This is a genomic window from Bacteroides sp. HF-4919, assembly GCF_018860125.1.
This window is the reverse complement of record NZ_JAHKNF010000017.1, coordinates 1-103,927: the sequence shown is the minus strand read 5'-3', so window position 1 is coordinate 103,927 and position 103,927 is coordinate 1. Positions and strand designations below refer to the sequence as shown.

Genomic DNA, 103,927 nt, shown 5'->3' with positions numbered 1-103,927 from the left:
CGGTCGCCAGCAAAGAAAGCAAGCTTTCTTCCTGATGCCCCTCGACTTGCATGTGTTAAGCCTGTAGCTAGCGTTCATCCTGAGCCAGGATCAAACTCTTCATTGTAAAAGTATTGTTATATATCCCGTAAGGGATAATATTAGCTCTGTTCAGGATGTCGAAAATTTATTGACGGTCATTTTTCATATACCTATATAATAAGTATTGACGGTTCTAAATTTACTTGTACTACTTGTATTGTTTATCAATTTTTCAAAGAACTCTTCTTTTCGATTGCGCTTCGTTTCAAAAGCGGGTGCAAAGGTAAAAGGTTTATTTTAAAACACCAAATGTTTTTGGAAGTTTTTTTTAAAATGTTTTCCCGGTCTGTTCTCTGGCTCTCTTAGCGAAAGGGAAAGGCACCGGAATAAACGCCTTTTATCGCGAATCGGACTGCAAAGATAACGAATTTTAATATTAAACTCCAAAGAAAAAGGAGATTATTTTTGTTGTTCGTTAAGGCAATCAATACGCGGCTGCAACATGTCAATTTCAATCGGCTCTCCCTCTCTTGGAAAGCGGGTGCAAAAGTACGCGATTTACCAATACAAGGCAAATATATAAGGAAGTTTTTTTCATAAAAATATAAATTCAGATGTAAAGGGCTGAGGGAGAGGCAGGTTTTAGAGCATACTTTTAAAAGAAGGAAAAAGGGAGGGCCAAGGGGAAACATTATTATAATATATAGAGGGGGAATACTTGGAAAACAAGGAGGGGGGATTCATTGGGGAGGGAGGGGAATCTCTGTGTTGGGAACGAACCGCCAGGCGGTTTCAAATTTCTCAGGGGGGGATATGGGAAAGAGATTCTCAGGGGGCACCCGGACAAATGCGTAGCTGGGTCAGCAGTTAAATATCATTGATAATCAGAAGAGTATATTTACCTGAATTTTATTCTTGATGTAAAGCCATTTACCCGGGCATGTAAAAGCATTTACCTCAGCATGTAAAGCCATTTACCTCGGCATGTAAAAGCGTTTACCCCGGTTGGTAAATGGAACCCGCATTCAAGGTTACGGGGGGACGCGCGTAAAGGCAGCGTCAAGGCAACGTATGCTTCGGACAGACCATGCTTGAGGGTAAGCGCCGTCTATTCAGGAAGGCGGGAGAAAGGGAATAACGGACAGGAAATGGGGCGGACGGGGGGGGCAAAGAATATCCCAAGCGGCAAACAACAAAGGACTTCCGGGAAAAAGGCAAAGCATTTTCAAACAAACAAGCGGGGATATGAAAATGCTTTTTAAGGGGAAAACTGACAAGAAATAGAAAGTATACTTCTGAATACGAGGGAATTAAGAAAGATTTTCAAGCGATGGCAGAGGGTGGAAGATGGAAGATGAGGGTGGAAGATAAACGGGCTGAAAACGCGATCTTCCACCAGGGTAAATAAATGATAATCAGATAAAAAGATTGAAAAAGGTGGAAGATGGAAGATAGAAATACATTTCACGGATGAGAGGACAGAAAAGGCACTGTCCACGATTTTACCCCTATTCAACCGTATTCCAATAAAAAAGAGCATTTTCCGAAAAAACATATTAAAGAAAGATGCTTCACAATAAGCAAAATAAAAATTAAAACTACTCTCCTACATTGCAAACTATTTAGTTATATTTGCAATCTAAACATATCTTATACTATAGATAAAAGAAATAAGTCCGCTAAAAAGAATGCAGCCTAATCATCTTACTGGAAACACAGAAAAGCTTTTCAGACATATATTCTATATATTATGTAAGAATGCTCCGCTTCTCACAAACCTATGTCATTGCAGAAGAGGATGCAGAAAACATAGTGCAGGATACCTTTCTTTATCTGTGGGAACATCTGGACCTACTGAAAGACATAGAACATCTGGATGCCTTTCTTTTCACACTGATCAAAAACAGATGTTTAAACTTTCTGAAACACCAGTCGTATATTCAGGCTAAAACCTGTTCACTGAAAGCAGACGAAGAGTTGGAATATCAACTGAACCTATATGCTTTGGAACAGTTCGACGAAGCTGTCTCCTCCATTCCGGAAGTAGAAAATCTATTAAGCCAGACAATGCAAAAGTTACCTGAACGTTGCAGAGAAATTTTTCTCCTCAGCCGGATAGAAGGATTAAAATATAAAGAGATAGCCGAGCGCCTGAACATATCCGTCAATACTGTTGAAAATCAAATATCTATCGCATTACGTAAACTCAGATCAGAACTTAAAGACTATCTTCCCTTACTTGTTTTTATTATTTAGAAGATTTTTTTATATTTCCTTTGGTGGTAAATGCATCCCCGATTGTCTTTACTGTAAAACCACTCAAGGAACCATGAATGATGAACTAAAAAAATACTTCACAGGTGCCATGTCAGCCACCGAAAAAGCGGAATTTTTGAATAGACTCCGGAATAATCCGGAAGCTAAAAAAGAATTTGCACGCATGAAAGCTGTATGGGCCATCTCCGGACTCACATCACAGGAAGGAGACCGGGAAAAGACCGCAACAGGTATAGCTGAATTCGGCAAACGACTGAAACGACGTTCTATACGCCGCTTCCGTATCGGGCTTCTAAAGTATGCAGCCGCAATCTGTCTGCTGGTCACCACTACCTGGTTTATTAGCAACAGATATGCACAGATCGGACAAAAAGACTTATGTACAGAAATCAATGTCCCTAAAGGGCAGCGAGTCAACATGACTCTTCCGGACGGTACTTCCGTATGGCTAAGCCCTCAGAGTAAAATCAAAATCCCCAATGCATTCAACCGGAAGAGCCGTACGGTAGAGCTAAATGGCGAAGGGTATTTTGAGGTGACCAAAAATGCCAAAAAACCTTTTATCGTAAAAACGCAACGGTTCAACATACAAGTATTGGGTACCCGATTCAACGTATTCGCTTATGCCGGAAAAGAGAATAAGTTTGAGACCTGCCTCGTAGAAGGCCGTGTGTTGGTCTATAACAAAACCAACAGGAACGAGAAGGTATACCTCAATCCTCACGAGAAAGTATCGTTGGTAAACAACCGCATGATAGTGTCGACCTCTAACTTCGATAATGAAGAATACCTAAAAAGCGGCATCTTTAGTTTCCGTTCAAAACCCTTCGGAGAGATTCTGAATTACCTGACCCTGTGGTACAACGTACAGTTCAAATTCACCGGAGATGTGAAGCTGGATGAACGAATCTCCGGTAAAATCCGACAAAGCGAGGATGTGGACAATATCCTGATAGCCCTGCAAGGAGTATACCACTTCAAATTCAAAAAAACAGATGACGAGCATTATGAGATTTATTAAATACCAATGTCTAACCTTTAAAAACAAATCAGCACTATGACTTAGATATTTTTCACCCCAACAATGGATAGTGTGACAAAAAAGGGTGAGCGCTACCAACACTCACCCCCGAAAGAGTCAATACTATCTTTTATCCATCTCGAAATAGACCTATAGTATTAATCTTTAAACGTACGACAAAGTTATGAAAAAAAACTTGTTGCAGAAATGGTATGTCCATCAACAACTTGAATTAACACATATTATACGAATTATGAAACTGTCCGTGTTCTTTATATTCGTTTTTCTCTTTCAGCTCCAGGCTGGTAACGTAAAATCGCAGGAGGCTCGTGTAACTCTCTCCAAGAGTAGTCTGACTTTCGGTGAGTTAATGCGTGAAATCGAGAAACAGACTAATTATCTGTTCATGTATCGTGATGCCGAAATTGACCTTTCACAGGAAGTCGAGGTAAAAAACACCCATGCCACTGTAACGGAAATCCTGAAAACGGCACTCAGAAACAAAAAACTGACGTATAAGTTCTCCAATAACTACATTTCTCTGTATGTAGACAAAGAAAAAGCGTCCGAAACGACAATCACCCAGCAAGAGCGCAGAATCAAAATCAAAGGTGTGGTGATCGATCAGATCGGTGACCCGATTATCGGAGCCAACATTTCGCTGAAAGGGCAACCGGGAACAGGAGATATTACAAACATTGAAGGAAACTTCACGCTGGAAGTGCCAGAGAAATCAGTATTAGTGATTTCATACATCGGCTACCTGACTCAGGAAATACCGGTGAATGGCAAATCGTCTTTCAATATCCAAATGAAAGAAGACACTAAAACCCTGGACGAAGTAGTGGTAGTAGGCTATGGCTCACAGAAAAAACAGACTGTGACTGCTTCAGCCTCTACGCTAAAGGTATCTTCGCTCAAGAATGTACCTACTGCCAATCTGGCCTCCTCACTCGGAGGACGTGTCAGCGGGGTGTTGATCCAGCAAACCGGCGGTGAAGCCGGATACGATGACCCGACCATCATTATCCGTGGTTCCAGCTCACCTACCTCCTCTTCTCCCTTGATTGTAGTGGATGGTATCATCGGACGCAGTATGGCTCAACTCGACCCCAATGAAATCGAGAGCATGACGGTATTAAAGGACGCCTCTGCCGTAGCCCCTTACGGTGCACGCGGAGCAAACGGTGTAATCCTTATCACTACAAAGCGTGGTAAAAGTGGCAAAGCACAAGTAGACTATAACTTCAAAGTAGGTTTTGGTACCCCCACCCGTATGCCTGAGATTGCCAGTTCTTATGATCATGCACGCTTCATGAATGAGGCTTGGCGCAACAAAGAAATGGATTTGGGCGAAGACCCGGGTATGTATGGCATTTATAATGAAGAGGAGTTACAGAAGTTCAGAGATGGTTCCGACCCCTACGGTTATCCTAACACGGACTGGAACAAAGAGGTATTGCTCCCTCGCGCCTGGCAGCAGATGCACAGCCTGACGGCAAGCGGCGGTTCTGATAAGGTGAAATATTTTGCAGGATTCGGCTATGTGAAACAGGATGCCCTCTATGGTGACACACGTACCAATGAATCGACCTCCGGTTTCAACCGATATAACGCACGTGTGAATATAGACGCCAACATTGTGGACAAATACCTGAATCTATCGGCAGATATGGCCTATCGCCAGGAAGACAGAAACAGTATTGCCGGCAGTACTTCCGATGTATTCAATAATATGCACCGTAACCCGCAGACAGATCCGGGACGCTTTCCGGACGGCAACTTAGGTAAAGTGTCACTGGGTGTCAATCCTATCGGCCTGGCTACCGAAGGAGGTTGGGTCAAAGATCGTAAAAGTGTATTAAACACACGCTTCATGTTGGATTTCAATGTCCCGGGACTCGAAGGTCTGAATCTGAAGGGTATTTTCTCCTACGACAAAATATTCAACAGCATCAAGAGATGGACCACTCCGGTAGACTTCTATGTGTGGAACAAAATTACAGGAGAATATGACGGACACTCACCGAACCGCGAAGGTGCGGAACTGAAACAAACGTACTCTACAAGTCAGGCCATGACGTTTGAGTTCCAGGCAGCCTATAATAAAACCATTGGGCAGGATCATCAATTGGGAGCATTATTTGTATTCTCACGTTCGGAAGGAGCCGACGAAAACTTCTGGGCCTCACGTACCAAATATCGTATTTATTCCATCCAGCAACTGTTTGCCGGACCAGACAAAGACAAGGATAATAGCGGCAGTGCTTCCGAAACCGGTAAGATCGGTTCGGTATTCCGTCTGACCTACAACTATAAAGAGAAATATATGCTGGAAGCGAACGGACGCCTCGATGGTTCGGAAAAATTCCCGAAAAACAAACGTTATGGCTTCTTCCCTTCTGTATCGGCTGCCTGGCGTATATCGGCAGAACCTTTTATGGAACCCTTCTCGGGAGTGCTTAGCAATCTGAAACTAAGAACTTCATGGGGACGTGCCGGCACAGACAACATCGGACAGTTCCAATATATGTCTGCTTATGGTACAGGCGGCGATGCCGTATTCGGCGGTCAGAATCCGGAAATCGCTCCGGGATATACTGAGACCCGTTTCCCGAATCCTAACATTACATGGGAAACTTCTGAAATGTTCAATATAGGTATAGATGCCTCGTTCTTCAACGGAAAACTCAATCTGGAAGCGGATTGGTTCTATAAAAAGACAAACGACATCCTGCGTGAACGTACAGATATGCCGGCTATCCTGGGATATAAATTACCGGCTGCCAATGTGGGTAAAGTAGACAACAGAGGTATCGACCTGAACATTACGCATCGCAATCATCTGCGCGATTTCAATTATTCCGTTGCAGGTAACCTGACATGGGCCAGAAACAAAGTGATTGACCTGCTGGAACCTGCCGGAGAGAAAAACAACCCGAGACAGCGCAGCACCGGACACTCCATGAGTCAGTACTTCGGTTACGAAGCCCTGGGACTGTTCCAATCTGACGAGGAAGCCAATAACTGGCCTCAACCACAATTCGGCAAAGCCAAGGCAGGCGATATTAAATACAAAGACCAAAACGGAGATGGCATCATCGACGCAGAAGATAAAATAGCTATCGGACGCAGCAATTATCCGGAATTGGTATACGGACTAAACCTGAATGCCGAATGGAAAGGTTTTGATGTAACCTTCTTCTTCCAGGGGGCAGCGTTGGCAGACTTTTACTACAATGGTTACCTGGCCTTCCCATACATAGAGGGACGCGGAGGAGCTTTGCTTGAACATCACATCGGTAACACCTGGACACCAGAGAATCCGAAAGCGGAATTTCCACGCCTGTATTACGGAGGCAACGCCAATAACCAGTTGTTTTCTTCCTTCTGGATGCGCAATGGTTCATACCTCCGCCTCAAGAATGTAGAAATAGGTTACGACTTCAAGAAACTGCTACTGTCCAAGGTATCCGAAATTCAAGGATTGCGTCTTTACTTCAGCGGTTCTAACCTGCTGACCTGGTCGCAAATAAAATATTTCGATCCTGAGTTGCGCTCTACTGACGGAAGTGCTTATCCTCAAATGAAAACCTTTGTGTTTGGTGCTAACATTACATTCTAAACTTAAAAATTGAAACGTGATTATGAAAAAGATAAATACAGCCCTGTTCTGCATATTTGTATTGCTCTTCTGTTCGTGCGATGTATTGAACAAAGCTCCACTGGACGAAATCGCCGACGATTCTTTCTGGTCGGACGAAACACTGGTGAAATATTACGTAAACGATCTATATAGTGAAATTTCCGTAGACGGACTGCAATTACAGGAAAACCGAAGTGACAATTCTGTCTCAGCACAACGGGATAAATATCGTGCAAGCTGGTTCAAATTCAACTATGATATGGTCAGCGCTTCCGACCCTCAGGATGACGATGTATGGGAAGATTATTACGTAAAGGTACGTAAATGCAACCGTTTTTTCGAACGAATCGGTACGTCTACCATCGAAGAAAGCGAAAAGTCAAGACTTACGGGAGAAGTTCACTTCTTGCGTGCCATGTTCTATTTCGAAATGGTAAAGCGATATGGCGGTGTCATTCTACTGGATAAAGTACTCACCATGGAGGATAACTGGGAAATTCCCCGTTCGTCCGAGAAAGAATGTTATGACTTCATTCTGGACGACCTCAAAAAGGCAACCGAAATGTTGCCGGCATCTTATGGTTCAAGAGAAAAGGGACGTGCCACCAAAGGTGCTGCTTATGCACTGAAATCAAGAGTGGAACTGTATGACAAACGCTACGAAGACGTGATCAAGAGTTGTGCCGAAGTATACAAACTGGGATATGAACTGGTAGATGGCACTACTCCGGAAAAATACCGTTCTATCTGGTGGACTACCAACAAAGATAACAAAGAAATCATCTTCGACATCCAATACAAAAGCCCGGATGTCTACAACAACATGATGGTGTGCAACATGGTGACATATATCAACGATAAATATGGTGATCGCGGATGGGGCGGCCTCGGCCCGACCCAAGAACTGGTTGACGCATTTGAAATGGCAGACGGCTCACCTGCCACGCAATATTCACAGGCTCCCGCCGATCAGATATTCGACATCAACACTTGTGGCATCTATGAAGGACGTGAACCAAGATTCTATGCCAACATCATTTTCCATGGTTCTCAAATTTTCTTCAATGCAGATAAGGGTGCTGTAACTGTAGACCGCTATCTGATGGATACTCCTGATAAAGGCGATGGTTCACTTACCGGATACAATGTTTGGAAATGGATCGATTATGATAACTATAACTATCCGTACGCAGGCGCCAGCAGCCCGGACTTCAGTACCAACTGGATCATTCTCCGTTACGCAGAGATTTATCTGAATGATGCAGAAGCACGCCTTGAGACCGGTGATGTAGAAGGTGCCCGGAAAGCCGTCAATGTGATTCGTCAACGAGTAGGCTTACCTGCGCTTACCGAATCCGATCCGGCAAAATTGCGTGAACTGATTCGGAAAGAGCGCCGCATCGAGTTTGCTTTCGAGGAACAACGTTTCTACGATGTACGCCGCTGGAAAGTCGGTCCCGAAACCCAAACGACCCTGCATGGAGTGCGCTTTGTCTCACCGACGGAATTTAAGATAACCAAAACAGACATCCGTACCTGGAATGACCGTTTGTACCTGACACCGATTCCTCACGGTGAAATTGTCCGCTCCAGCGTACTGACACAAAACCCGGGATATTAACGATTGATTTCATCACATTTTAAATATAGCATGATTATGAATAAAATAATTTCTATACTGATTTGCTGCTTTGTTGCCGGCTGCCTCTTTGTCTCGTGTGAACAACCCGACATACCGGACGTACCAAATTATGACAAAACGGAAATATTGACTTTTAAAGTGTATAACCAGGATAAAGAAGAGATCGGTACCCCTATTATTCTTTCGGATGAAGGTATCGTCTCCATTACCGTAGAAAACGGCACTGACCTGTCCAACGTCTTTGCTACCTGCACACTCTCTTCCGGAGCCACCCTGTCTCCTTCACTCGGAGGCTATCAGGACTGGAGTGGACTGAGCAAAGAGTTTACTGTAATTTCGGCCAGTGGCAAACGTTCAAAACCATGGACCGTGACTTTCAAAACCAAATAAGTTCATAATGAAATATGTAATAATATTCATCCTCTGCATCTGCTGCTCCCTGCAGATGCAGGGTAAACTTCCTGCCTCAAAAGGCGGGAAGTCTAATCTCGCCCTCTGCCTCGACGGGAAAGACAATAACGTACGAACAGGTATGGGAATTCTGGAACCTTCGTGGACCTTGGAGTCCTGGATTAAAGGTAACGACTGTAAATGGGACAGTCTTGAAGTTATCATCGGAGGAGGTGAATACAGTGAATTGAACTGGGTGGACTATCTGCCTTTGGTCGTAAAAGAAGGCAAACTTCACTCTACCCGTGCCAATCTTTCGACACCGGAAGCATTGGATGACCAATGGCACCATGTGGCACTGGCTTGTGACGGAAAGCAGACCATACTTTATCTTGATGGAAAACAAGTGGCCAAAGCCGATACGGCAATTTCCATCCTTCCCGGTGCTATCGGAGTTCACGATGTATATTATACTTTCGGCGGATTGATTGATGAAGTACGCATTTGGCGCAAAGCTTTGCCGGAACAAACGATCCGTCAATGGATGAATCGCCCCGTAGAAGCCAGCCATCCCGCTTTTAAATCCTTGTGGGGATATTATAACTTCGACGACCTGAAAGAAGAAACATCCATCAATTGGGTAGGTAAAGGACATCAGGCTTACCATATCCGCAATGGGCGCAACAAATACAATGGAAAAGCTCCGTTGGCTTATGCAGTCCCTAACGATAATACCGCATTTAAAGAGTATGACGGAAAACAACAGTTATTCAATGCCGTAGTCATTCAAAGTGAATGGGATGTTGATCAAGGAAGCAAAGACGACCAGGCACTAAAACTGAGAATAGCCGTACAAGGTTCTCGGAAACCGCTGAAACTGACAGAGCTGAAACTCGATTTCACCGGCACGACCACTCTTGCAGATATTGAGCAAATCCATATTTATTCTACCGGGAGTGAGGCACGATCCGTGCAACGCAAAGAACTGTTTGGCAACGGGCATACCCCCGCACAGTCAATGACTCTCTGCCCGGAGCAGGGAGAAGAGATCCTGTTACAACCGGGGATCAACTATTTCCTTCTTACATTCGACGTCAGAAAAGAGGCAACTCCCGGACATACATTATATGCCTCCGTACCTTCTTTCCGCTTAAACGGAAAACAGTATATTCCCGAAACAGCTACCGAAGAGGTCCGTAAACAAGTGACTTGCAACAACCAAACACATTCCAATATAGTAAAAGTGCTTCAATGGAACATCTGGCACGGAGGTATTCATCTGGGTAACGAGGGGCAGCAGCGAGTATTCGACCTGATCCGAAGCACCCATGCAGACGTGGTCATGATGCAAGAAGCATATGGCATCCAACAAATGCTGGCAGATTCATTAGGGTATCATCTCAAAACCCATTCTCTTAAAGACAACCTGGCCATGTACAGCCGCTTTCCGTTGGAACCCATAGCATGGCGGGAACCCTTCAAATCGAACCCAGCCAAAATAACCTTACCAAACGGTAAGCGGATAATGCTTGTAGACTGTTGGCTTCGTTATGCCTACCGTCCGGAATATACAAGTGGTTACGCTGAGAAAGGACTGGATCCTTCTGTCTGGGTCGCTGAAGATTCCATATTGGCACTGTCCGATGTCCGCAATATCTATACAAAGGATATTGTACCGAACCAGGAAACAGACATGCCGGTCATCATCACCGGTGATTTCAACTCGTGTAGCCATCTTGACTGGACAGAACGAGCCAAACCATTGCATCACGGATACGGTCCGGTGGCTTTCCCCGCTTCCCGCTATATGTTGGAAAATGGTTTCAAAGATAGTTTCCGTGAGAAGAATCCGGACGAAGTTGCATATCAGGGAGGCACTGTTGCCGCCATCTACGGGCAAATGCAAATGTCCCGTATCGATTTCATCTATTATAAAGGAGGGCTGAAAGTATTATCATCCAAAATAGTACGTACGGCTCCCGAGATAGATTATGTGTGGGCATCAGACCATGCAGCGGTACTTACCGTCTTTGAGGTTGAATAAAATGATAGGCACGGATCGTGCAGATTCCACAGAATCAAGAGTATCTGTTTATCTGTCACATCCGTGCCTAAAATAGATCAATGCTGTAGAGCAGGCTACAATATAATGCGTTTATAGGGTTCCTTCTGATAATCTCTAATCTTTACTTTCCGCCAATCCCAGCTGCTTCCATTGCTTGGTGAAATAACTCCGGCATCCGGATATTTATTATAAAGATCGATTGTTTTTACTTTCTTTGGCAACTTCGGGAAAACGAGTGTCAACAACACAGAACGTCCTTCACAGCCTTCTACCCACAGTAATTTATTCATTTCAATGCCATGCGCCTCTTCCAGAATCGGATATTCATCACCTGTTCTTGAATCAACAAGACACAATCCCTTACCTATGACCAACCAATGACGGTCAAAATGAATAGGTATATTCAAGACAACCAACGTCTTCTCCGGTAAAGTTTCAATTTTCTGAATTCGAGACCTTCCGTCACCCCGGCGTGAAGAAACGGCTAATTGACTTGCATTAAGAGTTACTTCTTCCAATTTATCGGAACGCAGTGGACGCCCCTCTCTATCATACTCAGCTATTCGGGCGGCAGTCGGAAGGAAATCGTCAACTTTCAGATTCTCCAACCTCCATGAACTGCCATTAGGAGGTGTCAATCCCCTTTCTTCCGGGAAACAATCGCGGATACTAATCTTTTTTACCTTTCGGTCAAGAGGAGGAAAGACCAGTGTAAACTCCAGCATTTGTTTTTCTTGTCCCACAACCCAATAAGTCTGATTTAGTTCAATTCCGCGGGTAAGTGAACGAATCTTATAAACATCTTTCGTATCTTCGTCTACTATGGACAATCCCTTTTCGAACTGTAACCAGTGCCGGTCATAATATATCGGTATGGCCAAAGTAACGCGTGTATCTTCTTTCGTCCGTTCAATAAAGCGTACATATATACTTCGTTTATACGGTGCACGCGACAATACAACCTGATCTGCAGGTAAATCGACGCCAACCGTATAATCAGCCTCTTTTCCGTGCAGAGAAGTCTGATTCGGTTTCTCCTCCGAGAGCGTATCCAGCACTTTCGATACAGGAGTTGTAACCTTAGCGAGTAATTGACTGGATCCGGATTTAACTAAATGCGCCTCTCCCGACTGTATGTAATGAACTATCTTTGGGGAGTCCAAAAGCAGAAAACACTTTTCATCACCTACGCTATCCATCTTTTTTTCGTTAGATACGACTTCGGGAGTTTCTGCTTTCATCGAAACAGATACCATCGGCAATACAGGTTCAATCAGAACCGGCTTTTCCGTAAAAGAAAATAAAGCCAATACACCCGCACACAAAGGAAGCAACGCTATTTTGCGCACTCCGGCGAAACGTTCTTTATATTGATGTTTCATCATGATAAATCGTTTTTTAATTAATGAATTATGAAAACCATTTGCAACCTTCGGGCTGTATCCCATCAACTCTTCGAATAAGATGCTTTGATATTCAAATAATTCAATCTCACCGGAAAGCAAACAACGGTCCACTTGAAATTCATGGAGAGCCCGCAGTTCACGCTTTACCAGCCAGACAAACGGATTAAACCAACATAAGATGGATAAACCTTCAATAAATAAAGTGTCCCGATAATGATGATTACGAATATGTGCCTTTTCATGGAGCAGAACTATACGCAACACTTCTCCTTCTAACTTCCGATTGATAAAGATCATCCGGTAAAACGAGAATGGTGAAACGACTTCATTGTTACGCACGATACAAATCCCATCAGCCTCCATCGTACAACTTCCCCAACGCTTCAAACGCCAGATACGTGCCATTTCGACCAATAAATGTATCAAAAGGACAAATACTCCCAATCCATATACGATCCAGACTATTTGCCAGTAATCCCACGAAGCATAAAAAGGTTCTTCCGCTATTTCTTCTTCCACTCGGGGTACAATTGCTTCACTAACCTCCGCCTGCACTGCTGCGAGCGTATCCGGTTGTATCCCATCATTTTCTACTTGTACCAATGAAGTCTTATCCATTTGTGTTTCTTGCTTTACAACCACCCGTTCCATCTTTATCGGCCGCACCACCTCCACCGGATAAACCGGGATGCGTACCACCGATACAGCTCCGGCCAGCAGTACCGAAAAAAGCAAATAATTCCGGCACTGGTTAAACGGGGCTTTTCGATCGAACAACAAGTAATAGCACAGCCATAACACAAATGAAGCTCCTATGAAACGAAGAATAGCCCATTCGCTACAATCAATATCGATCATACCTTATTCCTTTTTGTTTTCCTTCAACATTTCAATCAGTTCGTCGATCTCCTGTACCGACATCTTTTCTTTTTTGGTAAAGAACGAAACCATCGCCTTCACCGAACCACTGAAAAAGTTATCTACGACCCGGTTCATAAAACGATTCGTATAGCTCTCTTTTGAAACCAACGGATAATACTGATAATTCTTTCCGAAACTACGATAAGCTACAAAGCCTTTGTTTTGCAATACACGCAGTACGGTAGACACTGTATTATACGCCGGACGCGGCTCTTCCAAATCCTGTAAGATTTCATTCACAAAAGCATTTTCTTTCCGCCAAAGCACCTGCATGATCTGGAGTTCTGCTTTTGTCAATTCTTTCTGTTCACTCATACCAAGTAATTTTAGATTATACTTCTATTCATCAAGTATTTGGGATACAACCTGAATGGAATGGCACAAATATATAACTATAAATATAGACACAAAACTATATTTATAGTATTTCACATTAAAAAGCAAGCATTTAACAATAAATAGATTATTTTATCCACATAATAAGAAAAGGCCACCTTATAAACAAAGGTGACCTCTCAATTTTAATCGAGTATAAAACGCAATTACCCCATCATTTCTTCGGCAGCTCCTTCAACAAGCAATCTACCGCAGCTTTCAATTGTGCATCTTCTCCCTTTAACGAAGCAGAAGGTTCATTATAAATCAGCACATCCGGTTCGAGTGTCTGATTTTCCAGATAGTTACCCTGCATATCCATGCAGCCTACCTGCGGAATACCAAATACAAGACTCGGATCAATCTGGCGTTCCCACCATACAGCTGTCATAGTTCCGGCTACAGGAGTACCTACCAGTTTACCGATACCCAATGTCTTATATACATAAGGAGTACCATGCGCATTACTGTAATTGTCTTCACAAACAAGCATACATGAGGGCTTCAGCCACTTATTGAACGGATCGCTACCTATATATTGTCCGCGAGGAACAAAACGCTGATATTCTTTGCCACTAAGGAGAGTCACCACATCGTCGTGCAACCAACCACCACCATTGTGGCGAACGTCTACAACTACGGCTTCTTTGTTACGGTAACGCCCCAACAGTTCGGAGTACATCTTACGGAAACTCTGACTATCCATGCCCTTGATATGTACATATCCCAAACGACCGCCTGATAACTCTTCTACTTTCTTGCGGTTGCGCTCTACCCATCGTTTATATAGCAATTCGCGCTGCGCACCGTAACTGATCGCCTTCACTGTCTCTTCAAAATGCTTCTTTGTAGCAGGATCGTAAACAGAAAGCAGCACTTTACGCCCTACTTTCCCTTCAAATAACGGGAAATAATCTTCTCCTTTTTTGATTGGATTACCATCTACTTTTTCAATGATACAACCCGGCTTTACATCTGTTTTCTTCAAAGTGAAAGGACTCTGCTCTATGATCTCCTTTATTTTCAACCCGTCACCGGTATAAGTATCGTCATAAAATACCCCCAATGAAGCTGTAGGTAGCGCCCCTCCTACACCAGAGTACCGAGCTCCGGTATGTGAAGCATTCAACTCTCCGAGCATCTCGCTCAGCAGTTCGGCAAAGTCATAATTATTGTTGATATGTGGCAGGAACTTTTCATAAGTCTTCTTATACAAAGGCCAGTCTACTCCCTGCAAATCCTTCACATAAAACTTATCGTCTACCTGCTGCCAAACATGATCAAAAATGTAAGCACGTTCACCCCCCGGCTGATAGTCGAAGAAAGATTCAAATGCAATAGGCGTTGTCTTACTACCGGCTATTTCAATTTTCTTCATACCTCCACCAGTACACATAAAGATATTCTCACCTTTCTTATCGGGCAACAGCGAACCGCCTCCGACACCTTTCAACAGAATCTTTGTTGAATTCTCTTTCAAATCGTGTTCCCACAAATCATAACCGCTTTCAAACGCTGCCAGATAATAGAGCTTATCACCTTTCGGAGTCAAAACAGCATCACCCATGAAAGAAGAGTTGACAGTCAGACGCACAATACGATCGAATCGATTATCAAGATCGAATTTCAGTGGCTTCACTTCCTCCTTCTTTTCTTCCTCTCCATCTTTCTTATCTTTGGCGTCTTTTTTCTTATCACCTTTTTTATCTTCTTTCTTTTTCTTCTCGGCTTTTTCTTTCTCAGCTTTTTCCGCTTTCTCGGCTTCTTCAAGCAAAGCAAGGTCTTCCTTATTCATGCGGAAACGATCGTAAGCATCTACATCAAAAAACATGATGTAAGCGTCATACTGAGCACCCCAGCTGCCATGACTACGGTATCCGGCACGGTCACTGAACCAGACCATTGCTTTGCCACCCAGAACCCATTTCGCATTTCCGTCTGAGTAACCGCTTTCGGTCAGATTATGCATTTCTCCCTTACCGTCGGCGTTCAGCAGCACAATATCTTTATTGTTCCAGCCACCGATACCAATAAATTCGGAAAGAATCCATTTACTATCCGGACTCCACTCAAACCACTGATCACCATCACTGTACGAATACTGATACTGGGCATCCATTACCGTACGTACCTTCTTAGTTTTGAGATTGATGACGCGAATTGCCGTACGGTTTTCAAGGAAAGCAACTTCTTTTCCGTCCGGGCTATACTTCGGATTGAACGAAGCTATATCCGAATTGGTCAGACGTTCTTCTTTTAACTCTGTAGCATACGTGAACTGTTTCTCATCTTTCCGCACGATACTTGAAGTATAGAGCTGCCAGAGTCCGCCACGTTCCGAAGCATACACCAAGCTACGCCCGTCGGGTGCAAAATCGATTCCACGTTCCTGACAAGGAGTATTCGTTATCTGTTTTGTCGTTTTATATTCTACCGAAGTCACATACACATCTCCTCTCAAAATGAAAGCAACCTCTTTACCATCAGGAGATACAGCCATTTCAGTAGCCCCACTGGTCTTTATCTGGCGAATCAAATCTTTATCATTTCTGTCTGACAGAATTTTCACAGATACTTTCTGCGACTTACCACCGGGAGTCAACGTATAAATCTCACCATCAAAACCATAACAAAGATTACCATTGGAGGCCATACTGAGGAAACGTACCGGATGCTGCGTATGATGCGTCACCTGCTTAGACGCATTCGATCCCGGAATACGCTGGTAGATATTGAACGAGCCATTCTCTTCACTCAAATAGTAGAACGACTTTCCGTCCGGTGCCCATACCGGTTCACGGTCCTCACCGATGAAAGTGGTCTGTTTTTCATAACGTGGAGTCTGTCCAGGCTGAAGCATCCATATATCACGGGCAATCGGTGACTTCTGGTGCTTACGCCAATAATCCTCATATCCTTTTTTATCTTGATAAAGAATAGCACCTTCCTTATTAATGGAGATGCATTCCATCGGCATAGATGAAAACATCACAGGACGTCCTCCCGTAACCGGAATCTGATATATCTGCTGGAATTGTCCATTCGAAGGAAAACCGGCATCTTCGGCAGAAGGCATGATGTCGGCAGTAAATAAGAGCTGTCCCGCATCACTGAAAGCTACCGGAGTTTCACTGCCCGAGAAAGTGGTCAGGCGGCGAGGCTCGCCTCCTTCTTTCGACACAATGAATACATCCAGACTTCCCATACGGTCGGACGCAAATGCAATCTGTTTACTATCGGGACTCCAAATCGGGGTTGTATCAAAAGCCGGATTGGTAGTGATCTGTGTAGCTTTGCCACCGGACACCGGTACTGTGAAAATATCACCTTTATAGGTGAAAGCAATGGTAGTTCCATCGGGAGAGATAGCACAATGACGCATCCACAACGGACCCTCTTGTGCCCAAAGTGCTCCGGCAAACAAAAGGGCCGCAGCACTCATGAAGAGTTTTCTCATAATGTATTATTTAAGTATATTAAAAAGCAAACCTCACAGCCCTTTTGAAAAGAGTTGTGAGGTCCGCATATTCTATTTTCAGATTAAGAATCCGGCATTCAAATTAGAGAGCACCAACTTCTTTCAGAGCTGCGTTAGTTCCGTGAACAGCCTTTGCGCTTGCCGCAAATTTTGCTTTTTCGTCAGCAGTCAATTCCAGTTCAACGATTTTCTCGATACCGTTCTTACCCAGGATTACAGGAACACCGATACAAAGATCAGATTCACCGTATTCACCTTCAAGCATTACTGAGCAAGGAATCATCTTCTTCTGGTTGTGGATGATAGATTCTACGACATAAGCTCCTGCCGCACCCGGTGCATACCATGCAGAAGTGCCCAGCAACTTAGTCAGAGTAGCACCACCTACCATAGTAGAAGCAACTACTTCGTTCAGCTTTTCTTCGCTCAGCAATGTGCTAACCGGCTGTCCTTTGTAAGTAGCCAGACGAGCCAACGGAATCATAGTAGTGTCACCATGACCACCGATCACCATACCTTCTACTTCGTTTGCATTGCAACCCAAAGCCTGAGACAAGAAATATTTAAAACGTGAGCTATCCAAAGCACCGCCCATACCGATAACACGGTTTTTCGGCAATCCGAGTGATTTCAATGCCAGATAAGTCATTGTATCCATCGGGTTAGAGATAACTACGATAATAGCATTCGGAGAGTATTTCAAAAGATTTTCTGCTACTGATTTCACGATACCGGCATTTACCCCGATCAGTTCTTCACGAGTCATGCCCGGTTTACGAGGAATACCAGAAGTGATCACAACCACGTCAGAGTTAGCAGTCTGAGCATAATCATTTGTGCAACCAACGATTGTTGTGTCGAAACCCAACAACTGAGCAGTCTGCATCATATCCATTGCTTTACCTTCTGAAACGCCTTCTTTTACGTCCAGCATTACTACTTCGTCTGCCACTTCATTGAAGGCCAGTACATTTGCACATGTAGCACCTACGTTACCTGCGCCTACTACGGTTACTTTTGACATAATACTTATATTTTAATAAAGTTGATAATTAGTTCGTATCGTTTTCGTGACGGCAAAAGTACAACGATAATCGAAATTAAAGAAATTTTTCCATAATAATTTTAGTTAAAGAAAAGTGAATAGACTGTGTTACTCTGTATTGAAATGATTACTTTTGCAGCGTTTTATCATTCAACCTTATAGAATATGAATAAAAAGAATCTGCTGATCATTGCCGTATCTGTTTTGGTGCTCGCGCTCATCGGTCTTACTTATCTGTTATTCTCCGAAAAACAGACTAACCGTGAGCTGGTTCAGGAATTCCAATTGGATAAAGAAGATCTTGAAAATGAGTACACTCGCTTTGCACAGCAATATGACGAACTGAAACTGACTGTATCGAACGACTCTTTGGCAGACTTGCTGGCTCAGGAGCAGGTCAAGACGCAACGCCTGCTTGAAGAACTCCGTACGGTAAAGAGTAGTAACGCCACAGAGATAAGACGCCTGAAAAAAGAATTGGCAACACTAAGAAAAGTAATGATCGGTTACATCAATCAGATTGACTCGCTGAATAAACTGACCGCCCAGCAAAAACAAGTGATAGCAGAAGTAACGCAGAAATACAATGCGGCTTCACGCCAGATCAATAATTTGTCTGAAGAAAAGAAGAACCTTAATCAAAAAGTTACATTAGCTGCTCAGTTGGATGCAACCAATATCTGGATTGAACCTCGCAACAAACGTGGCAAAAAAGCTAAAAAAGTAAAGGATATCGTAAAACTGGCCATCGGTTTCACGATTGTTAAAAATATCACTGCCGAAACCGGAGAACGGACACTCTACATCCGGATAACGAAACCGGATAACGATGTATTGACCAAAAGCCCGTCAAACACTTTCCCTTATGAAAACCGTACGTTAGGCTACTCTATCAAAAAGTACATCGAATACAATGGGGAAGAACAAACTATTAACGTATTCTGGGATGTGGAAGAGTTTCTGTATGCCGGCGACTATCGGGTAGACATCTTTGCTGACGGAACAATGATTGGGTCGCAGAAGTTCACATTGGACTAAAACTTTAAAAACATATACTTTAAAGAGGATGTGCCAGAAGCCGGTTACTAAGTAACCGGCTTCTGGCACATCCTCTTTTTTATTACTTCAATTCTATCTTATTAATGGAGTTACTCCCCAAGTCTTCTAAATTGGATACACCTATTTATGCACTTTCCGGCACTGGGTTAATGAAAAAGAATTTATCCAAGGTACATTTGTCATTTGATAGAGAACGAAGTCATTTGTTTAAATGATATTGCTTTGGCTCAATAGGGAGTTTACGTAAAAAAACTGTCTTTATAATAAATCAATATTAAACCTGCTTCATATATATTGAAAGAATGATAAAATATTAACTTCTTTTTCATGTTTCGAGTTGAGTACGGTTTTAGTATGAATTGTATTATATGTAACATGAACTATTAGTTTTTAATAGATTCTAATTAAAAACAGACTAGTAATTGTGATAAAAAAAATATTATAAATAAAAAAAACAGACATGAAAAAAGTGAAAATCAATTTATTTTTATTTCTTTTTTTCTCTATCATCTTAGAAGCATGCTCCGACGATTATGCTACTTACAACAATGAACCCACTAAAAATGTAATAACAAGAAACGTCAAAAGCAAAGAACAATATATGGAGCGATTTGCTGAAATATTATCAAAAGCCGTTTTCGAAGAACAAAGTGTCAGGCACTTTTTAAAAGAGGAAGCTTTAAAGAAAATAGATAACGGATACAATATTTTTTATCCCATTGCCAAAGATGGGCAAATAAACAATTGTTCTTTCCGAGATATATTAATAAAGTACGCCAAAGATAAAGAGGAAATTGAGAACATCGAGGCAAATGTACCTTTACTAAATATCCACATACCAGAATACGGGAATCTTTTAATAAAAGACATGGATGATGGAGACTTTGAAGTACCGGTTCTATTAGATAGGACATTATACTATAATGGAGTCATAGTAGATACAATTGCTGCTAATGAAATACCTGGATTTAATTTGTTTGTAGTTTGTGAAAGTGGCAGTATAAGAAAAAAACATGCGCAAACTCGAAATTTCTCAGCTTACCCTTTAAATGAAAATTATGAATTTGTTGATCAGTCTTTTGATCCTACATACTCCGAGAGGACCGCAGGAGTAACACGTGCTTCGGCATACGAGGAGCTTAGTGAAAAATATAAAGATGAAGGCTATGTCCCAATAAAAGATATAGATCCATTATTGGTAGCAGCCTATAATAAATCCTCCCTAAAGCCCAGGGCAACGAGATCACTTATGTATTATGGTTTAAATAGCATAAGCGAAACTCCCAAAGAAATTCGTCCGGATATAAAAGATTGTATTTTCAGATTTAAGATTGCAGCTGATGCGTTTTCTCGCTTGGAGGATATAGCAACAGGGCAAAACAAGCCATTATTCTATGATAAAGTGCAGCAGAAAAAAGGCTCTTTAAGCAGAGAAGAAGTTTTAGGACGCATCTTAACGGGAAGAGCTTTCTGTTTTCTTTTCAGAATCGAAGGAAGCGTAAACGGAAATAACGTAATATCTGAAGGAATGAAGATTTATGTTACCCCTGAAAAATTATTCAATCTTAAAATCAATGAACATAGAAGACATAAAACGATGTTTAGACGTACAAAGTATACCTATACAATTGATAGAAATGGTATTAAGTCCAAATGGTTCTATCCTTTAGATTACGGACACGATACAAGATTGAATGAATGGAACATAGCTAAAGATCCCATTAACAAAAAGGTTGTAGTATATCTTATTAACCCGGATGAAGGAACAACCGCAAAAATCACAGAAACATATTCTTTAACTTATATATCCAATAAGGGAATAGATGGAAGCATTTCTGCTCCAATCATTAAAGGAATCACCCTAGGAATAAATGGAAAATTAGATAATACAACGACAACTCAAAAGACAGTAACAACAGAATATTCTATCACCCAAAGTAATGAACGTATTGACGAGTTCTACTTTGATTTTTTTAATGACTATCCCATTGAATCTGTTTTATCCAATAACGAGTACGTAATTCCTATTAGAAAAGGTAAAGGAATAATAGAAACAAGTATTTTACCAATATCAAATAGTTTCTTTACATTTAAACGATTTAAAAGATGAAAAAACAAGTAACTTTCTTTATCTGCACAATTATTTTGTTGGCTTTGTCGTCTTGTCATAAAGAAGCAGATTATTCTTTAAATAATTCAATCTGGATACATCAATTTCAAGCTGAAGAACGGGTAGAAGGTGGTGTAAAAGCAGTAGGACTTTTCTTCGGAGCAAAAACAATTGAAAAGTATAGCCTTGATAAAGACTACAAAGCATTAAAACTTTTGAATACATTTAACTATGTAAAGGAAGGTAATGAAATTATAATCAATGGTGCATTCAGACAAACAGTGGGAGATAATTATCTTACTTTTGGTGATGGAATGTACTATTGTTCAGAAAAAAGCAAGGGCTCTTTTTTCCAAAAGTAATAAAAAAGGAGGGAGCAATTAAGAATAGGTATTGAAGGAGCAGAGAATAAATAATTCCTCTGCTCCTTTTAATTAAATATTCGTGCTACTGCCACTTTTGATCCGAACCATATCAGTAAATCGGGTAAATACCCCCTATTGGGTTGCTCCCGGCCCAGTTATGCGAAGATGCTCAAAACGCAATCTGGAAATCTCCAGATATAAGAATAAAAAGGTTATTGTCTACTATTGCCACGAAACTTTCCTTTCTGCTTCTCTGTTCGTGTTATTGAAAAACAGAAACCTTAAATAAGGCTTTTGAACCAGTAAGCTAAATACCAATTCGCAATAGTTGTTTATTATACTACAGCTAAAGTATGCAATCGGGTACGCATTATTACGAAAAAAATGATTCGGGAAGACAGGATCAATCCATAGTTGATAAATAAGCAAGTATACAGGCTTTCAGCCTGCTAAGTCTTATTGGATAAAAAAAGGCACGATGATACTTAAACAGATGAAAGGCAAGACATTCAAAGCACTAAACTCTTGCTGGGAAAAGACTTGCTTTAACACAGTGTTAAAGTCTGCTCTTTAGATTCAAATAACAAGTCATTTAAATGCAAAAGGCTTGTTATTTGCATTTGGAAAAGAAGAAGCCCCAAAATGCGATTAACAATGTTAATTGAAAAAGCGAGAATACATCGCCCGGTATTCAAACATCAGGCCTAAATAACAAAAAAAATTAAATCGTTTTGCTTTTTAAGATTAACCCTTTATATTTGCATCGTTGTTTATGCAATTATTGTTTCTTGTCCTAACAAGGATAACAAGAACAAAACCGGATAAACAAACAGCCCGCAAGCATTGTTCTTTAAAATGAAGTATTACCTTTATAATGTATAAGATGCGATGAAAAAAATCCTGTTTCTGTTTTTTCTCCTGACAACTACTTTCTCTCTGAAATCACAGGGAATCCTATCCTTAGATAGTTGCCGTGCATTGGCCATTGCCAACAACAAAGAGTTGTTGATAAGCGGAGAGAAAATAAATGCTGCACACTATCAAAACAAAGCAGCTTTTACGAACTACTTACCCAACTTCTCTGCTACAGGGGCCTATATGCGTAACCAAAAAGAATTCTCGCTGCTCAACAGTGATCAGAAAGCTGCCCTATCGGGCTTAGGAAACAGTATAAGCGGACCACTGCAGCAGGCTGCACAAGTCATCGGACAGCTCCATCCTGAACTGGCCCCGGCTTTGTCGCAACTGGGAGGGGCTATCGTACCGGCCTTGAACGAAGCCGGAAGTTCTATTGTAGACGCATTCCGTACCGATACCCGCAATGTATATGCAGGAGCCATCACCCTGACACAGCCATTATACATGGGCGGCAAAATCCGGGCATACAACAAAATCACTAAATACGCTGAAGAGTTGGCTCGCCAACAGCACAATTCGGGTATGCAAGAGGTGATTCTCAGCACGGATCAGGCCTATTGGCAGGTTATCTCGTTGGTCAACAAGAAAAAACTCGCGGAAAGCTACCTGAAGCTATTGCAGAAACTGGACAGTGATGTAGAAAAGATGATTGCCGAAGGGGTAGCCACTAAAGCGGACGGACTCTCGGTTCGGGTGAAGGTAAACGAAGCCGAAATGACACTGACAAAGGTTGAAGACGGGCTAAGCCTTTCGCGGATGCTACTGTGCCAACTGTGCGGCATCGACCTGAGTACCCCCGTCGTATTGGCCGACGAAGACATCGACGACATTCCTTTAATGCCTGTTACTACCGACTTTGAGGTTGAAACAGCCTATGCCAACCGGCCTGAAATACGGAGCCTGGAACTGGCAACCAAAATTTATCAACAAAAAATAAACGTAACCCGCTCCGAGCATCTTCCGTCTTTAGCACTGATGGGAAACTATATGGTTACTAACCCTTCCGTATTCAACAGCTTTGAAAATAAATTCAAAGGAATGTGGAATGTAGGCATCATGCTTCAATTACCCATCTGGCACTGGGGAGAGGGCCTCTATAAAGTAAAGGCAGCCAAAGCAGAAGCACGCATCGCCCAGTATCAACTGGAAGATGCCAAAGAAAAAATAGAGTTGCAGGTCAACCAATCGGCCTTCAAAGTGAACGAGGCAGCAAAGAAACTGACCATGGCGAAAAAGAACCTTGAGAAAGCTGACGAAAACCTGCGCTACGCCACCCTTGGATTCGAAGAAGGAGTAATTGCTCCAAGCAACGTACTTGAAGCCCATACTGCCTGGTTGTCGGCCCAATCGGAAAAGATCGATGCACAGATTGATGTGAAGTTAACAGAGATCTACCTGCAGAAGTCATTGGGAACACTGAAATAAAATGAATAAGTAAATTTAGAGAAAGCCAATCTCAATCGTAAATCGTAAAATCATAAATAAGATGACATCACAAAAATCACAGAACAGCAATATGCTGCTTGCATTCCTCACTCTGCTGGGAGTTATTGTACTGGTTGCAGTTGTCGGTTTCTTCATGCTCCGCAAAGGCCCGGAAATTATTCAGGGACAGGCCGAGGTGACCGAATACCGCGTTTCGAGCAAAGTTCCCGGACGCATTCTGGAATTCCGTGTGAAAGAGGGACAAACAGTACAAGCGGGAGACACTCTCGCCATACTGGAAGCTCCGGACGTAATGGCAAAAATGGAACAGGCACGTGCAGCTGAAGCCGCTGCTCAGGCACAAAACGAAAAAGCAATCAAAGGGGCACGTCAGGAACAGATCCAAGCAGCTTATGAAATGTGGCAAAAGGCGATAGCCGGTGTCGATATAGCAGAGAAATCATACAAGCGTGTTAAAAATCTGTTCGACCAGGGAGTCATGCCTGCGCAAAAGCTGGACGAAGTCACTGCGCAACGTAATGCAGCCATCGCCACAGAAAAAGCAGCAAAAGCCCAATATACCATGGCTAAGAACGGTGCCGAACGTGAGGACAAAATGGCTGCCGCCGCTTTGGTAGACCGTGCCAAAGGAGCTGTTGCCGAAGTGGAATCGTACATCAAAGAGACTTATTTGATTGCTCAGACAGCCGGAGAGGTTTCTGAGATATTTCCCAAAGTGGGCGAGCTGGTAGGCACAGGTGCACCGATTATGAACATTGCAGTGATGGATGACATGTGGGTGACATTCAATGTGCGCGAGGATTTATTGAAGAACCTGACAATGGGATCTGAATTTGACGCTATCGTGCCCGCACTGGACAACAAAACGATTCGCCTGAAAGTATACTACATGAAGGATCTGGGTACTTACGCTGCCTGGAAAGCAACTAAAACTACAGGACAGTTCGATCTGAAAACTTTCGAAGTAAAAGCTACTCCGGTTGAAAAAGTAGACAATCTGCGTCCGGGAATGTCAGTCATCCTTAAAAAATGAAAGAAAGAGAAAAGAAATATATAGCCCTCTGGCTGGTCATGAAGCGCGAATGTCGCCGTCTTGTGTCCCGTCCGCTCTATCTCTTCTGCATGGTGATAGCCCCGTTATTCTGCTATATTTTCTTCACCACGCTGATGGACTCGGGGCTGCCCACCGACATGCCTGTCGGTGCTGTCGATCTGGACAACTCAACCAGTTCGAGAAATATCCTCCGCAATTTGGATGCCTTCGGGCAAACGGCTATCGTGGCCCGTTATGGAAGTGTGAATGAAGCCCGCACTGCAATGCAGGAAGGCAAAATTTATGGGTTCTTCTATATTCCCAAAGGGTTGTCGGCCGATGCTCAAAGCCAACGACAACCCAAGGTATCTTTCTATACCAACAACTCGTACCTGATTGCCGGCTCACTGCTTTTCAAAGACATGAAGATGATGTCCGAACTTGCATCAGGGGCAGTCAGCCGTTCGGTACTGTACGCTAAAGGTGCAACAGAGGGCCAAGCCATGGGATACCTCCAACCGATAGTCATCGATACACACCCGATACAGAATCCATGGTTGAACTACTCGGTCTACTTGTGCAACACCCTTGTACCGGGAGTACTTATGCTGATGATATTCATGGTAACGGTATTCTCCATCGGCGTGGAAATCAAAGACCGTACCGCACGTGAGTGGTTGCGTCTGAGCAATAACTCCATTTATATCGCATTGGCAGGTAAACTTCTTCCACAAACGGTAGTGTTCTTCATCATGGGTATATTTTATAATGTATACCTGTACGGATTCCTGCATTTCCCATGCAACAGTGGCATCCTCCCTATGCTGCTGGCCACTTTGTGCCTTGTACTGGCTTCACAATGTTGTGGCATCGTGATGATAGGCACTTTGCCTACACTCCGCCTCGGATTGAGTTTTGCATCATTATGGGGAGTCATCTCTTTCTCCATATCGGGGTTCTCTTTCCCGGTAATGGCTATGAATCCGGTATTGCAGGCATTGAGCAACCTGTTCCCACTACGGCATTACTTTCTCATTTACGTAGACCAGGCACTCAACGGATACAGTATGGCTTATTCCTGGTCCAATTATATGGCGTTATTGATTTTTATGTTACTTCCTTTCTTCGTGGTTCACCGGTTGAAGGAAGCTTTGATATACTATAAATACATGCCCTAATGAAAGATATAAAATTAAAAGATAAAATAGCACAAGGAGTCAACGACCTGTTTTATATCTGGAAACGGGAGTTTGGAACCACCTTCCGTGACCAGGGAGTATTGATTTTCTTCGTACTCGTGCCGTTGGTATATCCGTTGATTTATAGCTTCATCTATACCAACGAAGTGGTGCGCGAAGTGCCCGCAGTGGTAGTAGACGATTCACGCTCCTCACTCAGCCGCGAATATCTCCGCAAAGTGGATGCCACTCCCGATATAGAAATCGTAGCGTATTGTGCCGATATGGAAGAAGCCAAACAAATGCTGAAAGACCGTCTGGCTTATGGCATCATTTATATTCCGAAAGAATTTAGTGATAACATAGCACAAGGTAAACAGACTCAGGTAAGTATTTATTGTGATATGAGCGGACTGCTATATTACAAAAGTATGCTTCTGGCTAACACAGCCGTATCTTTAGACATGAACGAAGATATCAAAATAACCCGTTCGGGCAATACCACCGACCGCCAGGATGAGATCACAGCCTACCCCATCGAATATGAAGACGTGGCAATGTTCAATCCGACTAACGGTTTTGCCGCTTTCCTGATACCGGCAGTACTGATCCTGATTATTCAGCAGACTTTACTGTTGGGTATCGGACTTTCTGCCGGCACCGCCCGCGAAAACAACCGCTTTAAGGATCTGGTGCCCATCAACCGGCATTACAACGGCACGCTGCGTATTGTAATGGGTAAAGGACTAAGCTATTTCATGGTCTATTCGCTCGTATCTGTTTACGTACTTTGTGCGGTTCCCCGCATGTTCAGCCTCAACCAAATCGGACAACCGGGTACATTAGCGTTATTTATCCTTCCCTATCTGATGGCTTGCATCTTCTTTGCCATGACTGCGTCCATTGCCATCCGTAACCGGGAAACGTGCATGCTGATATTCGTCTTCACGTCTGTTCCGTTACTGTTTATTTCGGGAATCTCCTGGCCGGGAGCAGCCATACCGCCGTTCTGGAAATATTTCTCTTATATATTCCCGTCTACTTTCGGCATTAACGGATTTGTGCGGATCAATAACATGGGGGCGACACTGAGTGAGATCCCATTTGAATATAAAGCATTATGGATACAAACGGGATTCTACTTCCTGACTACCTGCTGGGTATATCGCTGGCAGATCATCAAGAGCCGTAAGCATGTCATTGATAAATACAAAGAAATGAAAGACAAAGGAAAACCTATTCTTTCATAATCACATGCTAAGACACGTGTCATGAAAAGAAGATTTCTTTTCGGGACAATTATCAGAGCTATTTCACAACAGAGAATGAAAATGCAGGTACGTTTTATCTGCACCCGCAGATTTATACAGACAACACAGGTTACTGACCAGTTATTTGCTTTTCTTCCCTCCTCACGACTTTCCCCTATACGCAACCTGTTCATTTACATCATTTAACACACTTCGCTTTGTTTAGTTACGACCGTTTCGTAAATTTGTAAGATAAACGTAATTAAACATACTCCATGGAAAAGTTGACAATGCAAGAAGAAGAAGTGATGATTTACATCTGGGAACTGGAAAGTTGCTACGTGAAAGACATCGTTGCTAAATTTGAGCAACCTACTCCTCCCTACACCACGGTGGCCTCCATCGTGAAGAATCTCGAACGGAAAAAATATGTAAAGGCACAACGCGTAGGAAATACGTACCTGTACACTCCGGCTATTAAAGAAAGCGAATATAAACGAAGTTTCATGAGTGGAGTCGTAAGGAACTACTTTGAGAACTCTTACAAAGAAATGGTTTCTTTCTTCGCCAAAGATCAGAAGATATCGACCAACGACTTGAAAGAAATCATCGACATGATCGAGAAAGGAAAAGAAAACTAATCGCTAATACCCTGAAAAACATGACTCCCGAACTGGCATACTTCCTGAAGATAAACATAGCAATTGCTTTATTCTACGCCTTCTATCGGTTGTTTTTCTACAGAGACACCTTTTTTCAGTGGCGAAGGATTGTTTTGCTTTGCTTCTTTATCATTTCTCCACTCTACCCGGTGCTGAATATTCAGGAGTGGATCAGATCGCACGAACCTATGGTAGCAATGGCCGATTTATACGCAACCATTGTATTGCCCGAAATTGAAATAACTCCTGAAGTTGCGACTACGGATTGGCAAAACATCATTTTATCTACAGTGAATATCATCTATTGGGCAGGAGTCGTATTACTTTTAATACGCTTCGTTGCCCAGTTTGCCAGTATTTTGCGGTTGCGTTTTCATTGTCAGAAAGATCAGATAGAAGGAATTCCTGTCTATTTGCTTGACAAAGAAAGTGGTCCGTTCTCTTTTTTTCATTGGATCTTCATTCATCCGCAAGCACATCCGCACAATGAGTTAAGCGAGATCCTTACTCACGAAGGAACGCATGCCCGGCAAAAGCACTCCATAGATGTTATCATCAGCGAACTGATGTGTATCGCCTGTTGGTTCAACCCGTTTGCATGGTTGATGAAACGGGAAGTACGGAACAACCTGGAGTATATGGCCGACAACCGTGTGCTGGAAGCCGGACATGATTCAAAATCTTATCAGTATCACTTATTGGGATTGGCTCATCAGAAAAGTACTATCACTCTCTCCAACAGTTTCAATGTGCTGCCATTGAAGAATCGCATCACCATGATGAACAAAAAAAGAACCAAAGAGATAGGACGGACCAAATATCTGTTATTTCTCCCGCTGGCTCTCGCCCTAATGATAGTCAGCAACATCGAAGCCGTGGCACGTACTACTAAAAGTATCGCGCAGGAAGTGATACAAACAGTAGAAGAACAGATTGAACCGAAATCTCCGATTGAAGAAAACGCCCCATCCCATACGGCAGATGCTCCGCAATCTCAAGCGGACAACGCAGCCCGACAAACAACCCAAAGAAATCCGGAAGAACAAACTGTTTTTGAAGTAGTTGAGAAGATGCCGGAGTTTCCAGGAGGATTGACAGAAATGAATAGGTTCATCAACAGTCACCTCCGCTACCCTCCTATCGCTCAGGAAAACGGAATACACGGACAAGTCGTTGTTCAGTTTATAATCCGGGCAAACGGAACGATTACCGACTGCACAGTAGTGAAAAGTGCACATCCAACGCTGGACGCCGAAGCATTACGTGTAATAAAAGAGATGCCTAAGTGGCATCCCGGAAGACAAAGAGGAATAGCCGTAGCAACCAGAATGACCGTCCCGGTACGGTTTCGACTGATAGGTGAAGCGTCCGAAACGACAAGTAGTTCCGATAAGAATCTTGAAAATAAAGTTTTTGATGTAGTTGAACAAGCTGCCGAATTCCCCGGTGGAATGAAAGCTTGTTTAGCATATATGTACAAAAATATAAAATATCCTACAGTCGCAATGGAAGCGGGAATACAAGGACAGGTTGTCATACAAATGGTTATTGATAAGAACGGAAAAATAAGCAATCCCAAAATAGTTCGGGGGGTATCACCGGAACTGAATGCCGAGGCACTCCGTATAGTAAACAGTATGCCCCAATGGATACCCGGGAAACAAAAAGGCAAGAACGTAGCGACCCGATTCACACTCCCCATCCGGTTCCGTCTGGCCTAACCGTACTCCCAACCTGAAAATCACTTTAATAAAAATAGTATGAGAAAAATCACATTTATTGCCATTCTCTTGTTGTGCATCTGCAACCTTGCCAAAACCAAAGAAAAAGTCATAGAACAGCCGCCATTCATAGCTTGGAGCAGTACCTCGATTCAAATAGATAAAGTCGTCCTCAGCGACACGGCTACAGTACTTTATATCAAAGCATTCTATCAACCCAAACAATGGATCCGGATTTCCGGACAAAGTTTCCTGAAAGACAATAACGGGGAAACCTACGTTTTACGTTCGGGGATCGGTATTAAACCCGACACGGAATTCTGGATGCCCGAATCCGGTGAAGCGGAATTCCGTTTAGTTTTTCCGCCAATACCGCCTTCAGCCACTTCTATCGATTTCTCCGAAGGGGACAATGTTCAAGGGGCATTCAAGATATGGGGGATTCAACTTAAAGGTAAAGCTCTCCCCGAACTTTTGTTACCCCAAGAAGCCATTGTGCAGAAAGTAGACATAAACAATACATTGCCCGAACCGAAATTCGAATACAAAGAAGCCACTTTCAAAGGAAAGATTCTGGATTATCGCCCGGGGCTCATCTCCAAAATAGCACCGATTGTATTTGACCCAGTAAAAGGTGCCTACGAAGGAGCGGAAGTAAAAATAAACAATGACGGCACATTTGCCACTCAAATAAAAGTACCTGCCACTACTTCGGTCACCCTCCGTATTTTCGGTAAAATGATTTCTTCCTACGTGGTACCGGGCGAAGAGAGCAGTATCATTATCAATACCCGCGAACTATGCCGGCAACAATCCAAGTTCCATAAGGACGACAAACCTTATGGCGAAGCTGTTTACTTTGGCGGCGCATTAGCCGGGCTGTCACAGGAATCTTTTAAATGTAACCTAAATCCTTCCGTTATGGATAATTACCGTCAACTATTCCGTGACATAGCAGGAATGGACGCCCAAGCCTATAAAGACTTTATTTATGGCAAACGGGCTACTATTCTTGAATCCATACAGAAAGCCTCAATCAGTCAAGCGCTCAAAACGGTATTAATCAATCAGGTAGACGCCGGTACTGCCCAGGCTATCTCTTTAACGGAAATGGCCATCAAGCAGGCTTATGCCATGGAGCATAAAATGAAAAACGAAGAAGTTAGGGAATACTTTAAAACGACTCAAATAAAACTGCCTGAAAACTATTACGCGGATGCTTTCAGACCACTTGGCTCCCTCAACACCATGGCATTACTTTACAATCCCCGGTTGACCGAACTGGTTCCGTATTACCTGCGTCATTGGAGAGATGAACTGGTTAAAGCATGGGGAACCGACAAAGGGGTTTATTTCGATATTAATAAAGCAAACGAACTCTATTCATCTATCAAAGACTTTACCCCCCTGACCGCCGAACAGGAAGTCCTGCTTGCCACTCTTCCATCCGCTTGCCAAAATGAACTGCGGGAGGGCAATGAACAACTTCTGAAAACCATTGAAGCCAATAAAAAGAAAACCGGATATACTATTCATGAAGTAGGGAAAGTCAGTGATGAAAACCTGTTTACATCCATTATCTCTAAATTCCGGGGTAAAGTAATCCTGGCCGATTTCTGGGCAACCTGGTGTGGCCCGTGTCGCATGGCCAATAAAGCAATGCTGCCGCTAAAGGAAGAGTTGAAAGGAAAGGATATCGTTTACCTTTACATTACCGGCGAAACTTCACCCCTGAAAACATGGGAGAACATGATTCCGGATATCCATGGTGAGCATTTCCGTTTAACGGATGCCCAATGGAGTTTCTTAGGTGATAAATTCGACATAAGAGGCGTACCCACCTATCTCATCATCGATCGGGAAGGAAATGTCAAACACCAAAAGACAGGATTCCCGGGTGTAGCCCAAATAAAAGAGGAATTGATGAAAGTATATGATTAACCCTCCGGACAACAAACAATAAACAAAGAACGATCGGCTCCTGCCTATGGGACAAGGAACCGATCGTTCATCATTTAAAAGCGCTTATCGTTACTTATGTAACTCTACAATCTTTGTGGGAGCCATTTCCACATTCCGTTTGTCCACCTGTCGTACTACACTGGCAGCCAACGAAAGAAATGCACGGCCGGTAACCGTATTCTCATCCAAAGCAACAGGGGTACCGTTATCGCCGCCCTCGCAGATACTCTGTACAATCGGAATCTGTCCCAACAACGGAACATTCATCTCTTCAGCCAGCTTCTTGGCACCTTCTTTCCCGAAAAGATAATACTTGTTCTCCGGAAGTTCTGCCGGAGTAAACCAAGCCATATTTTCCACCAGACCAAGAATAGGAACATTCACCTTATCATTAGTGAACATGTTGATCCCTTTACGTGCATCGGCCAAAGCCACAGCCTGCGGAGTACTAACAACAACGGCACCGGTCAAGGCCAATGTCTGAACTACGGTCAGGTGAATGTCACTTGTTCCCGGTGGCAGATCGATCAGGAAATAGTCCAGATCTCCCCAGGCAGCATCTCCGATCAACTGCTTCAGCGCATTGCTCGCCATCCCCCCACGCCATAAAGTAGCTTGGTCAGGATCGACAAAGAAACCGATAGAAAGTAATTTTACACCATACTTCTCAACAGGAATAATCATATCGCGTCCGTCTATTTTTTCAGCGTACGGACGGGCATCTTCTACCTGAAACATTTTCGGCATGGAAGGACCGAAAACGTCGGCATCCAGTAAACCGACTTTATAACCCAACTTAGCCAACGCTACAGCCAGATTGGCCGACACGGTAGATTTGCCCACCCCTCCTTTACCGGAAGAGATACCTATGATATTCTTTACCCGGGGTAACAATTTACCGACTTCGGGACGTGCAGCCTGTACTGTTTTCACACTGATATTTCCTGCTATCTCCACGTCTTTGCTCACATGGGTAAGAATAGCTGTTTCAGCAGCCTTTATCACCGACTTCATAAACGGATCGGTCGGTTTTTCAAAAATCAGGGAGAATGAAACCTTCATTCCCTCTATACGAATGTTATCCTCCACCATACCGGCCTCCACAAGATTCTTTCCGGTTCCGGGATAACGCACTGTAGCCAGTGCATCGAGTATCAATTTAGGATAGATTGTCATAGTTTGTATTATTTAGATGTCTGCAATCCGCTCCGCTTGCTACGGTTATAGCTCCGGTACGAATCGAGTTCAATTTCAATATCCGGTTCTCTCAATTCTCCTTCCTGCGGTAACAGGAATTTGATGTATTTAATGCTTAAACCACGATCGAGCCATTGTTGTTCATAATAGGTCTTGATGCCCAGAATGTCATCAACGAGATCGGAGTGATAAAGATCTTCGGTGATAAACTCCACCGGCAGTTTGTTCTCCTCAATCATATATTTGGTATAGGTGAACATAAAGTTACTGTCTGTCTTCAGATGGATAATACCGTTGGACACCAAAAACTTACGATAACGTTCCATAAAATAGGTAGAAGTCAGGCGTTTGGTCGCTTTCTTCATTTGCGGATCAGAGAAAGTCAGCCAGATCTCACTCACTTCGCCTTCCGCAAAAAAACGGTCGATGATCTCAATGTTGGTACGCAGAAAAGCAACATTCTTCATGCCTGCCTGAAGAGATTCGGTGGCTCCCGTCCACATGCGGGCTCCCTTAATGTCTACCGCAATAAAATTCTTATCAGGGAACATCCGTCCCAGTCCGACGGTATATTCGCCGCGCCCGCAACCCAACTCAAGTACAATCGGGTTATCGTTCTTAAAAAACTCTTTGTGCCATTTTCCCTTCATGTCAAAAGGCACATTGTCCACTGCCGAGTAAGGATACTCAAAAACATGCGGATAACTTGCCATATCGGCAAACTTCTCTAATTTATTTTTTCCCATTCAAAAAAGTTAAATCGTTTCTACCCAGCCGGTATAGTTATAAAACACCCGGTCGTTAAATTGCTGGCGGAACAACGCATATTTGTCAATGCCCGTACAATGGCAGACTCCCAGACGTTTGGGAAGCTTCATGCCCAGAAAAGCGGAAATCACATTGAACTTTTCTATGCCTGCATTATGGATATGAAAGCCTCCCATCACCAGTTTCAGTCCCAATCCCGGAAATGCAGTCTGCACGGCACGAATAATATTGGTAATCCCCCGGTGCGAACAGGCACTCAGCACTGAAAGGGATTTTTCACTCTTCAATATCAATGCCAGTTCATCTTCAAAGGTATCGGGACGCATCTCGCCTCCTATCTCCACGAAGAAATGCTCAAAGTGCGTGTCGTTCCTGTCTACTATCCTGACATCCGCAAACGCAAATACACCCGGTACAATCTCCGTAGTTTCGTCGATCAGCCAAAAGCGGGACTTATCCAATGCTTCGGGATGCAACATTCCGTTTTCACGTTCATTCTTGAACTTCCTGCGGAACACTTCTTGTTTACATACCACCTTTGCCCTGCTGTTCATTTTCAGGAAAGTATGCAATCCACCTGTATGGTCACGATGTCCGTGGGACAGTATTACAAATTCCACATCGGTCAGATCGACTCCCATCAAACGGGCATTCCGGATAAACAAATCCGAAGCACCGGTATCAAACAGCACCTTGTGTTCCCCCGCTTCAACAAGCAGGGAAAGCCCATGCTCTCCCTGTAATCCCTTACCGTAAACACTGTTTTCTGCAAGGGTTGTTATTTTGTAGTTCATTTATCGAACGTTTATTCTACAATAGTCACCCATCCGTGAGTGTCGGGCTCGTCACCGTACTGGATACCACGCAGCTTGTTGTAGAGTTTCTCACAAACAGGACCCGGCTTTCCGTCTTTCGAAATTACGTATGATTTACCATTCTCAAGGTCATCGATACGTTCGATCGGACTGATGACAGCAGCAGTACCGCAAGCTCCTGCTTCTTCGAAAGTGCTCAGTTCTTCTTCGGGTACCGGACGGCGCTCTACTTTCATGCCCATATCTTCTGCCAACTGCATCAGGCTCTTATTGGTGATGGAAGGAAGGATAGAAGTAGACTTCGGTGTGATGTATGTATTGTCTTTAATACCAAAGAAGTTGGCTGCTCCGCATTCATCAATGTATTTCTTTTCTTTGGCATCCAGGTAGAACTCACAGGAATAGCCCAGATCGTGCGCTTTTTTGTTGGCACGCAGGCTGGCTGCATAGTTACCACCAACTTTGTAGATACCGGTTCCGTGAGGAGCGGCACGGTCGTACTCGCGGATAATGACATAAGGATTGGTAGAAAAACCACCTTTGAAATAAGGGCCTACCGGTGTGACAAACACGACAAACATGTATTCATCTGCCGGATGAACCCCTACCTGGGCACTGGTTCCGATAAGCAACGGGCGAATGTACAAGGACGCCCCACTCTCATAAGGCGGGATGAAGCGTTCGTTTAATTTCACTACTTTCAGAATAGCTTCCTTAAAACGTTCGGTCGGCAATTCTGCCATCATGATGCCCTGACAGGTGGATTGCAGACGTGCGGCATTCTCTTCCAGACGGAAAATACGTACCTTACCGTCTTTACCACGGAAAGCTTTCAAGCCCTCGAAAGCCTCCTGGCCATAGTGAAGACAAGTGGCAGCCATATGCAGATTCAGCACTTCGCTGCTGCTTATCTCAAGTTCGCCCCATTTGCCGTTACGGAAATTGATTCTCACATTGTAATCTGTCTTCATATAGCCGAATGACAGATTGGCCCAGTCTATTTCTTTCATATCGTTAGTTATTAGTTATTTTCGATTGAGCAACAAAAATAACCTTTATTCTTCAGATAGCCTCCTTTCTTGCAGTAATTTTTCAATTTCCCGATCCGCCTTTGTCAGCTTTCCGGCGCAGAAAGCTATTATTTCATTGGCTTCTTTTATTTTTTCACTCAGTTCGTCAATCTCCAGTTCGTTACTGTCAATCTGGCGAACGATCTTTTCCAGACGTTCCATGGCCTGTGAATAGGTTTCTTTTTTCTTTGCTGGCATATTTATCATTATAAAGGAATACTTTCTACTTTCGATTTCACTTCACCTTCGTAAAGACGGGTAATCAACTCGTCTCCCGGTCGCAGACAGGCAGCATTCTTCACCGCCTTCCCCTCTTTCAGCGTTATGCTGTATCCCCGTTTCAGTAGTTTTTGTGGTGAAGCATCCGCAATGCGGTTTTGTAAAAGTTCCAACCGATGATGCTGACGGGCCAATAAGGTCTCAGCAGCATGAGAGAGGTTGCTCTTTGCCATTTGCAACTTTATCCGCGATTCCGAAAGCTTGCGCATCACTTGTGAAGGAATGCGCGACTGTAACAGTGAAAGTCTCTTTCGCTCTTGCTCCAGACGGTGATAGATGCGGGCATGCAATTCTCCGGCCAACTCTTCAAGCCGATCCGCGGCCTCTTCCATCCGGTTGATTAACAATTCGGCCGCAGCTGTCGGAGTTTTCACCCGGGTATGTGCTACGGAATCGAGCACGGTATCGTCTCGTTCGTGCCCGATTCCCGTTATAACAGGCAGCGGAAACTGGGCACAGGCAGCGGCCAGCAGGTAGGTGTCGAATCCGGAAAGGTCGGAAGTTGCCCCTCCTCCACGAATAATGACAACTACGTCGAACTCTTCCATCCGGGCATTTACTGCATCGAGAGCGGCCAATACGGACTCTTCCACCTGATTGCCCTGCATCAGAGCGGGGAAAAGTTCCGTATTGAAGTAAAATCCACGGGAGTTGTGCTGCAATTGATGGCAGAAGTCACCATACCCCGCAGCCGTAGCCGAAGAGATGACCGCAATGCGTTGCGGCAGCAAAGGCATTTCCAGTTCTTTGTTCAGCGTCAACACTCCTTCTTCTGCAAGTTGCCTGAGTATTTCCCGGCGCCGGCGTGCCATATCCCCCAATGTATAGGTAGGATCGATGTCCTGCACAGTCAGGCTGTAACCATACAATTCATGGAAAGCAACGGTCACTTTAACCAGCACCTTAATGCCGGAAGTAAACGACTGCCCGGTGGCTTCTTCGAAATAGGGCTTCAGCAGCCGGTAGATATTGGCCCAGATCGTTCCCCTCGCTTTGGCTATCAGATTATTGCTGCGGGGATCTTTCTGGACAAACTCCAGATAGCAATGTCCCGTACTGTTTGTACGGACATCGCTCAACTCCGCCTGTACCCAGTATTCATCGGGCAGGCACTGTTCCAGGCTCCGCCGGACCAAAGCATTCAGTTCGTGAAGAGAAAGGGTGTCTTGCATACTTTATTTTTTCTTAGAAGCAGATTGATAGGCCTTCCACAGATCGGGCACTCCGTATCCATAGATGTTATCGGGGAAATCCACCCGGTCGCCGGATTGACGCACCAGTTCGATGATTTCCTTAGCAGTCAGTTGCGGACAAGCTTGCCACAGGCAAGCCACCATGCCGCACAGGATCGGTGAAGCAAACGAAGTTCCGCTCGCTTTGCGCAAATTACCGTTTGTCCCCATCACATCCGAGTTCAGTCCCACGGCAACCACATCGGGTTTCACGCGATTATCGGCTGTGTTGCCGATAGAAGAAAACGAAGCCAACACACCTCTACGGTCAATAGCACCTACCGTCAGCACATTCTCCGCATCACCCGGTGCCGTGATCTTCTTCCAGGAGGAGGCGCCCGAGTTACCGGCACTGCATACCAATACGATTCCTTTATCTGCCATTTTCGACGCCTGGCGGGACATCAGTGCATGGTGTCCGTCCAGGTCACGATATTTATAGTTCTTGGTAGAATCATCGAAAGTGAAATATCCCAGCGAAGTATTCACCACATCCACTCCCACACTATCGGCAAACTCTACGGCCGCCGCCCAATAGTCTTGCTCTACCAGGTGTTCGGACGCTTCATCTTCACTGCGAAGCAGCCAGTAGGAAGCTTCGGGAGCCGTACCCACCATCACGTAAGGTTCGTTCATTGCCATGCAAGACAAAACGGCCATCCCATGCGAGCCTTTGGCATAGATATCGCTTCCCGGTTCGACAAAGTCCTTTGTACCCAGGATACGGATATTCTTCATCGCATCAATCTTGTCTACGTTATGGTATCCGGCATCGATCACGGCGATGGTCATGCCTTGCCCCTTGAATCCGGCTTCATGCAGTTTGTCGCCATTGCTGGTCTCTATTTGCCGGAAAGCGGGGCCATAATAAGCTTCGCTCCTGGCCGGACTGTTCACCAGAGAGTCCCGTTTATCTTCCGCAGCAGGTTTCGACGGGGCAACCCACACCTTCTCCGTAGCGCGCACAAAAGGCAGCGCAGCTATTTCGCTTATCACAGTACTGTCGTTGCAAGATACGGTGACAAAATTATCCCATTTTCCGGTGACTACGATTTTCACTCCCTTGTCGCGGATGGCATCCACATACTGGCGGCATACCGGCAAATCAGTCGAATCGATGGGCAACTGTTGACGTTGGCGGCGGGCAATCGCCTTTTCTGACAGAAACTTCTCGGGATGTTTCAGTGAGTAGGTTGTGGCAGCCTTATCTTTCAGGCTGATGCGATACTTCAACGTATCCTGTTGTGCCGATGCCTCCAAGGCTACGAAGGCTAAGGCAATAAGTGCTAATTTTTTCATTTCGTATTTTTATTTTTCCGTATTTATTCCCAGTTTTTGTTTTGTTCTATCACCAATCCGATGCCGCGTTGCGAAGCGATAAATGCTCCACCTATCACTCGCCGTCCGTCATAGAACACGGCCGACTGTCCCGGAGCAATCGCCGAGGCTTCTGCAAGAAAACGAACCAAAAGGCGTCCGTCTTCAAGCCTTTTCACCCGGCAAGGGATCGGACGGCTGCGGTAACGGATACGTACTGCGAGTTCCGGGCACGAAAACAGTTCGTCCTCATCCACAATATTATCTTGTTCCGCCACCATATATCCGGCTTTCAACTGTTCGGCATCCCCCAGCATGACAGTGTTCTTCTGCGGATTAATTTTCAAGACATAAGCCGGTTTGCCCAGTGCGATCTCGAGTCCTTTACGCTGGCCGATGGTATAATAAGGAAAACCCCTATGTTGCCCCAGCTTCACGCCTTCGGAACTGACAAACCATCCCGGACCGATCTCCGCATCAAGTTCCGGGCACTGTTCACGAAGAAAGTCCCGATAATCACCTTTAATGAAGCAGACTTCCATGCTTTCCCCCTCTTTCGACTTGGCTTCGTAACCTTTCTCACGCAGATAGTCGCGCACAGTCTGCTTGGTGTAGTTGCCCAAAGGAAAGATACAGCGTCGCAGGACGTCCTGCCCCAATCGCCAGAGGAAATAGGACTGGTCTTTCTTTTCATCATCACCGGCAACAATATAGATGTACCCGTTCCGTTCTTCCAACCGGGAATAATGTCCGGTGGCTATCCAATCGCAGCCCAGTTTGTCAGCCCATTCTATCAACATGCGGAACTTAAATAACGGATTGCACATCACGCAAGGGTTCGGCGTACGTCCCTGCCGGTACTCGTCTACAAAGTTTTTGACAATAGTATCTTTAAAAGGAACACGTTCGTCGGCCACATAATGTTCTATCCCCATACGTACCGCCAACTCTCTGGCGTCCTGCGGCTCATCGCCCCAGACACGCATGGTGACACCTACTATCTCGTATCCCTGCTCTTGCAGCATCAGGCAAGTGGCGGTACTGTCTATTCCCCCGCTCATGCCGACAAGAACACGTTTATTGGATTCTTTCATATTCATTCTCTTTTTACGAAGAATGCAAATGTACGAGATTCCCGGCAGAATACAATCAATTGGACAAGTTAGTATACAAACTTTAAAACTAAAGGATGTATAATCGATGCGATTACCATGAGGATGTGTCGAAACTTCTTTCACCACGGAGTAACACAGAGTATCACAGAGTCTTTTTATTGATAATCAACAACCTAAAATCATCTCTGTGTACTCTGTGGTGAGTTTTGACACAGTCCCCTTTTGTCTGTTTGTCAAATTGATAACAGAACCTCTCCACGTTTCAGTTTTTCGAAGCTCCGGCAAGGTTCATGGAGAAAAACGGCTTATTTCCGGTTAGGAGATTATCCTTTTGGCAGGGAATCAGGAAAGAGATAAGCCCTGAGACAGAAAAAGAAATAAAACCGGAACATAAGGACAGTGTAACAAGAGATACAGGTTCTTTTTATTACTTCAGTAAGCTCTCTTTTCCACTGACAACCAGAGAAGATTCAAACACTTCGGAGGCCAGATTCCGGCACAATAGGAGTTATTAGGAAAAACATATAGAGATATTTGGAAAACATATAAGCATTTTCAGAAAATGTAACCGTCTTTTGGAAGAAATGCTTCCTTCTTTTTCGGAAAACCAACCGTCTTTTACCCCCAAACCCCGGCTCTAATCTTTCAAAACCCCGGCTTTCCGTCATCAAAAGCACCGTTCTTCTGCCGCGTCCCCTCCAGTTTGCAGTTCCGGAAGGAAAGGGCTGTTAGCAAAAACAGTATTATCATTACTTTTTGCACACAAAACAGGCTGAGATATATCAAAATCACAATTTCATTTAATCAGCGCAGACAATGGTTCTCTTCTCCGTCATTTCCATCTGTCATTGCCGGGAAGCTCCAAAATGTTATTACATTATCTTTACTCTTTCCGCAATAATAAAAGAGATACAAGAAATACGAAGAATAAAAAAAACAGCTAAAACCATTTGCTTTCTTCAAAAAGAATCTGTATATTTGAGTAATAAGAAACTCAGATATGGCAAACCCAAAACTACCGGGAATACCCGAAGCTGAACAAGCTCTGTTGTATGCCAAACTGAATGAATACAACGGGGGCCGCATGTCCTACAAAGAGGCAGGAGCCTACTTTGTGGTTCTGCCGAGACCGGGACATCCCACCTATTCGGTTTGGGTTTACTCTCCCTCACTTGAAAAGAACAGACTTCTGTTTATCCACGAGCTTTCTGCCGACATCAACGAATCATTACGAATGGCAAGTACGCTGTTTTTCTTCTCCAGACGCTGTCTGCTGATTGTGGAATACAATGAAAAGAGAATGCAAAACAATGGAGACGACATTATATCGTTCGGCAAATATCACGGACATTATTTACACGAAATCCTGAAAATCGATCCGGCTTACCTGAGTTGGATAGCCTACAAATACACTCCTAAAATCCCGAAACAGGAGCGTTTTGTTGCAATCGCACAAGTATACCACTCGGTGCATCTGGACATCATGCAACGAAAAGCACGCCAAAAGCGGGAAACCAGTCGCTTTCTGGGTAACGAAGGGGAAAAGTTAGAGAGTCTGAATCTCAAAGTAGTGAAGGTACGGCTTGAAGACGATCCATATAAAACAAGGGTCGTGGGAAGCGCCGTTCAGTTCTTTGTACGGCAGATAGTGACACTGACCGACCCATCGGGAAATCTGGTGATCATGAAGATTTCCTCAAAGACACCCAGTCCTGTATCTTGTCAGCTCCCGGCCCTGGAACATGAATTCCGTCCAGGTGAAATAGTCCACATCGCCTCGGCAAGGGTAGCGCGCACTTACGAAAGTTACGGCTCAAAGTATACACGTTTGAGCCATGTGAAGTTTCGTCAGGTAAGTTAACGCTTTGTCCAGTCGTCTTTTACATAACTGGACGGATAGGAAGTAGAGTCTACTATCCCGCCTTTCTGACGAATCCAGGTATCAAACGTACGGCTACCTTCGTTCAGCACAATAATACGCGCACCATTAGGCAAATGATTGTACTCTGTATTACCACCGGTAAAACGACCGTAGGCCAAAAGGATGTTCTTCCACATCACAGCATAATCGTTATCGTGATCGTGTCCTACGAAAACACCCATCACATCACCCGCCTCTTTCATGGCAGCAAACATACCGGTATTCAATTTCGGTGCGCAGGCTTTCTCCATACGGGTACCACGAAGAATGGCATTTTCATTGGCAGCAGCTTCATTATACTCCGGAAGGGGAATATGGAAAAAGGCCAGTGCCGGATAAGGTTTACCACCGTTCTGCGCTGTATAAGCGGCGCTTTGATCACGATACCACGAGATCTGACCGAAAGTCAGCCATGCATATCCGTCTACATCCTTGAGTGAAGAGTAAGAATGTGAGTCCATACAATAGAGCAATGCGACATCCTTTACGGCATCGGCAGAGGATTTCACTGTCAGTACATAGTCGGGCGAAGGAGAAGCGCCACGATCGGGCAACAAATTGCCGGGTACACCACGAATCAGGTCATAGAGTTCGGCACGGGTCTTTCCCTGTTCATTATCATGGTTGCCAAAAGTAACAACGAACGGAAGCTTACGGCGTTCCACTTGTTCAAGTACCTGGAGCATACCTTTATCGGCAGGAGAAGAATAAACAACATCACCGGTGAAAATTACGAGATCGGGATGTTCGGCATCCAACACTTCCCCTATACGCTCAAGGGCTATATCTGAGGCCGGGTTGCCATACTTAAAATGTACATCGGTAAACTGGACGATTTTAAATTTACCGTCTTTATTGAATCGTAAGACGGAACTTTGGGCAACACCATCATTTATTGCCATGAAAGAAAACAAAACGGCCAATAAGGTCCCAAGAATCTTTTTCATACTATATTACGTTTAGGAGTTGAATTTAATCACACGCGATTGATCAGCACGGTTGCATAAGCGGAGATGCCTTCTTCCCGCCCGGTAAAACCGAGCTTCTCGGTAGTAGTGGCTTTAATCGAGATATCATCCGCATCAATGCCCATCACTTCGGCAAGCACCTGCTGCATAGAAGGGATATGGGCTTTTAGTTTAGGACGCTCCGCACAGATCGTTGCGTCGATATTACCTATTTGGTACCCCTTGGTGGCGATCAGTTCCACTGTTTTCTTCAATAAAATCTTGCTGTCTATATTCTTATACTCACCGGCATTGTCGGGGAAGTGATAGCCGATATCGCGCATATTGGCAGCACCCAGCAAGGCATCGCAAATAGCATGTACCAGTACATCGGCATCCGAGTGTCCTAACAACCCTTTTTCATGTTCCAAAAGAATGCCCCCCAACCAAAGTTCACGCCCTTCTACCAGTTGGTGGACGTCGAAACCAAAACCTACTTTTATTTTCATAAGAGTTATTTTTATAGATGAATAAAGGAATTCCCGGATTTACCGGATATAGAAATCGAGCAACTTCTCTGCTTCAAGATACCCCTCCAAGTGCTGGCCGATACTGACCGGACCCACTCCCACAGGAGTCCCGGTAAAGAGCAAATCGCCGATTTTCAGGGTCACAAAACGACTGACATAAGCAATAATATCATCTATCTTAAACAGCATATCAGCCGTATCCCCTTGCTGCACGGTGTTTCCGTCTATATCCAGATGAAAACGGAGATTCTGCACATCGGCAAAGCGTTCTACCGGTACAAATGTGCCAATCGCAGCGGAACTATCAAAACCTTTGCACAACTCCCAAGGATTGCCGGCTGCACGGAACTGACGCTGCAAATCCCTCGCAGTGAAGTCGATACCGACCGTTAGTGCATCGTAGTAACGATGAGCGAAGCGCGGAGCAATATTCTTCCCCAAGCGGTTGATACGTACCACCAGCTCGGTTTCATAATGCACTTCATTTGAGAAATCGGGAATAAAGAAAGGCTTTCCGTCTTTGAGGATAGCCGAATCGGGTTTCATGAAGATTACCGGCTCTTTATTCTCCAACGTATGTCCCAGCTCTTCGTTGTGCCGGGCATAATTCATTCCAACAGCTATAATCTTCATGATCTATTCTGTTTCATTAAAGTTCAAACGGTTAAACATGACAGCAAGATGGGCATAAAGTGACGTATTCTGCACCACAATATCTTCCGGGACGCGAATACGGAAGGGAGTAAAATTCCAGACGGCTTTAATACCACCGGCTACCATCGTATCCGTAATGCATTGGGCAATCTCGATGGGCACAGTCAGCACACCGATGTGTACACCATACTCTTTCATCTTCTCCAGAAAATCATCGGAATGGAAAATCGGAATGCCATTAAGCGTAGTACCTACCAATGTCGGGTTCACATCAAAAGCTGCCACAATCTCCAGACCGAAATGGCTAAGACCGGAGTCACGTAGCAACGCTCCTCCCAGACTACCCACACCGAAAAGGAAAGCCTTGTGCATATTCGTAAAGCCAAGAAAATCTTCCAGAACAGCAATCAGCGCATCTACCTCATAACCCACACGAGTACGGCCGGAAATATTAACATACGACAAATCTTTCGCAATCTGTGAAGCATCGATGTTTATTTCTTTAGATATCTGAGTGGAAGAGACATAGCGTTCGCCTTTCTGCTTCAGCAACTTTACATTCGAAAGATACCAAGGCAACCTACGTAAAGTAGGCTCCGGAACCTTTGTACTGTCTTTATGCTGTATCTGATTATTCATAGTCACTTCATTCTGCTTTTACATTAGCGATTGACAAAATTACACTATTTTTTCCGAAATGCCATAAGGATGTCATAGAAGCTTAACATAATTTCTACATACAAAAACGCCCGGGGACACTTAAGAGTTTGCAAGGTTCGGAACAATATATTATTTTTGAGCTTAATTAATAGACTGGAAAAATGAAGAACAGCGATTGGAAAGACCGGCTGAACGTGGTTTACTCCACTAACCCGGATTATAATTACGAAATGGATGATGACGAAGAGCAAGTAACCCTGGAACCGCCACAACAGAACTTACGGGTACAGTTGGACCGGAAGAACCGGGGCGGTAAAGTCGTGACCCTGATTACCGGCTTTGTCGGCACCGAGAACGATCTGAAAGATTTGGGAAAACTCCTCAAGACGAAATGCGGAGTAGGCGGATCGGCCAAAGACGGAGAGATGATCATACAGGGAGACTTCAAACAAAAAATAGTAGAACTACTGAAGAAAGAAGGGTATACGAAAACAAAAGCAGTAGGAGGATAAATCCATTCACTTTATGCACAAAAGCACTGTCCCGGATTCTGTATAAACAGAGAACCGCAACATTATGGACAGCCACAAAAAAACGGCCGCTACAGAGTTTCTGTGCGGCCGTTTCTATATACTTGATTCCTTAAGATTATTCAGCTCTCAAAGTGAAACGTTTGAAGTCAACGACCTTCAATTCAGGATCAGCTTCTTTCAACACTTCTCTTACTGTCTTCTTGGCATCCATGATATCTTCCTGGTTCAGCAAGCAAACTTCCTTTAAGAACTTGCCCAAACGTCCTTTAGCAATGTTCTGAATCATTTGTTCAGGCATATTTGCAGCCTTTTCAGCAGAAACAGTAGCAATGATTTCTTTTGCCTTCGCAACATCTTCGGCTGTAATCCAGCCTTTAGCCATATTGCTTTCCATGTGGTCTTCGCTGTCCACATGAGCCGGATTGATATTAGCTTTCTTCAGAGCAGCTTCTACAGCCTTCTGTACCTGTTCAACTTTTGTCTTCTCAATGGCAACTTCGATTTCCTTCTGCTTCACTTCTTCAGAAACACCATCCTCGTCAACTGCAATCGGATTCATAGCGGCAACCTGCATAGCCACCTGCTTAGCCAGCTGTTCGTCAACATTCTTATTGAAAGCAACCATAGTGCAAAGGCCGTTTCTGTTCATATGGTTGTAAGCAGAAATTGTAGCACCTTCCAAAACCATGTAGCCATCCAATTCCATCTTTTCACCGGTAATACCGCTTCTGTCTGTTACAGCCTGAGCAACAGTAGCGTCACCCATCGGAAGAGCCAAAACTTCTTCCAGAGTTTTGCACTTGTTAGCTACAGCAGCGTCCAGAATATCCTGAGTAAGTTTCACGAAATCAGCATTCTGAGCAACGAAGTCGGTTTCGCACTTCAAAGCGATGATAGCACCAAAGCCATTTTCAACTTTTACCAGAACACAACCTTCAGAAGCTTCACGGTCAGAACGTTTTGCAGCAACTGCCTGTCCTTTTTCGCGAATAATCTTCATTGCTTTGTCGAAATCGCCCTCAGCTTCAGTCAACGCGTTCTTGCAGTCCATCATACCAGCGCCGGTCATTTTACGGAGCTTGGTTATATCAGCCATTGTTACAGCCATAATATCTTTTATATTTTAAAATGAATAATCGTTTGAATAAACAAAATGTGCCAATCTGCCAATCAAAATGCCAACACCCTTACAGGTGCACCGGCACATTAGCAAATTGGCACATTATTATATTAAGCCTCTTCGTCTTCCTTCAGGAAAGCAGCAGCTTTAGCTGCATTAATTGCTTCTTCGTCAGATTTATCGAGTCTTGCCTTAGCTGATTTCTTCTTGCCTTTGTTAGCAGGAGCTTCACCGGCAGCTTCCATATCGATCTTCTCAGCTTTTCTTTCTTCCAGACCTTCGATCATTGCAGCGCAGCAAGCATCGAGAATAACTTCTACTGATTTAGTAGCGTCATCATTTGCCGGAATAACGAAGTCGATGTTTGTAGGATCTGAGTTAGTATCAACGATACCAAATACAGGGATGCCCAAACGGTTAGCTTCGCGAACAGCGATATTTTCTTTCATTACGTCGATAACGAACAGCGCAGACGGCAGACGAGTCAGGTCAGCGATAGAACCCAAAGTCTTGTCCAACTTAGCACGCTGACGAGAAATCTGAAGAACTTCTCTCTTAGACAAATTTGAGTAAGTACCATCAGCTGTCAGCTTGTCAATTGTAGTCATCTTCTTCACTGCCTTACGGATAGTAGGGAAGTTAGTCAACATACCACCCGGCCAACGTTCGATAACATAAGGCATGTTTACAGATGCAGCTTTTTCAGCAACCACCTGTTTAGCTTGTTTTTTAGTAGCAACAAAAAGGACTTTCTTGCCTGATTTTGCAATCTGTTTCAAAGCTTCTGCAGCTTCGTCAACTTTTGCAACAGTTTTGTGGAGGTCAATGATATGGATACCATTGCGTTCCATGAAAATATAAGGAGCCATTGCAGGGTTCCACTTTCTTTTAAGGTGTCCGAAGTGGCAACCGGCTTCCAGTAATGTATCAAAATTTGTTCTTGACATCTTGTTTTTTCTTTAAATCGTTTACTTTCTTTTTTGTTTTTTCTAAACCAACCGCCGGGTAGCCTGTTTAAGAGTCCCGGTAGTTTAGATACTAAACATATTCCGTCAGACAGCCCATTAACGCTTGCTGAACTGGAATCTTCTACGAGCTTTCGGCTGACCCGGTTTCTTACGTTCAACAGAACGCGGATCACGTGTCATGAAGCCTTCCGAACGAAGAGCTGACTTATCTTCAGCGTTGATCTTAACCAGCGCACGGGCAATAGCTAAACGCAAAGCCTGAGACTGACCAGTGAAACCACCACCACACAGATTAACCTTAATGTCATACTTCTCAGCAACACCAAGTTTGTTCAATGGTTGTTTAACAACATACTGAAGAATAGTTGATGGAAAGTACTCTGCAAGGTCTCTCTTGTTAATAGTAATCTTTCCTGTACCTTCGCTTACGAATACGCGTGCAATCGCACGTTTACGTCTGCCTAATGCATTTACTACTTCCATTATATCTTATTTAAGTGAGTTTATATCAATTGCTTTCGGGTTCTGAGCGTCGTGCTTGTGTTCGCTACCAGCGTATACATACATATTGCTCAGCAACTTAGCTCCCAATCTGTTTTTAGGAAGCATGCCCTTCACTACTTTTCTCAGTAATCTGTCTTCACCGTTAGGTTTGGCAATCAAACGAGCAGGAGTCATTTCTCTCTGACCACCGGGATAGCCGGTGTAAGACAAATAAACTCTGTCATTCCATTTATTACCACTTAATTTAACTTTGTCTGCATTGATGACAATAACGTTATCACCGCAGTCTACATGAGGAGTAAAGTTTGGTTTATACTTTCCTCTCAACAGTTTCGCAACTTTTGCTCCCAGACGACCTAATGTTTGGTCTGTAGCATCAACGATAACCCATTCTTTGGTTACAGTTGCCTTGTTTGCAGAAATGGTCTTGTAACTTAAAGTATCCACTCTTAATTTGTTTTTTAAATGTTACTACTAAAAATTTTCTTCACCACTTATCAACCTTCCCCGGACAAAGGAAGATTAACTTGCTATGAATTAATCTCTTATCCTTTTGAGATAATAATCGGCTTGCAAAAGTACGGCTTTTCTTTGAATTGGCAAACTATTTCTGCCTTTTTTTGGATTTATCCGATTGATAACGAGCACCAAGCTATCGACTATGAACAGCAGCCGGCAGACAAAAAAAGAGACTGCAAGTAACAATTCACCACTCAATCAACGCCACAAGGCATAATCGGCAGCTTGCTACCTGCAGTCCGTAAATCCGTTGTTATAATCTGAATTATCTTACAATATCATCCGGGAATTTATCAGGCATCTCAATGCGTTTCCAGGTTTCATTATACCAGCAGTTCAATTCATTGCCATTCAGGTCCTTCTCTATAAAGTATTTAAGATGCAAGATTTTATCATCGATAAGTTCAAAAGTAAGAACGTTATCCTGATTATCGAGCATCGGCAAATGAATATTCTTTTCAATACTTTCAGCATAAGTATGGTCTGACAACTGTTCATAGTTGCCATAGCCGGTTATAATAGCATCCGATCCCGGACGAATCGTAAAGTTCACAATTCTTCCATCATCACTCAGCACTTTGAAAGTGTTACTCGGTTTAAGCACTCCCGGAGCATCCGGACTCTCTGAAACATAATGGCACAATTGCCAGATTCCTTTCAGATTAGCAGGTTTAAAGTTACCTTTTTGTGCCATCACATTCGTTACCGCAAACAGCATTGCCGCCAGCATGGTAAAAAAATAAAGTTTTTTCATATCTGTACGATTTTAGTTAACACTTTAATTCGTCTGTCTGTCACAAATATAAAGATTTCTTTTATAAAATAAGCAATCTTAAGACATAAAAAAACTCGCATAATCAAAAGAATATGCGAGTTTCTTATCATTTGTATAAATATTCAGGTATGATTCATCAAAAATCGGCATTACGCGGAGTGCGCGGGAATGGAATTACATCACGGATATTAGACATCCCGGTTACAAAGAGCAATAAGCGCTCAAATCCCAGTCCGAATCCGGAGTGCGGACAAGTACCGAACTTACGGGTATCCAGATACCACCACATATCCTTCATCGGAATATGCATCTCTTCGATACGTGTCATCAACTTATTGTAATCCGACTCACGTTCCGAACCACCGATAATCTCTCCTATCTTCGGGAAAAGCACATCCATGGCGCGTACAGTTTTGCCGTCTTCATTCTGTTTCATATAGAATGCCTTTATTTCCTTTGGATAGTCGGTCAAGATCACCGGACGTTTAAAGTGGTCTTCCACCAGATAACGTTCATGTTCAGAAGCCAGGTCAACTCCCCAATAAACCGGGAACTCAAACTTATGCCCTTTGGCAACAGCTTCTTCCAGGATCTTGATACCTTCCGTATATGGCAAACGCACAAAGTCTTCTTTCAGTACACCTTCCAGACGTTCTATCAGCCCCTTATCGAACATATCGTTCAGGAACTTCACATCGTCGGCACAGTTATCCAAAGCCCACTTCACACAATATTTAATGAACTCTTCAGCTAAATCCATATTCTCCTGAATTTCGTTGAAAGCCACTTCCGGTTCGATCATCCAGAACTCGGCCAAATGGCGCGGAGTGTTAGAATTTTCTGCACGGAAAGTAGGACCGAACGTATAGATAGCTCCGAGAGCAGTGGCAGCCAATTCGCCTTCAAGCTGACCGGAAACAGTCAAGCTGGCCTGTTTGCCAAAGAAGTCGTCATCGTATATGATAGAGCCGTTTTCATCTTTTTTCAGGTCATACAAGTTCATGGTAGTCACTTGGAACATCTGTCCTGCACCTTCACAGTCAGATCCCGTAATGATGGGGGTATGAAAATAGAAGAATCCCTTTTCATGAAAGAATTTATGGATGGCAATAGCCATATTATGACGAATACGGAATACTGCTCCAAAAGTATTGGTACGTGGACGCAAATGAGCAATCTCACGCAAGAACTCCATTGAGTGACCTTTCTTCTGTAGCGGATATGTATTGTCACAAGCACCCAGCACTTCAATCTCACGAGCTTGCACTTCAGCCTTCTGACCGGAACCTACCGACTCCGTCAACACACCGTTCACGCTCAGACAAGCACCGGTAGTGATTTGCTTCAGCATCTCTTCATTAAAGTTTGCCAGATCGACTACGACCTGCACATTATTTATTGTAGAACCGTCATTCAGTGCGATAAAGTTAACTTGTTTGCTACCTCTGCGGGTGCGAACCCATCCTTTCACATTGACCATAGCGCCAAAATCTTCACGCTTTATCAGGTCGACAATTTTTGTTCTACTAATCTTTTCCATAAAACTATTTTATATACATTATTATATATAGTAGTCAGAAGCCAGTAGCTGGAGAACAACAAACACCAGACTATCGGCTTCCGACTACCATCTTTTAAATTCCTTTATTATTCAAAAGATCCCATCCGGAGGAAGTTTACTTCCTGTTCCGTAAGGTAACGCCACTCACCGCGACGCAATCCTTTCTTAGTCAGTCCGGCAAAGAATACACGGTCGAGTTTCACCACCTTGTAGCCTAATGATTCAAATATACGGCGTACAATACGGTTCTTTCCCGAGTGGATCTCGATACCCACCTGATCGCGTTTCACTTCATCGGAATAGCTGATAGCATCTGCATGAATCTCGCCGTCTTCCAACTGGATACCGGCTGCAATCTGATCCATATCCGCCTTTGTCAGGTTCTTGTCCAGATATACATGATAAATCTTCTTCTTCAGGTATTTCGGATGTGTCAACTTCGATGCCAAATCACCGTCATTGGTCAGCAGCAATACACCTGTTGTGTTACGGTCCAGACGTCCTACCGGGTAAATACGTTCAGCACAAGCTCCTTTCACCAGATCCATAACAGTCAGACGAGCCTGAGGATCATCCGAAGTAGTCACACAATCTTTCGGTTTATTCAGCAACACGTACACTTTGCGTTCAATACTGACTGTTTCGTCATGGAACTTCACCACATCGGCACGCTTGATCTTTGTACCCAATTCTGTAACGACTTCGCCATTAACAGAAACCACACCTGCTGTGATAAACTCATCTGCTTCACGACGAGAGCAAACTCCCGCATTGGCCAGAAACTTATTCAGACGAATCGGCTCATTCGGATCAACAAACTGTTCTTTGTATTCAATCTGTTTCTTCTTACTGTATTTAGCATTCGGATCGTAATCTCCCGTACGGCGCACCGGACGTGAGAACCCTTGCGATCTGTTATCGTTATTGAATCTCGGACGATAAGGACGGTCGCCACCTTCACGATTGTATGAAGGACGTTGCGGACGGTCTCCATAAGAACGCTGCGGACGGTCGCCACCTTCGCTGTTAAAGCGCGGACGGTAAGGACGGTCGCCACCTTCACGGTTGTATGAAGGACGTTGCGGACGGTCGCCATAAGAACGCTGCGGACGGTCACCACCTTCGCTGTTAAAGCGCGGGCGATAAGGACGGTCGCCACCTTCACGGTTGTATGAAGGACGTTGCGGACGGTCGCCATAAGAACGCTGCGGACGATCACCACCTTCGCTGTTAAAGCGCGGGCGGTAAGGACGGTCGCCACCTTCACGGTTGTATGAAGGACGTTGAGGGCGGTCGCCATAAGAACGCTGCGGACGATCTTCACTATTACTATTAAATCTCGGACGATAAGGACGGTCGCCACCTTCACGATTGTATGAAGGACGATTGTATCCACCTTCTCTGTTATAACTTCTGTTACCATCACGGCCGGCGTCTGTATTCTCGCTCTTGGAGTCTTCGCGCCATTCTTCGTTTTCTGTGCTCATTTTCTTATTCGAATAAAAATTAAACTTTTGGCCTCACGGCCTGATTTCAAACACTTATATTATATATAACAATAATCACCCTTAAATTCCCGTATACGAATGGGGAGTGATTACTCTTAATTCTTTTTTTATTTCCTCACTGACATCCAGTCCTTCGATAAACTCCTTGATCGAAGCTTCTGTAATAGCCTGATTGGTACGAGTCAATGCCTTCAGGGCTTCGTACGGATGCGGGTAAGCCTCACGACGAAGAATAGTCTGAATAGCCTCAGCCACTACACTCCAACAGTTATCGAGGTCACGGCAGATTGCGGTCTCGTTCAGCAACAGCTTGCGCAATCCCTTCAACGAACTCTGGATAGCGATCACAATATGTCCGAACGGAGTACCTACATTACGCAATACGGTAGAATCCGTCAAGTCACGCTGCAAACGTGATACGGGAAGTTTCACTGCGAGGTGTTCCAGAATAGCATTAGCCATACCCAAGTTACCCTCCGCATTTTCAAAGTCAATCGGATTCACCTTATGCGGCATTGCGCTCGATCCTACCTCTCCGGCCTTGATTTTCTGCTTGAAATATTCCATTGAGATATATTGCCAGAAGTCACGGCTCATATCAATCATTACCGTATTAATACGTTTCATGGCATCGAAGATAGCCGACAGGTTATCATAATTTGAAATCTGTGTTGTATATTCTTCGCGTTCCAATCCCAGTTTCTCTGCAACAAAGCGATTTCCGAATGCTTTCCAATCATATTCGGGATAAGCCACATGGTGTGCATTATAATTTCCGGTTGCACCACCGAACTTAGCTGTTACAGGACATGCCTTCAGAGTTGCCAACTGGCGTTCCAGCCGGTAAACAAAAACCATGACTTCTTTACCCAAGCGTGTCGGAGATGCCGGCTGACCGTGAGTTTTGGCAAGCATCGGAATAGTTTCCCATTCGGCAGCATATGCCTTCAACTGAGCAATCAGTTCCTCAATCAGCGGATAATAAACCTGCTCCAACGCCTCTTTGATAGAGAGAGGAATTGAAGTGTTGTTAATATCCTGCGAGGTCAGTCCGAAATGGATAAATTCCTTGTATTTGTCCAACCCGCCTAACTTATCAAACTCTTCTTTCAGGAAATACTCTACGGCCTTTACATCGTGATTAGTCACACTTTCAATATCTTTAATGCGCTGTGCATCGGCTTCCGTAAAATTACGATAGATATTGCGTAATGACTCGAACACACTCTTATCAATTCCTTTCAGTTGCGGCAACGGAAGTTCACACAAAGTAATAAAATACTCTACTTCTACCTGCACGCGGTATTTAATCAACGCATATTCGGAAAAATATGCCGCTAAAGCTTCAGCCTTGCCTCTATATCGGCCGTCAATCGGAGATATGGCCGTAAGTAAATCAAGTTTCATATTGTCGTTTAGATAATTATCAGGTTGCAAAATTAACTCTTTTTCCTGAGTTATAAGGCATAAGGAGTGAGAAAGTTTGTATAAAAGAGACTAAAATAACGATGAGTGATCTATGACAAACGGTGAACAGCCCGCATTATAATATTGCCGCAAGCAGTTCACCGTTCCTCATTTATCGCTGATCACTTATTATTCCGTGTCGATCACAGTCCGTCAATCATTCATCATCAATTATTCAGTTTCATCAGCACCGGTGTCTTCACCGTCTTCACCTCGGCCTGAGGAACTTCATTCAATTGTTCAAAAATAACAATCTTATTTGTTCCTTTCTTCAACCATACTCCCGGGATATAAAGGGTTTGCTGCGGTCCCACCTTCCAATAGCGCCCGATGTTGACACCATTTACAAAGATGATACCTTTTCCCCAATTTTCCATATCGATAAATGTATCTCCGACGTTATCCAACGTAAAGGTCCCTTCATAAAGCACCGGACAACCTTTCAGTTTTGCGGCCTCAGCAGGCACATTCGCATGTGCATCAGCTTTCAGTTTTGCCAGGTCGGGCATTTCGCTCATCGGCAACTGATACATATCCCACTCACCTGTAATTTCCTTACCCGCTATCTTGACCGGACTAATGATACCCTTGGTATTATGCACAATTTCACTACCATAATTAATACGTCCCATATTTTCAACCAGTATCTGCAAAGTAGCGTTAAACGGCACCTCAATCTCCATTGAATAAGTCTTGGTATTCCGGTTCAACACACCTACCTGCTCTCCATCCACATACACAACCGCATAGTCACGCAGTCCCGGTATCTCAAGCGTTCCACTGATAGGTTGATTAAAATGACGGGTATATAACACATATCCATACCCTTGATTCAACTGCTCAAAAGTCAAAGGAGTATCGGCCGACACCGGCTTTTGCTTTTCGGCGAATGCCAATACATCAGCAACTTTGGTCAATTTGATAGAGGGGATCTCAATAACCGGATTTGGAGCCGGAGCCTCGGGGACCGTGTATTTAACGTATTTTCTGATCACGTTACGGATTGAATCATACTTCGGAGTCACCCAACCAGCTTCACTGATAGGAGCATCATAATCATAACTGGTCAGATCCGGCTGAATATCACGTTTCTTATCATAATTAGCACCACTTGTAAAGCCGAAATTAGTTCCTCCATGCACCATATAGAAATTGAAAGATACGTCATTCTGCAGATATTTCTCGGTCTGACGTGCAATTCCGGAAGCACCCACCTGTGGAAACAGTTCCGCCCAATGCGACAACCAACCCGGATAGAACTCAGCAACCATATACGGTCCCTTACCATCATGATATTGATTAACCACCTTTTTCAAGTTCTCAATATCACTTTCGCCATTCGCTGTAGGCAAGGCACCCGGTGTAGCTCCGCCTTCAAAAAGCCAGCTGCCATCAGAGGTAAACAAGGGTACATTAAATCCTGCGTCAGCCAATTGCTGTTTAATTTTGGCATTATAAGCACGATGCTCTTCCAAAGGTATATCTTTTCGTTGGGCAACGTACGAACCAAACTCGTTCTCACACTGCACCATCACGATCGGGCCACCTTTTGTGCACTGCAAATCGCCCACTTCCTTATAAAGCCGGTCAATATATGCCTTTGTATATTTCAGAAACTCCGGATTATCTCTCCTGATTTCCATTCCTTTCACATTCTGCAGCCACCAGGGATAGCCGCCAAATTCCCACTCGGCACAAACATAAGGGCCGGGGCGTAAAATAACCATCATTCCCTCTTCACCGGCTGTTTTTATAAACTCGGCCAAATTCTTGTCACCGGTAAAATCCCACTTCCCCGGCTCCGGTTCATGAAGATTCCAGAAAACATAAGTCGCAACCGTATTCAACCCCATACCTTTCATCATCTGTAAACGATGACGCCAATATTGATGAGGGATACGGGCATAGTGCATTTCACCAGAAAGAACAGGTGTCACTTTTCCATTACGATAGAAATGTCCGTCTTTGATTTCAAACGCAGACTTTGACTGCGAGAATGCACATAATGGCATGATAGCCAATAGCAAAAGTAAATAAATAGATTTTGTTCGCATGGTAGCATTAATAGGTTTGTTGATGAAGCAAAGTAAAGAAATAAATCACTTTTTCACCAACTTTCCCGTCGTTTTCTTATAAAAAATAACTTGAATTAATACACCGCAACCAGATCAGCCATAAAAAAGAAAGTCCTCACAGAAATATTCTGCAAGGACTCTATGTTGTGGGCGTTGACGGATTCGAACCGCCGACCCTCTGCTTGTAAGGCAGATGCTCTGAACCAGCTGAGCTAAACGCCCGATGTATCTTTCTCAAAGAATATATAGCAAAATTGAATCTCTTTTCAATGTGGGCGTTGACGGATTCGAACCGCCGACCCTCTGCTTGTAAGGCAGATGCTCTGAACCAGCTGAGCTAAACGCCCATATATTCTTCTTCGAAAGTGTTCGGCTGTGGGCGTTGACGGATTCGAACCGCCGACCCTCTGCTTGTAAGGCAGATGCTCTGAACCAGCTGAGCTAAACGCCCGTACACTTTCCTTTTAAAAGCGATGCAAAGGTATCGCTTTTCTCGAAATCTACAAATTATTTACGATCTTTTTTTTCAAAAAGTTTCCAACATGATCAGTAAGTCTCTGTTTTTCAAACAATAGAATCCATTTTGTTTTACTTCGTTTGTTTTCTCAGTAACTATAGGATTCTTCTTCAAATTAGGTGGTAAATTCTTTATTTCTTTATTTTCAAGTTGATAATTGTCCTTTTTGCTTGCTTTAATAGGAAAAAACAGACACCGGCTGAATAAGATTGCTCAAGTCTCGGAAGTGAATTTACGCCGTCCGGACCGGTATCTTCATCCTTATACCTTTCTTCAATTAACATTGTTAACGCCTTTTGCAGGTTGTCAGGTTCTTATGCGTAAATAACAAGTCTTTTGCATTTAAAGAACTTGTTATTCACATCCAAAGAACAAGCTTTAACTCTGTGTTAAAACAAAGTTTTTGAGGATAGAAATCTTACTTTTTAAAGATATTGATTTTCAGATGGTTTATTCTAAAATTCGCTTTTTCATCTCACGGATGGACTCTTCGGAGGAAAGCCGGGATACTTGCTTTTTTATCAACTATAAACGAGGGCTTACACTTCCGAAAACTGAATTAGATTTCCATGAGTAAAAGAAAACTTACTACCAAATTTTGAAGAAGAACCTAACTTAGGTTATCCGTCCGATACCTGCCGCCGAATAACACGTGCGGGATTGCCTACCGCCACACAATCATCCGGTATATCTTTTGTAACCACGCTACCGGCTCCAATCACGCAACGGTCACCTATCGTCACCCCAGGGCAAATGACCGCTCCGCCCCCAATCCAGCAATCTTCACCAATAATAACCGGATAAGCATATTCCTTGGGATTACGGCGTTCCAGATAGTCCATCGGATGATGTGGAGTATAGATTTGCACACACGGACCTATCAGTGTATGACTTCCGATAGTGATGAATGCTCCGTCAAGGAAGGTACAATTGGCATTAACAAATACATGTTCGCCCAGACGGATGCCGTCACCATGGTCACAATGAAAAGGCGGGCAAATAACAGAGGTAGGCGGAAGGTCGGGCACCAGCTCCTCAAGTAACTCCCTGTAAGTATCGTCATACGTACTCAGTCCCCGCATCTGTGCCAATAACTTTTTAGCATGCTCAAACCGTACCTGCAACTCGGGTGCTGACATATCAGCCAGTTCGCCACTACGCATTTTTTCTATTTCAGTCATTTGGATTATTCTGTTTTTCCGTTCGTAAATACATATTTCTTTTCATCCGAAAGCTGTTCGTTGAACTCAAATCCTTCCCAAGCAAATGTTTTCAACTGGTCAACGGATTCTATCCGGTTTTTCAGGATGTAACGGGTCATCTCTCCCCTCGACATTTTAGTGTAGACCACTACTGTAGCCAGTTGCCCGTTTTTCCAGACGTGAAACTCAGGAGTCACCACACGGACCTCTCTCTCCACCCGTTTCCAATCAAAAAGTCCCCGCATCTCGTCACTCGCCAGATTACAAAGTATCCCACCGGCTTTTTTAATATCTTCTATAAACAAGTCGGTAAGAACCGGCTTCCAATACTCAAACATGGTTCGGGTACCGGGTTCGGGCAATCGGACATCTCCTTCGAGCCTGTAAGGTCGAATCACGTCGAGAGGACGCAGCAGCCCATAGCAAAACGAAGTCAACCTCAAATGGTCCTGAGCATATCGGAAATCTTCATCCGAAAAATCTTTGGGAGAAAGTCTTTTAAAAACAATCCCGGTATAAGCCAACAGCGCAGGCAGCTCCCGAGTCGCTTCGGAATGAAAGTCCTGATAGCGCTTATAATTCTCAACAGCAATCTTAGCATTTACCCGCAACAGGCGCTCCAACTCTCCGACAGAGAATTGAGACATTTGCAAAGCGACCTCCGCTGCCTCCTTCCGGAAGCGGGGAAATGTGGTGAGAGGCGTTTTCACTTTCGAAACGTCACTCATGGTTTTGGCGCAAGATAAAAGTATCAGCATAGGCTTCTTTCCTTATTTCAATGTTTCAAAGGAACAAAATTAATAGAAAAACGGGAGTATGCACTTTTTTTCTTACTTTTGTACTGTCACTAAAACCTGAAAAACTAACATTTTACCTAAAATGAAGATTAAACGACTCTACTTACTGGGAGCCTGGCTCCTTTTGGGCGTCAGTGCTTCGGCCCAGAACACAAGTATTCAACCACAACCACAACAGATTCTTTCGGAAACGCAGGCTCTGAGTCTGCCGGATACCTATCTGATTGTCGGAGAAACAGAAGCAAACCCGCATGCCGTCAGTGCACTGAAAGCTTTACTTGCCGGAAAAAAGACAGATAAGGACGGAATTCGCATCTATATCGGTGAAAAAGGGGATAAAGCTATCCGTAAATTCGCCCGGCAAATTCCCAATCAGAAAGAAGGATATTATTTAGCTGTCAACGACAAAGAAATCGTATTGGCCGGACAAGACGAACGGGGAACCTTCTATGCTTTGCAAACCCTATCACAACTGCTGAACAATAACCAATTGCCTGTAGTTGAAATCAAGGACTATCCTTCCATCCGCTTCCGCGGTGTAGTCGAAGGATTCTATGGAACTCCATGGAGCCACGAAGCCCGTCTCCGTCAGTTGAAATTCTACGGAGAAAATAAGATGAATACCTATATCTATGGTCCTAAAGACGACCCGTATCACAGTTCCCCCAACTGGCGTTTGCCTTATCCGGAAAAAGAGGCGCTTCAGTTACAGGAGTTGGTAAAAGTGGCCAATGAAAACGAAGTGGACTTTGTATGGGCCATTCACCCGGGACAAGATATCAAATGGAATCAGGAAGACCGTGATCTGCTGCTGGCTAAATTCGAGAAGATGTATGATCTGGGAGTACGTTCGTTCGCAGTATTCTTCGATGATATTTCGGGGGAAGGAACCAACCCGAACAAACAGGCTGAACTACTGAACTACATTGACGAGAAATTTGTAAAGGCCAAACCGGACGTTACCCCGCTGGTCATGTGCCCTACCGAATATAACAAAAGCTGGTCGAACCCGAAAGGTAATTACCTGACTACTTTGGGTGAGAAACTGAACCCTTCTATCCAGATTATGTGGACGGGCGACCGTGTGATTTCCGACATAACCAAAGATGGTATTGCCTGGATCAACAAGCGCATCAAGCGCCCGGCGTATATCTGGTGGAATTTTCCGGTATCCGATTACGTACGCGACCATTTGCTGCTCGGACCGGTTTACGGCAACGACACCCAGATTGCCGATCAGATGTCAGGCTTCGTCACCAACCCGATGGAACATGCCGAAGCATCTAAAATAGCAATTTACAGTGTAGCCAGTTATGCATGGAATCCGGAAAAATATGACAGCGAACAGACATGGAAAGATGCCATACGCACCATTTTGCCGAGTGCTGCGGAGGAACTGGAATTCTTCGCCGCACACAACTCTGACCTGGGTCCGAACGGACATAAATACCGCCGGGACGAATCGGTTGAATTACAGCCTGTAGCTAAGCTTTTTCTCGACAGCTATCTGAAAAACGGCTCGTATACCGAAGCAGACTTCAACTCTTTGAAAGCAACCTTCGGCAAGATGACAGAGTCCGGTGATATTCTGATGACCAACACCGAAAACCAACCTTTGATTGCAGAAATGATGCCCTGGCTCCGTCAATTCAAATTATTGGGTGAAACCGGACAAGAAGTATTGTCTATGGTCAAAGCTTACAAAGAAGGCGATAACTCACTTTTTATCCGGAAGTACCGCCATGTGAAAGCACTGCAACAACAGATGTTCCAAGTGGACCAGACTTATAACCAAAACCCTTACCAGCCGGGTGTAAAAACAGCAACTAAAGTGATCAAACCACTGATCGACCAAACGTTCACTACGGTGACCGAACGCTATAACAAGCAAAACGGTACACAGCTGGATGCCGCAACGGACTACATGCCTCACAAACTGACGAGTGACGTAGAGCAACTACGCAATCAGCCGTTACAGATCAAAACGAACCGTATATTGGTATCGCCTGCCAACGAAGTAATCAAATGGGGAGCGGGACGTACGTTGACCATCGAACTAGATCAAGCCTATCCGGGACAGAGCCTGGATATAGATTTCGGCAAACCGGATGTAGCCGCCTGGGGACGACTTGAAGTTTCAGCCGATGGCAAAGAATGGCAGAAAGCTGACTTCAAACAGGAAAAGAACCGGATCACGCTTAACCTGAAACAAGCTCCGGTGAAAGCTGTCCGTTTCAGCAATACCGGCAATACGGAACAAGAAGTTTATCTTCGCCGTTTTATCATTACTCTGGACAAATAAAAACTTATTCAATCTGTGTAAAAAGCCCCTTCCGGTATTTTCGCTAAAATACGGAAGGGGCGCACACAAACAAAACAAACAATAATTCATCAACAGCCTTCACAGGCTATACCGATGAATATCACTAAAGATAGCATACAAAGAGTATGCTCGTGAAAAAGCTGCCTTTTCAAGGCTACAGAGGATAAGATTAATCATTCAGCATGTTCATTTACCTTCGTACAAGAGCTTTCTCTTTCCTGTAATACACGAAATTTCATTTGCTGCTGTTCCCGCCAGTAGTAAAAACCTCCACACGAAATTTTGCATAAAACAACATATTCAGTTTTACGCTTCCGCATCAGACGCAATAGAGGTGTACATAAAAACTTATCCGGTTCGGAAACACGCACCCTGATTGTTTTTCGTCCGGAAGTAGTTCCGTCCGGACAGGGCAACCAGTCTATATCAAGTATGCCCAGAAGAGAATAACAATAAAAGGCAGAATGTTCATAGGCATACCATGCTCCTTCTTCCTGATACAGGAAAATACAATCAACATTCTGTGCTTCTATTTGCAATATCTCTTCCAGGGTCATACTACCGCAACGTTCTATTGAATAACTACTATCTTACGGGCTACAGTTTCCCCGCCGGAGGCGGAAGTCATCAGTACAGTCCCTCTCCTGTTCGCTCCGAAAGCTACGTGCAAATAAGCATGCGAACTATATTTGCTACTGAGTTCCGACACCATACCGTCTCCCGGAAATGCTCCGGGAGACGCGGCGGATGGGTGCAGAAAGAGCCAGCCGGCAGACGTCGGATTCAATACCCGGACCGTCCAGTTACGGTCGGTTGAACCAACCAAATCGAAAACAAACGAATCGGTATCTTTCTGGTCCGATATAATGGGATTCCAACTGACACGAACCGGCTGAAACAGATTATCACACGTCATAGTCAAGGTTGTAGATACGGCACTATTGGCCGGTGAGGTAAAATCCCCTGTTATTTTATACTTATTACTTCCTAAAGCCTGTGCAGACAGATTGGTCAGCCAATTACAATCGGCAGGTAGGGTCAGAACCGGCTGAACACCACGGCTGGAATATACGGTACAAATATCTACACCCGTCGCCGATGTAGTCACACCTGTTTTTCCATATAGGCTGAATACATTATTAGACGATGCCATACGGTATTCACCGTCGGCCACAATACAGGGCAAATCCGTGTCTTCATCCGTCAACTCCACTTTTAGAGCATTCGAAGGTGCAGAAGCCACAGCAATATCCGGATTTTCATATCCCGGACCATTGACGCCCACCACCGTAACAATATAACGGTGGTTACGTACAATGTTCAGGGGAGCCCCGTTATTACCGTTCATCACTACCTTATAGTAGCCCTTTTTCCCCTTATACCGGGCTGCAATCACTACTCCCATATAGTCGGAAGCCGAACAATTGCGCTCATAAATGTATAAAGATGGTTCCGCACCATTAACCCAGCCCTTACGATAATCCAGATAGGTTCCACCGGTAACCGGATTTGCGGTAACGGGAGTGTTAACTTCTCCTGTGCAATCGGTCGGAGCCAGGAAGCCATGACAGGCTCCCTGATGGACGGTAATTCCTTCGATGACAAAATCATCCAGTCCGGTATTTACACCCCCACTACCCTTCTTCACTTGTATACAGGCAGTGGAACGCAACAGTTTCACACCCTCTGCTTTCGTCACGATATTGATTCCGTTGAGGGCAAAACGTCCCCACATGACCAAAGGCATCACATGGTTTAACAATGTGCTCTCTCTTTCATCCACATGTTCGAGCGAGGCTGTCTGCAAAGAAGAGATAGCCGCATTTTCCGCCATACCCAGAGTTATATCACCAAAGTTCAAACGATCCGAAGAGCCATCAGCACTCCGCCCGTTTGCAACCAGATGAATGATACGCCGTTCCGAAGTAGCATCCAAACGGACTGTGAAATTAATCCCCGTTCCGGTAACAACCAACCTGTCATTCTCTACTTTGACACGCTCCATAAACTTTGCGTCTTTGTCGAATATCAGCAAGTCTACGTTCTTAATATCGGTATCCGTATACAGGCCACCGGTACGAGTAAGCGCATTCACTGACTCCGGCTGCGGCAAGGTTACCGAAACAGCAACATCTATCTTCCCATAAGCGGGTTTCTGTTCCTCTTCCTCATGACTACACGAGACAAACAGAAAGGCAACCAGTATACCTATTATATATTGTATTTTCATACTATAGCTCTTAATTTTCATTATACACATTAAAGCTACCTCCTTTCTCCTCGATAATTATTAGAGTAAGTATCAACTACTGTAGGAGCCCAATAAGGTTTCTGAGTCTCTTCTACACTTCTCATTGGAACCCGTACCGAACGAGTACCTGTCCACACAGTTCCTTTCCAATTTATTTTTGCAGTGTGTTTCTTACGGTCATATACAATATCACAAATATGGTCATATTGCTTAGAACCGGAAGCCTGCACACTAAACTTATTTGTAGAAGTGTAAACCAGTGTTCCACCTTGATTGACAAAATTCGTACCGACATGACTCATAGTACCACCCAAATAAGCATAGATATTACAAGTCATCGGGATACCACCTCCTCTATACCATCCGGCATTTACCTGCAAGGTTACTGTACGTGGCAATAACCCCGGAGCATTCGGTTCTATGCCATGTTGACCGGGATAAGGTGCAGAATTAATTACCGGAGCATTAAAGAATGCAGTTTCTCCTTGTCCAGATTGAGCATCACCACCCCATTTCAATAGCTCCTTACTATCATAGTTAACCACACTACCTTGACTCCAGCCAACCCACTGATTCTGGAATGCATCTACCGAACTTGTATTGTAAGTAATGCCATTTACCACAACAGATGTAGGATTTCCTGTGAACCCAACTTTTACATCTACGTCATTCGAATCCCAAACAAACTGTACAACAAAATAATTAAACTCTGGGATACGAACAATTATAGCTTGAAGCACTGATACTTTAACTGTATAATCAGGATCATCAATATGTCCAAGAGTTATTTCTCCATAACGTTCTTCTTCATTTGGTTCACGATCGCAGACAAAAGTAAAAATACCGGTTGCAGGATTGTAATCCGTCTCTGGTGCGGGATGTATCCAATCTGGCTTATTAATGATAGTCAAATCACGAGTATCTCCACCATATACTTTCACATTGTTTACAGTACATGTAGTATCCGGATGCACAGTAGGCTGTGCAACCTCAATCAAATCATCGATAATACCTATAAATAAATTACTTAAATGGACAGTATCCGTATCAAGAGTCGTCATATTTTTAAAAACCGCCTGTCCTTCTCCATAATATTCATCATACAATGAATCATCACTGGTAGAGGTTCTTGTAAAAGTTACAGCTGTACTCCCTGTTGCCCCTTGGGTAGTAGCAGCAGTCGCCTTGGAACTTTGAGCCAGTAATTTCCAATTTCCACCAACAGACTGAACATCAAGTGAAGCAGTTGGATGTGGAGGACTAAATTGTAGTTTGTTGACACTAACTTTGATTGTACCTCTATCCGGTCTTTGTGTAACCGGTATTTTCTTGGTCACATTATTTGCTTTAATGGTAATATACGAAGTACGCGGATGATTATCCACATAGCTATCCAGGTCAGCAGTAATTTCCACCGCATTCCCATCCAACTTTTTCACCGAAGTAATCCACGTGGCCTCAGGTGCCTTCTCCACTGTATATTCCCGGGCATTGGTATTTACATGTATCGTGTCTTTGAATGCCAGCCCAACGGAAGCTTTATCCGTATAAAGCTGGGTCTGTGACAAATCGGCTTCCAACTGTGTATCTTGCCAGTTCAATATCTCAGTAGAGACATCGAGCTTTCCACCAAGGAAAATGCGTACCAACAAAATTCCGTTTACTCGTGGAACCCGAGGAATTACCACATCCGTCTTCTCGAAACGTGTACCTCCTTCACTGGCCAGATCGACACTCAGTTTAAGATGGCTGGTAGTCGTGTCTGTCGGAAGCGCATTCAGATAATCAGTTCCTTTATGGGCCGGCACAATAAACCGAAGCGTATCACTATACTGATGACCCGCCATTGCAGTATTATTATGTATAGTAAAGGTACCGGTCATAGGTTCCGCACTCACAGTAGGGTTGTTTTTATTGGGGTATAACCCTCCTTCCCAATTAAGAGTCGTAGGCACGTTGCTCAATTTCATGGTGTGGGTACCATTGATATCCAGTCCTCCGGCATCAGCTATCACGACTTTGACCAATGCAACGTTCCGTGAAAGTAATGCTGTTTCGGAAGCGACATTATCCTGACCGGCAATAACCTGCTGTCCGGTAATATAAGCCGTACGCAACTCAGGCATAGACGGCAAATTTCCACCGGAGGAACGGGTTTCCCACATTTTCAGTGATGAACGCCCCTGGCCACGGACAGGCTGAACCAATTCACTGTTTATATCCCTGTCGGCACTGACCAACGTAATATCCCACGTACCTGCCGCAACCGGCATGGTAAGACGGTCTGCAGCGTAAGTCACATCCGGCACTTTCTGCCTGAACTGTCCGGCAGCAGCCCCATCTCCATCAAACAGATAGACTTGCGTATTATTGATAATATCAGCAGAAGCTCTCGTCATCCTGAAAACCAATGAAGGATTACCATTGGTTCCCCCTGGCGATTCCCTGTCATCCGTACAAGCAAACGCCAGAAAAAGCAGCAAGCCCATCAACCCTGTATATATTCTTTTTCCTGTCATAGTTCTTTTTTCATCCATTTTCTTCTGAGCAGACAAGAAGACCTTGCATTTGAAATGCAAGGCACTCTTATCCCTAAGAATCATTTTATTTCCGGATCGTAAACTCTGCCATACGTTCTGCGTCAGACACACTGATCGGCTGTGCACCCGTAGGCTGGTTTACAGATTTGATTTTCAGTTTCACCTGTTTTTCCAAAGCATCCGTACTGAACAATACTACTCCATTCACATTAGCCGAACTATGGTTGCCGTCTCCACTGATGCGTAGGTCATGCAGGTTGGTAAAGACAAAGTCTTTTCCTTCTTTTGCCGTAGCATCGGGCAATGTCACACAGTTAACAATAATATCACTACCTGTGGCATTAGTCAGTAAGGCTCCGTCTGAAGCACGCAACAGCGAAACGGTGAAGAAGCCCGACACCACATTATTATTTACTCTGTGGTCGCCAAGTGAAGTTATGGCCAAGCGTGCCGGCTGATCAACAACAATTCCGCTGCAACTCAGCAATTCACCATCAAAAGCGACATTGGAACCACTCAGGCTATGTACTTTATTGAAATTCACCACCACGGTTTTAGGAAGTTCATAGCGGGTATCCTCCAATGTTCTGACATTAAAAGATGACTTTTGCGAACCATTGGCAAATATCACTCTCGGCGTCAATCCCATATCGAAATCAAGCGCATCGGCTGTGCCTTCTCCATAAATGCCATCCACTATAATATTGGCTCCCGTTGCATTAGTCAAAGGAGTTCCGTCAGTTTTGAACAACCCAAGTTCATATAAAATATCTTTTGAGCCTTCTTCGCCGCGCTCCGTACGTACCAACTTTACAACCGCCTGCTGATCTTCGATAACCGCTTTTCCTACAGGCTTCACCAGATAACTCTGCTGAACATCCGACAATAGCAATTCAAAGTCCTTCACACCTTCGATCAGATCATTCGCCTTTACCGGAACCTCAATATCCTGTTTCACCAGATAGCGGTCAGCCGTTCCGCGTGAGGGAGTGAAAGAGAGCTTTCCCTTCACCGGAGTAAAGTTATTGGCCGTTGTAGCCGATGCTTCGCGAGTGGCATAACCTACACTCACAGGAACAGGCGCTCCCTCTTTCGTGGTGGCATATCCGGTCAGTGTCACAGTAAACACAGCGGTGGCTGTTCCGTTTACCGGCTTGGTTATTTTCACGTCCGAGACATAGAGTCCATGTCCGAGCTTGACAAGACGGCTACCACTACCCAGAAAAAGTAACTCCCCGGATGATGCAGTCAAGGCCTGACGGTAAATGGTAGGTTTATTATCCGTCACATAACGGTCAAACTCTTTCTCACCTGTAGCAGAATACATACAAACCCGGCCCTCATCCGAAGACAGCAGCAACACTTCACCGTTGTTAGTCACCTTAATCTTATCAAAGTTACCATCAATCGTTCGGTCAAACTCAGCTTTTCCTGTCGGCAATATACGGACAAATGTTCCTCTGCGTGCGTTGACGTCATAAGTGGTTACCACTGATTCGCCGGTAGTCCGGTTCATACCCACACCTCTCACACTTCCGTTCGAGGTACCCGAGTACAAAGCTGTTCCGTCATTTCGCAATAAAGCGTAATATCCTTTATTACCACTGCCTCCTACTAATATATTACCATTGCGGGCCACCCGTAGATGGTTGAGCGTTGCCAATCCCTGGTTGGCAGGTATCAGTGTTTTAGCAAAAACAATATCACCTTCCGGACGAATCTTATAAATAATACCTCCATCTGTCGATGAATTACCGGTAACAATCACCGAACCGTCATTGATATTGGCGTTCAGGCCTGTCACTATAAATCGTTTAGCCGGAATGGCAGTCACATAATAAGGTTTCCCTTTATCATCTAACCGGACCACCACCGTCTGTTCTTTTTCTCTGTCTCCGGAGAAAGCCGCACAAATATATTCAGTCGTGTTGCCCAACACCTCAAACTGGTCACAATAGCCACTTCCGGTGTTCTTATACTGATAAATCACTCTACCCGATTTATCTACTTTCAAGAGAATACCTTGCCGACCGCTTCCTCCTTTCGGCTCCATACCGGAAAGTATCAATGATCCGCTTCGTAGCAGGGCACCTTTCAGAAGCTCGCTTCCTTGTCCTCCCGCATAAATATTGGTAACAATATGACCACTACGGTCTAATATGACCGCCCGTCCGCTCAGCGTCACATTATCCTTTCTGCCTTTTGTATTCATCACAGCAGATTGTCCGACAAGCAGGATACGATTGTCCTCCAACTCTGTCAGCTCATTAACAGCAGTAAACCCGGCCAACGGTAACGAAAAGAGTACCTCACCTTCTCTTCCTATCCAGGTCAGATTGTACTTCTGTCCCTCTTTGCCTACCATAGCCACTTCGTCACCGGCCAACGGGCATACCAGTTGTATCTGGTTCTTATCGCCATATTTCTTATCGAAAACCACCGGCATATATTGGGCTCTCACCTGCAGACAGGCTATGACGCTCAGCAGGAACAGTATCCACACTCTATGAATTCTTGTCTTCTTCATATATCGTTTACTTTTTTATATTTCTACCTCTTATTATATATTTCGACACGCCTTGCCCGACGGTTCACTTGTATCCAGTCGATACCTCCCTCCGGCCAGCGATGATACTCAATTTCCTCTTTCACCTCTTCCGGAGAAAGTTTTATCCTACCATGGGCCTGTATACCGAAACGTACATTTAAACCATGATTGCGCAGGAACTCTGCAACACTCTCTGCCCTTCGTTCTGACAATGAATAGTTATAACTGTCACTTCCTATCTCATCGGCAAAACCATCGAACCTCAGTTCCGAAAACCGGTAGGTACCCATTTCATTGATAAACTGCTCAAGCCTCCGTACAGATTCATCGGTCAGTTCATCCGAATCGAAATCAAAATAAAGAGTCATCAGCAAACCTTCAGGTGCATACTGCTTCAATGCAACAGACTCCGGAGAAACTGTTTCCGTAGCTCCGTTCAACAACAAAGCGCCACCCAAAATCGCATTCTCCTCACTCATCCCGTAAAAGGGCATCCCCTGCTGAGTACCTAAATCTTCTACCGTACGGAGGTAATAAATATCATCTCTTGAAGCCATCTCACGATCGGATACGAAATAAGCAGTTCGCAAATCGAGCGGGCACATATAATAATCGTTGAAGACGGAATTTACCGGATGGGGAAAATGACTGATACTGCCCGGCACTACCCCATCCTTATCATAATAAGCACTGAACAGGTCATAACCACCGAATCCCGGCAGCCCGTTAGACGAAAAGATGAGACGTCCTTTATAGATTACAGGAAAGATCTCATCACCTTCCGTGTTGACATCCGGTCCCAGATTTACAGGGGTTCCCCATGTCCGGGCCTCGTCATCCCAATGAACAACATACAAGTCGAACCCTCCGTATCCTCCCGGCATGTCGGAAGTGAACAATAATGATTTACCTTCATTGAATAAGTAAGGATGGGCATACGAAGACATCTCCTCCTGTGGAAAAGCCGGAACGTACTTCGTAAACCGTTTCTTTTTATTCTTTAGCACAGAATAGAACAACTTTGTACGGAAAGGGCGTAGTTTCCGGTCTGCCATTTCCACTGTTGTCTTCTCTTTATCGTACTCAATGACTGTAGCTACCATTGACTTCATATCCGGCGAAAAGGTCACCGGACCATTCTGCAAGTCAGCAGGTATCTTCCGGAAATATCCATAATATCTCGGAGGTTTCTGAGCCTCGGCACCGGGTTCACCGGTTTCGTCAAGTGCATAATAGTGAGTACGATGAAAGAACAACTTTCCCGGATCATTGAATTTACTGTAGCTAATGGCATAAAACGGCTGCTCACCATAATTTCCAACCCAAAATTCAGCATTCGGTGTATTCAGTGATAAACGTTTTGCCGAAAATCCGGGGTCTTCCTGAACCGAATGGCGCATGGCAAGTGCCTCTAACGTATTCTGATAACGCTGATAGCGACTATATATATCCTTATAGGCATTATCCAGGCAGATAGCTTCTGCTTTGCGGGCCTGTCCCTGAAAGCGCAAGGCATCTATATAGTCACAGACATCATCTACCCCGAGCAGATCCGGACGCAACCCCATTGCTTTATCATAATGTTCTGAGGCGCGACCGTATTCCCTCACCATAAAATACAAACGTGCTGTTTTGAGATGAAGCGCAGCCTGACTGTCCTCATCTTTTTCACGCCTGATAGCCGTTTCGTACTGGGCCATCGCTTTATCAAATTTCTGCCTGATAAAATTACGGTCTGCCCGCCGTTCTATCCGCCCTATCTTCCGCTCCTGCGCAACGGAAGGCATAGTTCCTCCCATTAAAAAAAGGAATGCGGCAGCCGACAGGAGAATCTGTATCTTCTTCTTTCTCATTTCAGCAACTTTTTATCAGTAACATTAGCGGAATATATTATAAGTAAGATTTACACCAAACTTAGTCGGCCCAATCCATCTCTTGGTTTTCTTACGTTCCAAAGGGAAATTTACATACTCTCCGCCCAAATAATATTTATTATATTGGAGGTGCGCATATCCCAGCCCAATATTCAGATCCAGCCCCCAACGAGAGTTGAAAGCAAATTTATATCCGGTTGAGATACCACCTGACACTCCCCAGCCTTTACGACGATAACTCTGTAACGGATCATTATGCTTCAACAAACCAATATTAAAGTTACCGTACATGGCATAAGGACCTATGTAAAATCCATCCCACGAATCATTAGTATAGAAGTTACGCGGATTCACATAATAGCGCAATTCAACACTGCTCTGGAGTGCCCGAAACACTTCTTCATGTTTCTTGAATAAATACGGCATCCATAGCACTTCACCGTTCACCGTGAGTTGCCTCGTCAATGTATACTCAAAGCCAACGTTAGGCGAACCGGTCAGCCAAAAAGGAATATTCACTTTGACACTTTGTGCCTGTACTCCGCTGATTAAGCAAAATAAAACGGCGACACTCAAAATATGTCGTATAACTGATTTCATTCTAATTCTCTTTTATATGTATATATGTATCATTCCATGTCCGTATCTCCACTCTCGATATCTTCGTTCCATCCTACAACCGATATCTTAATAACGGTATAAGATTCGATTTCAATAATTATACGTTTACCATGCAATAACCGTAACGGCAATCCTGTCTCCCTTTCCGTAACTTCCACGGGCAAATGGTTGACAACTGCTCCATTTTCATCGAGAAATGTATAATTCAACCTCATCGGTTCATTCTCCACAGAAGGAATAAAACGATGATCTACCTCTAATACATCGGCTTTCTCCTGTACGGGTAATGTTCCGAAATGAAACATTTTATCCTCGGGAGTCAATCGGCCGGTCAGAGTATTATTTTTGAGGTATTGCATCACAGGTGCTCCTTCCGCAAGCAATTGTACCTTCTTTATATGCGATACATCACCGGGAAATTTCTTAAACCGAACCGTTATACGTCCGGTATAGCGTTCCAGTGCTGCGGTATCGGTCTGTAAAATGCCCGGATGTACAATTGCGGGTACGAACTTCTGGAATAATATATCCGAAGGCTGTACATATCTGTTCGGTCCGGTAGAACTGCTTTTCAGAATAAAAGCAGAAGCATCCAGATGTTGCCCGTCCACAAACGTAAGACTGTCCGTATTGGTATAACAGTATACTTTATATTCGCCGGGAGTTAACCTAAAACTAAACAAGCCCGCCTCCATGCGCGGATCTTTATCCCATGGAGAGGTTGCATAACGTGCGCCGACCAATGTTCCGGCATCGTTATAGACCAGCACTCGACAATCACTAACAGTCTTGTTCAGAACCTCGGGTACAAAAACCTGATAATTCGTTTCATCTTCAAAATAATCATATGTACACGACGCAAGCGAAAGTAAGACTGCTACACCAGTAAATAATACTATGAGAAGTCTGTTTTTTCTCATGTTCTATAGTTTATTTCATTATCCTCCCCCAAGGCCCTCAAGAGCAGCAAACACACCTTCTTGCTTCCTGCTCCCGGGCTGTAATTCCAAGGGGAGTAAAAAGAAAGTTTTTACATTATAATATCTGAATTTACAATATTGCTATCCCAAGGTGTAGGAGCTCCTACAGTAATTGTCAAGCCACCATATTCCGTAGGAGTTACAGGTACAGTCGTGCTTCCGCCGGTACGTAAAGTCAGATTTACTTCACGAATCACATTCGGTACAAAATTCTCTTTAACCACTCCGGACCAATAAACGGTAGCATCACTGGGAAGTGCAGTACCATCTCCCAAAATATGTCCGGCTTTGCCACGTCCTGATACCACTATAAAATACTGACGCTGTCTGTCAGCCGTACCGGTAGTTGCAGAATCATTAACGCGTCCACCATTATTGGGGAATACAACCACATCTCTCCACATCGTAAAGTTTCCGTTTAAAATCGTTCCTCCAGGGTTATAACCGGATCCGGGCTCAGCCGTTTTAAAGACTTCACCATCCGAAATAGACAATATGTTAGTAGCAGTCGAGGTAGCACTTACTCCTCCGTCATTCCCTGCCATCACTTTCAGATAATCCGGCAAGCGATAAATCATAATAGAAGCGTCTTGTGTAAAGTCAACCCCTTTGGCGGTATTCTCATTATTCGTATTTCCTTCTTTATCCTTTACGTTCAGACGGACACGCATCAAAGAGACTTCACGTTTCAAAGCAATCGGAGATGGAGTTGCAGTAGCATCCGAAGAAATGACTACACCTGAAACAGCTCCCATAAAAATCTCGGCAGGTTCCGTATAGGCCGTATTGCCTGCCAAGGCAGTAGAACAAAAAGCAGGGAATGCACCTGGCTTATATTTCATCACCATGTTCTGCACCTGTTTCTGACGTACATTCCACATTCCCCACTCTACAGGAGTTGTGCCCCCATCCAAATAGGTATTGATAGCATCCGCTGAACTTTTCGCATTTGCTATAGCAACCATCGTATATGTACCAGCAGGCACATCTGTATAAGTAAAAGTAGTATTCCCGTCTGTTGGATTAACTACATCTGAAAACCGCACGATATTGCTTGCGTCATACAGCAAAATCTGCACCTGACGGATTTTACTCCACGATGTTTCCGGCACTGCAGTAGATTGCGCAGCTCTCGTCTTACCTCCTTGTTCCATACTTGTTCCTTCAAAGTTCAACTTAACTATAAAGTTAGTCTTCGAGTTCCCACCAGGAACTTCTCCTGAAGGAAGTTCATTGTGCTCTGAACAAGCACTCATGGCCATTGCAGCGAGCAAAGACCATAAAAACATAGATTTTTTTCTCATAAACAATTCACTTTAGTTTCTACTTAATAGTTGATTCAGACAGAATGTTAGTTTCTGATCCATTTGGCCTGCCCGTTACTTCGTAGGTAACGGGATTACACAAATTCCGAGATAAAGAAGTGTCTTTAAAGGAGTTGTTTTTACTAAAATGAATCTTTACGGTCTTAAAAAAGACAATAAAATCCTTTCCCATCTTTCAACCTGAAAAATGGAAATATCTTTTGTTGCCTTTTCCGAAAGACAACCCGCTAAAAATGTTCAGCTATTTAATATCTATTGCAAAAATAATTGTTTTATTATGCGTAATTCAAAAAATATATTTAAATTTGCCGCCGATATCATCTCCCGTTACCTACGAAGTAACGGATATTTTTTCAATTAGCAATCAAGCTATTAGCTTCTTATTTTTTTATCTATCCCCCTTTTCTTCTTCGATAAAATATATGTAATAAGAGAGCTATTCATCCGGTTTACCTCATCGTCTCTGTAGGGTTGAAAATAGGTTTCGGTTACTTTAACCGAAGAATGTCCCATAGCGTCACAAATCAAGCTTGAATTATAATTCTGCCGGAGGGCCGTTGTCGCCCAGGTATGACGGGCGGTATAAGTACTGAGTCGGTCTCTGATTCCCAATATGTTTGCCACTTGTGTCAACCGATAGTTCTGAAGGCGTAACATTCGGGCATATTGTCCATATTCATCTTTACCGGGATTCTGTATAATAGGGAAAAGATAAGGTGAGTCCGGAATTGCATACATATATTTCTGTATAATTTCCATGGCTTCCTTACCCACCACCACAGTCAGTTTACGACTGGTCTTGCGCCGGTGATACGTGATCACATTTCCCTGCAAATCACACCTGCGCAAGAAAGCAAGATCCACAAACGGCATCCCTCGAAGCAGGAACAAAAGCACAAACAGATCACGGCTGAAAGCCAATTTTCCAGGCAACGGTTTTCGGTCTGTCATCAGTCTGCATATAACTTCCGGCGAAACAGCTCTTTTCACCGGGCAATCAATACCGGTATGTACTTTATTGAAAAGACGTGGCACGTAAGTTGCCACTCCCCGCTCCAGAGCCTGATTATACACAGATCTCAGCATACGCATGTAAGTAGAAATAGTGTTCCATTTAAGTTGATCAGCCAGCAGTTTCTGTTCAAACAAAGCTAACCATTCGGGAGTCAGTTGGCTAAAGGTGATTTCACGTCCGTTCATAAATTTTTTCAGTCGATTTAAAGTGCTCTGATATACATGGGCAGTACCATTACGTTGCTCTTTTTTCAGTTCGACTATTCGCTTCTCCATAAATCGAGTCAAAAGTTCTTTTTTCATTTTAAGTCTGTTTAGATTACAAATTAAATTATCGCATGCTTTTGCTTATCATTTCATATATCGGACTGATATTTCAACAAATCGCAAAAAGCGTAGTGCCATAACAAACCAACTGCATAATTATCTCTTTTTTTAGATAACTTTGCAGCCTTCGAAAAACTTTTAACCACAATTGGAATAGACCGAGCCGGCTCTTCTCAAAACACCGCTTCAATCATTTCTCAGTATCCACAGTCTCAGGCTTCACAACCTGACTTGTCACAAGTGTATCTTTCTCAGTAGTATTACAAGTACCATTAAACCTGGCTTTCGATTCTATTTCAAGTTTACATGTATAAACATCACCATTCATTGTACATCCCGATTTCATTATCAAATCTTCTGCCACCTGAATATCTCCCTGCAACATCCCGTGTAACACAGCACCGGTACACGTCACATTCCCTTTGATCCTTCCTTGAGGACCAATCACCACTTTCCCTCTACAAGAAACATTTCCCTCTATTATTCCATCTAAACGTAAATCCCCTTCCACCGTGATCGTTCCTTTCACCATTGTTCCCAATGCTATTGTAGTCAGTTTATCAACACCGACTTTCACAGTCTTTACAGAATAATCTTCATTCTTCTTTTTTCCAAACATATTAAAATCTGAATTATGTAAATTAAAAAAAGGACGAACATTCTTCTGATACCAAATATTAAGTAGATTACAAATATAAGTTAATTATAAGACAGGCGGAAAAAAAGGCGGGAAAATGATCGTATATAATCATAAAAAAGGGGAAAAACCGTTTATCGGTTTCTCCCCTCTCTCTCCTATTATTAAATTGTTGCAAACAGAATTATTTATATTCCTGCCAGCTCTTTATCTGAATATCTTCCAGTTTCAGATCGCAGAATGCCTCGATAAACGCACTTGCCAGACGAGCATTGGTGATCAATGGAATATTGTGATCGATCGCTCCACGACGGATGCGATAACCATTTGTTAACTCACGTTTCGAATGATTCTTCGGAATATTCACAATCAAGTCGAACTTATGGTCGGCAATCATCTTCATCACATTATTCTCAGCTCCCGGTTTTTCATCCGGCCAGTAAACCGGAGTAGTATCTACCCCATGTGCATTCAGGAAAGCAGCAGTACCGGCTGTTGCATAAATCTTATACCCTTGGTTGAACAACATGCGGCTTGCTTCCAGCAAATCGACTTTCGACTTCATTGCACCTGAAGAGAACATCACTCCCTTTTCAGGAATTTTAAAGCCGGTAGCAATCATTGCATTCAGCAGTGCTTCAGAAAAGTCGTCACCAATGCAGCCCACCTCACCGGTAGACGACATATCTACACCTAAAACCGGATCGGCTTTGTGCAAACGTGAGAAAGAGAATTGAGAAGCTTTCACTCCAATCCAGTCGATATCAAATGCCGACTTATCGGGACGACTGTATGGAGCGTCGAGCATAATGCGGGTAGCTGTTTCGATAAAGTTACGTTTCAACACCTTCGAGACAAACGGGAAACTGCGTGAAGCACGCAAGTTACATTCGATTACTTTGACTTCGTTGTTGCGAGCCAGGAATTGAATATTGAACGGTCCCGAAATATTAAGCTCTTTCGCAATCTGGCGGCTGATTTTCTTAATGCGGCGCGCTGTTGCAAAATAGATTTTTTGTGCCGGGAATACCAGCGTAGCGTCACCCGAGTGCACTCCGGCAAACTCGATATGTTCTGAGATAGCATATTCTACCACTTCTCCATTCTGTGCCACCGCGTCGAATTCAATTTCCTTGGTATTCTCAAGGAACTGAGAAACAACTACCGGATACTCTTTCGATACCTCAGCAGCCATCTTCAGGAAGTTCTCCAACTCCTCGTCATCATAGCAAACATTCATCGCAGCTCCCGAAAGTACATAAGACGGACGAACCAGCACCGGATAACCTACTTTCTCCACAAACCCTTTCACATCTTCCAAGCTGGTCAGCTCCTGCCATGCCGGCTGGTCGATACCCAACTGATCAAGCATTGCAGAGAACTTATTACGGTTTTCTGCCCGGTCGATAGAAACAGGAGAAGTACCCAATACCGGAACAGACTGACGATACAGTTTCATGGCAAGGTTATTCGGAATCTGTCCACCTACGGATACAATCACACCGCGAGGTTGTTCCAGATCGATCACATCGAGCACACGTTCGAACGAAAGTTCGTCGAAGTACAGACGGTCACACATATCATAATCAGTAGACACCGTTTCGGGATTATAATTAATCATAATCGATTTATATCCCAGTTTGCGGGCAGTCTGCACAGCATTTACCGAGCACCAGTCAAACTCAACCGAGCTACCAATGCGATAAGCGCCCGATCCTAACACAACTACTGACTTTTCATTTTTATAATAGTTCACATCATATCCCTGAACCGCATAAGTCATATAAAGGTAGTTTGTCAGTTCCGGATGTTCGGAAGCAATGGTATTGATGCGTTTCACGGCCGGAAGGATACCCAGTTCTTTACGACGGGCACGTACCATCAGGTTCTCTTTCTCCATATTTCCTGCCGGATTCAACACAAAGCGCGCAATCTGGAAATCAGAGAAGCCCAGCACTTTGGCTTCCCTCAATACGTCTGCAGGAATATCCTCTACCTTATCATAAGCAGACAACTTCGCTTTATAGTCAACGATATTTTTCAGTTTGCCCAAGAACCACGGGTCAATCTTTGTCAGTTCATGGATACGCTCTATCGTATAGCCATCTTCCATGGCCTGAGCCAGAGCGAAAACACGTAAATCCGTCGGGTGAGAAAGCTCCTTATCCAGATCCTCAAAATGCACATCGTCGTTACCGACAAACCCATGCATACCTTGACCGATCATGCGGAGACCTTTCTGGATAATCTCTTCAAACGAACGGCCTATCGACATAATCTCACCAACCGATTTCATGCTCGATCCGATCTCACGAGATACACCGGCAAATTTAGTCAAGTCCCAACGAGGAATTTTACAAATATAGTAATCAAGTTGCGGAGCCACATAAGCGGAATTCGGAGTTCCCATCTCACCAATCTGGTCGAGTGTGTAGCCCAATGCCACTTTCGCAGCCACAAATGCCAACGGATAGCCGGTTGCCTTCGAAGCCAAGGCCGACGAACGGCTCAAACGTGCATTCACCTCAATCACACGATAATCATCCGTATCCGAATTGAATGCATACTGAATGTTACATTCACCTACAATACCCAGATGGCGGATACATTTAGTTGAAAGTTCCTGCAACATTTTCAATTCTTTGTCGTCCAATGAGCAAGTCGGAGCTACCACGATCGATTCGCCGGTATGAATGCCCAACGGATCAAAGTTTTCCATGCTTGCTACCGTAAAACAGTGGTCATTCGCATCACGGATCACCTCAAACTCAATTTCTTTCCATCCTTTCAACGACTCTTCCACCAGAATCTGTTTAGAGAAAGCAAATGAGCTCTCAGCCAATTTGAGGAATTCCTCTTCATTGGCACAAATACCACTTCCGAGTCCTCCCAGCGCGTAAGCCGAACGAACCATCACCGGATAACCAATGCGACGTGCAGCAGCAATAGCATCTTCCATGCTTTCTACAGCCTGGCTGACCGGAGTTTTCATATCAATCTCGTTGAGCTTCTTCACAAACAGGTCACGGTCTTCCGTATACATGATAGCCTCAACCGAAGTACCCAATACTTTCACACCATATTTATCCAGAATACCTTGTGTATAAAGCTCTGCACCGCAGTTCAAGGCAGTCTGTCCGCCGAATGCGAGAAGAATGCCGTCGGGACGTTCTTTCTTAATAATCTCCTCTACAAAATAAGTAGTCACGGGAAGGAAATACACCTTATCAGCAATTCCCTCGGAAGTCTGAATGGTTGCGATGTTCGGATTGACCAATACCGAATTGATGCCTTCTTCTTTCAAGGCCTTCAGTGCCTGTGAACCGGAATAATCAAACTCTCCGGCTTGTCCGATTTTGAGTGCGCCTGAACCCAAAACAAGGACTTTTTTCATTTCCTTTTCCATTTCTTTTATTGTCATTATAAGTTGTTATTTCTACGTATCCGCACAAAAAAAATGCGTTACCCTCAATAAAGGACTAACGCATTACCAAAGAACTAAATATCGTTTTTGGAGAAAAGAGAAGAAGTAGGCTGATTCCGGGTGAAATACACTCGAACGGAGATAATACTTGCTTCTGATTTCCTGTTGATTCATTGCTATTTCAAAGTTTGTGCAAAGTAACGACTTATTTCTATAATTACAAAGGAATCTGGTAAGAATATTCGTTTTATTTGTTACTTCAGCTGATTCTGACTATCTTTGTCCTTCGATTAAAAATAAAAATAATGGGAAAAGAAAAAATCATATTGACAGGTGACCGTCCTACCGGAAAACTCCATATCGGACACTACGTAGGTTCACTGAAACGAAGAGTCGAACTACAGAATTCCGGCTTGTTTGACAAAACTTTCATCTTCATCGCCGATGCGCAGGCATTGACCGATAACATCGATAACCCCGAAAAAGTACGCCAAAACGTAATTGAAGTAGCCCTCGATTATCTGGCTTGCGGACTCGATCCGGAAAAGTCGACAATCTTCATCCAGTCCCAGATTCCGGAACTGTGCGAATTGACATTCTATTATATGGATCTCGTCACCGTATCACGCCTGCAACGTAACCCTACCGTGAAGACGGAAATACAGATGCGCAACTTCGAAACCAGCATTCCTGTAGGTTTCTTCACTTATCCCATCAGCCAAGCTGCCGATATCACTGCCTTCCGTGCCACTACAGTACCGGTAGGTGAAGATCAGGAGCCCATGATCGAGCAGGCCAGAGAAATTGTCCGCCGTTTCAATTATATCTACGGAGAAACATTAGTCGAGCCGGAAATCCTTCTACCGGACAACGCAGCCTGCCTGCGCCTGCCGGGTACCGATGGAAAAGCCAAAATGAGTAAATCGTTAGGCAACTGCATTTACCTTTCCGAAGAAGCGGACGAGGTACAGAAGAAAGTAATGAGCATGTTCACCGACCCCGATCACTTACGGGTTCAAGACCCGGGCAAAATCGAAGGTAATACCGTATTTACATATTTGGATGCCTTCTGCCGTCCCGAACATTTCGAACGTTATCTGCCCGACTATCCGAGCCTCGATGAACTGAAAGCTCATTATCAACGCGGCGGCCTGGGAGATGTAAAGGTGAAACGCTTCCTCAACGCTATTATGCAAGAAGAACTGGAACCTATCCGTAATCGCCGGAAAGAATTTGAGAAAGACATTCCTGCCATCTACGAAATGTTGAGAAAAGGCTGTGAAGTGGCAAGAGCTGCCGCTGCCGATACGTTATCCGATGTTCGTAAGGCCATGAAGATAAACTATTTCGATGATGCCGAACTGATCAACGAACAAGTAAAGCGATTCAATAAATAAAAAAAGAAACGCCCTGTTACCAGTCCGGCAACAGGGCGCTTTCTTTTAAAGAAGGTTGAGTCTGAATTTATTTAGCAGACTCTACTAATACAACGCGGTTTAGGTAAATAGGTTTACCGAATTTATCCACACCACCTCCGGCATCAACTTTCAAGCGGCTGGAATCCACTCCGTATTTCTTAACCAATGCATTGACAACAGCCTGAGCACGTTTCTGGCTCAACTCCTTATTGAATGCAGGAGTACCGGTTGCCGAGTCAGCATATCCGTATACGGTATATTGTGTATCCGGGAATTCTTTCATCTTAGCAGCCAGATAAGACAAGTTCATCTCTTCACGCGGAGACAGTTCAGAAGAACCGATTGTGAAGAATACAGTACGCGGAGCAATATTAGCATCCGTTACAACTACTTGTTCGGCAACTTCTGCCACCGGCTGGTTCTGTGCATCAACCAACTGCTGTTGCAGTGACTGGTTGGCAGCAGCCATTTCATTCATCTGGCGACGCATATTGGCCAATTCTATTTCAGAGATAATCTGTGGCATCGGACGGGCAAATCCACGGGCCGGGAAGCGGTAAGTCAGACCTGCAGTCAGGCTGGCAACGCCATCATACCCATGTTTTCCACCAATTTCTCCGTCAAACTTATCTTCAGCCAGCATACCACCGATTTCGATATTGATATCTACCGCACTCGATACGCGGAAACGGTTGATAATACCTGCGTTCATAGCAAATGCCTCACGATGAGGTTTAGAGTATGAATGAGTAAAACCCGCTCCCAAATAAGGGATAATTTCATATACACGGTGAGAGTTGTATCCGCCAAACAGAGCATTCAAATTGAACATCACGTCACCGTGAAGATTCATATAGTTGAATTTCTGTTTATAATACCCATTGGCCAGTTTACCACTCTTCACAAAATCGGCTGTTTCCGAATGGGCAAAGCCGCGCCCCTGCAAGCCACTGTACTGCAATCGCAATCCCAACCCGGGAGTAAACCATTTACCGACAGCCACATTCAATGTCGGACTGATACGGTCTCTGAACTTTCCGGCATGGTCGTTGTCACCAAACATGGCTTCGGCACCGCCACCGATAGAAAAGAACCAGTTATCCCAGAAGGAGTTAGTGATTACTTGATATTTGTCTTGTACCTGGATAACTTCGTATCCCGTAATCGTAGTTTGTTGCGCTGAAGCAACAGATGTAACGCCGGCTAAAGCCAGCAGCATTAGAATCTTTTTCATATACCTTAATAGTTAAAGTGGTTATTACAAATCTTCCTATTTATTATTGAAACTATTTAAATAACACCAACGAAACTAAAAGGTTTTGGATAAATGAAAATTTCCGAAGCATTTTCTACAAAGATCCGGAGATACACCTTATTATATATAGCTCCAAAGCTACTTTGACCTATTTTTGTTCCATGAAAATTTTTCGTAGCGGCATAATCAATCTTTCCAGCAGCCGAAGATCGTCCGTGATAATTTCCGCACTTCCCTTCATCTCACGAGTCAACGGCAGCATCTTTCCATAGTTGGTTGTCAACCCATCCGGCAAAGCAATATCGACCACATACATGCCTTCCGCCGTCGGCAGAGGCGAAACACTTCTCACCTCCCCCCTTACATAACCAAACTCCTGGTCCGGATAATTATTCAGACGCAAATTCACACGCTGTCCGGCCTTTACTTTACCCGATCCCTGTAAAGGCAGCAATGCCGTCCCTACAGGCAAGGATTCCTCTTTCGGGGCAACCACAAAAACGGTAGCCCCCGACTCCACATACTGATTCACGCTCCACACATTCAGAAAAGTAACTTTTCCTCCGACCGGACTTCGAAGCAGGTAATGTTGTTCCCACGCCGCAAGCTGACCCAACAACTGATCCGTAGCATTTCTCAGATTCACCTCCTGCGTCTGCTGCTCTTCAAACGCCTGTTTTTCCAGATCAAGCAATGCCTCTTCCGATTGCTCTATCTGCATATCTACCTGAGTTAACTGCATACGGGCCGATTCCTTTGACTGAAGGCTTTGCAAGTAGCGACTGCCGGACTGTTCAAACTCCGTAATAATCATCGCCTTACGATGATAAAGAATCGAATCTCTTGCATATGAGGCATGAGCTAAAGCATATTCTTTCTCTATCAGAAAATATTGCCTCCGAACCTGATCATAATATTTCTTCTGTGTAGCCAGCAATTCTTTCTGTGACTGCAACTTCTTTGCATAATATCCTAACTCTTTCATACGAACCACCTCGGAGAGGGTACTCACAAATCCTGCATAAGCCGACTGTATCTCACCCAGCCGCCAGCGGTCGGTCTCCGAAAGCAGAAAAAGGTTTTTCCCCGATTCCGGTGTATATCCTTCCTGCTTCCACTTCTGCATCTTCCCCTTCAAAGAAAACACATCCACCGCACGAGCCGTATTCTCTATTACACCCAAATTCATATCCGGCTTCACCTCCTGGCCGTTCTGTACATACAGGTCCGCCAATCTACCGGCCGAACGTGCCATTACATAAGATGGAGGCTCCTGTGTACTCACCGTCACCTCTGCAGTTATCACATCCGGATATTTAAACCAATAGCTGCCTGCCACCAACACCACTACGATGATAAACAATACCGTAATGCCACTACACAGAATCCACGCCGGAACACGGTTCATCACCTCCTGTACCTCTTCACTGCGAAGCTCGATTTCTTTATGTGTGTGCTCCTTTTCCATACCTAACTTCCTAACTCCAGCTGATTCTTCACCAACTGATAATACAATCCTTTCTTCTCCGTCAGTTCTCGGTGAGTGCCCTCTTCAGCCACAGCACCTTTATCCAGCACCACGATCTTATCCGCATCACGAACCGTACTCAAACGATGTGCTACCACTACAACCGTCTTACCCCGATAGAATGTATGGAGGTGTTCCATAATCTCACGCTCGTTATTGGCATCCAGTGCATTCGTCGCCTCATCGAAAAACAGGAACTCCGGATTCTTATAAACCGCACGGGCTATCAGCAGGCGCTGTCGCTGTCCCTGACTGATGCCGTTCCCCTCCATTCCGATCTTCGTATTATAGCCCAAAGGAAGAGAATCGATAAAATCACGGATATTGGCAACCGTCACAGCATGGCGCAAACGTTCCACATCCACCTGCTCCTCACCAACAGCAATGTTGTTCGCAATCGTATCAGAGAAAATAAAGCCATCCTGCATCACCGAACCACTCTTCGCACGCCAGAGATGCGGATTCACCACATCCAGAGGAGTCTCACCTATTTTGATATCCCCCTTATTCGGAGTATAAAAACCGAGCATCAACTTAATCAGTGTAGTCTTACCACTACCACTCGCCCCCACGATCGCTGTCACTTTATGTTCGGGTATATCCAGATTCACATCCTTCAGCACATAGTCACGGTCCGCCCCGTCATAGCTAAACGACAGATTTTCAATACGAATATCACGCCGATCCGGAAGAACCGTCAGTTTTGAAGTGATATCCTGTTCTTCATCTTTCTGACCGTGAATCTCGTTCAAGCGTTCCAGACTGATCTTTGCATCCTGAAGTTGTTGGGCAAAGCCGATAAAAGAGCCGATGGGACCACTCAGCTGACCGATGATATACGTCAAAGACATCATCATACCCAGAGTCATATCCCCTTCCACAACCGATTTGGCAGCAATAAATGAAATTACGATATTCGTTGTCTGATTAAAAAAGACAGAGCCCACTTGCTGAACCTGCCCCAATGCCAGTCCCTTCACGCTGATCTTGAAAAGCTTCACCTGAATGCGCTCCCACTGCCAGCGCTTTTGCTTCTCGCAGTTGTTCAGCTTGATTTCCTGCATGGCAGTCACCAGCTGAATCAAACTGCTCTGTTCGCCCGCCGCCTGGGCAAAACGGCGGATATCCAGTTCACGCCGGTACTTCATGAACACAAGAATCCAGCAGATATAGAGTGAATTGCCTACCAGAAAGATGGCAAGAATACCCAGATTATAATAAGCCAATACAAAAGCAAAAATAAAGAAGTTTACGAAAGAGAAAAGCGTACTGATGGATGAGCCTGTCAGAAAGCTCTCGATACGTCCGTGGTCACCGATACGCTGCATAATGTCACCGATCATCTTCGTATCGAAATAATGGAGCGGTAGTTTCATCAACTTTGCCAGGAAGTCAGAGATCAGCGAGATGTTGATACGTGTGTTCATGTGAAGCATGATCCAGCTACGGATAAACTCGACCGAAAGTTGCGAAACGGAGATTACCAGCTGTGCAATCAGGATCAGAGTGATAAAGTTCAGGTTACCGTCACGGATACCCACATCCACCAACGACTGTGTCAGAAATGGGAAGATAAGTTGCAGTAAGCTCGCTGTCAGCATTCCCAGAACGAGCTGTATCAACTGTTTACGGTAAGGCGACAAATACTTAAGAAAAAAACGAAGGCTGCGACTGCCGGATTCTTCTTCGTCCCCCTGCCCTTGGAATTCCGGACCCGGTTCAAGCGCAAGTGCAGCCCCTTTCTCCTCTCCGTTCACCTTGGTAGACAACCAGCACTTTTTAAATTCCTCTTCACTGTACGAAATCAACTGACGGGCGGGGTCGGCGATATAGAAACGGTAGCCACTGCGCTTCTTCTTTATATCATAACAGACCACAAAGTGATTCTGGTTCCAATGCAGAATGCAAGGTAACGGTACATCCTTCTTCAGTTGCTCCAAAGAGATGCGCACCCCCGAAGTACGGAAACCGATGGATTCCGCCGCGTCACTGATGCCCAGCATGGAAACTCCTTCACGGGTAATAAAAGAACGTGCACGGAGGGTTTGCAGAGAATAACTCTTACCATAGTACTTCGCAATCATGCGAAGGCAGGAAGGGCCGCAATCCATAGCGTCCAACTGGAGATAGTGAGGAAAAGAGCTTAACTTCATTTATTCATAATATTAGTCTACGTCACAAAAATACATCACATATCCGGAATATAATGCGCTTCCCCCGGAATTTGTGAAAAAAATTCCCTGAAAGGATAATTTATCTGTTTCCCGTTCAGAAAATCCAGCAGCAAAAGCATGCCCTTATACTGCCTTTTCTTTAAAACTCTTTCGCAAGCATTGCTCAAATCAAACAAATAGGTTTCTTCTCTGATCCGTACACTTTTATCCCCCGAAGACAATCGAAGCAGGACATACCACGCAATGCCCTCCAGTCCCGTAGCTAAAGAGTAGTCATCCAAACGCCTGACATCATATTCCATCACTTTCTTATCAATCTTATTCCGTTCTTCATTGCCGGTATCTTCCACAAATCCGTACCGGACAAGATATTCTACCCCCCAACCTATGCCAGCCCATCCGAAAGACAGACCGACCGGCATACCCAAGCGAACATACTCCATCACTTCATCCAGCAACTCTTCGGCAAATTCTCCAAAAATTCGCGATTCGGCAACATGAGAATAATGAAAAAAGAAAAGACAAGATCCCATCTTTCCATAAAACAGCCCTATGTCAGTTTGTCTGTAGGAGAAATAAAGTGATTTTGCTATCTTTTCTATCTGTGCATCCATAACATTTCTTTTTTAATAACTGACAGGTATTTCATAGTCGAGGCGATAAAGTTCTTTTATCCGTGCTATCTGTTTCTCATCTCTCAGCTCAAACTGAACGGATGTCGCATTCGACCTCTCCTCAGGTATATCAACTCCTTTCTCTTCTAAGAAACAGTTTAATTTACTGAGCGGTACAATACAATCCACCTCTGCAGAAGTATAAAAATCAGATTGCCTGCGTATATGTTCATCCTGCCACAACGGATTTGTCTTCCCCAATTCAAACTCAACAAACGAAAGAAAGCGTTCAAAAGAATGATCCTGATAAAGATTACACATATACATATAACGGTTAAAAGTACGTTCAAGTATAAAATATTTATAAGCAGAAATCAGTCTTTCCACCGGATCCCTCCAAACCGCTACCTTCAAATACGATTTATGCTCCCTTTCATAACCGGACATCTCAGAAACCGGTACCAAAAAACGTTCGGGTTTTACCCGGGCGATATAAAAATGAGTCTGATCTTTCCTATCAGGAATCATACCTATAGACGCATAGATAGCTATATTCTCCAAAAAAGTGAGTCCACATTTCGAAATAAGGACAAAAGCCATACGATGCTTCTCTACAAGACAAAAATTACATCCGAAGAAGTCTAATGGTGCTTTGTTTAGCATTGCAATATCTTTCATGATATACTACGATTTTCGATGTCCAACATACATACAATAAAGTGATTCAGTTCCCTGCCATAGCCCCTTATCCTTCCATCGTCTGGAGCCGGTCATAGTACAGTTTCATCCTGTTCAGTATCTCCTCACTATACCATCTTCCAAGAGACTCTTGCCGACTGAGTTCCTCACAAACACGAAGCATTTCTCCCGCCCTATCATACAAAGTTGTATAAGTTCCGTCCGGATGTAATGTACAGGCAGTAGAATATATTTGCAACAGCCTCACATAAAGCGCTTCTTTTACCTCTCTATGTTTTTTCTCAAACAAATGTTTACGGCTATATTCCAGTAACTTCTCAATAATCAATTGAATGGAAGCAATCCGCCTACCCGCTGCTGTCGCTGTCATAATCGATCCTTCCCGTTGCCGGTAATAATAAAAATCAATATCGGCAACCGTCATTTTCTGAGCGGTTGTCAGCACCTGCGGAGTCCATAATTCATCCTCATGAATCAGCCCCGGCTCAAAGCGAAAACCGTTTTGCTCAATAAAATCTCTCCGATATAAATAGTTGTACACCATAGGGACATAACATCTGCAATCCATCACTCTTGAGAAATACGTACTTCCAGACACCACGGTTCCCGTCGCAAACAACTCCCTGCTCCTTCTTTCCCAACTTCGCACCTGCCCATCCGGATGTACTGCCAATGTATTTCCTGAGACAATGTCTGACCGGGTCTTCGCAGCTATAGTACAAAGCACCTGCAAAGCATTCTCTGCCAGCCAGTCGTCACTGTCCAGAAATGCCAGATAATGCCCGGATGCATGTTCTATTCCGGTATTCCGTGCAGCAGAAAGTCCTTGATTCGCCTGTTCCACATAAACGCAACGAGCATCCTTACCCGCATACTCCCGCAGCAACTCTCCGGAATTATCCGTCGATCCGTCGTTCACCAGAATGATCTCAATATCCGTCAAAGTCTGCTTCTCCAAAGAGTGCAGACATTCCTCCAGAAAAAGTTCCGTATTATAGACCGGAACCACCACCGAAACCACCGGTCTTTTTACCTCCTTCATATCCCTCTCAATTTTAGTTCGTGTATTTTTTGGCAAAGCCTGGTTAACGGATTACTCCGGACTTGCTCTAACTTATTTGTGAACGACAATAATAAAGGCCGCTTCCTCCATGCGTGAAAACGTTCATACAATGCCTCGTCATCATAGCATTGATTCATAAAAGCAGCTACTCCCTCAGGAGAATCAAAAGCCGACACATCCAGAAAGCAATTTTCTCCCGGAGCAAACTCCCGGATATTGGGAGCTCCCAGATAGACCGGAACAGTACCGGCCAACAAAGGATTGAAAAACTTTTCCGTTACATAATCCTTCCCTATCGCATTCTCAAAACTTATTACGAACTGATAATCCCCAATCACACTAAGAAGTGTATCCCGCCCCCGGTCCTCAACAGGTAATTCACAATTATGGTATAGTTTCCCATACGAATCGATGTCAGTATACTGCATCAATTGCTTAAGATACTCTTGCCGGTGACTCCGGTTCATATCGCTCGAGATAAACATACATGCCTTCTTATAAGGCTTTTTCCTCCGTGCCGCAACCAGCATCTTCCCATAATCCGGTTCATAATAAGGATACACAATATCATCCTCCTGATGATACCCCATCCACAAATCAAAACTCTCTCTGAACTCGGGATCCTTGGTCCAACTATAATTCTCTTCACATTCCAGATTCCATCCCACCCAAAGCTGTCCTTCCCGCTTATCGATTTCATCCTCCATCACCGAAGGTAAATCGGGCAAATGGAAAACCACGGCATCCGCCTTTGAAAGGAGGTTGCGATCAGTCGTTATCACACAGCCCTCGGGTAAGTCTTCCTTCCGGAACTCAAGTGGAAATCCCCACATCGTATTATAAAAAAGAATCAATATATCCATCCACCATCTATCTTTTATCAAGCTGCGAAACACATTTATCTGCCACTACTCGTCCTCCCCCTTTCAACATCCTCCACGGAATCCTTCCTTTACCCGTCATAAAGAAATAAGCGAATACCGGTTCCGCCCAACGTACGGTAACAAAAGGTTTATATCTCTGTTGTAAACTCCTGTACGACAGCTTCACAAAGGTGCCCAAAGGTATAAACCGCTCCGGATGTTTCCGGTAAGACTGCCGATAGCCCTCTTCATGTTCCTTCATCAGGGCACGCAAATGAAACCAACAAAAACCGGCATCCAATATTTCATTCGGACAGCGCATCACTTCCAGCCCCCGATGACGGCCATCCGGCTTCGTTTCCGTCACATACCTGAATATCCGGTCCGCAGACACCTCAAAAAAGAAAGTATCACGCACGCCATTAAACGGAGGGAGTATCTCTTTGCTATCAGGCTCCGGATGTTCCTGCCCCAACCCTACCATCCACTCCCGGTCTTTCCGGAACAAGTTAATGCCCGACATCGAGACAGGCACTTTATACCGGATGATCATCTTCTCCAGATAAGAAGCATACGACGCATGTGTCCACAACGCAATTCGTTCCAGCCACCTGAACGGTCGCATCTCTATACGGTTGAAAGAGTCCACATAAGCCCGATACAGGTTGTAAGAGATACATTCTGCCACGTTGAACCGCACTTTTTTATCAGAACGGTAAGCATCACAGATATGTTTCAGCCGATCCGTAAAATAAACCTGATCGGCATCGATCTTCACTGCGTACCGATAGCTTGCTTTCGACAATGCATAGTTGCAATAGCCTGCCAACGTATGGATAGAGTCGGGCGGCAACAGCTTTGCCTTCTCAAACTCCTCCTCATCCAGATCGATCGGATATACAGAAGGCTGATACTCAAAAACTCTGATTTTATCCGGATATTGTGCCGCCTTCTGCCTGAGAATCTCCGGCGTACGATCCGTACAATCATGATAGACAGCTATCAACTCATCCAATCCATCGATACACGAATCAATGCACATCTCCAAAAAATCCTCACAATTCTTACAACGCAATAACCCCGATACCCCGACGGGCCGTTCGCGTGTCAACATATCCGTATCAACCACATAAATCTCCTTCAAAGTAACAGGAGGCATTTTTTCTTTAATAAACCCTACCATATTCCGGAGAGTTTCTTCTCCTGTTGCCTGAAACCACAGAGGTTGTTCCTTCTCTATCCTCTGTTTAAAATCTTCATAATTCCCCAAAATCCGGGACAAACCGCCGGTCAACTCCTCTTTCGTTTTCGCTATCATCCCCAACCCCTCGGCTTCCACATCCGGAGAATACCGCGATCCCTCGGTCGGATCGTACACCAACGGGACAGCACCGTGTGCCACCCCCTCCATCAAAGAAGAAGAATAGTGTGCCACCCCTACCCGTGTGCGGGCAAATACCTCTGCCAGCTTTCCATCCGTTACCATTTCTATATTGGGAATCTGCTCCCATTCCATGCGTACCTCCTCACCTATCCTGAACTCAGGATGTTCACGCACCAGAAACCGCCGGGCGGGAAATTCCGCGGCAACCGTCCCTATCAGACGGATCATCTCTTGAAGATACCTTTTGTCACTCAGAAAAAAAGGTCCCTGCAAGAAAAAAGTAACACACTCCTTTTTCGTCTCATTACGTGGTTCCACCTGATACATATAACCCGTCGGGACAAAGTCCGGCAACGGATTATGCTTCTCCCACAAGGTCCGGAAACCTTCCCCCCACATCAGATAGTACCGGTAAGGCATCCTCCTGAAAGCTGTGTGCATCAATGACGGCCATCCCTGCTGGATACACAAGGTCGGTATTCCATAATCACACCCTATGGTGGCAAGCAATAACTGTTGGTAATGGCAACCTTCCAGAAAAATCAATCCTTTAGGTTGCAAGATCCTCATCAATATATCAAATGTATTCGCATATTGAAAAATCAAGGGGAACCACTCTTTCAGAAATGGATTAACCAATGGAGTTGTTTTGGTAAATTCAAGAGTAATGGCCGTTACAAAGTCCGGCAACTCCGTTTCATCCGGAATCTCATATTCCGACAAGAGCAACACCGGTTCTTCCAGACGTTCAATCAACGGAGTCAGATAAGCCAATTGACGGGCATTATAAATATAGATCACCAACTGCCCGCCATAAGGTGCCAGTGCCTCATACCATTCATGGTCGTAGATTTTGTATTCCTCTTCCTGTCGCTCCCATTCTTCCACCTGCTTATCGGCCAGTATCTCCTTTACGCTACCCAATGCTTCCCCACAGCTCTTTCCTCCTTTACGTAACCGGTCATACTCCTCTCTATGCCAAGTGAACTGCCAGAATAGTAAATTGATCAAAGGCACGCCCACATCATGCCTCCCCATTTTCAGCCAATACTCTTTCTCCTCCCTCAAATGGTTCACGTAGTCAGACAGCACACTATCCAGCACCTCATAATACTCCACATAATAGTCCCGTCTATCCATATCTTTTTTTATTAAAGCCCGGTTTCAATATAATGTTCAGCCAGTCCCCAGTCCGCTTCTTCATCAATATCTATCATCCCTGCAGGACCGATCTCCACCACCTTCACAACTCCCGAAAGAAGCTGCCCGGAGTCCAGTATTCTCCCCACCGTGGAAGCATAGAAAGCTCCCGACTCTATCAGAAAACCTTTGTACTCCTGTCGGCGAGGTTTGGTTTCGAATGAATAGTCCAAAGGTATCCCCTCATCACTCCAACGAAACTTCTTCAAACGGCAACAGGCAACATAGGAATCCGCTTCCCCCCTTTTCATCTCTTCTGCAAGCCCCCTTAGTTCTTGTGCAGTCGTAAAAGGAGAAGTAGCCTGTAACAAAATAAAATCATCATTCCGGGCCGGCTTACAAAAATGGAAAAATTCCTGTACAACTTCCAGACTGGGAGCCTCATCCCTTGCACTCCACTCACTGCGCCTGAATATCCGTACAACTTCTTTGTAACGACCTCGTATCAGACTTTCCATTTCATCACAATTTGTCGCTACACATATCTCGTCCGCTATGCCGGAAGCAAGGATGGTATCGATAATCCAACATACCAGAGGTTTGTCTCCCAGCATACGCAGGTTCTTACCGGGGATACCTCTACTCCCTTTGCGAACCGGAACAAAACAGAAAGTACGATTCATAAGCTATTATCGTTTACGGTTTCACATGACAGAGGTTCGGTTTTCCAATAGCCAATTCATAATTAGAGGGCGAAGGACACAGCCATTGGTAAATGCAGTCACAGCAAGGTTTTTGATCGCGGATGCGAAGCCAGGAATGACCAGTACAAATCTCATCTGCAATCATACTATTCAATGATTCTTTATTCACATTACCTATTTTTTTATTGGATAAATTAGAATATACAGTACCGTTTGGAATAATATTCAATTGTCCAAAATCTGAAACATTTATAGATTGATGTATAAATATCTCTTTCTTTGAGGGATTTAACTCCAACAAATCTTCACTAGTTAAATATATATGATTCTCAAAAAAAGATAAATTATTATCATATACAGGTTTTATTGCAGCATTTCGCAAACTATAATTTTCAATCAAATCACTAGCCCCTGTATATTCATCTTCAGAAGTTATAAGAAAGAGCCAATTTACATGAACCCCCTCTAACTTATCTAAAAGAGAGAGAACAAAAGGATGCTTATTATCAACAAGAATTGTAAAAACAAACTGTTCTGAATTAACCTTTCGGACAACATCCATATTCTTAATCAATTGATTACAATCAACATAAAATTCTTTTTGTGCATTTAATACATCAATTTCTGCAATACATTGTTGCCAATATTCATATTCAAAAACATTATATCCAGAGAAAGTTAGATGATGTATTTTCATACCCTTCAATTGCCTCAGAATGCATTTTAATGTATCAATTTTCAATTCATCATTTGCCCTTTCCAAAATATAAGTAAATTGTTTATGCCTTGTCTCTGCAATATTGGGTTCTCCATTTAAATATATCACTATTTTTTGTAAATATCTTGAAAAATCTTCCGTTTGTAGAATATCTTCTCTTTCTTTAAATTTAACTTTAGATCTCTGTACACTAAGTACAGGAGGGATACTAATTGGTCTAGAGCTACTTTCACCAACAGGTAATAACTGTGCCATTTCGCTTGTAACCAAAAGTTGCACATCACTTCTAAACTCTTTATTTTCGAGCAATTTAGAATCTAACTCTGCACAATACAAATTATTAACATCCTCCCATTGAGAATAAGCACTCTCCCAACCAATGCATATATTCAATATAATTTTAGGACTATGCATCCGATAAAATAGAATTTGATTTCCTTTTCGAAAAAGAAAAACATCAGAATTTAAAATGAGATAAAACTTATCCATATCAATATATCGTTAATTTATCTAATATTCTTTTATACAAATAAGGGTGTTCTGCCAAAAATTGTTCTTGAGCTTTCTGGAAACAATCAAATCCGATCTTATCCATATATCCATCACATATAGGTTTCTCATCAATGTCTTTAATATAATAGAAACATTGTGAGCATATTCTACTTCGATAACATTTGGCACACTGATTTCTCAAGAGCAAGTATCTACGATTATAAGTTTCCACGATCATTTCAAAATCCAAATCAACCCCTTCGTCAGTAATGTAACCCAATGCAAATTTTTGATCAATTCTTTCACATGCTAAAATTTTCCCATTAGTAGTCAAAAACATTTTCTTTGAAAATGGAATACAAGTTCCTGTTTGCAAATAGCTCATTTGGGATTTATCAGGTAATAAATCAACATAACTTTTATAAATATTATTACTAAATCCCTCCAAATAAGAATATAAACTTTTTGTATCAGCTACGTCATAAAACATCTCATCAATTAAAGCCTCCGAATTAAAACTATTATACAAATCTGTTTGTTTACTAACAAATATTTTTTCAAATTCATTACGTTTATCTTCACGGATACCAGAATTATTCAATTCTGAGATCATTGGCAGTTTCCCTATATTATTTTTAAAAAAATCATACAATCCTTGAGTACTATTCTTATTATGTAATACAGCATTAAAAGAAACTCTTTTTTTAAAATACTCTGGATACTTATCTCTTAACAAAAACACATTTCTGATTACAGTTGAAAAAGAGTTCCTCCCTCTATGATCAACTCTATAACTCTGTCCCTCTTCATCTCCATCCAAACTTATAAGTAGACTAAAATTATTCTCTACCAGATAGTCCATATATCTATCCAACAACATAGCATTTGTAGTCATGTTATATTCAGGAATAACAAAACCCGAATAATTCTCACTAATGTAATTTTGTATCTCTTTTATAAAAGGTACATTTAATAAAGGTTCTCCACCATAAAATCCTATAGATACACGATGTGGATCTATATCTGTATAAAGCTCCCTCCAAAAACCCGCTAAATAATCCAATAACCCCTTTGCCTTAATCAAAGAAATGTCACGAGATTTTCGTTCATCATAACTACAATAGAGCTCTCCATAGCCACAATATTTACATTTCAAATTACATCGATCCGTAACCTCAAAAACCAATTGCCGTAAATGCTGAACAGCTTCTATTATATATTCTTTTTTTAACAAAAGAAAGTTTTGCCTATTTACCATATTTTATTTTTTTAATTTTAGTAATACTAATATCGGATTAGCCTCTTCGTCTGCTTTTGCTATAATAGCTTTCAATTCGTCCTGCTTTTTTTTATCCAATATGTTAGAATGTGCAACAAAATATTCCTCTGTCAGCAACTCTTTCATATCTGGAACTTTCATATAAGTAAGCCAATAGGTTCCATCACTACTCACTGATTGAGGATAAAAAGGAAAGCCACCATCAATATCGTTTTCCAGTCCCTTAACCCAATGTTGCCCCTCCTTTCCCAAAGAGTACATTGGAATTGAAAAGTTTTTTTCCGTATATTTATCATAAACAACGATATAATATTTGTTTCTAAAGAGATTTTCTATGAAAAAGAAGCGATCGGTTTCATAAGCAGGACTCATTGTAAGGTATGAATTATATTTAGCATTATCTCTATCTTTTGACCAGATTTTAGTGATATCAGGACGATGCGAACCATAATTCAGTAAATAACGTGGTACAAATTTTTTATTTTGGATAGTATAAATAGTATCTGATGGAGCTCCATTATTTTGAGCCAACAGTATTATTTTCCCACAAATACTCACACAAGGAGGGGTTAAAAAAGCCTCTAATCCTTCCATCTCACCAATTTTATCCATAGGGCAAGCTGTTTGCAAAGAAGTACGTTTACATAAACTATCCAAAAGAGCATATCCATAAAAACGACGCTTCCCCTTAACTCTCATTGCACGAGATGTATATGCACTGCCTACCCCCCATAAGGCATGATCATAATAGAAAATATATCCTGTGAACATATCAACATTACTAGGAGATTCGTTTATTACTTTCCCGTTATAATCATAAGTAATCACATTATGTTTATAGCATGTATTTATATAAATATGTTTATCCACCATATTCACAGTCATATTAGCTATTTGTTTATACTCTCCCGGCCCTTGTCCAATTCTTCCTATTTTACTAATGTACCGACCTAATGTGTCTACCACAAATACATTATGAATATCACTGATAAGAAAACAGCTGCTCTCTTCATCAAAATCTATCCCTAATAATCCATTTAAATAAGTATCCTCATCTGCTTGCAACGGAACATAACAAATATTTTCCACAAAACTACTCAATTTTATATTATCCAATGGAGTATCCATACAAGCCTTGAGATTAACCGTCAACGGATAAGAAATCTCCTTATATATTGCTCTACTTCCATCTTCCTCTTCTTTTTTCTGAGAAGAAGAACAAGAAAATAAAAGTAAAAGGCAAAAGAGTAAATTAAGTTCTTTTTTTTTCATCAATATAGCTGTTTTACAATTTATTTGAAATTTTCCTGTTTACTGTGCACAGTAAACAGGAAAATCTTATAGCAAGAATAGAATTACTCTTGACAAGTCATAATCTGTTCAACTTTCCAATACGAATAATTTAATTATGCGTTGTATGGGTAGCAGAGTTCAGTTCATCACCACAAGCTACATTACCACCATAAGAATTCTTACCAGAACTTAAATTAGAATTATAATTGTCTTTTCTTGAAGAGCCACCACCTTCAAATTCATAATGGCATCCACAACCACAGTTAAAGCCACCACGTAAAGCCTTCATCTGCTTTTCTGCCAAATCCTCCTGAGAAAGTCTGGTCAATTTTAGTTTTTTCAATTGTTTCATTGTTGAATAATTTTTAAGTTAATAATTTTAGTTATATATCTCATAGCACTATAAGTTTTCGTAACATTCAAGAACACTTTCACTCATTACATCCAAAGAATATCGTTCTTTATAACGTTGTCTCTCTATCAAAGCATATTTTTCTTTTGAAGATGCCACTAACATATTTATCATCAAAGTGCTTAATTTATCAACTGGAAAAATGACCATATCATCTTTCTCTTCCAAATCTATACATAGTTCCCGCAAAATCATCTCTCCCAAACCAATAGCACTCGTTCCAATTAATGGTATACCATGCATTAACATCTCAATACCAACATAGCTACATTGCTCATGGAACGAGGGCATTACACCTATATCTGCGATTTGATAAAACTCATATAATGTACTCTTAGACACTTTACCTGTAAACGTTACTTTGCCCCAAAGGCCTGTACACCGTTTTAAGATCTCTTCATATTCACCATCACCTACAATCAATAAACGCACATTAGAAATTTGATTTAGTACCTCTCGAAACGCCTCTAATAAAAAGTCAATCCCCTTTACTACATCTAAACGACCAACAAACAAAATTATCTGTTCATTCGAACGGAAATACATCTGTTTTTTTTTGAGAAAGATCTCTTCTTTTGAGAGGATTTGGGCCTCATCTTGTAAACCATTATAAATCAACGATATTCTACTATCTACTATATCATAGTATTCTACAAGAAGTTTTTTCGTAACCTCCGAAAGACAAATTATACGATCTACCGACTGTAATAGCTCTTTATCACGTAACCACTCCTTAAAAATATTCGCTTCAAACGAGTTTCTCTCTTTCACATCCTTCCATAGAATAGAACAGAAGTATGAAATACTCCCTTGAAGAGTGGAGCACCAATTAAAATAATGAATGGTCACTATAATCTTACTATTACGAAATCGCTGTTTCAATCGCTTGGCCAACAAAAGATGATGTATGTAATTGAAATGAAAAATACATTCTGCCTCTTCTTCTATATATTGAAATAACAAAAATGCTATATTCTTATAATATCTCTCACTATAACGATATATACCATGTATCGCAGGAATATTTATATACCGTATTCCGTCATTATACTCCTCTTGCAACTCTTTATCCGCCGAATCTATATTGACAATATTCAACAAATAAACATCTTCCCTTTTTAAGCAAGATATCATCTGCCTAATATAAGTACCTATGCCATATTGAGCTGCACGGCTTTCATTATTGAATAAATATAAATATTTCATTTCAGCAATATTTTTAATCCTTTCTTCCAAGATAGGATTTCACTGTTATTATCACTCTCCATGATTCGATCCAAAATTCTTTGACTTGAATATACATTACTAGAACGCCACGAAGCAAGATATATTTCCTCTAATTCTTCTACATAATCAACGCTAAACAACTTTGTTTCAACAGGTGACACTTTCAATCTTCCCATAACATAATAAGCAATGCCCTCTAATCCAGTTTCCAATGAGTAATCAGTCAAACGTTTTGGGGCAAATTCCATAATCTTTCTATCAATATCCTGTAAAAGTTCCTCGATATCTCCAGTCACAAATTGTTGCTCAACCAAATAAGTGATTCCCCAGCCTATACCACATAGTCCATCTAAAAACTGAATATTCATGTCTAAATGGACATCCTCATAGATCTCCTCCAACAACTCTGCCGCAAAATCTTCATACAAAACATTTTTAGTATAACGAGCATAATGGAAAAAGAACAATACAATTCCCATCTTACCATTCAAGACCCCCAAATCTCCACAGAAGCTACCATATAACATCTGATGATTGACTATTCTTTTCAATAATATCTCATCCATTTCGTTCATCCTTTTTCCACAATTTTATATCTTCACTCAATTCATTCCGCTCCATGCTACATACTTTTACGAATTCTATTCGATTCTGAAAAGCTAATTCTTCCGTTGCATATCCGGAATTCTTTCCTCTTGGATGCCATAGATGATACAAAGGTCCATCCTTTACCCAATGTACAGAATATCCCAATATTTCCATACGCCGGATACGCTCAGCGTCTTCGGGTCCCCAACTGATGAAACGTTCATTATCACCTCCACAACGCAAATAGGTTTCACGGTTCACCACAAATACCCCACCGCATGAAGGACGTTTCATCAGATGGGTATATCCTTGCATTGCCAAATATTCACATCCCTGCCCCGACTGTACAAATGCGTCACTCTGTTTTTCTGAAAGTACCTTCACCTCTCCATTATAAGGGATACTTAATGCATAACCCTGTTCCATAATAGCTTGCACCGAAACTTCCAATTGGGACAAAGGGAATATTATATCAGTGTCCCAAATTGCTACAACGGGAGTGGTGGCCTGTTTTAGCAAAGAGTTGACATAAACCGTTTTATGATAAACCGCACTTTCATCATACACATACGAATAAGTCACCCCGTTATCCTCTCTTACCGGGAAGTAGCCCCTTCTTTCTCCCGCTTCGAGTACGTGTACTTTCAACCCGGATGAAGTAACATGCCGAAGCAAAATATCAAGGTTTCGTTTCCGTTCCGGGCTATCTATCCGGACAGGAATCCCAATGGTAACATAGGCGACATACTCCATAAGCTTTTTTATTTACTCATACAGCAGTCTATCAAAGCAGATACTTTTGTACGATAGAATCCTGTAGGATACAATTCAAATAAAAAGTCGAGTAAATCTTCAACCGATTCATCAGAATGTTTCAATTCCTCTTCCAACCAATCAATCAAATAAATGAGATACTCTTTCAACAATGCACTTGAAGAGGTATCTACCGATACAAACGTAGGAATAATCCGAATGAGCATATAGCGACCAAGTCCGACTATCCCGTTCTGTAAAGAAAGACCTGATATCCCATAGATATGGATATTCCTTACCACACACAAGTCTATTTCTTTCAGAATTTCATCTGTATCTCCTTCCACATAACCATGCTGTACCAGATATTCAATTCCCCAACCAATGCCACATAATCCGTCACCAAAAGATACAGGCATTGAATAATCCAGACGCTCACAAACTTCATCGAGCAACTCACCGGCTATCTCTTCACAGGCCGCCTCACCGGAAAGGCGGGCATAGCGGAAAAGAGCAATGGCAATTCCCATTTTTCCGTTGGTTAGCCCGAGGCAGGACGTAAAACGTCCTGCCTGAACTAACTCCCTAACCAAGAAATACTTATTCCCAATTAATAGTGAACCAACCATAGATGTATCCCCCTGTTGGCGTTGTCAACTCCAGCTTATAGTCTCCCTTTTCAAAATCTTCTACTGAAATGGCTAAAGAGTTTTGCTGATCTGAATTTATACAAGAAGAATACAATATACCCTTCTCAGAGAGAATACGTACAGTAACTTCTCCGGAAGGAACTACAAAAGATATATTAAGAAGAGCATTATCTACAAGAGAAGCTTCCACAGGTGTCAGAGGAAGTGACTTTGTATGAGTGCTACTGAATATTCCTTTCAAATCCAGATTAATTACACTATTAATTTCAGAAATAGAAGGAAGGACATAAGATTCAGCATTTCCTCCAGAAATAACAGCAAATAGAAAAATAATTGTACTTAATAAGTGTTTCATAGCAATTAATTTTTAATTAAGTATTAATAAACCTTTGCTACAAAACTACAGGTTTCGAAAATGAAAAGCAAATCTGAAGATGGACAATATCTAAATATATTCAATTGCAAATCAGCCACTTACACCAATCCTTTTTTGTTTGATGGACAAACCTTTTTGATTGTCCGTCCAACAGAAGCCATATCAGGAATCCCAAGTTCAATTTTAAGCCTCTGTTTACGCTTACTCAAAGCCTGAGTTGAAACCCTCAAAATAGCAGCTTGACGAGCATGTTTCACTTTGATATATTCAAAATAACAAATGGCAACCACTTCTCTATCCAACTCTCCATCATGTTGCTTTTGGTACTGATCTATAAATTTTCTCAATGAATTACCATACAGCAAATCAATACACCGAAACAGCCCTTCCCAATCGTCCACTTTTAAAGATTCAATTTCTGAAGGGTCACACGTTAATATTCTGACCAATAAATTGATCGATTGATAGAGTCCTGGAACATTTTTTATATCAGACTCCTTCAATGATTTTATCTTATCCGACAAGTCCTTATTTTCAGCCCTCAACCTTTTATTTACCGCCAATTGACCTTTCCATTTTTTTTCCAATTCTTCCAATTGTTCTTTTATTTTACAAGAGTTCTCTTCTTCCTGTTTCAGAAGTATATTCGTCCTCTCTCGCTCTTCTGAAGAACTTTGTTCCTGTTTTTCCTTTGATGCTTCAAGAATTGCTATATGCAATTTAGAGTCATCCAACTTTTTCAACAGCCCTTCCCGATCTCGTTTATATTTTCTCATGCATCTGTTGAATTTTTCCCTCTCTAACTGTCGTTTACGCCTTTCTTTAATATAAAATATATAGATAGATGCAGTTATGCTCAACAGTAATAGAATTATAGATAAATAGGATATAGCAGAATGAAGTCTTTCATTTTCCAATTTAAAAGTGTGGGCTTGCAACGCAGCATTATTATATTTTTCCTGAATCTCTTTCACTGCATAAGCTAAATTCTGTCGCTCCAAAGAATCAAGAGCTTGTTCATATTGATCCCAATAAATCAAATCTAAATTTCGTGTTTCAAGATGCCCCAAATATTTATATGCAGAAACACGGGTATATGGTCGCGAAGAAGTAGCTGCTTTCAACAAATATCCTTCTGCTTTAGAATAGAGTTTATTAGACAAATAATAAATTCCAAGACTAAGACATACTGGAGTTTTATCTAAGACTAAGTCCGATTCCAAATTTGACAAAAGCATTTGTTCTGCTGAAGGAGACATCTCTAAATACATTACAACCTGTCCCCACTCAGAAACGATATCCTTGTACACATCCGATTTAGAATAATTGAAAGCATCGTTGATAGCCTGTTGGTAATAAAAAGAAGCGCTGTCCTGCTGACCCTTTAATAAATAAATCCGCCCCATATCACGCTCTGCATACACAAGATTGGCTGTATCAGTTAATTGTTGAAATAAGGAGACCGATTGACTATTCATTATTAAAGCATCTTGGTACAGATCCAAATTCATATATAGTTGTCCCAAATGATTACGTACCAATGCCTGATATTTAAGATTGTCTGTTACATCCAATAGAGAGAAAGCTTCTAAAAAATATTTTTGTGTATCCTCTAACATACCTCTTGAAGATTTAACCCTTCCTAAATAGAATGACGCCTTACCCTTTTTTAGCCTATCTTTTCCATTTGAATAATAGCTAACAGCTATTTGTATCAACGAATCCGAACTCAACGGTAAATCATTCTTATCCATTGCCTGGGTCAACAGTAAGCAATAATCAGCTTGGTTTTCTCCTGTCAACTTTTCCGGATCCGGTATTTGATGAAGATATACTAAAGCACTATCGGGACATTCCTCCATACACGTTTCGGCCTGACGCAACAAACGGGCTACTTGCCCCTCAGAACGCCTATCGGTGCAACTTACCAAAAACAAAACAAATAACAATACGCAGCAGATATAAGATGATTTCATCTGTCTTCAAATATAATCCAAAATAAAGAATAAAATAAGTTCTATGAACCCATCCTCAAAAGTACAATTATATTTTTAAAAATCAACAATAAGTAAAATAAAGAATAGGACAGCCCTATTCTTTTTCCGGAAAAGTATATATCTATCCGGTGGATCATTTAACAATTTTATCGCAAATACCTTGTCGGTTATTACAGCATATTGTTTCTTTAATAAGAAACCCGCCATTGATGTAGACTTTGTCAATGACGGGCAGTTAAGATTATTCTGAGATTGTATCGAGCTCACGTTAATATTATCATTTCATTCAATCACCTTGAAGCTCATTTCTATCAATCACCACCGGTATTTTATAAGATTTACCTTGACGGACAATATCGTATATCAATGTGTCTTGCCGGCTTAGCTCCGCATCCTCTTCCAAAGAGATCATTTTAATAGGAATTTCATTTATAGCAATAATTTCATCACCTTCTAACAAACCAGATTCTTTAACATAATTCCCCTCATAATCGGCAATTTTAGTAATAATAATTTTTCCATGGCTATTTATACGGGATGACATGTGGAATCGTTTCTTCCGAGGGTTGACCACTCGTTCGTAGTTCTTTATTGGCTGCAAACCTAATCTTTGTGATTTCATGTCGAAAAAGACATTAAATCTTTTAAGAAAATTCAGACCAATAAGATAATCACAAGGTACTTGATTAGGTTGATCAAATATATAAATCCGCAAAGAATCGAGTTGTATGCCACCAAACAAAGTAGCATTTACATTATGGTGACTATAATATCCAGATGGTGCCTGCGTCCAAACGGCATTCTTTTTCTTATAAAAAAAGGACAATTCAGAAGCTTGAGCCATCAGAGCTATGTCTTGTGGCATACCTGTATCTACAAGATAAGTATGAGTAAGCATCAGTGTGTCTCCATCAGCACATCTAATATTTAAAGGCAGATTAACATAAAAAAGTGAGCTTTTATCATTCCCTCTCACAAAAGGAATCAGAATACAATTCTCAGGCATAATAAAATCTTGAAATGAATGGATAGCCATATAATGATGTTCAAAGTTAAACTCCCATATATTAACAGTATCATTTTGTGGAATATTAAACACACCATCCAATTGAGTACCTCCCATATAATCTCTCAAATTATAAACTAACATTTTATCATATATCAAATTGGCATTCCCTACTTTTATAGTCGGAACAATTGTATACATAGATGCGGGCATACGTAATACAGACCATGCACACCCATATGGAGCAATAGTGTCAGGAGACAAATTCGATAAGATAGAAGGGTGAGCTGAACAAAAAGTAGAGTCAACAATAAAAGCTCCCAAAGAAGCCCCACTATCAAATACCAAATTTGCAACAATGCTATCATTAAATAACACGGGAAGCACTATCTTTCTATCTAAAGGATCAATTGTGAAATGAGCTCTCGCACACTCTTCATTCTTTTTGGATATTTCCGTACAACTGCCTAAGGCAGTAGCTTGCAAAAGAAGAAAAACAATACACTTTATCAATCCATTGCCTATAATTGATTTCATATTCTTTAATTTAGAAAAAGCATTAGTTTTTCAGTGGTTCTGCCAAAGGGCTATACTATAAATATTATTCCTTAAACTTAGCGATAAGCAACACCGGATTATCTTCGTCATTCAATTTTGAAGCAATCTCTTTCAACTCTCCTTTCAACTTTCCTTGCCCGTTAAGTTCAATGAGCTTCTCGGCCGGATAACATTGTATGGCATAGTTTTCAGGCACTACATGATAATTGGCGGACAATCGTATCTGGAATATCGGAACATTGGTAGCGGACACACCATCCCTGTTTACCAGATCAACCTGGCAATATTCATTAGTAAACCTGTCATACAAATAAGCTACCGGATCAGAAACATGATTATTTTTCACATCTATATCCTTTACTATCGTGTACCAAAGCAAATAACGGCCGGTCATCACATCAACCGTCGCTAAAATCGGAATATTGTTTTCGCTTGTATGGTTCCGGCGGACAGTCAATGGAATCAAATGGTCATCACGATATGCATACGCCGTATCCAATGAATAATCGGCAATCAGAATATCCGAACCCAAACGGGCGACGGGAGACATTAATAAACTTACATAACCAAACGCACCGTCTCCTACTGTATAAGACAGTCCATCCCTTATTCTCTCCTTGACCGTGATGGGAATCGACGTTAATTTCCCGTCTTTCTTGGAAATCTTGTAATAAGGCGTTTTATTAACAGGATACTTCCCAATCTGAGAGTCGACAAGGCGATAATCTTCGCCAAACAGGAAATTTTCATCATACTCAAATATCGAAGAAGCAAACATGCGGTTTTGCGGCAGTTTAAGCGTGCGCCTGTATGCGCCGCCATAACCATACACCTGAATTCTGCTTTGTAACCCGTCATAGATGAATATCTCCCGGGCTTTTTCATCTATACAATAACCGCTGACAACATCCCCATATTCTTCTCCGCTCATGCCTGTATGGTTAAAAGAATGAAGATATTTTCCTGACTTATCAAAAAAAATAACATCACTTTTCTTGTTTACGGTAACAATCAAGCTGTCCGTCATAAGGATGGTACGGGTACCGACCAATGAACTATCGCCGGTTTCCAACACGACATATCTTACATCGGCGATATCCTGAAGAATGATTTCTTTCTCGGGGTATTGCCCCTGCAAATCAAAAACAGGCAATCCGGTGAACGGCTCGACAGGAGTATTTACACATGCCGGCTTCTCTTTTTGAGAACTACCGGTACAGGCCACCAACGCACTAAGCACTAAAATCAAATATAGGTTTTTCATTATAAATCTATTAAAAAATGTATAAAATATTTTTCTGATAGAATCTGCATGAACAGCTTTTTCCTCCTTCTCCACCTTCACTCCGACCTGTGGCAGATTTGTGCATAAAGCCCAAATATCCCAACAAATAGATGACTTACTTTCATTTATACTAATTTATGAGAATTAAATATTGTCACATGTCAGACCTCCGTAAATTAAAAGCAGGCAATCTAACAAATGGTTTAACTGTATCAGCACCATGAACCCATCCTCAAAAATACAATTATATTTTTAAAAATCAACAATAAGTCGAATAATTCCGGTTGGTGAAATTCAAAAAAGGTATCAAATTCTTTTATTCAAATTAACACTGTTAACAGTCATTCCAGAATATCTTTTTAGAGGATGCAAAGAACAAGTCTTTTGCATTTAAAAGAGCTGTTCCTTATCATCAAAAGAGGGTGTCCGAAAAGGGTACCCTCTAACTTTTTTCTTTTTTTGTGATTTATCCAACAACTTATAAAAATGCCCCTCATGAAACTCAATTTTCTCCCTTTATCAGTCTTATAATCCTTTCCATCCCT

General features: G+C 43.0%; 81 protein-coding genes, 3 tRNA genes, 1 rRNA gene and 2 pseudogenes. 23 read left to right on the top strand and 64 right to left on the bottom strand.

The features are described from left to right. Positions 1–106 (bottom strand): 16S ribosomal RNA (locus tag KO473_RS21955); the annotation flags it as partial. A gap of 1,673 nt (positions 107–1,779) precedes the next feature. On the opposite strand from KO473_RS21955, the gene KO473_RS21950 reads away from it, so the two are divergent. The 6 genes from KO473_RS21950 to KO473_RS21925 all read left to right on the top strand — a co-directional run bounded on the left by KO473_RS21950 (position 1,780) and on the right by KO473_RS21925 (position 11,041). After that, positions 1,780–2,277: an RNA polymerase sigma-70 factor gene (locus KO473_RS21950; protein WP_005821941.1), complete on the top strand. Its 498-nt coding sequence runs from the start codon at positions 1,780–1,782 to the stop codon at positions 2,275–2,277. A gap of 73 nt (positions 2,278–2,350) precedes the next feature. Continuing rightward, the gene (locus tag KO473_RS21945; RefSeq protein WP_122130740.1) at positions 2,351–3,319 is read left to right on the top strand and encodes a FecR family protein; all 969 of its coding nucleotides are present in this window, start codon (positions 2,351–2,353) and stop codon (positions 3,317–3,319) included. A gap of 184 nt (positions 3,320–3,503) precedes the next feature. Beyond that, positions 3,504–6,944 carry a TonB-dependent receptor gene (locus KO473_RS21940; RefSeq protein ID WP_122130741.1) on the top strand — a complete coding sequence of 1,147 codons (3,441 nt, stop codon included), beginning with the start codon at positions 3,504–3,506 and terminating at the stop codon, positions 6,942–6,944. Between the two features lie 22 nt (positions 6,945–6,966). Then, complete coding sequence (locus KO473_RS21935; protein ID WP_122130742.1) at positions 6,967–8,586, top strand: RagB/SusD family nutrient uptake outer membrane protein; 1,620 nt, start codon at positions 6,967–6,969, stop codon at positions 8,584–8,586. Positions 8,587–8,622: 36 nt separating this feature from the next. Next, positions 8,623–8,997, top strand: coding sequence for a hypothetical protein (locus KO473_RS21930; RefSeq protein ID WP_122130764.1), 375 nt, complete (start codon positions 8,623–8,625; stop codon positions 8,995–8,997). A gap of 7 nt (positions 8,998–9,004) precedes the next feature. After that, complete coding sequence (locus tag KO473_RS21925) at positions 9,005–11,041, top strand: BNR-repeat neuraminidase N-terminal domain-containing protein (protein WP_122130743.1); 2,037 nt, start codon at positions 9,005–9,007, stop codon at positions 11,039–11,041. A 95-nt stretch (positions 11,042–11,136) separates the two neighbouring features. Here the strand turns inward: KO473_RS21925 and KO473_RS21920 are convergent, their stop codons facing one another. From KO473_RS21920 to mdh, 4 genes are all read right to left on the bottom strand, one after another. Next, positions 11,137–13,326 (bottom strand): M56 family metallopeptidase, encoded by a 2,190-nt coding sequence (locus KO473_RS21920; RefSeq protein WP_122130744.1) that lies wholly within the window; start codon positions 13,324–13,326, stop codon positions 11,137–11,139. A gap of 3 nt (positions 13,327–13,329) precedes the next feature. Further along, complete coding sequence (locus KO473_RS21915) at positions 13,330–13,704, bottom strand: BlaI/MecI/CopY family transcriptional regulator (protein WP_005782501.1); 375 nt, start codon at positions 13,702–13,704, stop codon at positions 13,330–13,332. A gap of 235 nt (positions 13,705–13,939) precedes the next feature. After that, entirely contained in the window at positions 13,940–17,221 is a 3,282-nt protein-coding gene (locus KO473_RS21910) for a S41 family peptidase (RefSeq protein WP_122130745.1), read from the bottom strand. A gap of 103 nt (positions 17,222–17,324) precedes the next feature. Continuing rightward, positions 17,325–18,266, bottom strand: coding sequence for a malate dehydrogenase (gene mdh / locus KO473_RS21905; RefSeq protein ID WP_005782497.1), 942 nt, complete (start codon positions 18,264–18,266; stop codon positions 17,325–17,327). A 186-nt stretch (positions 18,267–18,452) separates the two neighbouring features. Here mdh and KO473_RS21900 point away from each other — a divergent pair, with 186 nt between their 5' ends. The 11 genes from KO473_RS21900 to KO473_RS21850 all read left to right on the top strand — a co-directional run bounded on the left by KO473_RS21900 (position 18,453) and on the right by KO473_RS21850 (position 31,970). Beyond that, positions 18,453–19,325, top strand: a complete 873-nt coding sequence (locus tag KO473_RS21900; RefSeq protein ID WP_005782494.1) for a hypothetical protein — start codon at positions 18,453–18,455, stop codon at positions 19,323–19,325. A 481-nt stretch (positions 19,326–19,806) separates the two neighbouring features. Further along, a complete protein-coding gene (locus KO473_RS21895; protein WP_216035181.1) occupies positions 19,807–21,456 on the top strand; it encodes a hypothetical protein in 1,650 nt (549 codons plus the stop codon). Continuing rightward, positions 21,453–21,818: a hypothetical protein gene (locus KO473_RS21890; RefSeq protein ID WP_122130747.1), complete on the top strand. Its 366-nt coding sequence runs from the start codon at positions 21,453–21,455 to the stop codon at positions 21,816–21,818. Before KO473_RS21895 ends, KO473_RS21890 begins: the two co-directional genes overlap by 4 nt. 891 nt (positions 21,819–22,709) lie before the next feature. After that, positions 22,710–24,164, top strand: a complete 1,455-nt coding sequence (locus KO473_RS21885; RefSeq protein WP_122130748.1) for a TolC family protein — start codon at positions 22,710–22,712, stop codon at positions 24,162–24,164. A gap of 61 nt (positions 24,165–24,225) precedes the next feature. Then, complete coding sequence (locus tag KO473_RS21880; RefSeq protein ID WP_005782476.1) at positions 24,226–25,218, top strand: HlyD family secretion protein; 993 nt, start codon at positions 24,226–24,228, stop codon at positions 25,216–25,218. Then, on the top strand, positions 25,215–26,396 hold the full coding sequence (locus KO473_RS21875; protein ID WP_122130749.1) for an ABC transporter permease: 1,182 nt from the start codon (positions 25,215–25,217) through the stop codon (positions 26,394–26,396). Before KO473_RS21880 ends, KO473_RS21875 begins: the two co-directional genes overlap by 4 nt. Then, the gene (locus KO473_RS21870) at positions 26,396–27,646 is read left to right on the top strand and encodes an ABC transporter permease (protein WP_122130750.1); all 1,251 of its coding nucleotides are present in this window, start codon (positions 26,396–26,398) and stop codon (positions 27,644–27,646) included. The genes KO473_RS21875 and KO473_RS21870 overlap by 1 nt, the downstream gene beginning before the upstream one ends. 21 nt (positions 27,647–27,667) lie before the next feature. Next, entirely contained in the window at positions 27,668–27,853 is a 186-nt protein-coding gene (locus tag KO473_RS21865; protein WP_147346479.1) for a hypothetical protein, read from the top strand. 68 nt (positions 27,854–27,921) lie between these two features. Continuing rightward, entirely contained in the window at positions 27,922–28,287 is a 366-nt protein-coding gene (locus KO473_RS21860) for a BlaI/MecI/CopY family transcriptional regulator (RefSeq protein ID WP_032536202.1), read from the top strand. Between the two features lie 20 nt (positions 28,288–28,307). Next, positions 28,308–30,029: a M56 family metallopeptidase gene (locus KO473_RS21855; protein ID WP_122130751.1), complete on the top strand. Its 1,722-nt coding sequence runs from the start codon at positions 28,308–28,310 to the stop codon at positions 30,027–30,029. Between the two features lie 39 nt (positions 30,030–30,068). Further along, positions 30,069–31,970, top strand: coding sequence for a thioredoxin-like domain-containing protein (locus KO473_RS21850; RefSeq protein WP_122130752.1), 1,902 nt, complete (start codon positions 30,069–30,071; stop codon positions 31,968–31,970). Between the two features lie 90 nt (positions 31,971–32,060). Here KO473_RS21850 and KO473_RS21845 read toward each other — a convergent pair whose 3' ends face one another. Genes KO473_RS21845 through mnmA form a run of 8 tightly spaced genes read right to left on the bottom strand, consistent with a single transcriptional unit; the run spans position 32,061 to position 39,763 of the window. Then, on the bottom strand, positions 32,061–33,167 hold the full coding sequence (locus KO473_RS21845) for an Mrp/NBP35 family ATP-binding protein (protein WP_005782459.1): 1,107 nt from the start codon (positions 33,165–33,167) through the stop codon (positions 32,061–32,063). An 8-nt stretch (positions 33,168–33,175) separates the two neighbouring features. Beyond that, positions 33,176–33,934, bottom strand: a complete 759-nt coding sequence (trmB, locus tag KO473_RS21840) for a tRNA (guanosine(46)-N7)-methyltransferase TrmB (RefSeq protein ID WP_005782457.1) — start codon at positions 33,932–33,934, stop codon at positions 33,176–33,178. Between the two features lie 9 nt (positions 33,935–33,943). Further along, positions 33,944–34,750: an MBL fold metallo-hydrolase gene (locus tag KO473_RS21835; RefSeq protein ID WP_005811144.1), complete on the bottom strand. Its 807-nt coding sequence runs from the start codon at positions 34,748–34,750 to the stop codon at positions 33,944–33,946. An 11-nt stretch (positions 34,751–34,761) separates the two neighbouring features. Further along, complete coding sequence (locus KO473_RS21830; RefSeq protein WP_005782453.1) at positions 34,762–35,781, bottom strand: branched-chain amino acid aminotransferase; 1,020 nt, start codon at positions 35,779–35,781, stop codon at positions 34,762–34,764. Positions 35,782–35,826: 45 nt separating this feature from the next. Continuing rightward, positions 35,827–36,039, bottom strand: coding sequence for an exodeoxyribonuclease VII small subunit (gene xseB, locus KO473_RS21825; protein WP_005782452.1), 213 nt, complete (start codon positions 36,037–36,039; stop codon positions 35,827–35,829). Positions 36,040–36,047: 8 nt separating this feature from the next. Then, entirely contained in the window at positions 36,048–37,292 is a 1,245-nt protein-coding gene (xseA, locus tag KO473_RS21820) for an exodeoxyribonuclease VII large subunit (protein WP_032542426.1), read from the bottom strand. Positions 37,293–37,295: 3 nt separating this feature from the next. Next, positions 37,296–38,651 (bottom strand): S8 family serine peptidase, encoded by a 1,356-nt coding sequence (locus KO473_RS21815; protein WP_005821965.1) that lies wholly within the window; start codon positions 38,649–38,651, stop codon positions 37,296–37,298. A 23-nt stretch (positions 38,652–38,674) separates the two neighbouring features. After that, positions 38,675–39,763, bottom strand: coding sequence for a tRNA 2-thiouridine(34) synthase MnmA (mnmA, locus tag KO473_RS21810; protein ID WP_005821966.1), 1,089 nt, complete (start codon positions 39,761–39,763; stop codon positions 38,675–38,677). A gap of 1,021 nt (positions 39,764–40,784) precedes the next feature. Between mnmA and KO473_RS21805 the strand changes: the two genes are divergently transcribed. Next, positions 40,785–41,645, top strand: coding sequence for a hypothetical protein (locus tag KO473_RS21805; RefSeq protein ID WP_005811155.1), 861 nt, complete (start codon positions 40,785–40,787; stop codon positions 41,643–41,645). Here KO473_RS21805 and KO473_RS21800 read toward each other — a convergent pair. From KO473_RS21800 to KO473_RS21785, 4 genes are all read right to left on the bottom strand, one after another. Continuing rightward, positions 41,642–42,607, bottom strand: coding sequence for a metallophosphoesterase family protein (locus tag KO473_RS21800; protein WP_005782446.1), 966 nt, complete (start codon positions 42,605–42,607; stop codon positions 41,642–41,644). The two genes, KO473_RS21805 and KO473_RS21800, sit on opposite strands and share 4 nt — an antisense overlap. Before the next feature lie 74 nt (positions 42,608–42,681). Continuing rightward, the gene (ispF, locus tag KO473_RS21795; RefSeq protein WP_005782445.1) at positions 42,682–43,161 is read right to left on the bottom strand and encodes a 2-C-methyl-D-erythritol 2,4-cyclodiphosphate synthase; all 480 of its coding nucleotides are present in this window, start codon (positions 43,159–43,161) and stop codon (positions 42,682–42,684) included. 39 nt (positions 43,162–43,200) lie between these two features. Further along, positions 43,201–43,815 (bottom strand): fumarylacetoacetate hydrolase family protein, encoded by a 615-nt coding sequence (locus tag KO473_RS21790; protein WP_005811159.1) that lies wholly within the window; start codon positions 43,813–43,815, stop codon positions 43,201–43,203. A gap of 3 nt (positions 43,816–43,818) precedes the next feature. Further along, on the bottom strand, positions 43,819–44,481 hold the full coding sequence (locus KO473_RS21785) for a redox-sensing transcriptional repressor Rex (protein ID WP_005811161.1): 663 nt from the start codon (positions 44,479–44,481) through the stop codon (positions 43,819–43,821). 176 nt (positions 44,482–44,657) lie between these two features. Here KO473_RS21785 and KO473_RS21780 point away from each other — a divergent pair, with 176 nt between their 5' ends. Next, positions 44,658–45,008, top strand: coding sequence for a translation initiation factor (locus KO473_RS21780; RefSeq protein WP_005782442.1), 351 nt, complete (start codon positions 44,658–44,660; stop codon positions 45,006–45,008). 136 nt (positions 45,009–45,144) lie between these two features. Here KO473_RS21780 and tsf read toward each other — a convergent pair whose 3' ends face one another. From tsf to rplM, 4 genes are all read right to left on the bottom strand, one after another. Beyond that, entirely contained in the window at positions 45,145–46,137 is a 993-nt protein-coding gene (tsf, locus tag KO473_RS21775; protein WP_005811164.1) for a translation elongation factor Ts, read from the bottom strand. Positions 46,138–46,259: 122 nt separating this feature from the next. Beyond that, on the bottom strand, positions 46,260–47,096 hold the full coding sequence (gene rpsB / locus KO473_RS21770) for a 30S ribosomal protein S2 (protein WP_005782438.1): 837 nt from the start codon (positions 47,094–47,096) through the stop codon (positions 46,260–46,262). Positions 47,097–47,213: 117 nt separating this feature from the next. Further along, positions 47,214–47,600 carry a 30S ribosomal protein S9 gene (rpsI, locus tag KO473_RS21765; protein WP_005782436.1) on the bottom strand — a complete coding sequence of 129 codons (387 nt, stop codon included), beginning with the start codon at positions 47,598–47,600 and terminating at the stop codon, positions 47,214–47,216. A 6-nt stretch (positions 47,601–47,606) separates the two neighbouring features. Then, entirely contained in the window at positions 47,607–48,068 is a 462-nt protein-coding gene (gene rplM / locus KO473_RS21760; RefSeq protein WP_005811166.1) for a 50S ribosomal protein L13, read from the bottom strand. A gap of 18 nt (positions 48,069–48,086) precedes the next feature. Here rplM and KO473_RS21755 point away from each other — a divergent pair, with 18 nt between their 5' ends. Further along, complete coding sequence (locus KO473_RS21755; protein WP_005811169.1) at positions 48,087–48,323, top strand: hypothetical protein; 237 nt, start codon at positions 48,087–48,089, stop codon at positions 48,321–48,323. A gap of 82 nt (positions 48,324–48,405) precedes the next feature. Here the strand turns inward: KO473_RS21755 and KO473_RS21750 are convergent, their stop codons facing one another. From KO473_RS21750 to yaaA, 10 genes are all read right to left on the bottom strand, one after another. Further along, the gene (locus tag KO473_RS21750) at positions 48,406–48,894 is read right to left on the bottom strand and encodes a DUF4488 domain-containing protein (RefSeq protein ID WP_005782431.1); all 489 of its coding nucleotides are present in this window, start codon (positions 48,892–48,894) and stop codon (positions 48,406–48,408) included. 157 nt (positions 48,895–49,051) lie between these two features. Beyond that, positions 49,052–50,455 carry an asparagine--tRNA ligase gene (gene asnS, locus KO473_RS21745; protein WP_005782430.1) on the bottom strand — a complete coding sequence of 468 codons (1,404 nt, stop codon included), beginning with the start codon at positions 50,453–50,455 and terminating at the stop codon, positions 49,052–49,054. Positions 50,456–50,562: 107 nt separating this feature from the next. Beyond that, complete coding sequence (locus KO473_RS21740) at positions 50,563–51,963, bottom strand: pseudouridine synthase (RefSeq protein WP_005782428.1); 1,401 nt, start codon at positions 51,961–51,963, stop codon at positions 50,563–50,565. Positions 51,964–52,044: 81 nt separating this feature from the next. Next, positions 52,045–53,391 carry an adenylosuccinate lyase gene (gene purB, locus KO473_RS21735; RefSeq protein WP_005811177.1) on the bottom strand — a complete coding sequence of 449 codons (1,347 nt, stop codon included), beginning with the start codon at positions 53,389–53,391 and terminating at the stop codon, positions 52,045–52,047. Between the two features lie 227 nt (positions 53,392–53,618). Then, entirely contained in the window at positions 53,619–55,505 is a 1,887-nt protein-coding gene (locus KO473_RS21730) for a beta-galactosidase family protein (RefSeq protein ID WP_122130753.1), read from the bottom strand. A 168-nt stretch (positions 55,506–55,673) separates the two neighbouring features. Then, positions 55,674–55,748: transfer RNA gene (locus KO473_RS21725), tRNA-Val, on the bottom strand. Positions 55,749–55,798: 50 nt separating this feature from the next. Beyond that, positions 55,799–55,873 (bottom strand) — tRNA-Val (locus KO473_RS21720). 29 nt (positions 55,874–55,902) lie between these two features. Next, positions 55,903–55,977 (bottom strand) — tRNA-Val (locus tag KO473_RS21715). A 686-nt stretch (positions 55,978–56,663) separates the two neighbouring features. Next, the gene (locus KO473_RS21710; protein ID WP_122130754.1) at positions 56,664–57,224 is read right to left on the bottom strand and encodes a sugar O-acetyltransferase; all 561 of its coding nucleotides are present in this window, start codon (positions 57,222–57,224) and stop codon (positions 56,664–56,666) included. Positions 57,225–57,229: 5 nt separating this feature from the next. After that, positions 57,230–58,003, bottom strand: a complete 774-nt coding sequence (gene yaaA, locus KO473_RS21705) for a peroxide stress protein YaaA (RefSeq protein ID WP_122130755.1) — start codon at positions 58,001–58,003, stop codon at positions 57,230–57,232. Between the two features lie 121 nt (positions 58,004–58,124). On the opposite strand from yaaA, the gene KO473_RS21700 reads away from it, so the two are divergent. Further along, positions 58,125–60,344 (top strand): beta-N-acetylglucosaminidase, encoded by a 2,220-nt coding sequence (locus tag KO473_RS21700; protein ID WP_005811185.1) that lies wholly within the window; start codon positions 58,125–58,127, stop codon positions 60,342–60,344. A 194-nt stretch (positions 60,345–60,538) separates the two neighbouring features. On the opposite strand, the gene KO473_RS21695 is transcribed toward KO473_RS21700, so the two are convergent. The 11 genes from KO473_RS21695 to carB all read right to left on the bottom strand — a co-directional run bounded on the left by KO473_RS21695 (position 60,539) and on the right by carB (position 77,888). Then, on the bottom strand, positions 60,539–60,922 hold the full coding sequence (locus KO473_RS21695) for a hypothetical protein (protein ID WP_005782415.1): 384 nt from the start codon (positions 60,920–60,922) through the stop codon (positions 60,539–60,541). A 14-nt stretch (positions 60,923–60,936) separates the two neighbouring features. Then, positions 60,937–62,595, bottom strand: a complete 1,659-nt coding sequence (locus KO473_RS21690) for a FimB/Mfa2 family fimbrial subunit (protein ID WP_122130756.1) — start codon at positions 62,593–62,595, stop codon at positions 60,937–60,939. Positions 62,596–62,630: 35 nt separating this feature from the next. Next, on the bottom strand, positions 62,631–65,282 hold the full coding sequence (locus KO473_RS21685; protein WP_181996062.1) for a BACON domain-containing protein: 2,652 nt from the start codon (positions 65,280–65,282) through the stop codon (positions 62,631–62,633). After that, positions 65,221–67,683 (bottom strand): Calx-beta domain-containing protein, encoded by a 2,463-nt coding sequence (locus KO473_RS21680; protein WP_122130758.1) that lies wholly within the window; start codon positions 67,681–67,683, stop codon positions 65,221–65,223. The genes KO473_RS21685 and KO473_RS21680 overlap by 62 nt, the downstream gene beginning before the upstream one ends. Before the next feature lie 23 nt (positions 67,684–67,706). Beyond that, entirely contained in the window at positions 67,707–69,557 is a 1,851-nt protein-coding gene (locus KO473_RS21675; protein WP_005821994.1) for an OmpA family protein, read from the bottom strand. Positions 69,558–69,581: 24 nt separating this feature from the next. After that, positions 69,582–70,178, bottom strand: coding sequence for a DUF3575 domain-containing protein (locus KO473_RS21670; protein ID WP_005811199.1), 597 nt, complete (start codon positions 70,176–70,178; stop codon positions 69,582–69,584). A gap of 29 nt (positions 70,179–70,207) precedes the next feature. Further along, positions 70,208–71,119 (bottom strand): FimB/Mfa2 family fimbrial subunit, encoded by a 912-nt coding sequence (locus tag KO473_RS21665; RefSeq protein ID WP_122130759.1) that lies wholly within the window; start codon positions 71,117–71,119, stop codon positions 70,208–70,210. Positions 71,120–71,229: 110 nt separating this feature from the next. After that, entirely contained in the window at positions 71,230–72,483 is a 1,254-nt protein-coding gene (locus KO473_RS21660; protein WP_122130760.1) for a FimB/Mfa2 family fimbrial subunit, read from the bottom strand. A 393-nt stretch (positions 72,484–72,876) separates the two neighbouring features. Continuing rightward, on the bottom strand, positions 72,877–73,821 hold the full coding sequence (locus KO473_RS21655) for a Tsr15 family tyrosine-type DNA invertase (protein WP_122130761.1): 945 nt from the start codon (positions 73,819–73,821) through the stop codon (positions 72,877–72,879). A gap of 214 nt (positions 73,822–74,035) precedes the next feature. Further along, a complete protein-coding gene (locus KO473_RS21650; protein WP_005791781.1) occupies positions 74,036–74,464 on the bottom strand; it encodes a polymer-forming cytoskeletal protein in 429 nt (142 codons plus the stop codon). Between the two features lie 202 nt (positions 74,465–74,666). Further along, entirely contained in the window at positions 74,667–77,888 is a 3,222-nt protein-coding gene (gene carB, locus KO473_RS21645; RefSeq protein ID WP_005811211.1) for a carbamoyl-phosphate synthase (glutamine-hydrolyzing) large subunit, read from the bottom strand. Between the two features lie 323 nt (positions 77,889–78,211). On the opposite strand from carB, the gene trpS reads away from it, so the two are divergent. Next, positions 78,212–79,303: a tryptophan--tRNA ligase gene (gene trpS / locus KO473_RS21640; RefSeq protein ID WP_005782386.1), complete on the top strand. Its 1,092-nt coding sequence runs from the start codon at positions 78,212–78,214 to the stop codon at positions 79,301–79,303. Between the two features lie 67 nt (positions 79,304–79,370). On the opposite strand, the gene KO473_RS21635 is transcribed toward trpS, so the two are convergent. The 19 genes from KO473_RS21635 to KO473_RS21545 form a co-directional block, all read right to left on the bottom strand. Then, entirely contained in the window at positions 79,371–80,558 is a 1,188-nt protein-coding gene (locus KO473_RS21635; protein ID WP_005811214.1) for an OmpA family protein, read from the bottom strand. Between the two features lie 169 nt (positions 80,559–80,727). Next, the gene (locus KO473_RS21630) at positions 80,728–82,047 is read right to left on the bottom strand and encodes an HlyD family secretion protein (protein WP_005822001.1); all 1,320 of its coding nucleotides are present in this window, start codon (positions 82,045–82,047) and stop codon (positions 80,728–80,730) included. A gap of 2 nt (positions 82,048–82,049) precedes the next feature. Next, on the bottom strand, positions 82,050–84,260 hold the full coding sequence (locus KO473_RS21625; RefSeq protein ID WP_005822002.1) for a peptidase domain-containing ABC transporter: 2,211 nt from the start codon (positions 84,258–84,260) through the stop codon (positions 82,050–82,052). Between the two features lie 35 nt (positions 84,261–84,295). Further along, complete coding sequence (locus KO473_RS21620; RefSeq protein ID WP_005822003.1) at positions 84,296–84,895, bottom strand: hypothetical protein; 600 nt, start codon at positions 84,893–84,895, stop codon at positions 84,296–84,298. 12 nt (positions 84,896–84,907) lie between these two features. Next, positions 84,908–85,573 (bottom strand): sulfotransferase family 2 domain-containing protein, encoded by a 666-nt coding sequence (locus KO473_RS21615; protein ID WP_005822004.1) that lies wholly within the window; start codon positions 85,571–85,573, stop codon positions 84,908–84,910. A gap of 67 nt (positions 85,574–85,640) precedes the next feature. Further along, positions 85,641–86,636 (bottom strand): glycosyltransferase, encoded by a 996-nt coding sequence (locus KO473_RS21610; RefSeq protein ID WP_005822005.1) that lies wholly within the window; start codon positions 86,634–86,636, stop codon positions 85,641–85,643. Beyond that, a complete protein-coding gene (locus KO473_RS21605) occupies positions 86,633–87,520 on the bottom strand; it encodes a glycosyltransferase family 10 domain-containing protein (protein ID WP_122130762.1) in 888 nt (295 codons plus the stop codon). The genes KO473_RS21610 and KO473_RS21605 overlap by 4 nt, the downstream gene beginning before the upstream one ends. A 7-nt stretch (positions 87,521–87,527) precedes the next feature. Continuing rightward, the gene (locus KO473_RS21600) at positions 87,528–90,044 is read right to left on the bottom strand and encodes a hypothetical protein (RefSeq protein ID WP_005822007.1); all 2,517 of its coding nucleotides are present in this window, start codon (positions 90,042–90,044) and stop codon (positions 87,528–87,530) included. 11 nt (positions 90,045–90,055) lie between these two features. Continuing rightward, complete coding sequence (locus tag KO473_RS21595; protein ID WP_005822008.1) at positions 90,056–90,727, bottom strand: acylneuraminate cytidylyltransferase family protein; 672 nt, start codon at positions 90,725–90,727, stop codon at positions 90,056–90,058. A gap of 13 nt (positions 90,728–90,740) precedes the next feature. Beyond that, the gene (locus tag KO473_RS21590) at positions 90,741–91,955 is read right to left on the bottom strand and encodes a TIGR04150 pseudo-rSAM protein (protein ID WP_216035180.1); all 1,215 of its coding nucleotides are present in this window, start codon (positions 91,953–91,955) and stop codon (positions 90,741–90,743) included. Between the two features lies 1 nt (position 91,956). Beyond that, a complete protein-coding gene (locus KO473_RS21585) occupies positions 91,957–93,216 on the bottom strand; it encodes a radical SAM peptide maturase (protein WP_005822011.1) in 1,260 nt (419 codons plus the stop codon). Positions 93,217–93,219: 3 nt separating this feature from the next. Next, on the bottom strand, positions 93,220–94,509 hold the full coding sequence (locus KO473_RS21580) for a 6-bladed beta-propeller (protein WP_005822013.1): 1,290 nt from the start codon (positions 94,507–94,509) through the stop codon (positions 93,220–93,222). Positions 94,510–94,639: 130 nt separating this feature from the next. Further along, positions 94,640–94,882, bottom strand: a complete 243-nt coding sequence (locus KO473_RS21575) for a TIGR04149 family rSAM-modified RiPP (protein WP_005822015.1) — start codon at positions 94,880–94,882, stop codon at positions 94,640–94,642. A 48-nt stretch (positions 94,883–94,930) separates the two neighbouring features. Beyond that, a complete protein-coding gene (locus KO473_RS21570) occupies positions 94,931–96,148 on the bottom strand; it encodes a TIGR04157 family glycosyltransferase (RefSeq protein ID WP_005822018.1) in 1,218 nt (405 codons plus the stop codon). Beyond that, complete coding sequence (locus KO473_RS21565; protein WP_005822020.1) at positions 96,145–96,744, bottom strand: lanthionine synthetase LanC family protein; 600 nt, start codon at positions 96,742–96,744, stop codon at positions 96,145–96,147. The genes KO473_RS21570 and KO473_RS21565 overlap by 4 nt, the downstream gene beginning before the upstream one ends. Next, on the bottom strand, positions 96,728–97,510 hold the full coding sequence (locus tag KO473_RS21560) for a galactosyltransferase-related protein (protein ID WP_005822022.1): 783 nt from the start codon (positions 97,508–97,510) through the stop codon (positions 96,728–96,730). The genes KO473_RS21565 and KO473_RS21560 overlap by 17 nt, the downstream gene beginning before the upstream one ends. Before the next feature lie 8 nt (positions 97,511–97,518). After that, the gene (locus KO473_RS21555) at positions 97,519–98,139 is read right to left on the bottom strand and encodes a hypothetical protein (RefSeq protein ID WP_050552636.1); all 621 of its coding nucleotides are present in this window, start codon (positions 98,137–98,139) and stop codon (positions 97,519–97,521) included. Next, positions 98,111–98,515: a DUF3244 domain-containing protein gene (locus KO473_RS21550; protein ID WP_005822026.1), complete on the bottom strand. Its 405-nt coding sequence runs from the start codon at positions 98,513–98,515 to the stop codon at positions 98,111–98,113. The genes KO473_RS21555 and KO473_RS21550 overlap by 29 nt, the downstream gene beginning before the upstream one ends. Before the next feature lie 119 nt (positions 98,516–98,634). After that, positions 98,635–100,512: a tetratricopeptide repeat protein gene (locus KO473_RS21545; RefSeq protein ID WP_005822028.1), complete on the bottom strand. Its 1,878-nt coding sequence runs from the start codon at positions 100,510–100,512 to the stop codon at positions 98,635–98,637. Between the two features lie 154 nt (positions 100,513–100,666). Here KO473_RS21545 and KO473_RS23865 point away from each other — a divergent pair. Further along, a pseudogene (locus tag KO473_RS23865) lies at positions 100,667–100,783 on the top strand (IS982 family transposase); the annotation flags it as partial. A 36-nt stretch (positions 100,784–100,819) separates the two neighbouring features. On the opposite strand, the gene KO473_RS23625 reads toward KO473_RS23865, so the two are convergent. The 3 genes and pseudogenes from KO473_RS23625 to KO473_RS23620 form a co-directional block, all read right to left on the bottom strand. Next, positions 100,820–102,076: a PDZ domain-containing protein gene (locus KO473_RS23625; RefSeq protein ID WP_005822030.1), complete on the bottom strand. Its 1,257-nt coding sequence runs from the start codon at positions 102,074–102,076 to the stop codon at positions 100,820–100,822. 64 nt (positions 102,077–102,140) lie between these two features. Further along, a complete protein-coding gene (locus tag KO473_RS21535) occupies positions 102,141–103,361 on the bottom strand; it encodes a 6-bladed beta-propeller (RefSeq protein ID WP_005822031.1) in 1,221 nt (406 codons plus the stop codon). 380 nt (positions 103,362–103,741) lie between these two features. Further along, a pseudogene (locus KO473_RS23620) lies at positions 103,742–103,927 on the bottom strand (IS5/IS1182 family transposase); the annotation flags it as partial.

Excerpts from the sequence above, each read along its gene's own strand:
- ispF (WP_005782445.1), bottom strand. The coding sequence starts at position 43,161 with ATGAAAATAAAAGTAGGTTTTGGTTTCGACGTCCACCAACTGGTAGAA.
- KO473_RS21900 (WP_005782494.1), top strand. The coding sequence starts at position 18,453 with ATGAATAAAAAGAATCTGCTGATCATTGCCGTATCTGTTTTGGTGCTC.
- trmB (WP_005782457.1), bottom strand. The coding sequence starts at position 33,934 with ATGGGAAAAAATAAATTAGAGAAGTTTGCCGATATGGCAAGTTATCCG.
- KO473_RS21575 (WP_005822015.1), bottom strand. The coding sequence starts at position 94,882 with ATGAAACAATTGAAAAAACTAAAATTGACCAGACTTTCTCAGGAGGAT.
- rpsI (WP_005782436.1), bottom strand. The coding sequence starts at position 47,600 with ATGGAAGTAGTAAATGCATTAGGCAGACGTAAACGTGCGATTGCACGC.
- KO473_RS21565 (WP_005822020.1), bottom strand. The coding sequence starts at position 96,744 with ATGAACGAAATGGATGAGATATTATTGAAAAGAATAGTCAATCATCAG.
- KO473_RS21930 (WP_122130764.1), top strand. The coding sequence starts at position 8,623 with ATGAATAAAATAATTTCTATACTGATTTGCTGCTTTGTTGCCGGCTGC.
- KO473_RS21590 (WP_216035180.1), bottom strand. The coding sequence starts at position 91,955 with ATGGATAAGTTTTATCTCATTTTAAATTCTGATGTTTTTCTTTTTCGA.
- rpsB (WP_005782438.1), bottom strand. The coding sequence starts at position 47,096 with ATGTCAAGAACAAATTTTGATACATTACTGGAAGCCGGTTGCCACTTC.
- KO473_RS21880 (WP_005782476.1), top strand. The coding sequence starts at position 24,226 with ATGACATCACAAAAATCACAGAACAGCAATATGCTGCTTGCATTCCTC.
- KO473_RS21780 (WP_005782442.1), top strand. The coding sequence starts at position 44,658 with ATGAAGAACAGCGATTGGAAAGACCGGCTGAACGTGGTTTACTCCACT.
- xseB (WP_005782452.1), bottom strand. The coding sequence starts at position 36,039 with ATGCCAGCAAAGAAAAAAGAAACCTATTCACAGGCCATGGAACGTCTG.
- KO473_RS21655 (WP_122130761.1), bottom strand. The coding sequence starts at position 73,821 with ATGAAAAAAGAACTTTTGACTCGATTTATGGAGAAGCGAATAGTCGAA.
- mdh (WP_005782497.1), bottom strand. The coding sequence starts at position 18,266 with ATGTCAAAAGTAACCGTAGTAGGCGCAGGTAACGTAGGTGCTACATGT.
- KO473_RS21680 (WP_122130758.1), bottom strand. The coding sequence starts at position 67,683 with ATGAAGAAGACAAGAATTCATAGAGTGTGGATACTGTTCCTGCTGAGC.
- KO473_RS21610 (WP_005822005.1), bottom strand. The coding sequence starts at position 86,636 with ATGAAGGAGGTAAAAAGACCGGTGGTTTCGGTGGTGGTTCCGGTCTAT.
- KO473_RS21580 (WP_005822013.1), bottom strand. The coding sequence starts at position 94,509 with ATGAAAAAAAAAGAACTTAATTTACTCTTTTGCCTTTTACTTTTATTT.
- KO473_RS21665 (WP_122130759.1), bottom strand. The coding sequence starts at position 71,119 with ATGAGAAAAAACAGACTTCTCATAGTATTATTTACTGGTGTAGCAGTC.
- KO473_RS21630 (WP_005822001.1), bottom strand. The coding sequence starts at position 82,047 with ATGGAAAAGGAGCACACACATAAAGAAATCGAGCTTCGCAGTGAAGAG.
- KO473_RS21650 (WP_005791781.1), bottom strand. The coding sequence starts at position 74,464 with ATGTTTGGAAAAAAGAAGAATGAAGATTATTCTGTAAAGACTGTGAAA.
- trpS (WP_005782386.1), top strand. The coding sequence starts at position 78,212 with ATGGGAAAAGAAAAAATCATATTGACAGGTGACCGTCCTACCGGAAAA.
- KO473_RS21710 (WP_122130754.1), bottom strand. The coding sequence starts at position 57,224 with ATGACTGAAATAGAAAAAATGCGTAGTGGCGAACTGGCTGATATGTCA.
- KO473_RS21700 (WP_005811185.1), top strand. The coding sequence starts at position 58,125 with ATGAAGATTAAACGACTCTACTTACTGGGAGCCTGGCTCCTTTTGGGC.
- KO473_RS21750 (WP_005782431.1), bottom strand. The coding sequence starts at position 48,894 with ATGAAAAAACTTTATTTTTTTACCATGCTGGCGGCAATGCTGTTTGCG.
- KO473_RS21865 (WP_147346479.1), top strand. The coding sequence starts at position 27,668 with ATGAAAAGAAGATTTCTTTTCGGGACAATTATCAGAGCTATTTCACAA.
- KO473_RS21635 (WP_005811214.1), bottom strand. The coding sequence starts at position 80,558 with ATGAAAAAGATTCTAATGCTGCTGGCTTTAGCCGGCGTTACATCTGTT.
- KO473_RS21755 (WP_005811169.1), top strand. The coding sequence starts at position 48,087 with ATGTTACTACTAAAAATTTTCTTCACCACTTATCAACCTTCCCCGGAC.
- KO473_RS21860 (WP_032536202.1), top strand. The coding sequence starts at position 27,922 with ATGGAAAAGTTGACAATGCAAGAAGAAGAAGTGATGATTTACATCTGG.
- KO473_RS21570 (WP_005822018.1), bottom strand. The coding sequence starts at position 96,148 with ATGAAATATTTATATTTATTCAATAATGAAAGCCGTGCAGCTCAATAT.
- KO473_RS21585 (WP_005822011.1), bottom strand. The coding sequence starts at position 93,216 with ATGGTAAATAGGCAAAACTTTCTTTTGTTAAAAAAAGAATATATAATA.
- KO473_RS21535 (WP_005822031.1), bottom strand. The coding sequence starts at position 103,361 with ATGAAAAACCTATATTTGATTTTAGTGCTTAGTGCGTTGGTGGCCTGT.
- KO473_RS21940 (WP_122130741.1), top strand. The coding sequence starts at position 3,504 with ATGAAAAAAAACTTGTTGCAGAAATGGTATGTCCATCAACAACTTGAA.
- KO473_RS21925 (WP_122130743.1), top strand. The coding sequence starts at position 9,005 with ATGAAATATGTAATAATATTCATCCTCTGCATCTGCTGCTCCCTGCAG.
- purB (WP_005811177.1), bottom strand. The coding sequence starts at position 53,391 with ATGAAACTTGATTTACTTACGGCCATATCTCCGATTGACGGCCGATAT.
- KO473_RS21920 (WP_122130744.1), bottom strand. The coding sequence starts at position 13,326 with ATGATCGATATTGATTGTAGCGAATGGGCTATTCTTCGTTTCATAGGA.
- tsf (WP_005811164.1), bottom strand. The coding sequence starts at position 46,137 with ATGGCTGTAACAATGGCTGATATAACCAAGCTCCGTAAAATGACCGGC.
- KO473_RS21800 (WP_005782446.1), bottom strand. The coding sequence starts at position 42,607 with ATGGCAATAAATGATGGTGTTGCCCAAAGTTCCGTCTTACGATTCAAT.
- KO473_RS21895 (WP_216035181.1), top strand. The coding sequence starts at position 19,807 with ATGAAAAAAGTGAAAATCAATTTATTTTTATTTCTTTTTTTCTCTATC.
- KO473_RS21560 (WP_005822022.1), bottom strand. The coding sequence starts at position 97,510 with ATGGAGTATGTCGCCTATGTTACCATTGGGATTCCTGTCCGGATAGAT.
- KO473_RS21885 (WP_122130748.1), top strand. The coding sequence starts at position 22,710 with ATGAAAAAAATCCTGTTTCTGTTTTTTCTCCTGACAACTACTTTCTCT.
- KO473_RS21545 (WP_005822028.1), bottom strand. The coding sequence starts at position 100,512 with ATGAAATCATCTTATATCTGCTGCGTATTGTTATTTGTTTTGTTTTTG.
- KO473_RS21875 (WP_122130749.1), top strand. The coding sequence starts at position 25,215 with ATGAAAGAAAGAGAAAAGAAATATATAGCCCTCTGGCTGGTCATGAAG.
- KO473_RS21845 (WP_005782459.1), bottom strand. The coding sequence starts at position 33,167 with ATGACAATCTATCCTAAATTGATACTCGATGCACTGGCTACAGTGCGT.
- KO473_RS21690 (WP_122130756.1), bottom strand. The coding sequence starts at position 62,595 with ATGAAAATACAATATATAATAGGTATACTGGTTGCCTTTCTGTTTGTC.
- carB (WP_005811211.1), bottom strand. The coding sequence starts at position 77,888 with ATGGAAAAGGAAATGAAAAAAGTCCTTGTTTTGGGTTCAGGCGCACTC.
- yaaA (WP_122130755.1), bottom strand. The coding sequence starts at position 58,003 with ATGCTGATACTTTTATCTTGCGCCAAAACCATGAGTGACGTTTCGAAA.
- KO473_RS21910 (WP_122130745.1), bottom strand. The coding sequence starts at position 17,221 with ATGAGAAAACTCTTCATGAGTGCTGCGGCCCTTTTGTTTGCCGGAGCA.
- KO473_RS21850 (WP_122130752.1), top strand. The coding sequence starts at position 30,069 with ATGAGAAAAATCACATTTATTGCCATTCTCTTGTTGTGCATCTGCAAC.
- KO473_RS21950 (WP_005821941.1), top strand. The coding sequence starts at position 1,780 with ATGCTCCGCTTCTCACAAACCTATGTCATTGCAGAAGAGGATGCAGAA.
- KO473_RS21595 (WP_005822008.1), bottom strand. The coding sequence starts at position 90,727 with ATGAATCGTACTTTCTGTTTTGTTCCGGTTCGCAAAGGGAGTAGAGGT.
- KO473_RS21695 (WP_005782415.1), bottom strand. The coding sequence starts at position 60,922 with ATGACCCTGGAAGAGATATTGCAAATAGAAGCACAGAATGTTGATTGT.
- KO473_RS21550 (WP_005822026.1), bottom strand. The coding sequence starts at position 98,515 with ATGAAACACTTATTAAGTACAATTATTTTTCTATTTGCTGTTATTTCT.
- KO473_RS21625 (WP_005822002.1), bottom strand. The coding sequence starts at position 84,260 with ATGAAGTTAAGCTCTTTTCCTCACTATCTCCAGTTGGACGCTATGGAT.
- KO473_RS21740 (WP_005782428.1), bottom strand. The coding sequence starts at position 51,963 with ATGAGCACAGAAAACGAAGAATGGCGCGAAGACTCCAAGAGCGAGAAT.
- KO473_RS21790 (WP_005811159.1), bottom strand. The coding sequence starts at position 43,815 with ATGAAGATTATAGCTGTTGGAATGAATTATGCCCGGCACAACGAAGAG.
- KO473_RS21890 (WP_122130747.1), top strand. The coding sequence starts at position 21,453 with ATGAAAAAACAAGTAACTTTCTTTATCTGCACAATTATTTTGTTGGCT.
- KO473_RS21870 (WP_122130750.1), top strand. The coding sequence starts at position 26,396 with ATGAAAGATATAAAATTAAAAGATAAAATAGCACAAGGAGTCAACGAC.
- asnS (WP_005782430.1), bottom strand. The coding sequence starts at position 50,455 with ATGGAAAAGATTAGTAGAACAAAAATTGTCGACCTGATAAAGCGTGAA.
- KO473_RS21660 (WP_122130760.1), bottom strand. The coding sequence starts at position 72,483 with ATGAGAAAAAAATCTATGTTTTTATGGTCTTTGCTCGCTGCAATGGCC.
- KO473_RS21835 (WP_005811144.1), bottom strand. The coding sequence starts at position 34,750 with ATGAACTACAAAATAACAACCCTTGCAGAAAACAGTGTTTACGGTAAG.
- KO473_RS21675 (WP_005821994.1), bottom strand. The coding sequence starts at position 69,557 with ATGAGAAAGAAGAAGATACAGATTCTCCTGTCGGCTGCCGCATTCCTT.
- xseA (WP_032542426.1), bottom strand. The coding sequence starts at position 37,292 with ATGCAAGACACCCTTTCTCTTCACGAACTGAATGCTTTGGTCCGGCGG.
- KO473_RS21915 (WP_005782501.1), bottom strand. The coding sequence starts at position 13,704 with ATGAGTGAACAGAAAGAATTGACAAAAGCAGAACTCCAGATCATGCAG.
- KO473_RS21605 (WP_122130762.1), bottom strand. The coding sequence starts at position 87,520 with ATGGATATATTGATTCTTTTTTATAATACGATGTGGGGATTTCCACTT.
- KO473_RS21620 (WP_005822003.1), bottom strand. The coding sequence starts at position 84,895 with ATGGATGCACAGATAGAAAAGATAGCAAAATCACTTTATTTCTCCTAC.
- KO473_RS21805 (WP_005811155.1), top strand. The coding sequence starts at position 40,785 with ATGGCAAACCCAAAACTACCGGGAATACCCGAAGCTGAACAAGCTCTG.
- KO473_RS21615 (WP_005822004.1), bottom strand. The coding sequence starts at position 85,573 with ATGAAAGATATTGCAATGCTAAACAAAGCACCATTAGACTTCTTCGGA.
- KO473_RS21555 (WP_050552636.1), bottom strand. The coding sequence starts at position 98,139 with ATGGTTGGTTCACTATTAATTGGGAATAAGTATTTCTTGGTTAGGGAG.
- KO473_RS21670 (WP_005811199.1), bottom strand. The coding sequence starts at position 70,178 with ATGAAATCAGTTATACGACATATTTTGAGTGTCGCCGTTTTATTTTGC.
- KO473_RS23625 (WP_005822030.1), bottom strand. The coding sequence starts at position 102,076 with ATGAAATCAATTATAGGCAATGGATTGATAAAGTGTATTGTTTTTCTT.
- KO473_RS21855 (WP_122130751.1), top strand. The coding sequence starts at position 28,308 with ATGACTCCCGAACTGGCATACTTCCTGAAGATAAACATAGCAATTGCT.
- KO473_RS21815 (WP_005821965.1), bottom strand. The coding sequence starts at position 38,651 with ATGAAAAAATTAGCACTTATTGCCTTAGCCTTCGTAGCCTTGGAGGCA.
- KO473_RS21600 (WP_005822007.1), bottom strand. The coding sequence starts at position 90,044 with ATGGATAGACGGGACTATTATGTGGAGTATTATGAGGTGCTGGATAGT.
- KO473_RS21730 (WP_122130753.1), bottom strand. The coding sequence starts at position 55,505 with ATGCGAACAAAATCTATTTATTTACTTTTGCTATTGGCTATCATGCCA.
- KO473_RS21945 (WP_122130740.1), top strand. The coding sequence starts at position 2,351 with ATGAATGATGAACTAAAAAAATACTTCACAGGTGCCATGTCAGCCACC.
- KO473_RS21935 (WP_122130742.1), top strand. The coding sequence starts at position 6,967 with ATGAAAAAGATAAATACAGCCCTGTTCTGCATATTTGTATTGCTCTTC.
- mnmA (WP_005821966.1), bottom strand. The coding sequence starts at position 39,763 with ATGAAAGAATCCAATAAACGTGTTCTTGTCGGCATGAGCGGGGGAATA.
- KO473_RS21830 (WP_005782453.1), bottom strand. The coding sequence starts at position 35,781 with ATGAAAGAAATAGACTGGGCCAATCTGTCATTCGGCTATATGAAGACA.